We start from the raw sequence: 81,794 nt of genomic DNA, 5'->3' as shown, positions 1-81,794 counted from the left end.
CTGAGACGCAGGGAAACCTCGCAGGCGGGGGCGGGGGCGTGAGCGCGAGGGCGGCCGCGTTCGGTGGCGGGGGGGGCGAGGCGCTCCGACTGCGGCTTCAGCTCCGGCTCCGGCTCCGGCTTCGGCTTCGGCTCCGGCTCCGGCTTCGGCTTCGGCTTCGGCTCACAGGAGGTGACGGGCGCGAAGGGGATGGGTCATTTCCGCCAGAACAGGTGGTGCGTCACACCACTCGGGCTGGGGACGACGTCGAGGTGGAAGCGGTCGCGCAGTTCGTCCGGGGACTCCCAGAGCCGGGAGCCGGAGCCGAGCTTCACGGGCGACACCGCCACGTGCAGGGTGTCGACAAGATCGGCTTCCAGGAACTGCCGGATGATGCGGGCCCCGCCGCCGAGGCGCACGTCCTTGCCGTGCGCGGCCTGTCGGGCCTGCTCGAGGACTTCGGCCGGTTCCTCGTCGGTGAAGTGGAAGGTGGTGTCGGAGAGGGTGAAGGTAGGGCGCGTGTGGTGGGTCATGACGAACACGGGGGTGTGGAAGGGCGGTTCGTCGCCCCACCAGCCTTGCCAGTCGTGGTTCTCCCAAGGGCCGCGCTGGGGGCCGAACTTGTTCCGGCCCATGATCTCGGCCCCGATGTTGTGGCTGAAGTCCCGGGTGAAGTAGTCGTCGAGCCCACGGCTTCCTCCGGGGTCCGTGCGGTTGGGCCAGCTCGCGGTGGCTCCGGCCCAGCTGAACATGTTCCCCGGGTCGGCGTGCCCGAACGGCCTGTCGAGGCTCTGGCCCGCACCGGCGCCGAATCCGTCGCTGGAGACATTGAAGTTCTGGACGCGCAGCAACTGACTCACTGAGCTTCTCCTCTTGCTGTCGATGTGTTGTCGGTGGCGGGTAGACCGTCCACGGCACAGAGAATCATCGGCGGCCGGACTTGCTGCGCGAGCTCGGCGCGCGTGAGGGGCTCGGTGTCTGCGGTGACCTCCGACCGCGGATTGGAACGCGAGGGGTGAGGAAGATCCCCGAGGCGCCGTTCCGCTCCGAGATCTCGGGCAGATCCTCAGCGGTGTCCCCTGCAAACGTTGCCGCCGCATTCCGGTACCGGCCTCATCGCCGCGTACGGGACAAGGGTCGGCGTCCCAGCACTGGCAACGAGTTGGACGAGCCCCGGAGCGGCGGCCGGCGGCCCGGGCACGTAGGGGCGGTCGGCGGCCCGCTCTCTGGCCGAGCATCAGCGTGATCACTTCCATCAGCAGGCTGAGCGCGGAGACTCCGGCCGGCCCACAGGCGACCCGAGGCAGCGTCCGCGAAGCGAGCCGCAGCCCGTACAGCTCCACCGCCCCGCGGTCGGCGTCGCCGGCACCGCCACCCCCACCCCCACCCCCACCCCCACTGCCGCCCAACCCGGCCCGGACACCCTCGAGTTACCGCCTCCAGAGACCAACGACCGACCGCTCAACGTCCAGGCCACCCAGCGCGGCCATCCCTGCCACCAGGCGGCCCAGGGCCCTTTCGTCCTCCGCTCGACACCACCCTGTTGCGAACGTTCGTCGGCCACGGCGAATGGCGCCGACCGCCTGAACCGTCGAGCGTGGCGTCCCGATCGGCCGACGTGGGGAATCCAGGCCGGCCGCTGTGAGGGGTGGGGCCCGGGGAGGGTGCACCGTACCGTCCCGTTCGGCAACTGTCGGAAACTTTCTCCGAGTTCGGAACCTCGACGGTCCGAGCGGTGTACCAGAGGTGAACCGGGATCACGCGGCCCGCACCACGACCGCAGACCCGGACCGTCGACGAGTACGTGAGGGACGTGGGTACGTATGCGCAGTGGAAGGACTCGGGGCATCCTGGCCGGGCTGATCGGCCTGGCCGGTGCGCTGTCCTTGTGTACGGCGGGGCTGGCACTCACGCTGCTCTCCGCGGGCCCCGCGACGGCGGGCGGTCCTACGAGCGTGTTGCTGTCGTCCCCGACCAACGAGCAGACGGCATCGCTCTACTACACGGACCGGGCCTACGCGCAGCTGGTGAAGGCGGTCGGTCCGCCGACCGGCACCGCTCCGGCGCCCGGCAAGGCGCCGAACCTGGCCACTTCGATGGATAGCCCCCGTATCAATGTCACGTGGATGGTCCTCGACACCCGGCCCGAGCGGGTGGACCAGATCTATCCGCCGCCGCGCGGGGCTCCGGGCGCTGTGTGGATACATACGTCGAGCGATCCGGACGGCGCGGGTCGGGCCTATTGGCACGAGGCGAAGGACCCGGAGGGGCTGCTGGCGCTCCTGGACCGTCTGAAGATTCTCGACAAGCAGGCGCTCGCCAAGGCCGAGAGTCCGCCGCCGACCAATACACCCGGGGGCACCGGGAAGGCGGACAAGGCCCTGCCGGTGGCGAGTGGCACGGCAGAGCCGGCGCGTGAGGACGGCGTCGGGAGCGCCGGGTCCGACCGGAAGACCGAGTCCTCCGCCGAGCGATCCGGGCAGGAGTCGGAGGGGTCGGTGGCTGACGGCTTGACGGGGTGGTGGTGGGCGATACCCGGCGCGGGTGCGGGGGCGGCTCTCACTCTCTCCATACGCCAGGCATTGCGTGGGGCGCCCGGGGGCAGGGAGCGGATCAGATGGAGGCGGGACGGTGGTGACGATGACGAACGGGGTCTGCCCCGCCAGGAGTTGATAGACAACTGACGGGGCCGTGCGTGTGGTGCCCGATGACCTTCGGCGGCCCGTTGCGGGGTCGGTCAGCTGAGGTCGATGCCCGGGTAGAGGGGGAAGGTGCTGAGGAGGTCGGTGGCGCGCTGCGAGACTTCGTCGGCCGTCTTCTCCTCCAGGATGTGCTGTGCCTTGGAGGTGGTGCCCTTCTTGGTGGTGCCGGGCTGGGTGGCGGAGAGCACCGTGTCGATCAGGCCGGCGATCTCGTCCATCTCTTCGGTGCCCAGGCCGCGGGTGGTGAGGGCCGGGGTGCCGATACGGATGCCGGAGGTGTACCAGGCGCCATTGGGGTCGGCGGGGATGGCGTTGCGGTTGGTGACTACCCCGGAGGAGAGCAGGGCTGCCTCGGCCTGGCGGCCGGTGAGGCCGTAGGAGGAGGCGACGTCGATGAGGTTGAGGTGGTTGTCGGTGCCGCCGGTGACGAGGGTGGCTCCGCGGCGCATGAGTCCGTCGGCGAGGGCGCGGGAGTTGTCGACGACGCGTTGGGCGTAGTCGCGGAAGGTGTCCTGGCGGGCCTCAGCGAGGGCGACTGCCTTGGCCGCCATGACGTGCGGCAGGGGGCCGCCGAGGACCATCGGGCAGCCGCGGTCGACCTGGTCGGCGAGGGAGGAGTCGCAGAGGACCATGCCGCCACGTGGTCCGCGGAGGGACTTGTGGGTGGTGGTCGTGACGATCTGGGCGTGCGGTACGGGGTCGAAGTCTCCGGTGAGCACCTTGCCGGCGACGAGGCCTGCGAAGTGGGCCATGTCGACCATGAGGGTCGCACCGACCTCGTCGGCGATCTCCCGCATGATGCGGAAGTTCACGAGGCGGGGGTAGGCGGAGTATCCGGCCACGATGATCATGGGCTGGAACTCGCGGGCGGTGGCGCGCAGGGCCTCGTAGTCGAGGAGGCCGGTTTGGGGGTCGGTGCCGTAGCTGCGCTGGTTGAACATCTTGCCGGAGATGTTCGGGCGGAAGCCGTGGGTGAGGTGTCCGCCGGCGTCGAGGGACATGCCGAGCATGCGCTGGTTGCCGAGGTCGCGGCGGAGGGTTTCCCAGTCCTGTTCGGTCAGGTCGTTCACCTGGCGGGCGCCGGCCCGCTCGAGGGCGGGGGCTTCGACGCGCTGGGCGAGGACGGCCCAGAAGGCGACGAGGTTGGCGTCGATGCCGGAGTGGGGCTGGGCGTATGCGTGTTGGGCGCCGAAGAGTTCGCGGGCGTGTTCGGCGGCGAGTGCTTCGACGGTGTCGACGTTGCGGCAGCCGGCGTAGAAGCGGCGGCCGATGGTTCCTTCGGCGTACTTGTCGCTGAACCAGTTGCCCATGGTCAGGAGGGTCGCGGGCGAGGCGTAGTTCTCGCTGGCGATGAGTTTGAGCATCTCGCGTTGGTCGGCGAGTTCCTGGCCGATGGCGTCGGCGACGCGCGGTTCGACACCGCGGATCACATCGAGTGCGTTACGGAAGGCGGTGGAAGCGATGGCGGCTGTGGCCTCGGTGGGCTCTGGCACGGCAGACATGACAGACGGACCTCCGGACGGAGTGGTTCGCGGGTCGGCCCAGGCGCACGGCACTCAGTCGGCGGGCCGCTCCCCGATGGTCGATCCCATCCAAGCGCGCCAGTCACGGCCCTGCCCGGCAGCTTACCGGCGCGTGCCGGGCGAGGTTTCTTGGTCCAGCATCCGAGCGACGATAGGGATGGGGCGGTACCCCGCCCGCCAGGGTCGCGTCGCGGTCATCCCGGTGCCCGGTCAGGCGCGTCCGAGCCGCATGACGAACGGAGATCCCGTGTCTCGTACGGAAGATTCCATCGCATCAGCCGAGGCGCACAGTGCGCACAACTACCATCCGCTGCCTGTGGTGGTGGCCACGGCGGAGGGCGCGTGGATGACGGATGTCGAGGGCCGCCGCTATCTCGACATGCTGGCCGGTTATTCGGCGTTGAATTTCGGTCACGGCAATCGCCGTCTGATCGACGCGGCGCAGGCTCAGTTGGAGCGGGTGACGCTGACGTCGCGGGCGTTCTTCCATGATCGGTTCGCGGAGTTCTGTACCCGGCTGGCGGAGTTGTGCGGCATGGACATGGTGCTGCCGATGAACACGGGTGCGGAGGCCGTGGAGACGGCGGTGAAGACCGCCCGTAAGTGGGGCTACCGCGTCAAGGGTGTGCCGGACAACATGGCGAAGATCGTCGTGGCTGCGGACAACTTCCATGGCCGTACGACGACGATCGTGAGCTTCTCGACGGATGCGGAGGCGCGTGCGGATTTCGGTCCGTACACGCCGGGGTTCGAGATCGTTCCGTACGGGGACATCACGGCGTTGCGGGCGGCGGTCACGGAGAACACGGTGGCTGTGCTGTTGGAGCCGATTCAGGGGGAGGCGGGTGTGCTGGTGCCGCCTGCCGGATATCTCCGGGCGGTCCGGGAGGTGACCCGGGAGCGGAATGTGCTGTTCATCGCGGACGAGATCCAGTCGGGTCTGGGGCGTACGGGGCGGACGTTCGCGTGCGAGCACGAGGACGTGGTGCCGGACATGTACATCCTGGGCAAGGCGCTCGGTGGTGGTGTGGTGCCGGTGTCGGCGGTGGCGTCGTCGTCGGAGGTTCTGGGGGTGTTCCGGCCCGGTGAGCACGGGTCGACGTTCGGGGGGAATCCGCTGGCGTGTGCTGTGGCGTTGGAGGTGATCGCGATGTTGCAGACCGGGGAGTTCCAGGAGCGGGCGACGGAGCTGGGTGAGCATCTGCACCGTGAGCTGGGGTCGCTCGCCGGGTCGGGTGTGGTCCGGGCGGTGCGGGGCCGTGGTCTGTGGGCCGGTGTGGACATCGATCCGGTGCACGGTAGCGGGCGGGAGATTTCCGAGCGGTTGATGCGGCGGGGGGTGCTGGTGAAGGACACGCATGGTTCGACGATCCGGATCGCTCCGCCGTTGGTGATCACCAAGGAGGATCTGGACTGGGGGTTGGATCAGTTGCGGGCGGTTCTGCTGGACTCGGCCGGCTCGTAGGGGCGCGGTGGCCGGTTCGGCGCGTGAGTGTGGCGTCGGGCCGGCCGGCCGTCCGGCCTGTGTGTTGGGGGGCGGCCGGTGTGCAGGGGCGTGGACTGTGTGGAGGCGGCCGGCCGGTGGCTGCGAGGCCGCTTGTGGAGGCGGCCGGCCGGTGGCTGCGAGGCCGCTTGTGGAGGCGGCTGGCCGGTGGCTGCGGGGCCGCTTCAGGGTCTCAGCGTTGCGCACAGGGCTTCGAGGGCGCCTGTCCAGGCGTGGTCGGGTGGGGTGCCGTAGCCGACGACGAGGGCGTCGCGTGGGGGCAGGGAGGCGGTCGGGTGGCGGTAGCCGGTCAGGCCGGTGACGGTGAGGTGCTGCCAGGCGGCGGCACGGACGGTGGACTCCTCGGTGCCGGGAGGGAGTTCGAGGACGGCGTGGAGGCCGGCGGCGATGCCGCTGACCGTGACGGCGGGGGCGTGTTCGGCGAGGGCGGTGACGAGTTGGTCGCGGCGGCGCCGGTAGTGGAGGCGTCCGGCCCGTACGTGGCGGTCGTAGGCGCCGGAGGTGAGGAACTCGGCGAGGGTGAGCTGGTCGAGGGTGCTGCAGGACCAGTCGATCTCGCCCTTGGCGGCAGCGACTTCGCCGACCAGCCGACCGGGCAGCACCATCCAGCCGAGGCGTAGTCCGGGGGCGAGGGCTTTGCTGGCGGTGCCGAGGTAGACGACGTGGTCGGGGTCGAGGCCTTGGAGAGCGCCGACGGGTTGGCGGTCGTAGCGGAACTCGCCGTCGTAGTCGTCCTCGAGGAGCAGTCCGCCGGTGCGGCGTGCCCAGTCGACGGCGTCGGCGCGGCGTTGCGGGGAGAGGGGCATGCCGAGCGGGAAGGAGTGGGCGGGGGTGAGGAGGGCGGCGCCCGGCTCGAGAGTGGGCAACTCGTCGACGCGGGTGCCGTGTTCGTCGTAGGAGAGGGGTGGCTGGCGTAGGCCGGCGTCGGTGAGGAGGTTGCGGTGCGGGCGGAGGCCGTAGGACTCGACGGCGATGTCGTGTACGTGGTGAGTGCGGAGCACGTTGGCGAGGAGGGTGAGTCCTTGGACGAAGCCGGAGCAGATGATCACGCGGTCGGGGTCGGTGTGGACGCCGCGAGCGCGGGCGAGGTAGTCGGCGAGGGCGGTGCGCAGTTCGATGCGGCCGCGGGGGTCGCCGTAGCCGAAGGCTTCGTTGGGTGCGGTGGTGAGGGCGCGGCGGGCGGCTTTCAGCCAGGCGGCGCGGGGGAATCGGGCGAGGTCGGGGGCGCCGGGTTTGAGGTCGTGGGTGACGTGGCCGCGGGCTCTGCGTGGAGTGGCGGGGGCGGCGGGGCCGGGGACGGCGCGGGCGGCGACGCGGGTGCCGGATCCTTGGCGGGCGGTGAGCCAGCCTTCGGCGACGAGGTCTCCGTAGGCGTCGGCGACCGTGTTGCGGGCGATGCCGAGGTCGGTGGCGAGGGTGCGGGAGGAGGGGAGACGGGTGCCGGGGGCGAGGCGGCCGCTGCGGACTGCGTGGCGGAGGGAGTCGGTGAGGCCTTTGCGTAGGCCGGTGGCGGTGACGTCGAGGTGCAGGTCGACGCCGAGGTCGGCCGTGGTGGCGGAGTCCGTGGTGGGGGCAGGGGCCGGTGGTTTCCGGGTCACGTCGGTTCGGCCTCCGGTCGGGATTGGCCCAAGGTTTTGGCGTAGAAATGGACCATATCCTCGGGTTACTCGGTTCGTAGAGTCGAAGCATGACGAACAACGACACCCCCGGCGGGGGGAACGGCACGGCTGCTGCCGCCACGAGTGTCAGCGGTTCAGGTGGTTACGCCGCCGAGCGGCCGGCACGGCTGGCGTGGGCCAAGCAGGCGCCCGAGGTGTACAAGGCGATGCTCGGCCTGGAGAAGGCGGTGCGCGACGGGATCGACCCGGTGCTGTTCCACCTGGTGAAGATCCGGGCTTCGCAGATCAATCACTGTGCGTTCTGCATCGACATGCACAGCAAGGATGCGCTGGCGGAGGGCGAGTCCGTGGAGCGGATCGTGCTGCTGGGGGCGTGGGACGAGTCGCGGCACTTCTACACGGCCCGCGAGGCGGCCGCGTTGGAGCTGACGGAGGCGGTGACGGTCCTGACGGACGGGTTCGTTCCGGACGCGGTGTACGAGGAGGCGGCGGAGCACTTCGACGAGGCCGAGCTCGCGCACCTGATCGCGGCGATCGCCGCGATCAACGCCTGGAACCGTTTCGGGGTCACCACGCGGATGACGCCGGGCCACTACCACCCTGCGGCCTCACAGCACTGAGGCCCCACCGCACGCCGGTCCGCACGGCACGCGCTCTGCGCGCCACGGCAGCCCGTACGGCACCACGATCCGCACGGAACGGCAGCCCGTACGGCACAACAGTCCGCACTGCACGCCAGTCCGCACACCACGGCAACCCGTACGGCACAACAGCCCGCACGGCACAACAGTCCGCACTGCACGCCAGTCCGCACACCACGGCAACCCGTACGACACAACAGTCCGCACGCCCGGCATCCGCACGCCACGGCGCAGCGCGTCTCTGTACGGCGGAACACGGCGCGACCCGCCGGAGCCCGTCGCGGCACCGCCGGTCGGGCAGCACGCCACCGCACGCCGCGCGGCACACCACCGCCGGTCGTGCAGCACACCACCGCATGCCGCGAGGCATCGCACGCAGCTCAGAACAGATCCGCACGGGAGGGGCTACCGACGTGAGTACGGCGACGACCGCCGGCAGGCACAACGCATCCGCACCCGCACCCGCACCCAAGGGAGGTTCGCCGTCCGTGGTGCGCACGAACCGGCTGCCCGCCGGAGTCGCGGAGGCGCTGCGGGCGGCGGGCGGAGCGGCCAAGCGCGCACTCGGAGATCCCGCGCTCGCCGAGTTGGTGATGATTCGCGCCTCGCAGATCAACCGTTGCGCGTTCTGTCTCGACATGCACCTCGCTCTGGCCCGCTCAGGCGGCGAGAGCGGGCAGCGCCTGGACCTGCTCGCCTCCTGGGCCGAGGCCGAGGGCCTCTACACCGCTCGGGAGCGCGCCGCGCTCGCCCTCGCCGAGTCGGTCACCGTCCTCACGGAGGGCTACGTACCGGACGCGGTGTACGAGGAGGCGGCGGAGCACTTCGACGAGGCCGAGCTGGCCGGCCTGATCGCAGTGATCACGGTCATCAACACGTGGAACCGCCTGATGGTCGCCCGCCGCATCCCGCCGGGCGGCAAGCCGTGGTGAGTATCGCCGCGGACGGGTCCTGCCCCTGAGGACGGCGCGGGCTCACTGTGTGGTGGCGCCTCGTTGGGAGAGCGTGACGAAGTGAGCCGCGGGCTTGCGTTGTCCGAGCTGTATGTAGAAGTCCTCGACGGCGGCGGCGCCGGTGGCTTCCGGCGTGGCGGCCGTCGTGACAGTGAGGCGTTTGCGGTCGGTGGAGAGGGCGACCGTGGCCGTGGGGTCGGCGAGGCTGTACTGCCAGAGCCGACGGGTCGGGCTGCCGGTGAGACGGTTCCGGGCGTAGGCGAGGAATTGGGTGCCGGTGAGCACGAGGACGCGACTGTCGGGTACGAACCAGTGGGGTCGGCGCCCCGAAAGACGGCGGACGGGCAGGACGAGGGTCACGGTCTCCCCGGTGGGCAGCTTTTCCCTGACACGCCGGGTGAGTTCGGGGTCGCTCCAGCCCGGTATGGAGATCCCGGCCGCGGTCCCCATACTGAGTGCGAAGGTGATCGACCTCTCCAAGTCCCGGTTCCCCGACGGCAGTACGAACTGAATGACCAGGGCCAGACCGAAGTACACCACCGTGAACACGACAACGGCGAGAACACGCCGCACCAGCGGTATGCGCCCGCCCCTGCCTGCGGTGCCGCCCCGCGCACCCTTCTCTCGCCCGCCCATGCTCATCACGCCCCCCTTACGGGGCCGCCGATTCGCCCCCGCTGGATTCTGCCCCACGCGTGCGCTTCGCCGTATAGCGGCGGGACTTGGCGCGGTTTCCGCAGACTCGCATGGAGCACCAGCGGCGGCTGCGGTTCTTCGAGGTGTCCCAGAAGACCAAGGCGCAGGAGTGCTCGGCGCACCGTTTGAGCCGGGAGGCCTCGCCCGTGACGGCGAGTTCGCTCCAGGCGATGGCGATACGGGCCAGTGCTTGCCGGACCGGCGGCAGCTCCGGGGCAGGGGCGAGCACGCCACCCGCGGCGCCCTCTCCCCCCGCACCCACCCTGATCAGCACGGGAAGTTCGCGCAGCGAGCGAGCGGCCCCGTCGACAAGGTCCGGGTCCGCGTCGTCCCCTACGTGGACGCCCAGTTCCTCGCGGATCCCGGTCCGCAGGCCCAGGGCCAGGGCGTGGTCGGCGGCGGTGACGCGGCGGGCCCGGTCGAGCAGTCCGTGGGACCGCAGCCATGGGGCGAGGTCGGCGATTTCCGCCAGGTCGTCGGTGCCGAGTTCGACATCGACGGTGTTGGCGAAGTCCTCGACCAGCCGGGCCGGCGCCGGAGCCTCGAGCATCGGCGAGCCACCTCCTCGTAGCGCCGGTCCGCGGTCCGCGGCCGGGCTTCCACGGTACACCGACCTAACCGGCTATCGGTTTTGCCGGTAGCCAGGTAGCCGCCCCTGTGCCAGACTCGGCAGCACACGACTCACCAGCAAAAGCATTTAGCCGGTTAGCAACGCTCGGAGGGCGGGCCGTGAGCAGCCACAACCGCGAGACCCACGGAACGACAACCACCACCCGCCCCCGACACACAGCACCGACACCGACACCGACAGCGGTGCCGGCACCGGCACCGGCACCGCAAACCCCACCCCGCACCCCCGACCCCGCACCCGCACCCGCACCCGCACCCGCACCCGCACCCGCCCCAAATCACCCGCCACACGCACCCAACGCGCCCCAGCCACCCCGCTCCACCCGCCCCGCGATCCTGCTCTTCACCGCCGTGACGAACCTGGCCGACGGCGTACTCAAGGTGCTGCTTCCCCTGATGGGCGCGAGCCTCAGCTCCTCCCCCATGGCGCTCAGCACCCTGTCGGTGATGCTGATGCTGCCGACGCTGCTGCTCTCGTTCCACATCGGCGTGCTGGTCGACCGTCGCGACCGACGCTCCCTGCTGTTCGCCTCGAACGTCGTGCGGATCGGCGCGATGGCCGTACTCCTCGCATACGCCCTGAGCGGGAGCGCGACCCTGCCGGCGCTGTACGCGCTCGGCTTCGTGCTCGGCATCGCCGACGTGGTGGCGGCTACCGCGATCAGCGCCCTCATCCCGTCCGTACTCCCCAAGTCGGAATGGGAGTCGACCAATGCCTGGGTGGCCGGCATCGAGACGGTCGCGCAGGAGTTCTGCGGCCCGGTCGTCGGCGGGCTGCTCCTGGCGGCGGGCACGAGCATCGCGGTCGGGACCACCGGGGCCGCCTATGCGTTCGCCGCGCTGACCGTGCTGTTCCTGGCTGGCACGATACGCGGCAGGCGGCCGGCCGAGAGCCGTCCGGAACAGGTCGCGGTGCGCCGGCAGATCGCCGAAGGCCTGCAATTCCTGTGGCAGCAGCGGGTGTTGAGACTGACGTCCGCCGTGCTCACGCTGCTCTGCGCGTCCTGGGGCGCCTGGCTTGCGCTCATGCCGCACATCGCCGTTCACGAACTGCGGCTCGACTCGCAGGAGTACGGCATCCTGCTCAGCATGCTCGGCGTCGGCGGACTCGCCGCCGCGGGCAGCGTCTCGTGGCTGAATCGGCGCGTGGGCCGGCGGTGGGTGATGTTCGGCGATCTGGTGGGGACGATGGTGATGATGGCGGCGCCGTTCCTGACGGATCAGGTGTGGGTGATCGGCGCGGCGGCGTTCGCGGGCGGTTTCGGCGGGATCCTGTGGAATGTCAACGCCCGTACGATCAGCCAGTACTTGGTGCCTGCGGAGATGCGCGGACGGTTCAGCGCTTCGGCGCGGGTGTTCTCACTGGGCGCGGTTCCGGTCGGTGCGGCGGTGGCCGGCTCAGTGGCCGAACTGGTCGGCCCGGCAGTGGCGTTGGCCCTGTTCGCGCCGCCGATCGCGCTGCTCTTCGTACCGTTCCTGCGGACGCTGACACCGAAGGCCCTCGACGCGATCTTCAGCCCCGCCCGGGCCGACCCTCACTAGCGAAGCGTCAGGCCGGGTCTTGAACCAGGAAGCAAGCCGGACCACTCGGACCGGCCCGCCAGTGGCATTGGCCCTGTTCGCGCCACCGATCGCGCTGCTCTTCGTACCGTTCCTGCGGACGCTGACACCGAAGGCCCTCGACGCGATCTTCAGCCCCGCCCGGGCCGACGCTCACTAGCGAGGCGTCAGGCCGGGTCTTGAACCAGGAAGCAAGCCGGACCACTCGGGCCGGCCCGCCGGCCTGCCGGTCCACGCGTCCCCGGAACCGGAGTACGGACGAACACGACGCAGCGCCGGTTCGGAGTGACCACCGACCGCAGCAAGTGAAGGAAGCGACAGCGGCACCTGCATCGACATGGAGCGGACAGCCGGCCTCTGGAGTGCGCTGCTCGACGACCCGCAGAGGTCGTCGAGCCGGGCTGGAGCTGCCGCGGATTCCGCGACGGGCGGGGCGCCCGCGGCGGCCGGTTCACCGGCGACTACCGCGACGACCGCGACGACCGCGACGACCGCGACGACAACGAGAGCGTGGTGGTCGTCATGCCGCATCCCGCGGACCACGAATCCCGCCGGGCCCAGTACACCTGTCAGAACAAGTACACCCGCCGGGCCCAATACACCCGCCGGACCCCGCACAACCGAGTTCGCGGCCGACGCCGCCGACCTCGCCACGATCGCCCCATAGGGGCCGCCGGGCACGTGACCTGTGCCCGGCACCCGCCACTCGACCTGCCGCCCCGCACCCGACCGGAGCCCGCACCCGACCGGGCTGCCGCACCTGACCGCGGTCCACGCACCACTCCCACTCCCCCACTCCCACTCCCCCACTCCCACTCCCCTCCCCGTCCCCCCTCCTCCTCCGCCTCTCCCGCCCCCTCCCAACCGAACGGTTAACAACAGGTAAGGATTTGCCCAGCTGGCGCATCCGTCGGAATAGTCGCCCGGGGAAACAGGTTCCTTCTGCACGTATCCCGGCGGGCGCACCCTCCTGCCGGCCCACGCCCCTGCCGGCTCACACCGCCGCCGGCCTGTGAACCGCCCCGGAGGCCCCACGTAATGACGCAGTCGACGACCCTCCAACGCGGAACCCGCGGAGTCGTCCCCGTACTCGCCTTCGCCGGCATCACCGTCGCAGTCATGCAGACGCTCCTGGTACCGATCATCAAAGACCTGCCGACGCTGCTGAGCACCACGCCGTCGAACGCCACCTGGGTCATGACGGCGACCCTGCTCGCCGGCGCCGTGTCGACCCCGATCATGGGCCGCCTCGGCGACCTCTACGGCAAACGCCGCATGCTGCTCGCGAGCCTGGCCGTGATGGTCGTGGGCTCTCTGATCTGCGGTTTCTCCGACGATCTCGTCGTGATGATCGTCGGCCGCGCCCTCCAGGGCTTCGCGATGGGCGCCATCCCGCTCGGCATCGGCCTGATGCGCGACACCCTCCCCCGCGAAAAGCTCGGCTCCGCGATGGCCCTGATGAGTTCGTCCATCGGCGTCGGCGGCGGCCTCGCCCTGCCGCTCGCGGCACTGACCGTCCAGCACGCCGACTGGCACATGCTGTTCTTCGGCGCGGCGGGTCTCGGCGTCATATCCATGCTCCTGACCCTTCTCTTCGTGCCCGAGAGCCATGTGAAGGCTCAGGGCACCTTCGACTTCCTCGGCGCCGTGGGCCTGTCCGCCGGTCTCGTTCTCTTCCTCCTGCCCATCACCAAGGGCAGCGACTGGGGCTGGACCTCGGGTCTGACGCTCGGCCTGTTCGGCGCGGCGGCGCTCGTCCTGGTCCTCTGGGGCGTGATGGAGCTGCGCCTCGCGGCGCCACTGGTGGACCTGCGCACCACGGCCCGCCCCGCCGTCCTGTTCACCAACCTCGCCTCGGTCATGGTCGGCGTCGCGTTCTACGCGATCTCCCTCGTACTGCCGCAGCTGCTGCAGCTCCCCGAGGCGACCGGCTACGGTCTCGGCCGGTCCATGGTCGTCGCGGGCCTGTGCGTGGCGCCTCTCGGCCTGACGATGATGTTCACGGCACCGGTGTACGCACGCCTGTCGGCGAAGTACGGCCCGAAGGTGACCCTGATCCTCGGCATGCTGATCATCGCGGTCGGGTACGGCGCGGGCCTCGGCCTGATGAACGCCGCCTGGCAGACGATCATCATCGCGGTCGTGATCGGCGCGGGCATCGGCCTCGCCTACTCCTCGCTCCCGGCACTGATCATCGGCGCGGTCGACCCCTCCGAGACGGGCGCGGCGAACGGCCTGAACACCCTGATGCGGTCGATCGGCACGTCGGTCTCGAGCGCCGTCATCGGCATGGTCCTCGCCAGTACGGCGGATCACGTGGGCGGCGTCGCGATCCCGACGATGACGGGTTTCCGCACGTCCTTCCTGATCGCCACGGGCGCGGTCGCGGTGGGCCTGGTCTTCGCTCTGTTCCTGCCCTCGGCCCGCCGTTCGGCCAGGACGCAGCTGCGCGCGAGCAGCGAGGAGGACGCGAACCTGCGGGCGGCGGCTCAGGCGCTGGAGGCGCCGGCCGGATTCCACGGCCGGGTGCTGAGCCCATCGGGGACGCCGGTCGCACGGGCCAAGGTCACGCTGATCGACGGCCGGGGACGGCGTGCGGGTTCGGCGCTGACGGACGAGAGCGGGCGTTACGCGCTCTCCGTGCCCTGCGACGGCTCGTACATCCTCGCGGCGACGGCCGCCGGGCATGCGCCGCTCGCGTCGGCGTCGGCGCATCGCGGGGGCGACGCGGCGGTGGAGATGGACCTGCTGCTGCCGGGTGGGCGCGAGGTGCCGGCGTAGGCATCCGTCGCACCGACGCTCCCGTCGAGGTCTGCCCACACCGTTTTCCCCACGGTACGAGCGAGCACGCCCCAACGGCTCGCCAGGGCCTGCACGACCGCGAGGCCGCGCCCGAACTGCTCCACGGCGTCAGCAGTACGGGGCTGCGGCCACCGCTCCCCCACGGGGTCGGTGACGGACACCCGCACGCCGACGACCGTACGCACCACCTCCACGCGGAACAGCCGATCGCGCAGACAGCCGTGCAGCAGCGCGTTCGAGACCAACTCACTCCCTAACAGGGCGGCGTCTGCGACGAGTTCGGCGCAGTCCCATGCGCCGACCACCCGCGCGATACGGCGGCGAGCGCGGGGGACGGACGCGAGTTGAGGTGGGTATGTGGCTGAGTCGCGCAGTACGAGCGCCGGTACGGGCATGTGCTCACGCACCTCCTTGTGCGGGCGAGCCGAATGAGGCGGTGGCTCTGCCGCACCCGCGCAGGCAGGACGGTGCACTTCCGCCAACCGGCCTCGCAGGGCGAGCGGTTGAATACTGACCGTAGCGACGCCGGCACGTTCCGCGCAACAACTTCCGGAGATATATATCTCCGGAAGTTGTACGGCCAGTTGATCGAGCGCACACTGGTCGCGCCCCTGGAGGTGGTGCGAAGTGGCAGCCAGTCAGGCTGGGTTGGGGAATCGGACGTCGACCGTCCTGGCCCGGAAGCTGGGCAGCGAACTCCTGCGACACCGTGACCGCGCCGGGCTCACACAGCCGCAGGCGGCCGCTGCGCTCAGCGCAACGGCGGCGAAGGTGGCCAAGATGGAGCGCGGCTGGGTCCCCTTCCGAGACCCCGACGTCATAGCGTTGTGCAAGCTCTACGAGGTCGAGGACCCGACGACGGTCGAAGGCCTCCTGCGGATCGCGAAACTCGACCGCGAGCGCCGCAAGGCCAAAGGCTGGTGGAAGCAGTCCCTCGACGCGGGCTCGCTCTCCGAGTACATCGCCATGGAGGACGCGGCGACCCGGGTCCGCACCTGGCAACTCTCCCTTGTCCCAGGCCTGTTGCAGACCGCCGACTACGCCCGCTCACTCGCCGTGAGCGACGACGTGTGGGAGGACCCGGACGACATCGAGCGCATCGTCTCCGTACGCATGAAGCGGCAGGAACGTCTCCACGCCGAAACACCGCTGCTGCTGCACGCGGTGATCTGGGAAGCGGCCCTGCGCCAGCAGATCGGTGGACCCGATGTGATGCGGGCCCAACTGGATCACTTGCGCGCGATGTTGGAGCTGCCGAACGTCCACGTACAGGTGCTGCCGTTCCGCGCCGGCGGCCACCCGTGCATCACCGGGCCGTTCAATATCATCTCGTTCGCCGACAACCAGGCGCTCGACGTCGTCCATGTGGACTCGATCGCCTCTACGGTATGGGTGGAGAGCGTGGCCGAAGGTGCGACCCACTGCGCCTTCTTCGATCGCACTGCACGGCTCAGTCTGGCGCCCCACGACTCCGCGAAGTTGATCGAAAACATCGGAAGAGAGATGCACGGGTGACTGAGTTCGAATTCGTGAAGTCCAGCCACAGCTCGTCCGGCGGCGAATGCGTAGAGGTAGCCCTCAACATCCCCCACACCATCGCCGTCCGCGACTCCAAGAACCCCGCCGCCGGAACGATCCGGCTCGCCCCGAGCGCCTGGCAGTCCTTGCTGCCCCACCTGCGCAGCTGAAACGGCCCTCGGCGGCCGCCAGCAGGATCCGGGTCAACCCGGGGCGCCCGAGGCCCGGTTACCCAGCATCCGCCCAGCCCGTGCGGCGATGCCCCGGCCGCGACGGGCAGGGACAGCGCGGTGAGCGACGGGTTGCCACACCATCGGCCCGGAACCGCAGGTCGACGATGCCGACCGACCGGCGGACAGCCGGTGGGGCCGGCCCGGAATCCCGGGCCGGCCCCACCGACGGACTACACGCTGCCGCAGCAGCTCAGCGCAAGGTCACTTCTTGGGGAGCCAGGCCTCCCACGTGTCCTTGTTCTCCTTGACCCACTTCTTGGCCGCGGCCTCGCCGGACATCTTGTCCTTGGCGATCAGCTTGGCGACCTCGTTCTGCTGCTCCGTCGTCCACTTGAAGTTCTTGATGAACTTGGCCGCGTCGCTGTTCTCCTCCGCGAAGTCCTTGTTCAGGAACTTCTTCAGCGGGGTGTTGGCGTACGCGCACTCCGTCTTCGCCGCGGGCTCGTTGCAGCCTTCCTTGTACTCCGGCAGCTTCACCTCGACGAGGTCGATGTCATTGTTCAGCCACTGGGGCTCCCACCAGTAGGTGATGAACGGTTCCTTGTTCTTGTACTTCTGCTGGATCTCCTTGAGCTGGGCAGCCTCGTTGCCCGTCTCCTTGACCTTGAAGTTCAGCTTGTGGTTCTTGATCAGTGGCTCGTCGTACGAGGTGTACGAGGGCGCGGCGCCCAGGAACTCGCCCTTGCCGCCGGACTCGGAGGTCTTGAAGTCCTTGGCGAGCTTGTTGAGGCCCTCGTAGGTCTTCACCTCGGGGTGCTTGTCGGCGTAGTACTTCGGCACGAACCAGCCGATGTGGCCGACGACGCCGAGCTCACCGCCGGGCACGACGGTCTTCTTCTGGTCGAGGTACAGCTTCTGCTTCTCGGGCTGGCCGTCCCAGTCCTCCATGATCGCGTCGGCCTTGCCGTTGTTCAGCGCGTCCCAGGCGAGGGGCTCGTCCATGGTCTGGGCCTTGACCTTGACGTCGAGCTCCTGCTCCATGATCACCTTGGCGACCTCGGCGTTGGCGCGGGCGCCGACCCAGGACGGAACGGTGATCGTGACCTGGTCCGAGCCGCTGGAGGAGCCGGTGTCCGCGGCGCCGCAGCCCGCGAGGGCCACCATGGAAAGAGCGCCGATTCCGGCGACGGCTGAAGTACGTATCCGCTTGTTGAGCTTCACGAGAGTGTTCCCTTGCTTCGGATGGTGAGTTGGATCGGAAAAGCGGGGTGCGGGCCCGGCAGGCCGGGGCCCGCTACAGGTTGCGTTCCTTGACGTCCTTGCCCGGCTGGGAGATCCGGTCGAGGACGATGCCCAGGCAGACGATGGCGATGCCGGCGGTCATGCCGAGGCCGAGGTCGCCCTTGGCCAGGCCCTTGACCACGTCGTAGCCGAGCGCGCCGCCGCCGACCATGCCGCCGATCACGACCATGGCCAGGACGAGGACGAGCCCCTGGTTCACGGCGAGTTGCAGCGCGGGGCGGGCCAACGGGACCTGGACCTGGCGCAGTTGCTGCCCCGTACTGGCACCGAGGGACCGGGAGGCCTCCAGGGCGGCCGGGTCGGTCGTGCGGATCCCCTGCGCGGTGATGCGCACCACCGCGGGCAGCGCGTAGAGCACAGCGGCTGCCACACCGGCCGGGCGGCCGCCGTCGAGGAAGGCGATCATCGGGATGAGGTAGATGAACGGCGGGATCGTCTGCATCGTGTCGAGGACCGGCCGGATCGCCCGCTGCACCGAGTCCACCCGCCCGGCGAGCAGACCGATCGCGAAGCCCAGGATCAGCGTCACCACGAGACCCGCGATCACCTGCGACAGAGTGTCGAGGGACCGGGTCCACAGCCCCATCGCCCCGATCACACCGAGCGCGAGAACGGCGGCGAGCGCGGCGCGCCAGCGGCCGACGAGGTACGCGACGACGGCGACCACCAGGAGCAGCGACCACCACGGCGTGGCCTGCAGACCGTCGCGGATCGGGTTGATGACGTACGTGGCGAAGCCCTCGCCCCAGGTCTTGGTGCCTCCGAGGACGGGCACGCCGGAGCGCAGGTTCTCCTCGACCCAGTCCACGACCGCATTGATCGGATCCGAGATGGGCACGACCCAGCCCTCGGGCCACTCCTTGCGGCCGAGCGCGGCGCCGATGACCGTGGCGACGGCCGTGCTGCCGAGCACGATCACCCACAGCAGCCAGGGCTTGCGGTCACCGCCCGCGCTCGCCGGGTCGTCGAGCCGCTCGCCGGCGGCCGAGGTGGTGCGGTCCAGCCAGATCGCCATCAGGACGATCGCGATGCCGGGCACCAGGGCCAGGCCGACGTCGATCGTCGACAGGGCTGTGTAGATCGCGTCGCCGAGGCCGCCGGCGCCGATCATCGAGGCGAGGACGACCATCGACAGACACATCATGATCGTCTGGTTCAGACCCAGCATCATCTGCTTGCGGGCCAGCGGAAGCCGCGCGGTCCACAGTCGCTGCCAGGGGCTCGCACCGAGCGAGGCCGACGCCTCCAGGGCCGCGGCGTCCGCGCCGCGCAGGCCGAGGGAGGTGAGGCGGGCCATCGGCGGTGACGCGTAGATGACCGTGGTGACCAGGGCCGCGGGCGTGCCGACCTCGAAGATCAGCACGAACGGCAGCAGATACGCGAACGCCGGAAGCACCTGCATCGTGTCGAACACCGGTCGCAGCAGACGCTCCGCACGGTCGGAGAGTCCGGCGGCGAGGCCGAGCAGCATGCCGAGGAGCGCGGCCACCAGGACACAGATGACCATCAGGGCGAGGGTCTCCATGGCCGGTTCCCACATGCCGAGCAGGCCGATCGCCACGAAGGTGGCGAGGGCCGTGCCGGCGGTGCGCAGGGCCCGGCGGCGCAGGCCCGCCCCGCCCGCGTACCAGGCGAGGGCGACGGCCAGGACCGTGACGCCGATGAAGCCGAGGGCCTCGAGGCCGCTGAGCACGGCGTCCACGGAGCTCTGCGCGGTGTTGCTGATGTGCAGCAGGAAGTACAGGAACAGCGGGTGGGTGGTGCGGTTGTCGACCAGCCAGGCGTTGAGGTCGTCGAGCGGGGACTGCGCGTCGAACGTCAGGTCGTGGGGCCATACGCCGGTGCCGGTGACGGCGGCGCTGACGACGGCGACGAGCAGGGCGACGACGACGGCCAGGGCGCGCGGGCTGGCGAGCAGCCGGGCCGGCAGGCTCGGTGTCGCGTCGTCGTTCGCGGGGCCGGGGCCGCGGTCGGGTGAGCGGTTCGGTTTGTCGAGGACCGGGCTCGGGGCGGCACTCATACGGCCGCCACCTCCTTGTCCCTGGTCCCGCCGTTGTTGTCGGTGGAGATGCCCGCGACCACGGCGAGCAGCTGCGAGTGGTCGACGACACCGAGGGTGCGGCCGCCGTCGACGACGCGGCAGTGCTCGCCGCTGCGGGCGACGGCCTCGATGGCGTCGGCGACCAGGGTGTCTGGGGCGATGGCCGCGCCGGACTCGGCCTCGGCTCCGTCGGCGGGGCGCATCGCGCGGCGTACCGAGATGACCTGCTCGCGGGGGACGTCGCGGACGAAGTCGCGGACGTAGTCGTCGGCCGGGTTGGCGACGATCTCCTCGGGGGTGCCGAGCTGCACGATGGCGCCGTCGCGCATCAGCATGATGCGGTCGCCGAGCCGCAGGGCCTCGGACAGGTCGTGGGTGATGAAGACCATGGTGCGGCCCTCTTCGCTGTGCAGGCGGATGACCTCTTCCTGCATGTCACGGCGGATCAGCGGGTCGAGTGCGCTGAACGGCTCGTCGAAGAGGAGTACTTCGGGGTCGACGGCGAGGGCGCGGGCGAGGCCGACGCGCTGCTGCTGTCCGCCGGAGAGCTGGGTCGGGCGGCGCTCCTCGAGGCCGTCGAGGCCGACCAGGGCGGCGACCTCGCGGGCCTTGGCGCGGCGTTCGGCCTTGCCCATGCCCTGGATCTCCAGGCCGTAGGCGACGTTGTCGAGGACGCTGCGGTGCGGCAGCAGACCGAAGTTCTGGAAGACCATCGCGGCGCGGTGGCGGCGCAGTTCGCGCAGGCGGGTCTTGTCGAGGGCGAGGACGTCCTCACCGTCGATGGATATGGAACCGCTGGTCGGCTCGATGAGCCGGGTGAGGGTACGGACCAGGGTCGACTTGCCGGAGCCGGACAGGCCCATGACGACGAAGACCTCGCCGCGGTGCACGTCGAAGCTGACGTCGCGGACGGCGGCGGTGCAGCCGGTGCGCTCGCGCAGCTCCGCGGGGGTGAGGTCGGCGTACTCCGGGTTGCCGGGTATGCGGTCGGCCTTCGGGCCGAAGACCTTCCACAGGTCCCGGACGGTGAAGACGGGCCCTTCGGTGGAGTCGGCGTCGGCCGGCGGGGCCGGGGTCTTTTCGGTGGCGGTCATCGGACATCACTCCCGGTCAGCAGTTCCGCGCATTTCTCGCCGACCATCAGGACCCCGATCATCGGGTTCACTGCGGGCATGGTCGGGAAGACGGATGCGTCGGCGATTCGGATGCCGTCGAGACCTCGGATCTTCAAGTCCGGGGCCACTACGGCAAGTTCATCAGTGGAAGAGCCCATTCGGCAGGTGCCGGCGGGGTGGTAGACGGTGTGGGCCACCTTGCGCGCGTACTCGCTCAGGGCCTCGTCGTCGGTGACGTCGGGGCCCGGGGCGACCTCGCGCTTGAGCCAGTTGGCGAGCGGTTCGGTCTTGGCGACCTCGCGGGCGATCTTGATGCCGTCGACGAGGGTGCGGCCGTCGTAGTCGTCCTCGTCGGTGAAGTACCGGAAGTCGAGAGCGGGCTTGACCTCGGGGTCGGCGCTGGTGAGGTAGACGCGGCCGCGGCTCTTGGGCTTCGGGATGTTCGGCGTCATCGACACACCGTGCTCGGGGCGCTGGTAGCCGAGGCGCTCCGGGTTGTCGGTGAACGGGATCTGGTAGAAGTGGAACATCAGGTCGGGGCCCTGGTGTTCGGGGTCGCGGCGCACGAAAAGGCCCGCGTCGCTGTCCATCGCGGAGTTCTCCGGGATGGGTCCGTTCGTCTCCCAGACGATCACGGACTCGGGGTGGTCGAGGAGGTTCTCGCCGACGCCGGGCAGGTCGTGCACGACGGGTATGCCGAGCGCCTCCAGGTCGCCGCGCGGCCCGATGCCGGAGTGCATCAGCAGGCGCGGGGTGTCGACGGCGCCGGCGCAGACGAGGACCTCGCGGGTGGCCTCGATGTACTCCTCGGCGCCGTCCTTGGTGCGGACGTGCACGCCGCGGGCGTGGGTGCCCTCGAGCTCCAGGCGGTACGCCCAGGTCTCCAGGAGGATGTGCAGGTTGGGGCGCTCGTCCATGACCGGGTGGAGGTAGGCCACGGAGGCGGAGGAGCGCTTGTTGTTCTCCGGGTGGTAGGCCAGGTCGAAGAAGCCGACGCCGTCGTCGAAGGGCTTCTTGTTGAAGCCCTCGACGCGGGGCACGCCGAGCGCGGCCTGGGCCGCGTCGACGAAGTCGCGGGCGATGGCGTTGCGGTCCTTCTCGTCGACGGGTACCACGTTGTTGAGTAGCTTGCCGAAGTACGGGTCCATGGAGGCGGCGTCCCAGCCCTCGGCGCCGTTCGCGGCCCACTCGTCCCAGTCGGACGGCAGCGGCTTGAAGGCGATGAGGGTGTTGTGGGACGAGCAGCCGCCGAGCACCTTGGCGCGGCTGTGCCGGATGTGGCTGTTGCCGCGCGGCTGCTCGGTGGTCGGGTAGTCGTAGTCGAGGTCCCCGCCGAGCAGTCCCATCCAGCGGCGCAGGGTGAGGACGTCGGGGCGGTCCACGTCGGAGGGGCCACCCTCGATGACGGCGACCGTGACGTCCGGGTTCTCGGTGAGGCGGGAGGCGATCACCGAGCCTGCGGTGCCGCCGCCGACGACGACGTAGTCGTACTGGGACATGTGCTGGTTCTCCACTTCGTACTTCGTGCTTCGTGCGCGCTTCGTACGTCGCGTACGTCGCAGGCAAGGTGCTTCGCGTAATGACGGTCGGGCGGTCGGGCGCGGGGTGGTGCTACTCGCCGGCGAACCACCGGACGGGGCGGGGGGCGAGGTTCTGGTAGACGTGCTTGGTCTCGCGGTACTCGGCGAGGCCGGCCGGTCCGAGCTCGCGCCCGACGCCCGACTTGCCGAAGCCGCCCCATTCCGCCTGCGGCAGGTAGGGGTGGAAGTCGTTGATCCATACGGTCCCGTGGCGCAGCCGCCCGGCGACGCGGCGGGCACGGCCGGCGTCGGCGGTCCATACACCGCCGGCGAGGCCGTACTCGGTGTCGTTGGCGAGGGCGACCGCCTCGTCCTCGGTGCGGAAGGTCTCGACGGTGAGGACCGGTCCGAACACCTCCTCACGCACGACGCGCATCTCGCGGTGGCACCCGTCGAGCACGGTCGGCTCGTAGAAGTATCCCTCGGCGGGCCGTACTTCGGAGGGTTCGGGACGCTTGCCGCCGGAACGCAGCACGGCGCCCTCGGCGAGCGCGGAGGCCACGTAGTCCTCGGTCTTGGCGAGTTGGGCGGCGGAGACGAGGGGGCCGCACTCGACGCCGTCCTCGGTGCCGCGGCCGAGCTTGATCTTCGCCGCGCGGCGGGAGAGTTCGGTGACGAAGCGGTCGCGGACCGACTCCTCGACGATGAGCCGGCCGCCGGCCGAGCAGACCTGGCCGCTGTGGATGAACGCCGCGTTCAGCGCCTGGTCGACGGCGGTGTCGAAGTCCTCGTCGGTGAGGCAGGCATCGGCGAAGACCACGTTGGGGTTCTTGCCGCCGAGTTCGAGGGCGACCTTCTTGACGCTCACGGCCGCGGCCTGGGCGACCTTGGTGCCGCTGACCAGTCCACCGGTGAAGGAGATCAGGTCGACGTCGGGATGGTCGGCGAAGCGGGCGCCGACGGTGTCGCCGGGGCCGGTCACGATGTTCGCGACGCCTGCCGGCAGGCCCGCCTCCACCAGGAGTTCGACGAGCGCGACGGTGGTGAGCGGGGTGACCTCGCTGGGCTTGATCACGAAGGTGTTGCCGGCCGCGAGAGCCGGGGCGACCTTCCAACTCGCCTGCAGGAGCGGGTAGTTCCAGGGCGTGATCATCGCGCAGACGCCGACCGGCTCGTGCACGACGACGCTGTGCACGGTGTCGGTGCCGGCGTCGACGACCCGGCCCGCGCCCTCACCGACGACGAGGTCGGCGAAGTAACGGAAGGCGTCGGCGACGCAGTCGACGTCGACGCGGCCCTCCTCGAGGGTCTTGCCGGCGTCCTGGCTCTCCAGGAGGCCGATCTTCTCGCGGTCGCGGACCAGGAGGTCGGCGACCCGGCGCAGCAGAGCGGCGCGCTCGGCGACGGGGGTGGCCGGCCAGTCCCCGCGGTCGAATGCGGCGCGGGCTGCGGCGATCGCGTCGTCCGCGTCCTGCATCCCGCCCTCGGCCACCACGGCGAACGGCTTGGCGTCCGCCGGGTCGAGGATCTCTCGCGTGGCCCCGGAGGCGGCAGTTCGCCACTCTCCGTCCACGTGGATGGTGTGTTGTGCGGACACTTCGCGTTACGCCTTCCGTTTACCGATTTGTTCACAGCGAGTCACTGCTGCGGTCGGATGCCCCCTGCCCGGGGGGTCGGAAAGCATGCCAGTTCCCTGTTCGAAAGTGCTGCTCATCACTCCGGGTGCAGGCGAAAGATCCGAAACGTACCCTTGTGCGAGCTATGACAGGCCGAGAGGTGACGCCATGTCCAGGAGCAAGCGAGCCAGTTTCGGTGCCGTGACGGCCACGCTCTGTGCAGGCGCCCTCCTCGGCGGCCTCACCGGCTGCGTGGCGGACGGCGCCAGCGCCGCCGACGGCGGCACCGCGGACCTGGACGCGGCGGAGATCTCCGACCGTGCGAGGAAGGCGCTGACCGGCGCGGATTCCGTCCACCTCACCCTGGAGGAGAAGGGCACGGACGCCGACGCGGACGACCGGAGTCCGCGCGCCATGGACCTCACTCTGGACCGGGACGGAAACTGTGCCGGATCGGCTGAAATGGGCGGCGACGCGGGCTCGTTCGAGATCGTCAAACAGGGCGAAAAGGTGTGGCTGAAACCCGACGCCCCATTCTGGAAAGCGCAGACCAAGGGCGCGGACGGCTCGGCGGCCGCGGAACTCTTCAAGAACCGCTGGATCTCCGGCACCACCGAGGACCCCGTCCTCGAGGGCCTCTCCGACGTCTGCGACCTGGGCGAACTCCAGGACCGGGCGGTCACCGGCGACTCGGACGCCTCCGGCGGCGCGAAGGATCTGGCCAAGGGCGACGTCGGCACGGTGGACGGCGAGAAGGCCATCCCCCTCACCAGCACCGAGCACGGCCGGGACAAGACGCTGTACGTGGCGACCGAGGGCAAGCCGTACCCGCTGAAGGCCACCGAGCAGGGCGACGGCACGGACCGCACCATCACCTTCACCGGCTACGACGAACCGGTCCCGACGAAGACCCCCGCCCCGGCCGACACCGTCGACATCGCGAAACTACGGCGCCACCTGCAGCGCACCTGATCACCCCGCCGGTGGGTCCGATCAGGTGTCGAGCTCGTCCACCGGCTCGTCGGCGACGCTCAGCCCCGCCACCCACAGCGGCATGAGCCAGTGCGCGACGAGGACGAGCCCGAGGGCGGGCAGCAGGAGCACCCCGGCGTCCACGTCACCGAACCGTGTCGCCGCTGCGGCCGCGACGAAGGCCGCACCGGCCACCGCGGTGCTCAGCCGGTGGGCGCGGGCCATCGCCCGGTCCCGCTCGGCGAGTTGACGCTCGTCGAGGGCCCGCGCACGCAGTTCGAGCAGGCCCCGGGTGGCCGAGTTGATCATGCCGGTAGCCACACACCAGGGCACCAGCAGGACCAGCAGCGCCACCAGGACCCACCGCGACTCCATGGCCATCGACACGACGAACGCACCGGCCATCGCCGCGGTCAGGACCAGATGAGCGATGACGACCGCGCGGCGCCGGGCGGCCGAGCCGTGCACCGACGCCATCTCGTTCCGGTTCATCAGTGCGTACATGCGGCGGTCGTACGCCGTCATGCCGCCGGCGGCCCGCCCCTGCGCCGCCGCCGCGGCCGCCACCGGGCCCTGATTCCGCTTGGTCATGACTTCCTCCCGTAGACCTCGTCCGTGAGCGGCCGGAACGGCTCGAGGGAGAACAGCGCCTCCACCGGCAGACCGAAGAACTCCGCGACCTTGAGCGCCAGATCGAGGCTGGGGTTGTACTGCCCCCGCTCGATGTAGCCGATGGTCTGGTAGTGGACTCCCACCGCCTCGGCCAGCTGCTGACGGGTCACGCCTCTCTCGGCCCGCACCACCGACATCCTGTTGTGCACTTGCTCGCCCATGTATAAGAAGTACTACATTGCCTCGCAGATACACAACACCTCGTCCGCGGATACGCACGGACGCCCCGTGACGGCGCACGCCCGTCACCCACCGGAAAACACGACACCCCCGGCAGCCGAAACGGCTGCCGGGGGTGTGTGACGGAGAGGTCAGAGGAGGCCGAGGCCTCGGACCGCGTCGCGCTCCTCGGAGAGCTCCTTGACGGAGGCGTCGATGCGGGTGCGGGAGAAGTCGTTGATCTCCAGGCCCTGGACGATCTCGTACCGGCCGCCCTCGGTGGTGACGGGGAACGAGGAGATCAGGCCCTCGGGGACACCGTACGAACCGTCCGACGGGATACCCATCGAGGTCCAGTCGCCGTCGGCGGTGCCGTTGACCCAGGTGTGGACGTGGTCGATCGCGGCGTTCGCGGCGGAGGCGGCGGAGGAGGCGCCACGGGCCTCGATGATGGCCGCACCGCGCTTGGCGACGGTCGGGATGAAGGTGTCGCCCAGCCACTGCTCGTCGTTCACGACCTCGGCGGCGTTCTTGCCGGCGATCTCCGCGTGGAAGATGTCGGGGTACTGGGTCGCCGAGTGGTTGCCCCAGATGGTGAGCCGCTTGATGTCGGAGACCGTGGAGCCGGTCTTCTTCGCGAGCTGGGTGAGCGCGCGGTTGTGGTCGAGGCGGGTCATCGCGGTGAAGCGCTCGGCCGGTACGTCCGGGGCGGCGGCCTGCGCGATGAGCGCGTTGGTGTTGGCCGGGTTGCCGACGACGAGGACCTTGATGTCGTCCGCGGCGTGGTCGTTGATGGCCTTGCCCTGCGGCTTGAAGATGCCGCCGTTCGCCTCGAGCAGGTCGCCGCGCTCCATGCCCTTGGTACGGGGGCGGGCGCCGACGAGCAGCGCGACGTTGGCGCCGTCGAAGGCGACGTTCGGGTCGTCCGAGATCTCGATGCCCTGCAGCAGCGGGAAGGCGCAGTCGTCGAGCTCCATGGCGGTGCCCTCGGCCGCACCGAGCGCCGGGGTGATCTCGAGGAGACGAAGCTTGACCGGCACATCGGGGCCGAGCAGGTGACCGGACGCGATGCGGAAGAGCAGCGCGTATCCGATCTGCCCGGCCGCGCCGGTGACGGTGACATTCACGGGAGTGCGGGTCATGGCGATCTCCGTTAAGACAGCTGGCGGGTGAGGGGTCCCTGCGACGCCGCGGATGATCGATCTCTTGACGTCAAGGGAGATCCTGGGCTCAGGCTACCGGGTCCTCGGGCCGGACCGGGGGTGGGGTCTTTTCCCGGCCCCTGCCCTGGGTGACCTTTGTCTTTGTCCTCAAACGCCGGACGGGCTCAAAGGATGTCCTCAATCGCCGGACGGGCTGAGAAATACGCCGGACGGGCTTTCATGAAGCCCGTCCGGCGATTGAGGACAAGCGAGAGCCCGTCCGGCGATTGAGGACAGGGGAAAGCCCGTCCGGCGATTGAGGACAGGGGAAGCCCGTCCGGCGGTTGAGGACAGAAGACCCGTGCCCCGACTGGGAAGTCAGGACGTGCAGCCCTCCGTGCCGATCTTCAGCGTCGCGCACGCCTTCGCCGCGGACGCCTTCGAGACCGCCACCATCGGTGTGTAGACGTCCCCGTCCTTGACCGTCGCGCTCTGCTCGTCGCCCTTCGCACCGGCCGGCGCGATCGCGACCTCGTCACCGACCGCGGCCTGCTTGATACGTGCCCACGCCGCACCGCACGTCTTGCTGTAGCGGACCTCGACGAGGGCCGTGCCGACCGTGACCTCGTTCGTGGTTTTCGCGTACTCGCCGCTGCAGCCCATCGCCTCGGGGTCCTCGCCCGTGCAGTCGTCGCCGCTGCACTCGACGCCGACGGGCAGGTCCGCCTCGTTCGTCGTCGGCGAAGGCGTCGGCGCCTGGGCCGCCTGGTCGTCACCGCCGCCGCCGATGTCCGTGAGGAAGAACGCCGCCGCGATCACGACCACCGCGCCGACCACGCCCGCGAGGAACATCGTCAGCTTGCGCCGTGGCCGCTTGCCCTGCACAGGCGGCCCGTCCGCCGGCCGCGGCGGACCGGGCGGCTGCCCCGCGGGCCCGGGCGGCGCCGCAACGGCCCCCCGACCGCCGCCCTGCGCACCCGCACCGGCAGACCCCGCCCCGGCCCGAGGCCCGGGAGCCCCGGCAGCGGCCGGCCTGCGCGTGCCCTTGGCCGGCGTCATCCCCAGCTCACCGAGCGCCGCGCGCGCCTGCGAGATGCGGATGGCCTCCATGGTCATGTCGTGGCGCATCTCGGAGCGGCTCCACGCGCGCTCCGCGAGCTCCCACATCGTCGTGAGGTGCAGCGGATTGGTGCCCGTGACCTCGGCGAGCGCCACGATGGCGCCCTTCGGGGCCAGCAGGCGGCCGTTCAGATACCGCTCCCACGACGTCTTGCTGTACCCGGTGCGGTCCGACACCGCCGCGATACTCAGGCCACTGCGGTCCACGAGCCGCCGCAGCTGACTCGCGAACTCGCGTACCTGCGGATCGAGTTCCTCCGGTAGTGCCTTCCAGCGAGGCATTCCTTCCCCCTTGTCCCCCCGTGCGTGCCTGACGACCCCCGCGCGTGATGCCCTGTGCCCCCGGCCCCGTCGCGCGGGCCGGAGGTACCTCCCACGACTACCCACAGGGATGCGTGGACCAAGGATCTCAGTTCCCGTTCAGGGGGTGCACAGCAGCATTCGGATCACCGGCGCGCTCCGTCGCGCGCCGTGCGGTCCGTGTATCAGTGTCCCATTGTCATACGGGTTGGCGGTACGGAACCCCATTCGGCTCCCGAGTCCGGCCCGATCGGACCCCGACGAGGCGAAAGCGCCCGTGACCTCGCCTCCCGGAATGTTCGCGCCCTCGTTGCAAGGACGGGACTCGATGGCGGAATGGTCACCTCCGCGCCACAACGGAACGACCGCCCTTGAACCGCCGTGATCCGAACCGCGAGTGTGGAGCACGAGCGGGACGCCCCGGCGGCCCGCGGCGCAACGGACGGTGCCCGTCCTTCCTCGGGGGAGGGGACGGTCACCGTCCGTCTACGCGCGTTCCCTCGGCCGGGGACGAGAAGCGGCGACAAGCACCCCGCCTCAGCCGATGACGAACGGCAGCCTCCCGGCCAGGTCACCGAGTGCGGCCCGCTCGGCCGGAGTCGGCGCCCGCCGGCCGGTCCCGACGAGGAGCGCCTGCGTATCACTGAAGGAGTCGGGGAACGCGGCCGCGGCGATCTCCTCGAGCATCGCCCTCGACCTGGCCAGGCCCTCGGCGGGCGGCGCACCGACTCCCGCCGGGCGCGGATCCGGGAGATACGCGACCAGGTCCAGATGGTGCAGCGTCCACTCCAGGACGTACGCGTCGAGATAGTCGCCGACGGTGAGCACCTCGTCCTGGGTGCCGACCCGGGCGCCGGGATCGGCCAGGCCCGCGGCACGGCCGGCCGCCGAACCCACGTCGTCCAGATGGAACTTGAGCAGATGCGGCTCCTGGTACGCCGCGGCGAGGCGGACGATCAGGGCGTCCAGCGGGTCGTCGCCGGCCGGCGGCTGGTCCGAGACCTTCCAGTAGGTGACCGCGTCGACGGTCGGGGCGGTGTCGGCGGGCGTGGCGAGCGTGATCAGGACGTCCTGCGCGTCGATCACCAGATGGCAGACGAGATCGCGGACGAGCCAGCCGGCGCAGCCGGAGGCCAGCTCGAAGTCGGAGTCGGGGAGTTCGGCGACGGCGGCGCGCAGGGCACCCCAGGAGCGTTCGAAGAGGTCCACGGCGGCAACCTAGTGCCGCCACGGAAACCCGGACAACCGCAGACCCGGACATGCCGGCCGACAAGCCCGCCCGCGGTCAGCTGCTGATGGTGAAGTGCAGGATGTCGTCGAGGAAGGGGATCTGCAGCGTCGCATTGGGCTGCGCCATCAGCGCCAGCAGCGTGATCGCCGCGCCCATCACCCCGTACGTCACCATGTCCGTGAACCGTGAGCGGACCGCGAGCATGCCGACCGACGGCAGCACCCGCCGCATGACCGCCCCGGTGAGGAGCGCGACACCGATCAGGATCGTGCCGACCCGGAAGAGTCCGGTGGCGGTGAGCAGCAGTCCGAGTCCGGCGAGGCCGAGGACCGTGATCATCGGCCACTGACGTGCCGGGGCGGGCGCGTCGCCCGACGCCGCACGCCCACCGCCCTCGGGGCGCGCCGTGTCACGGGTGATACGCGGGAAACGCCGGCTCTTGCGGCGCGGTCCCGCGGGACCGGGGGCACTGACGACCCCGACGGTCCCCTCCCCCGCGTCGGTCGCGGTGGCTCCACCTGCTTCACCGGCCTCGGCGGCCGACGCGGCCGTGGCGCCCCCGGACTCGGACCCGGCAGCTTCCCGTTCCGCCCGTGCCTCGGCCCCTTCCGGGTCCGGCCCTCGGGCGTCCCGCTGCTCCGCGTCCATCTCCGTACCGCCTCCGTCCCGCTCCGCGCTCGTCACCGCTCCGCCTCCACCGACCGTGCCGGTACGCGCGTTCAGGCCTTGCCCGCCGCGCGTTCGGCCGCCTCGACCACGTTGAACAGGAGCTGGGCGCGGGTCATCGGACCGACACCGCCCGGGTTCGGCGAGAGCCAGCCCGCGACCTCGGCGACGCCGGGGTGCACATCGCCGACGATCTTGCCGTTCTCGTCGCGGCTGACGCCGACGTCGAGCACGGCCGCGCCGGGCCGGATGTCCTCGGGCTTGATCAGGTGCGGGGACCCGGCGGCGGCGACGACGATGTCCGCCTGCCTGAGCTGCGCGGACAGGTCACGGGTGCCGGTGTGGCACTGCGTCACCGTGGCGTTCTCCGACTTACGGGTGAGCAGCAGCGGCAGCGAGCGGCCGATGGTGACACCGCGTCCGACGACCACCACGTGCGCGCCGTTGATCTCGACACCGAACCGGCGCAGGAGCTGGATCACGCCGTACGGGGTGCAGGGCAGCGGGGCCGGCTCGTTGAGCACGAGGCGGCCGAGGTTCATCGGGTGCAGGCCGTCCGCGTCCTTGTCCGGGTCCATCAGCTCGAGGATCCGGTTCTCGTCGATGCCCTTGGGCAGCGGCAACTGGACGATGTAGCCGGTGCAGTCCGGGTCGTCGTTCAGCTCCCGTACGACCGCCTCGATCTCGTCCTGCGTGGCCGTCGCCGGCAGTTCGCGCTGGATGGAGGCGATGCCGACCTGGGCGCAGTCGCGGTGCTTGCCGGCCACGTACTTCTGGCTGCCGGGGTCCTCACCGACCAGCACGGTGCCGAGTCCTGGCGTGAATCCCCGCGCCTTGAGTGCGGTCACACGCTCTGCGAGATCGGCCTTGATCGCGGCCGCGGTCGCCTTGCCATCGAGAATCTGGGCGCTCATGACCCCCATCTTCGCGGAAGACCCCTCCGATGCTCCAATTAGGTCGACACCCGGGCTCCGGCCGAAGGCCGAAACCGTGATCGACGATGTTGCACTTGCACAACTCATGTCGAATGCGGCTGGACAAAGGTGTCGCCCCTTTAGAACGATGAGTCGCACAGTGTCGCGGGCAGTGCCGGGGGGACGGACCGCTGAACGCCAACCCTCCTCCTCCGTGCGTACCGCGCGTCCCCGCACGATCCCGACGGAGGAACACCGCCATGAGTTACGGCGACCCGAACAACCCCTACGGGCAGCCTCCCCAGCAGCCCCCCGGCGGCCAGCCCGGCTACGGCTACCCGCAGCAGGCGCCCCCGCCCCAGGGCCAGCCCTACGGCTACCCGCCGCAGCAGCAGGGCTACCCCGGATACCCGGGCTACCCGGGCGGTCCCGGCGGCAACATGATGCAGCAGTCGATGCCGGGGCTTTTGATGACGGCGAGGGTCTTCCTCTTCCTGATCTCGGCCGTCCAGATCATCGGCGCCCTCGGCATGGCGTACCTCGCCGCCTTCGCCAGCGACATCTCCAGCAGCTCCGACGACCTCGACGTCCCCGGGCTCAGTGACGGTGCCGACTTCGCGTCGGGCGTGGCCATCATCTTCGCGCTGGTCTTCGCCGGCCTCGCGACCCTGTCGATCCTGCTGGGCGTGAAGTTCAGCAACGGCGGCCAGGGCATCCGGGTCACCACGATCGTCTACGGCGCGATCGGCACTCTGTTCGGCCTGCTCAGCCTGGTCAGTGCCCTGGACGTGGGTAGCGCCAGCGGGATCATCTTCCCGATCCTGTGGCTGGTGTTCGCCGTGATCATCACCCTGGCGCCGGCGGTCTCGTCCGGCGGAGCCTGGTTCTCCCGCCCCCGCTACTGACGCGACGGGATTCATACCGGCAGCGGGTATTTCGGCCTGCGCCGAAACACGCCACAGGGCCGTACCACTCTTGGGTCAAGAGGGGTACGGCCCTGGCATTTCCCCCTACTCTGGCCCACGTCAGGTCGATTGGGGGACGACTATGCACAGCATCATCGTGGTACCACCGAACTGCACCGGACCGGACGACCAGGTCCGTCTCGCGCCCGGCGACGTACTCGCCTTCGGACGCACCCCGGGGGAACGCGGCGCAGCAGAGCACCGCGCGGGGGAACGCAGTCGGCATCTCACCATCCGGCACGACGGAGTGTCCCGTGCGGCGGGGCAGATCGCCGCGCACGGGGCGTTCTGGATACTGAGCAACCTCAGCCGCAGCCAGACCTATGTGGTGGAGAACCCGGAGGGGGCCGGCGAGCACATCAAGGTCGGTCCGGGGCGGCTGGACGCTCCCGTGCCGTTCGAGTTCTCCCGGGTGGTCATGCCCGCCGCGGGTGAACTGCTCGACTTCCAGGTCTGGGCGCCACGGCACGACTATCTCAGCGGGGCCGAGTGCGGGCCCGAAGGGACCGCCACCGCACCGGCGTTCGCGCTCGACCGCACCAAGCGGTACTTCGCGGTGCTCGCCGCGCTGTGCGAGCCGCGGCTGCGCGGTGAGCCGCATGCGCCGCCGCCCACCGTCGAGCAGGTCGTCGAGCGCCTCGCGCCCGGCTGGCCGGCGGCGAGCCGGGCGGCCGTGCAGTGGAACATCGACTATCTGGCGGTGAAGCTCCGCCTCAAGCCGGCGCCCGAACAGTGCGATTCGGGGCCGCGGCTCAACGGCAAGAAGGAGTCGCTCGTCTCGCTCGCGCTGCGCTTCGACCTCGTGTGCGAGGACGACCTCGTGGTGCTCACCGCACAGCCACGGCACAGCGAGGCCATGCGGTGAGCGCGCCGCCCTACGCCGTCACGGTGCCGCGGGGCTACCGGGTCGGCGGCTGGGAGGTGCGCGCGCCGCTGGCCCTGGGGGCGTTCGGCAGCGTGTACGCGGCGCGTCCGGTCCCCGGGGCCGGTGCGCCGGGCACCAGGGCCGCCCTGAAGTTCCTCGCCACCGGCGGTGGCCGTGTCCACCTGCGGGAACTCGCCGCGCGAGAGGTCGAGTTGCTCAGCCGGGTCCGCGCGCCGCGGCTGATCCGGATGTACGAGACGCTGACCGTCGACGATCCGGGGCGGCCCGCCCTGGACGGCGCCACGGTCCTCGTACTCGAGGAGGCGGCCTGCTCGCTCGAGGCACAGCTCGCCGAGAGGCAGCGCCCGCCGGACGGGCCGGAGTTGTTGCGCCAGGTCTGCGAGGGGCTGCTGCAGCTGCATACGGCGGGCTGGGTGCACAGCGATCTCAAACCGGCCAACGTCCTGTTGATGGACGACGGTTCGGCCCGTCTGGCGGACTTCAACATGGCGGCGGAGCTGGAGGGCGCGCACGCGTACACCCCCGCCTTCTCCACCCCGGACTACACACCGCCCGAACTGCACTGGCCCGAGGTGGGCGAACGCGGGGTACAGATCCGGCCGACCGCGGACATCTGGGCGTTCGGGGTGCTCGCCCATCTCGTGCTCACCGGCTCCCTGCCGCTGCCGGGCGGTACGGCGACGGCCCGTCGGGACGCGGCGCTGCGCTACGCCCGCGGCACCGAGGAGCTGCGGCTCTCGCCCCAACTGCCGCACCCCTGGCGGGGGATCGTCGCGGACTGTCTGACCCGTACGCACGAGGAGCGTGCGGTTCACGAGCCGGCCGCACTGCTGGCCCGGATGACGGACACCGGACGCCGCCCTCGGTGGTCACGTCGGCTGCCCCGCGCATGGCGCCCGCCCGGCATCCGGCGGGTACGAGTCGGCTGCGTCCCCTAGGGCGGCGTGTCGGGAAAGTCGTGTGCGGTGCTCGCGGTGTCCGGTGCGTGCTCTCGGTGCGCCGGCCGGAAGTCCTCGTACTGGACGTACTCGGGCTTTCGGGCGGTGCTGGCGGCTGGACCGGTCACCCATCCCGGCCTCGCCCAAGTGCTGGTAGCGCCCGGCCCAGCGGGCCGCAGTGGTGTGGCTGACCTGGAACCGTTCCGCAGCTCGGCGCAGCGGCCAGCCGTCCTCCACCACACGACGGGCCAGACGCAGTCTCCCGGTCGGCGTCAGCGGGGCATTACGGTGGACCACGAGGGCCTCCTGAGGCTCGGCGTAGATGTCGCAATCCACACCGAACCCAGAAGGCCCTCACCCATGCAAGACCACCCCGCTGTCACCAACGTCCCGGGACAGCACACCTAGGCCCCCGTCCAGGATCTTCCGGACGTGCCCTAGGACAACTGAGGTTCCGCGGCGGCGTGTTCGCCCCGACACTGATGCCCGTACCGCCGTGGGGGACGGTACGGGCATCACGTGGGGGGCGTACCACCATGCGGCGATCACGGGCTTGGGTCTGCCTGCTTCTCGGGGCGGTCCTGGTGGGCGGCGCCACGGCCTGCACCGGAGGCGGCGCGGACGGGTCCGGGGAGCGGGCGGAGGGCTCGCGGCGGACGGTGGCGGCGGAGTCCTGCATGGAGCGGTACGGCCATCCCAATCCGGCCGCACCCGGATACGTGGCCGGGCTGACCCGCGACGGCCGCGCCCGCTATCAACAGGCCGCGGCCGACTGCCGCGGCGGCCGGAAACTGTCTGCGGCGGAGCTGCGTGAGATCGGCCGGGCGGAACAGACACTCGTCGGACGCTGCATGCGCCGCGCCGGATTCGCCTACTGGGCACCGCCGGCACCCTCGGCCGCCGAACTGAGGAAGTTCCCCCACGTACTCGACGACGTGAACTGGGCCGAGGCGCACGGCTACGGCCGCGATCTGGAGCGCAGGCGGTCGGCGTCCCGCGACGACAATCCGAACACCCGTTACGCCGACGCCCTGCCCTCCACCCGCGAACGGGCCTACGACCGCGCCCTGAACGGCGACCGCGACCGCACCGTCACGGTCACCGCCCCGAACGGGGACAGGGTGGTCCGCCGCACCACTGGCTGCCGCGCCGCCGCTCGGGGAGGGCTCTACGGAGATGTCGCGGCGTGGACCCGTGTCACCGCCGTACTCGAGCATCTGCCGGACACCTCGAAGGCGGTGACCGACTCCGCCGCCTATCGGCGGGATGTGCGCGCCTGGTCCGTCTGCATGCGCGAGGACGCGGGCTATGCCTTCAACACCCCGCGGCAGGCCCGGGATTCACTGGAATCCGGCGCCGCGTCCCGCGCGGACGAGACCCGCCTCGCCATCGCCGAGGCCCGCTGCGCCCGCAGTTCCGGCCTCGCCCGCACGGTCGCCGGACTCGAGCGGCAGGCCCTCGAACAGTCCCGGCTGCCGTACCAGGACACCCTCAAGACCCGCACCCGGCTGCAGCTCGCGGCCCTCGACCGGGCTCGCGCGGTCAACGACGGAGGCGGACAGGGCGTACCCACCGGACGGGACGCACGGGCGAGCCGCGACTGACGACCCGGAACGCACCGGAGCGCCCCACCGGTACGGGTGGAGCGCTCCGGATCCGCAGCCGGGCCGACTCGGCCCATCCATCGGCGAGTCGGCCAACTCGCCCACCAGCCGGCCGACTTACCCGCCGATCAGTGGAAGAAGTGCCGCGTGCCGGTGAGGTACATCGTCACTCCGGCCTTCTTCGCCGCCTCCACGACCTGCTCGTCGCGGACCGAACCGCCCGGCTGCACCACGGCCTTGACCCCGGCCGCGGTCAGGATCTCCAGACCGTCGGGGAACGGGAAGAACGCGTCGGACGCCGCGAACGAGCCCTCGGCGCGCTCCGCTCCCGCGCGCTCCACAGCCAGCTTCGCCGAGTCCACGCGGTTGACCTGGCCCATGCCGACGCCGACCGAGGCGCCGTCCTTGGCGAGCAGGATGGCGTTCGACTTCACCGCACGGCAGGCCTTCCAGGCGAACGCAAGCGAGGCGAGGTCCGCACCGGAGAGCGGCTCACCCGTGGCGAGCGTCCAGTTGGCCGGGTCGTCGCCCTCGGCCTGGAAGACGTCCGAGACCTGGGCGAGCCCGCCGCCGTCGATCGGCTTGAACTCGGCGGGCGCGGACGGCGCCTCGGGGCAGCGCAGGACGCGGATGTTCTTCTTGCGGGCGAGGGCCTCGACGGCGCCGTCCTCGAAGTCCGGAGCGACGACGACCTCGGTGAAGATCTCGGCGACCTGCTCGGCCATCTCCTTCGACACCGGGCGGTTCACCGCGATCACGCCGCCGTACGCGGACAGCGGGTCGCAGGCGTGCGCCTTGCGGTGTGCCTCGGCCACGTCCGAACCGACCGCGATACCGCAGGGGTTGGCGTGCTTGATGATCGCCACACAGGGCTCGGACTGGTCGTACGCGGCACGGCGCGCGGCGTCCGTGTCGGTGTAGTTGTTGTACGACATCTCCTTGCCGTGCAGCTGCTCGGCGTTGGCCAGGCCGCCGCAGCCGCCGGTGTAGAGCGCCGCGGGCTGGTGCGGGTTCTCGCCGTAGCGCAGCACGTTCTTGCGCTCGTAGACGACGCCGAGGAACGACGGGAACGTCTCGCCCTCGCCGGCGTAGTCGGCGGCGAACCAGGAGGCGACGGCCACGTCGTACTCGGCGGTGTGCCGGAACGCCTCCGCGGCCAGGCCCTTGCGGGCGGTCAGGTCGAAGCCGCCGTCGCGCACGGCCGCGAGGACGTCCGCGTACCGCTCGGGGCTGGTGACGACCGAGACCGACGGGTGGTTCTTGGCGGCGGCGCGGACCATCGACGGGCCGCCGATGTCGATCTGCTCGACGCACGCGTCGTCGGACGCGCCCGAGTCGACGGTCTCCTGGAAGGGGTAGAGGTTCACCACGACCAGGTCGAAGGGCTCCACACCGAGCTCGGCGAGCTGCGAGCGGTGGGTCTCGAGGCGGCGGTCGGCGAGGATGCCGGCGTGCACGCGCGGGTGCAGCGTCTTGACCCGGCCGTCCAGGCACTCGGGGAAGCCGGTGAGCTCCTCGACTCCGGTGACCGGCACCCCGGCCGCGGCGATCTTCGATGCGGTCGAACCGGTCGAGACGAGCTCGACGCCCGCCTCGTGCAGCCCGCGGGCCAGGTCCTCGAGGCCGGTCTTGTCGTAGACGCTGACCAGGGCCCGGCGGATCGGAAGCTTGTTCTGCGTGGTGGCCTGTGCGGCGGTCGTACCTTCGGCGGTCACGGGATTGACACCTTTCGTCCCTCAATGCGGTAGCCGTGCCGGGCCAGACGCCCCACGACCTCGACGAGCAGCCTTCGCTCGACTTCCTTGATGCGCTCGTGGAGAGCGGCTTCGTCGTCCTGATCCCGGATCTCCACCACGCCCTGCGCGATGATCGGCCCGGTGTCCACCCCGTCGTCGACGAAATGGACGGTGCACCCGGTGATCTTCGCGCCGTACGCGAGCGCTTCGCGTACGCCGTGGGCACCGGGAAAACTCGGCAGCAGGGCGGGATGCGTGTTCACGAACCGCCCGCCGTGGACGGCGAGGAACTCCTTGCCGACGATCTTCATGAACCCGGCCGACACGACCAGGTCCGGCTCGTACGCCGCGGTCGCCTCGGTGAGGGCCAGGTCCCACGCCGCACGCGTCGGATAGTCCTTCACCCGCTGGACGAAGGTGGGGATGCCGGCCTGCTCGGCCCGCTCGAGACCCTCGATCCCGTCCCGGTCCGCGCCGACGGCGACGATCTCGGCGCCGTACTGTCCGACGCCTTCGCGCGCGATGTGGTCCAGGAGGGCCTGCAGGTTCGTGCCCGATCCCGAGACTAGGACGACGAGGCGTTTCGGCACTGGAGGGGAGGCCACGGCAGGGCCCTTTCATGGATCGTTCGCGGTCGCTCGTGCGCGGCACGCTGTCGTCGTTGGCGGCCGGCCGGACCGCCGACCACGCGCACCCGTGCCACCGTTCCCACAGGGGCTCGACTCACCGGCGCTTGTGCGGTCGTACGAATGCTTCGCGTCTCCCGATACGGGGAACTCTACGAAGCGCCCGACCGTCAGCAACGATACCGGCACTCGCGGCGGCCCCCACGGGACGGGGCCCCGGCCGGAAGGTAGCGTCAGGGGAGAATGCGCCACCCCGGGCCCAACTCCTCGGCAGCACAAGCCCTCGGCGCCCCGCAGCACCCGCCGACCTCGACCGCCCGCACCGACGGCCACCGCCGCTCTCAACCAGGGGAAGACACACAGCCGATGCCGGACCGACTGCCCTCACCCTCGTCCTCCGAGCAGGACCCGACCTCCGAGGGGAAGCGAGGAGACGAGGACAACCCGTTCGCGCCGCCTCCCGAGGGTGCGCCCGACCAGCCGTGGCAGCCCCGCCGGCCCGAGGGCGAGCGGCCGGAGGGCGAGCAGGAGGGCGGCGGCCGCGGCCGGTGGAGCAGCAATCAGCCCGGGCGTTCGTTCGGCGGCTTCGGCCAGCGGCCCGGGCAGAACGGCGGCTCGGACGGCCAGGGCGGCCCGGGGCAGGGCGGCGGTATGCGCTGGGACCCGACCGATCCCGCACAGCGTCGCGCCCGCTTCGCGCTGCTCGCCGGCATGTGGGCCTTCTTCTTCGCCCTCTTCAACTGGCCCTACGTCGCCCTGCTGCTCGGCGCCCTCGCCCTGAACTGGGGCATCAGCGCCCTGCGCGCCAAGAAGAAGGACGGCGAGGCGGCGGGCGCCACGGTCGCGGAGGTGTCCGAAGGGGCGCCGACCCCTGCCGCGTCCGGGACGCAGCCGTCGGGCCGGCCGCAGACGACGGCCGCGGTCAGCGGGCTCGTCACCGCGGGGCTCGCGCTCGCCATCGTCGCGGCCACGTTCACCGCGCAGCTCGTCTACCGCGACTACTACACCTGCGTGAACGACGCGCTGACCCAGTCGTCGAAGCAGACCTGCGAGGAGCACCTGCCCAAGCAGCTGCGGCCGTTGCTGGGCGAGCCGGAGGATTAGGCGGCCGCTGCGGGCCAGGCCTAGGGCGTGTCCGTCCCCCGGCGCAGCAGTCCCCGCTCCATCGCCACCACCACCGCGCGGGTGCGGTCCGCCACGTCCAGCTTCGCGAAGATCCGCAGCAGATGGGTCTTCACAGTGGCTTCGCCGATGAACAGGCGCGCCCCGATCTCCGCGTTGGACAGGCCGTCGGCCACCGCGCGCAGTACCTCCTCCTCGCGGGTCGTCAGCGCGGCCGGGGCCGGCCGGCGCATCCGGGCCACCAGGCGCTGGGCGACCCGGGGAGCGAGGACGGTCTCGCCGCGGGAGGCGGCATGGATCGCCTCGACCAGGCGCTCGCGGGTGGCGTCCTTCAGCAGATAGCCGGTGGCGCCCGCCTCCACCGCCCGCTCGATCTCGGCGTCGGTGTCGTACGTGGTGAGGATCAGGACCCGGGTCCCGGGATGGGAGGCGACGATCGCCTCCGTGGTGCCCACGCCGTCGAGCACCGGCATCCGCAGGTCGAGCAGAGCCACGTCCGGCCGGAGGTCCGCCACCAGGGAGAGCGCCGCACGCCCGTCGCCGGCCTCGCCGACGATCTCGATGGACGGCTCGGCGGAGAGCAGGGCCACCAGACCCGCGCGCATGACGGTGTGGTCGTCCGCCAGGACGATGCGGAGTCTGTCGTTCGGGGCCATCTCACTCCTGCGCGTTCGTGGGGATGGCGACGAGGACGCGTGTGCCGTCGCCCGGGGAGCTGGTGACGTCGAGCGCGCCGCCCAGTTCGGCGACCCGGCCACGCATCCCGTTCAGACCGAAGCCGCTCGATGAGCCGGTGTCGAAGCCGCGGCCGTCGTCGGTGATCTCCAGCTCGACGCCGTCCGGCGTCCGGGCCAGGACCACACCGACCGTGCCGGCGGCGGCGTGCTTGCGGACGTTGGCCAGGGACTCCTGGGTGCAGCGCAGCAGGGCGATCCGGGTGGGCCGGTCGCAGTCCCGGTCGACGTCCGGCAGTTCGGCCGTCACCGTGATGCCGGTGTCCTCGGTGAATCGGTCGAGGGTGCGGCGGATCGTGGCGGCGACGGAACCGGTGGCCACGCTGCTGCTCGGCGCGGCACCGACCAGGACGCGGGCCTCGGTGAGGTTCTCCCGGGCGGTCTGCTCGATGGACTGCAGCTGTCGGGCGCTCAGTTCGACATCGCGGTCGAGGCCGGAACGGGCCGCCTCCGCGAGCACGATGATGGAGGCGAAGCCCTGCGCGAGGGTGTCGTGGATGTCCCGGGCCATCCGCTCCCGCTCCTCGGCCGCACCCTGCCGCTTCTGCGCCTCGGCCAACTCGGCTTCCGTATCGGCGAGTCGGGTACGGAGCCGGCCGCGCTCGTCGCGGATCTCCAGGGCCCGCGGGGTGAGCGTGGCGATCGCCACGCTCACCCCGCAGACGGCGAGGGACGACAGGGTGTTCGCCGTGATGTCGGCATCGGTCCAGCCCTCCCTGCTGAGGCCGCCGACGGTGATGGCCACCGCGCCGAGGCCGCTGCCGACCACGGCCGAGCGCACCCCGCTCGCGAAGACGACGAACTGCGGTAGCGCGAGGGCGTACAGGACCCCGAAACCGTCCCGCAGACCGGCGAGGGCTCCGAGGACGACGACGAGCAGCGCCAGGTAGCCATGGCCGATCCGCTCCGCGTCGGGGCGGCGGCGGGCGTAGGCGTAGGCGGTGGCGAGGACGGCGAGCAGCGCGAGCGATCCGTACTTCTGCGGGGGCGGTGTGCTCCCGAGCAGGGTGATCAGTGCGAGCAGGCCGATGACCGTCCAGGAGAGCACCACCCAGCCGTGGAGCATCCAGAACCAGAACGGGTCGCCGCGCTGCGGCCGCTGCAACATGTCGTTCAGCCTACGATCCCGAGCGCGTCCCTCTCCGGGGCTGTGGACAACGGTGCCCGGGCCCGCCGGGACGGCCACCAGGCCCGGTCGCCCAGGAGTGTGAGCACCGACGGCAGGATGAGCATCCGGACCACCACGGCGTCCAGGAGCACCGCCACGGCCAGGCAGAAGCCCATCTGCTTCATCTCGGTCAGGTGCAGGGCCACGAAGCCGCCGAACACGGTGACCATCACCACGGCCGCACTGGTGACGACCTTCGCGGACCGGCCGATGCCCTCGATGACCGCGTCCCGCGAGGACAGCCCGCGCAGTCGCGCCTCGCGGATCCGGCTGAGTACGAACACCTGGTAGTCCATCGACAGGCCGAACAGGATCACGAAGAGGAAGAGCGGAACCCGGGAGGCGATCGCGCCCATCGAGTCGAAGTCGAGCAGTCCCTCGGCCCAGGTTCCCTGGAAGACCGCGACCATCAGGCCGAGCGCGGCGGCGGCGGAGAGCAGGTTGAGGAGGACACCGATCAGAGCGATGACGACGGAACGGAACGCGAGCACCGTCACCACGAAGGTCACCAGGAGCAGCATGCCGACGACCAGCGGCAGCTTCTGCTGCTCGTGGTGCACATAGTCCTGACTGCGGGCCACGTCGCCGGCGACCGCGGTCTCGACGCCGTCGAGCCGCCCGGCCGTGGCGGGCAGATGGTCCTGGCGCAGGTGGTCGAGCGACCGGATCGCCGCACCGGACGGAGCGGGATGCGGAACGGCGAGTTCGAGGACGCTGATCCTGCGGTCGGGCGAAGTACGCAGTACGGGCTCGGGGTTCTCGGCGAACAGCGGGTCCCGGCGGGCCCGTTCGCCGAGTTCCCCGAGTGCCTCGCGGACCTCGTCCGCCTGGTCGGGTGTGCTGCGGGCCACCACCTCGTGCTTGACGAGGAGTTCGGGGAACTCCCCGGTCAGCCGGTCGTGGACCTGCATCGCCGGAATGTCACGGGAGAAGGTGTCACGGCCCGGGTCGACGAGCTTCAGGCCGAGCATCGGAAGCGCGAGGGCGAGCATGACGAGGACGGCCACGCACAGGGTCGGCACGGGCCGGTTCCGCGAGAGCCGCAGCACAGCGGTGAAGATCCGCCCGGTTTCCGGCCGCTCCGCACGGGCGGGCCTGCCCCGCCGGGAGCCCTTGGCCGTACGGCGCTCCATGCGCCGTCCCAGCATGACCAGGAGCGCGGGCAACGCGGTCAGGGAACTCGCCACGGCGACCGCCACGACCAGGATGGTGCCGGTGGCGAGCGAGGAGAAGATGACGTCGGTGGCCAGGTAGAGGGTGGCGGTGGAGGCGATGACCGCGAGCCCGGACACCACGATCGCCCGGCCGGCGGTCGAGGCGGCCAGGTCCACCAGGGCCTCGCAGGAGAGGCGGCCGCCGGCCCGCGCCCGTTCCTCCCGTTCCCGCTCGAGATAGAACAGCGTGTAGTCGACGCCGACGGCCAGGCCGATCAGCAGGATCAGATTGGTGCCGATGCCGGCGTCGGGGATGAGGTGCGAGGCCAGCATGTTCAGGCCCATCGCCGACGCGATGGAGGTCAGGGCGAGCAGCAGCGGCACCCCGGCCATCGTCACCGAGCCGAAGACGACGAGCAGCGTGACGAGGGTGACCGGCAGCGAGATCCGCTCGGAGAGGGCCAGGTCCTCGCCGCGTTGATCGTTCACGCCCTTGCTGATGGCCGGGGAACCCGTCTCCTCGATGACCAGATCCGGGTGCGCGGACCGGATCGCGTCGGTCTCGGCCAGGAGTGCCGGGACGCGCTCCTTGCCCTCCAGTTCCGGGCCGCGCAGGGTGACCGCCACCCGCAGGGTGTCGCCGTCCTTCGAGGCCACGGGGTCGGCCACGCGGGCGACTTCGGGGAGCCGGGACATGCGGTCGGTGACGTCCTGAACCGCTGCCCCGGCCGCGCGCCGGTCGAGCGGTCCGTCCTCGGCGCGGATCGTGATGTGTTCGACGGGCTTGCGCTGCAGGCCGCCTTCGGTCGCCAGCTGCTCCGCCCGGCCGGCCTCGCCCACCCAGTAGTCCTCGGTGGTCGCCTGGTGACTGCCGGCGGCGATGCCGGCCCCCAGGCAGAGCACGACGAACACGAGCCAGCCGGCGAGCGCCCGCCACGGGTTCCGGGCGCTCCAACGGGCCAGGCGATCAGAGGTTGTTGTCATACCCGAGATGCTGGCCGCCGGGCCTCGGCCCCCGACAGCGTCGGCCGGTGGGACCGGGGGTCCACCGGCCGGTGGACCCCGCGCCTGGGGCAGGCCCGAACGTCGCCGCGGTACGGCCTGGTCGCGGGGCCTTCAGGGGCGGTCGGCGGGTTCGCCGTCCGTACCGGCCGTGGCCGAGGTGGTCGGGTCGGCCTCGGGTGGGAGAGGGGTGGGGGCGGGGCTTGCCGGGGCGGTGGCGAGCGGGTCGCGGGTGGGGGCGTCCGGGGGCAGGAAGTCGTAGGGCTCGAAGGTGTCCGCGGGCGGGAGGTGCCGGGAGGCGCTGCGGCGGAAGGGCCACCAGCGGCGCGGGGCGCCGGTAGTCGCCGTCTCTGCCGCCTCGGCCGGAACTTCCTCGTTCGCCGTCGTGGTCGCCGCTGCCGTCGTGGGCGCCGCCGACGGTCCGTCCGTCGTGGGTGTGGACCGGCGTGGACGTCGCGACGGCAGGTGGAGGGCGGTGCGGAGTCGGGAGTGCCAGGCCGGCGCGGGCTCGGGCGCAGACGGAGCGGGGAGGGCGTCCACGGCCGGGGGGCTCGTGGACTCCGGGTCGCGTGGCGTTCGGGTGCCGCGGATCCGGGCGATCCAGGTGCGGGAGGCGCCGAGGGCCGAGCGGGCGGCGGCCGGCACCGCGGCCACCGGTGAACCGGCCGTGGAATCGGCGGGGCCGGCCTCCGTGGGGTTCGCGCCCGTCGAGGCACCGGCGGCCGCCGCCTCGCGGCGCAGGCGCCACTTCAGTCTCGCTACGTGCAGGCCGCGCAGGCCGAGCGCGCCCGGCACCCCGGTCACCGCCGTCCACGTGAACGCCGCGATTCCGGTCTGCCACCAGACCGGCCCGAAGTCGGCCAGCGCCGCCGAGCCGAGCGGCCCGCCCGCGACCTCCCCGAGCAGCGCGCACACCAGGCCGCACAGCAACGCCCCCGCGCCCGCCACCAGCGCCGTCGCCCGCACGGACCACGGCCCCTCGCCGCCCGAGTCGCCCCCGCCGTGCGCCTCTTCGGCGGTTTTTGGCCCACCCGTCCCCTTCGCCGCCCGCGCCGTGAACCAGGCGAGGGTGAGCCCCGCGGTCAACGGCACGGCGCACGTCGCCCAGAACAGCGCCGCACCTTGCGAACCGGGTACCGCCGTAAGCAGCGGGAACGACGGCAGCAGCGTGTCCGGAGCCGCCGCCAGCGGCCCCACCGAACGACCGACGCCAAGGCTGAAGCCCGGACCCAGCGCGTAAGCGGCGCCCCACACCGCGGCGTTGGGAACCAGCGCCAGGGCGAGCAGCAGTACCGCGAACCGGCCCGACCACACCCCCGACAGCCCACCGAAGCTCTCCTGGAGCGCCGCCGCATTCCGTACCAGCGACACCGCCACGAGCAGCGCCCCGCCCGCGACGAGGACGAGCGCCGCCGCGAGCCCTGCCCGCACCCCGGCCTCACCCCACTCCCGTACCGCCGCACCGCGTGGGCCGCTCCCCCACGGCAGCGGCCCGCGCGGACGCCCGTACGCCGACCACACGCCGGCAGCCGCGCTCACCACGGTCAGTACGGACACATGGAGCGCGGCGCTCCATGGTTCGGCGGGCAGCGGCCCACCGGCCGCGAAGAGCATCACCGCGCCGGCCACGAGCACGTACCCGCCGGCCACGCCCCAGAGCGCCGACCGCACCTCCCCCGCGGTGTCGACCGCGTCCCGGGCCGCCCGGTACAGGGGCCACACCACCAGCGGTACGAGCAGCAGCGGTGTCAGACCGAGCGGCGCGGGCACGCCGGAGAGGGTGTCCGGCCGGACGAGGTCCGCGCCGTGCGCGAGCAGCCAGAGCCCGGCCGCCGAACGCAACGCGTCCCCGGGGCCGCTGTCCGCATAGGGCGAACTGATCCAGAGGGCGATCACGATGACCGCGAGCGAGCCGAGTCCGAGGCTGGCGGCGATCGTCCCGGCGTAGACGCAGCGCGCGATGGCCGAAGCCCGTCGCCGCGCCGCGAGCGCGGCGAAGACGGTGGTGGACGCGATGACGGGGGCGGGTGCTCCGGGTGGCCGGACGCGTTCGTTCCGGCCACCCGCGCCCGTACCCCGTACGGGCGCGGAACCGCGGGCGGATCCCTGGGCGGAGCTGCGGTCCTGGCCCCGGCGGGCGGCGCGATCGGTCGTGTTCCTCACGGCCGCCATGCTCCCAACGACACGCGTCTTGTCCGCGTAACAGGCGAATGCCGGAAGTGTCGCTCAAGATACGTTTATGTACTTTTTCGGACGGCGGTCGGCCCCGTATGCCGTCCGACGCCGTGCCGCATGCCCTTCCACGGAATCCGCTTCTACGGCCCTTGGTGTGGAGAGTCCGACATGACGCAGAGCCCCGCCACCCCGCTGCCGTCCCCGAAAGAACGCCGCAAGCTGCGGGAGGCCAGGTCGCTGACCCAGGCCGAGATCGCGGCGGCGGTCGGCGTCAGCCGGTCGACGGTCCGCTCCTGGGAGTCGGGCCGCACCAGCCCCCGCGGCGACAAACGGGAGGCGTACGCCGCGCTCCTGACGGACGCAGCGTCCACCCCCGCGCGCGAGCACGACCCTGCGGACACCCCGGCGCACGCCCCCGAGCCACCGACTCCGGTCTCGCACCCGGTGACCGGCGGACGGCCCGAGCGTCCGCAGCCGTCCAAGGTGTCCCCGCCGCGGACCCGTCCCAAGACCCCGGTCAAGCGCGCGGCCAAGCCTCCGGCCGCCGCCCGGCACACTCCCGAGCATCAGCCGTCGCCCGTCACGGCCGCCGCGCGGGACGACCGCGGAAGCCGACAGCACCGGCGGGGCCGCCGGCCGTCCTGGGCGAAGCAGGAGGACCTGCCGTCCGGCCCCCCGACCACCGGCTCCGGCATCGACGACCTCATCGGCACCGCCCCCTCCCCGCCCCCCGGCACCGCGACGGCCCTGCTCGAGGACGAGCCGAGGGCCGCCGAGGAGACCGACGGGCTCACCCCGGTCCAGGCCTTCGACGCGCTGTACGCCTTCGCCGCCCCCGCTCTCGTACGGCAGACGTATCTGCTGACCGGGCGGCGGGAGCTGGCCAAGGAGGCGGTGGAGCGGGCGTTCCAACTCGCGTGGGAGCGGTGGCCCGAGGTCGCCGTCGACCGCGACCCGGCCGGCTGGGTGCGGGCCGCCGCCTACGAGTACGCCCTCTCGCCCTGGCACCGGCTGCGCCGCCGCACCCGGCAGGCCGACGTGCCACCCGCCGAGCCCGAGGACCGCAAACTCCTCGACACCCTGCTGAGCCTGCCGGTCCCGTACCGCAGGACACTGGTCCTCTACGACGGCGTCGGGCTCGACCTGCCGGAGACGGCAGCCGAGACGGAGGCCTCCACCCCGGCCGCGGCCAGCCGGATCCTGCACGCCCGCGAGGCCGTCGCCGAACGCCTGCCGGAACTGTCCGACCCCGACGAACTGCAGCGACGCCTGGACGCCCTGTCCCGCGCGGAGAAGCTGTCCACGTCCACGGTCGGTTCGGTCCGCGAAGGGAGCGAGCACCGGGCGCGCTTCTGGACCCGGGCGGCCATCGCGTTCACGGCACTGATCATCGGGGCGTCCGCGCTGTCGCTCGCCACCTCGGCCCGGCACTACGAGCCGCCCCAGTCGCCGGGTGAGTCGGTGTCGGGCGTACCGCCGCGGATGGGACCCGAGCCGCTGACGAAGCAGGACAAGTCGCTGCGCAAGAAGCTCGAGGCCGAACCGGGCCACGGACCGGAACGCATCAAGCCGCAGCCGAACTGACCGCGCAACGCGCCCCCGGGGCCGGACACGCACGAGGGCCCGCACTCCCTGTCGACAGGGAGTGCGGGCCCTCGTGCGAAGGACCCGAGAAGGTCAGCCGGCGAGGATCGCCCGCGCCAGCTCGGCCGTCTCGGTCGGCGTCTTGCCGACCTTGACGCCCGCGGCCTCGAGGGCCTCCTTCTTCGCCTGGGCGGTGCCGGAGGAGCCGGAGACGATGGCGCCCGCGTGGCCCATGGTCTTGCCCTCGGGGGCGGTGAAGCCCGCGACGTAACCGACGACCGGCTTGCTGACGTTGGCCTTGATGAAGTCGGCAGCACGCTCCTCGGCGTCGCCGCCGATCTCGCCGATCATCACGATCAGGTCGGTCTCGGGGTCGGCCTCGAACGCCTCGAGGGCGTCGATGTGCGTGGTGCCGATGACCGGGTCGCCACCGATGCCGACGGCCGAGCTGAAGCCGATGTCACGCAGTTCGTACATCATCTGGTACGTCAGCGTGCCGGACTTCGAGACCAGGCCGATGCGGCCGGGCTTGGTGATGTCGCCCGGGATGATGCCGGCGTTGGACTGGCCCGGCGTGATGAGGCCGGGGCAGTTCGGGCCGACGATCCGCGTCTTGTTGCCCTTCGACTTGGCGTACGCCCAGAAGGCGGCCGAGTCGTGGACCGCGATGCCCTCGGTGATGACGACCGCGAGCGGGATCTCGGCGTCGATCGCCTCGACGACGGCGGCCTTCGAGAAGGCCGGCGGCACGAAGAGGACGGACACGTCGGCGCCGGTCTTCTCGATGGCCTCGGCGACCGTGCCGAAGACCGGGACGGACGTGCCGTCGAAGTCGACCTCGGTGCCGGCCTTGCGCGGGTTCACGCCGCCGACGATGTTGGTGCCGTCACCGAGCATGAGCTTGGTGTGCTTCATGCCCGTGGCGCCGGTCATGCCCTGGACGATGACCTTGCTGTCCTTGTTGAGGAAGATAGCCATGGCTTACTGAGTCCTCTTCCCTTACTTCGCGGCCGCGAGCTCGGCGGCCTTGTCGGCCGCGCCGTCCATGGTGTCCACGCGCTGCACCAGCGGGTGGTTGGCGTCGCTGAGGATCTTGCGACCCAGCTCCGCGTTGTTGCCGTCGAGGCGGACGACCAGCGGCTTGTTGACCTCTTCGCCCTTGGACTTGAGGAGCTCCAGGGCCTGCACGATGCCGTTGGCGACCTCGTCGCAGGCGGTGATGCCACCGAAGACGTTGACGAAGACGGACTTGACGTCCGAGTCGCCGAGGATGATCTCCAGGCCGTTCGCCATGACCTCGGCGGAGGCGCCGCCGCCGATGTCGAGGAAGTTGGCCGGCTTCACGTTGCTGTGCTTCTCACCGGCGTACGCGACGACGTCGAGGGTCGACATGACCAGACCTGCGCCGTTGCCGATGATGCCGACCTCGCCGTCGAGCTTGACGTAGTTGAGGTTCTTGGCCTTGGCGGCAGCCTCGAGCGGGTTGGCTGCGGCCTTGTCCTCGAGCGCCTCGTGCTCCGGCTGGCGGAAGTCGGCGTTCTCGTCGAGCGAGACCTTGCCGTCCAGGGCCAGGATGCGGCCGTCCTTGGTCTTCACCAGCGGGTTGACCTCGACGAGGAGCGCGTCCTCGGCGACGAAGGTGTCCCACAGGGTCACCATCGCCTCGGCGACGCCCTCGGCCACCTCGGCCGGGAACTTCGCCTGCGCGACGATCTCGCGCGCCTTCTCGATGGTGACGCCGGTGTTGGAGTCGACCGGGACCTTCGCGAGGGCCTCGGGAGTCTTCTCCGCGACCTCCTCGATGTCCATGCCGCCCTGCACCGAGGCCATCGCCAGGAAAGTGCGGTTGGTGCGGTCGAGGAGGTACGAGACGTAGTACTCCGCCTCGATCTCCGGGGACAGCTCGGCGATCATCACCTTGTGGACCGTGTGGCCCTTGATGTCCATGCCGAGGATGTCGGTCGCCCGGGCGACCGCCTCGTCGGGGGTGCCGGCCAGCTTGACGCCGCCGGCCTTGCCGCGGCCACCGACCTTCACCTGCGCCTTGACGACGGACTTGCCGCCAAGCCGTTCGGTCGCCTCGCGGGCTGCCTCAGGCGTGTCGATGACTTCACCGGCCAGCACCGGTACACCGTGCTTGGCGAAGAGGTCCCTCGCCTGGTACTCGAACAGGTCCACGCGCGTCCGTCCCTTTGCTTCTAAAGTCGCGGTTGGTATCTCGCGGTTCATTGTCTGCTTGGGCGTGCCGCGGAGGGCAACGTGACTGCGCTGTCACAAGGGAGGCGTGCACGGTGGCCGTGGACGCGGCATGTCCGTCTTGCAGGTTATCGCCGCGGGCCCGATGACCCTAAATCGCGGATCCCGCTACGGCGGTGATTACAGTCACAGAGCCGTGGCCAGGGAGCATTCGGGTGGGCTGGGTTGTGGGGCGATGCGGTGGTCGGCGGCCCGGCCTTCGAGCCGGCTGCCCGCCTCCGAGCCGGTGGGGCGGTCGAGCCGGTGGGGCGGTCGAGCCGCGGTGCGGAGGATGCGGGCGTGGGCCGGACGGTTCCCTGGTCGACCCCGAGTCCCCACCGGGGTGATCCGACACCTGGCCTCGTCCGGCCCACGCTTCCTGCCGGCAGGACCCCGCGGCCGGCCGTGGCTCGGCCGTACCGCGCGGACCCACCCACTCCCGGGCCGCCTACGCCTGGGCGCGGGCGGAGCGGAAGTGCGTCACGCGTCCGGACGGGCTGCCCGGGGCGTGCACGATCCGGTCGCCGGGCGCGCACTCAGGGAGTGAGCGGGCGCCCGGGCAGGAGCATCCGCGGGCGGATGCCCGCGGATGTCCCCGAGGTCGTCGAAGCCGCCTCGCGGCTCGACGTCCTGCTCAGAGCCCGGCGACGTACCCCGGGGTGACTGCTCCGGCGGTGTCCTGGACGCCGGAGACCGCGTTGCGCGCGAGCGGACCCGCGTCGCCGGCGACGGTGCCGCCGAGGTCCTGGGCGAACGGCGCGGCCTCCGCGGCGACGTGCCGCGCCAGCGGCTGCACGTCGCCCGTCACACCACCGGCGAGCGAGGTCGCCTGTGCGCCGACGCCTTCGGCGAGCGGCTTCACCTCGGCGACGACGCCCTGGACGTACGGCTGCACCTCACCGACGACGCCACCGGCGAACGGCTGCACCTCACCGACCACACCGCCGGCCAGCGGCTGCACCTCACCGACGACACCGCCGACGAACGGCTGGACGTCACCGGTGACGCCCTGCACCAGGCCGCCCGCGTCGCCCACGGCCTGGCCTGCGACCGGCAGCACGGAGTCGACGGCGGTCGCGGCGACCGGCGGCAGTACGGCGCCCGTGGTCTCGTCCACGACCGGGTCCACGGCCGTGACGGCGCCCTGGACCTGGCCGGGAGCGTCGCCGACGGCGCCCTGGACGCGGTCCGTGGCCTGCCCGGCGACACCTTCGGCGCCGGACGCGACCTGGCCGGGGGCCTGGTCGACGAGGTCCGGGGCGAAGGCGGACAGCGGGCCGAAGAGGTAGTCGATGCCCTCCGCGGCGTCGGTGACGCCGGCGGCGTCCGACGCGTCGGGCAGGCCGACGGCCGGGGCCTCGTACGCGGGGAGTTCGCCCTCCACGTACTGGCGGGCCTGGTCCGCGGCGCCGTTCACGCCGGCGCGGGCGTCCTTCGCGGCGTTTCCGGCGGACTGGTTGTCGTCGAGGGCGGCACGGGCGTCCTTCGCGGCGGAACGCGCGTCGGTGGTGGCCGACCGCGCGTCCTTCGCGGCCGAACGGGCGTCGGTGGTGGCGGATTCGGCCTTGGCCCTGGCCTCGGTGGCGGCGTCGCCGACCCGATCGGTCGCCTGCTCGGTGCGGTCCTGGACGCCGTTCGCGGCGTCCTCGACGGCGTCGGAGGCCTGGTCGGGGGCGCTGAGCGGCACGGACACGGGCAGTTCGTCGGCGGAGGCCGCGGCGGTACCGAGGGCCATCATGCCGGTGGCGCCGGCGGCTATGACGATGGAACGACGGATGTTCTTGCGCATGATCGCTTCAGATCCTTCGAATTCGAAAGGGGGGTCGGGAGGCGGCCGTCCGGCCGTGCTCTCCCTGGCGGGCAGACCTGTCCCGCCCCCGCGCGGCAGGTCGTCAGGCGGGGGAAGTGCCTGCCCTAGCCGGGGAATTCGAGGATGTCGCGGTGCCTGTCGCGGACCGCGTCCGAGGACGCGTCCGCACCCGAGCCCGGTACGAGACCGAACGCGGCGCCGCCCGCGAACGCGACGCCGTGCGCGTCACCGCCCCGCTGGCCACCGCTGTCGGCGACGCACTGCCCGGCGGTGCCGCCGGGCCGGGGCGCGGGAGACGGGCTCTGCCCGTCGCCTGCCGTGTACGCCCGTGCCGCGGGGTCCGTACCGGCGGGGCCTTCGACCGGTGCGAACACCGCGCCGGAAGCGGCGGATCCGGCCTCGGCGGCCTCAACTGCGGTGCGTACGCCGGTGGTCGTGGCGGCGGGTGCTGCGGTGGCGTCGGCGCGCTGCCCGGCCTCGACCTGCGGGTCCGCCGGTCCCGGAAGGCCGGGGACGGCCCCGCCCGGGACGGGAAGAGCGTCCGCCGCTCCAGCCGCGTCCACCACTGCCGAGGCGAGGGTGCCCACGGGCGCGGTGACGGGGCGGGTCAGACGGTCGACGGCGCCCTCGACCACGCCACCGGTCGCCCGGAGGCTCTCGGTGGCAGTACGAACGACGGCCCGGACGACTCCATCGACCGGCCGCTCACCCGGCGCGACGTCCCGCGCCACGAGCAGGGACGCCAGTCCTCCGGAGACCCTCTCGGTGGCCGAACCGGCCACCTGGCGAACGGCGTTGCCCTCGGGCGCGTGGCCGAGAACCCCTGGCACCGCGCCGGCGGCACCGTGCGCCACGGCCTCCACGGGAACGCCGGTTCGCGAACCGCCCGAGTGCCGGACGCCGTTGCCTTCGGTCACTGGCTCAAAGGCTCCGACGGACTCCGCACCCACGGACCGGGCGTCGGCGGTGACGTCAGCCGGGGGCTCGGGAGCGTTCGCCGTCGAGCCGGTCAAGTGCCGTGCGCCGTCGGCCGCGTGGACCCCTGGGGTGTCGCTGCTGCTCCCGAGCGTCGTACTGACGGCGGCACTCGACGGGGTCGCGGAGCCACCGGCTCGTTCGCCGTGGGGCGACCGGTCCAGGTCGGGCCGCCCGAGGCCGGGGAGGTCTCGGGTCGAGGAGACGGCGGTGGCTGCCGAGGGCACGGCCCGACGGGGCGTTGCGGGGGCCGAGGAGTGAGTGGCGCGGACGGACTGTGTCGTCCTGCCGGGCGCCGTGGCCGGGGCGGACGACTCGGGCGGACCGGCTGCCGTGGTCGGGGCAGGCGCCGTGTCGGCGTGGGGAGTTGTCTTCGCCGGTGCCTCGACGCCGGGTTCGGTCGGGGCCTCGAGGCCGGTCGTGGAGGAGGCGTGCCCGATGACGGGTTGCGGGTCGGACGCACGGGACTTGTGCGTCGCTCGTGCACCGTCCGCGCGGGCCGTGTGGGGCGCGGTGCTGTGGGACGCGGTGGTGCTGGGGCCGGTCGCGCTCGCGTCGACATCGGCGTCGACATCGACATCGACATCGACATCGGATCGTTCCGGCCGGGAGGTCGCCGGAGTCGAGGCGTCGGTGGGCGCGGGTTCCCGGACCGGGGCCGCACGCAGTCCCTCCCCGCCGACGCCGGCGTCGGGCCCGCCGCGCGCTCCCGCATCGATCGCGCCCGCTTGGGCAGCGGCTCGTTTCAGGCCTGAAGTGGCCGCAGCCGGCGCATCGGTCGGCGCCGGCTCCGAGGCACCGGCTTCCGGATCGCCGGCGGCCGGTGCGACGTCGGGCCTCAACACCTCCCGCACCGGAGCGTCATCCGACCGTGCGGGCGATACGGCAGCGGGGCGTGACTCGTCGGCGCTCGCCCCGTCCGCGTGGGCAAGTGCGAGGAGTCCGAGGGCGAACAGCCCGCCGACCACGACGCCGAGCCGCAGCAGCCGCCTCGCCACGGCCGGCCCGGCGACAGCCGCCTCGCGACCGAGCGCACGCCGCATCCCCGCCGGGCGCACTGCGCGCCGGGCGGCAACGGGAGGCGTCGCTGCAGCGGTCAAGTTCGGTGGCCCTCCGAAGCGGTGGCTCGGTGGTGGGGCGGCCCGGTGGCGCGGGGCGCACCCGTGTCACGGCCGACGCTCGCGCCCATACGGAAGCCAACGCTCCGACCGGGGACCCGCCGATCCTCGCACGCGACTCCTGGCACGGCGCAAGCCCTGCGTTACCGATGAGTCGCCATGTCCGGTATGAGCACCGCCCCCTGGCCGCTCCGCGGAGCCCGTCCGGCTCCGCGGCTCAGCCGGCCGCCGGTATCGGAAGCGGCCTCTTCTCGATCGCCGCCGCCATCACCTCGGGGAACAGGTCGGGCGTGCAGGCGAACGCCGGTGCGCCGAGCTCCGCGAGGGCCGCCGCATGCTCCCGGTCGTAGGCCGGAGCGCCCTCGTCGGACAGCGCGAGCAGGGTCACGAACTGCACCTCGGACGCCTTCATCGCGGCCACTCGGCGCAGCATCTCGTGGCGTATGCCGCCTTCGTAGAGGTCGGAGACGAGGACCACGACGGTCTCGGCGGGGCGGGTGATCTGCGACTGGCAGTACGCGAGGGCCCGGTTGATGTCCGTGCCGCCGCCCAGCTGCGTGCCGAACAGGACGTCCACCGGATCGTCGAGCTGGTCGGTGAGGTCGACGACGGACGTGTCGAAGACCACGAGCCGCGTCCGGATCGACCGCATCGAGGAGAGCACGGCGCCGAACACCGAGGCGTACACCACCGATGCCGCCATCGACCCCGACTGGTCGATGCAGAGCACGACTTCCTTCTTGACCGACTGGGCGGCCCGGCCGTGTCCGATCAGCCGCTCGGGCACGATCGTCTTGTGGTCGGGGAGGTAGTGCTTGAGGTTGGCCGCGATCGTGCGGTTCCAGTCGATGTCGTGGTGGCGCGGCCTGTTGATCCTGGCGCTGCGGTCGAGTGCGCCGGTCAGCGTGGCCCGGGTGCGGGTGGCGAGCCGGCGCTCGAGGTCCTCGACCACCTTGCGCACCACGGCGCGTGCCGTCTCCTTGGTGGTCTCGGGCATCGCCTTGTTGAGCGAGAGCAGGGTGCCTACGAGATGCACGTCGGCCTCGACCGCCTCCAGCATCTCCGGCTCCAGGAGCAGCGTCGACAGGCCGAGCCGGTCGATCGCGTCGCGCTGCATGACCTGGACGACGGAGGACGGGAAGTACGTCCTGATGTCGCCGAGCCAGCGGGCCACGGACGGCGCCGAGGCGCCGAGCCCCGCCGCACGGTTCTTGCCCGTCCTGTGCTCCTTGCCCCCGCGCCCGTACAGCGAGGCGAGCGCTCCGTCCATCGCGGCGTCCCTGCCGGACAGTTCGCATCCCGTGCCGTCCGCGCTGTCCCCGCCGAGCACCAGCCGCCAGCGGCGCAGCCGCTCGCCGGTGTCCGCCTCGCCGGCCGGGCCCCGCGCGCTCACCGCGTCGGCACTCATACGGCGGCCTCCTGTCGTTCCTCGATGGCGGTGTTATCGGTGAGGTCGGTATCGATCCCGGCGTCGGTGCCCGTCCCCGTGCCGCCGGCCGTGGCGAGAGCAGCGTTCGTGCCCGGGGCACCCGGCTCGAGGCCCAACAGCAGCCGCAATACGGGCAGTACGGCGTCCGACCGCCCCGGGTCGGGGTCGGCGGCGAAGCCGGGCAGCCCGCCCCCGCCCGTGATCGGCGCCGGCGCACCGGACGGACCGCGGCGCACCAGCTCACCGAGCGTGCGGCGCACCCCGGGCTCGTACTCGGAGAACGTCCGCCTCAGCAGGGGCAGTACGTCGGTGAACGCGTCGGCGGGCACCCCGGTGAGCCAGTCGTCGACCAGGCCGAGCAGGCGTTCGTCGTGGACGAGCAGCATGCCGCCGCCGGTGCCGCCGCCGACGAAACCCTCGATCCAGGCGGCCGCATCGCCCGGCGGGGTGCCGCGCGAGAGCGCGAGGCCCATCAGGCGGGCCGTCTCGTCCTCGGCCAGCTCGCCCTCGTCGAGCAGCATCCGCACCGCGCGCCCGCGGATCGCACCCGGAACGGTGTCACGCGTACTGAGCACGCGTAGGACCTTGCGCCAACGCCTTTGTATGCCCGCGCCGTTGGCAGCATGTCCGGTGGTGTCGGCAGCATGTCCGGTGATGGAGGGTTCCTGGCCCAGAAGCGAGACCGCGCCGTGCACCGCGTCGACGTGGGTGCGCATCTCGGCCGCCCCGTCCGCGTCGAGCGCCACGCAGGCGGGTGGCAGGCCGACGAACACCCGCTCGGCGAGACCGGCCGCGACCTCGGCGAGGGCGCTCGTGTCGGTGCCCCGGACGTCGCCGTAGCGCAGCGACCGGACCAGGGCGGGCAGCGCCTGGGCGAGGTGGCCGACGTCCGCGTCGAGCGCGGCACGGTCGGCCAGTACCCGCATCACGACCGGGAGGGCATCGGACAGGCCGGCGAGCAGGCAGTGCTCCGCCAGGGCGGTGACGTCGGCGAGCGCCTGCGCGCCGACCGCGTCCGTCCGGGCCTTCGCGGTCGCCGCGCCCTCCACCGTGGTGCCCCAGACGCCGGCCTCGGCGACCCGTACCGACAGCTCGGGCTCCCAGCGCAGCCGCCAGCTCTCCCGGAAGGTGCCGGTGCTGCCGCGGGCGGCGCGCGACGGCTCGCCCCAGCCGACGCCGAGCAGCCGCAGGCGGTGCAGCAGCAGGCCCCGGGCCGTGTCGGTCTCCTTGCGCAGGTCGAGCTCCAACTCCCGCTCCAGCGCCTCCGGTTTGAGCCGGAGCTTGCGCTGCAACCGGGTCAGGTCCCGCTGCAGGGGAACGGCCGGAGCGGATTCCGGGACCTCGCCGAGTACGTCCCCCACGACCAGCCGGTCCCGCACCAGGGCGAGCGGTACGTCGGAGCCTTCGCACATCACCGCTCGGACCGCGTCGGTCGTCTCGGTCAGGCCCGCGAGCGGGCGGCCGCGCATGACGGCGAGGGTCTCGGCGAGCCGGACCGCCTCGATCACATGGGCCGAGGAAACGGGCCGGTCCTCGTCCCGCAGCAGGCCCGCGACCTTGGTCATCCACCGCTCGAGAGGCCGGTCCCGGGCCGCGAACAGATGGGCGTACCAGCCGGGCGACTCGATTCCCGCGCCGTAACCGCCGGCGCGGGCGAGCCGGCGGTGGGTCCAGGGCACCCAGGTCATCTCGGTCCTGGCCTTGGGCAGGCCCTTGAGGAGCGCACGGTCGGCGGTCACCGTGGTGCGGGTGCGCAGGGCGGGCACGTGCCAGGCGCCGCAGACCACGGCGACGCCGTCCCCGAACTCCTTGCGGGCGGCCCTGATCCGCAGGCGCATGCAGGCCTCGCGGACCTGGTCCCGCTCATGGCCGCCGTCCCCGTACGCCTCGCGCAGGGCGCTCATCGCCTCGTCGAGCGCGGCGAACGGGGCGAGCGGGTCACCGGCGCCCGTACGGTGCTCGACCATGTCCTCCCACCAGCGCTCCGGGTCGTCGTATCCGGCGGCCTCGGCGAGTACGGCGAGCGGGTCGACCCGGAGGCCGTCGGTCTCGGGCTCCGACTCGGGTCCTGGTTCGGACGGGGACGGAGGTCGAGGCAGGGACGGGGGCCGAGGCAGGGACTGCGGACCGTCCGCGGACTCCGGTACGGGCTCCCCCTCCCCCACCGCCGGTGCCCGCAGGGCGAGTGTGTGCGCCGCGGGAAGGTCGATGAAACGGGCCGGTACGCCGTGCTCGTGCGCCCAGCGCAACGCCACCCACTCCGGCGAGAACTCGGCGAACGGCCAGAACACCGAGCGCCCCGGCTCGTCCACCACATGCGCGAGCAGGGCGACCGGCGGAGTCATGCCCGCGTCGGCCGCCAGCGGCACCAGCGCGTCCGCCTCCGGCGGGCCCTCGATCAGGACCACCGCGGGCGTCCGGGCGTCGAGCGCGGCCCGCACCGCCTTGGCCGACCCCGGGCCGTGATGCCGCACCCCGAGCAGCCAAGGTCCCGCCGCCCCGGCCTCGGCGCCCCGTCCGGCGCCGTCGGGCGGGGTCCCCGTAGCTCCCCCTTCTCCCGTGCCGATCACGCGCTCACCTCTCGGCAGGCACGGTAGAAGTCCTTCCACCCGTGCCGCTCGCGGACGACGGCCTCCAGGTACTCCTGCCAGATCACCCGGTCCGCGGCCGGGTCGCGGACGACCGCGCCGAGGATGCCTGCGGCCACATCGCCGGGGCGCAGGACGCCGTCACCGAAGTGCGCCGAGAGAGCGAGGCCGTTGGTCACCACGGAGATCGCCTCCGCCGTCGACAGCGTGCCGCTCGGCGACTTGACCTTCGTACGTCCGTCGCTCGTCACGCCGTCGCGCAGCTCGCGGAAGACCGTCACGACCCGGCGGATCTCGTCCATGCCGTCGGGCGCGGTGGGCAGTTCGAGCGAGCGGCCGAGCTGGTCGACGCGGCGCGAGACGATGTCCACCTCCGCCTCGACGCTCTCCGGCAGCGGCAGTACCACCGTGTTGAAGCGGCGGCGCAGGGCGCTCGACAGGTCGTTGACCCCGCGGTCCCGGTCGTTGGCCGTCGCGATGAGGTTGAAGCCGCGCACCGCCTGGACCTCCTGGCCCAACTCGGGTATCGGCAGCGTCTTCTCGGACAGGATCGTGATCAACGTGTCCTGCACATCGGCCGGGATGCGGGTGAGCTCCTCGACCCGCGCCGTCATGCCCTCGGCCATCGCGCGCATCACCGGGGAGGGGACGAGGGCGTCCCTGCTCGGGCCGTTGGCCAGGAGCTGCGCGTAGTTCCAGCCGTAGCGGATGGCCTCCTCCGGGGTGCCGGCGGTGCCCTGCACGAGCAGGGTCGAGTCGCCGCTCACCGCCGCGGCGAGATGCTCGGACACCCAGGTCTTGGCCGTGCCCGGCACACCGAGCAGGAGCAGCGCGCGATCGGTGGCGAGGGTCGTCACGGCGACCTCGACGAGCCGGCGCGGCCCCACGTACTTCGGCGTGATCAGGGTGCCGTCGGGGAGCGTGCCGCCGAGCAGATACGTCGCCACGGCCCACGGCGACAGCTTCCAGCGGGCCGGGCGCGGCCGGTCGTCCGCGGCGGCGAGCGCCGTCAGTTCGGCCGCGAAGGCGTCCTCGGCGTGCGGCCTGATGGATTCGGCCGGTTCGCTCGCCGGGGCGGCTGCGGCGCCGTCGGCGGCGGTGTCCGTGGTCACGCTCATCGATCCCCCTCCAGGTGGTCGGGGGCCTCGCCCCGACCCGTTCTCCGGGCTGTGTGAACAACCGTGCACCACGCCACTGACAATCAGCCGTCTCCGCAGGTCGGACACCAATTCGGGCCACACGGCGACAGGTTGGAAGATGCACGTCCGCTTCCACCTCCGGGGACCGGCGGTACGTCGTGATGCCGCGCCCCGTCCGCTCGGCACCGGTAGAAGCGTCAGTGAGTGACCGGGGCAGGCGCGCGAAGATCACCGCAGCAGGTCTCACTGTCAGTGGTGGGTTCTACCGTCGAAGACATGACTCAGCAGGGGGTGCGCTGGACGACGGATCAGGTGCTTGCACTGGCTCCTGACGCCGCGTCACGCAAGGCGGGAAGCAAGCTCGGTGCGGCCGGACCGTGGTCCGGCCTGGGGAGTACGTCCGAGGGGGCGGTGTGGGGGCTGTGCAAGGGAAGCGGCAGAAAGCCGTACCAGACCGTGGTGGACACGACAGGGCCTGCGTACAAGTGCAGTTGCCCGAGCCGGAAGTTCCCGTGCAAGCACGCGCTCGGGCTGCTGCTGCTCTGGGCGGAGGGTGCCGGCACGGTGCCCGGCGCACAGCCCGCGGACTGGGCTCAGGAGTGGCTGGCCGGGCGCCGCGAGCGCGCGGCCGCCGCCGCGTCGGACGGCACGAGCGGTGGCACGGCGGCGAGTGATCCCGAGGCGGCCCGGAAGCGGGCGGAGCGGCGGGCCGAGCGCGTCACGTCGGGCGTGACGGAGCTGGAGCAGCGCCTGACCGACCTGCTGCGCAGCGGTCTCGCGAGCGCCGAGCAGGCGGGGTACGGGTTCTGGGAGGAGACGGCCCGGCGGATGGTCGACGCCCAAGCGCCCGGACTCGCCTCGCGGGTACAGAACTTGGGCGCACTGCCCGGCTCCGGCCCCGGCTGGCCCGTGCGGCTCCTCGAGGAATGCGCGCTGCTCCACCTCCTCGACCAGGCATGGCTGCGCCGCGAGCAGTTGCCCGACGGCCTGGCGGCGGCGGTCCGCGCGCGCATCGGACTGCCCGGTTCCGCGGACGGCCCGCCGGTCCGTGACGACTGGCTGGTGCTCTCCCAGTACGACACGTCGGAGGCGAAGCTGACCACGCGCCGGATATGGGCGTACGGCACGGCCTGCGGGCAGACCGCACTGCTGCTCTCCTTCGGAGCGGCGGGACGCGCCCCCGAGCTCGCGCTGCCCGTCGGCGCCGCGGTCGACGCGGAGCTGTCGTCCTACGCGGCCGGACCGCGCGCCGCTCTCGGGCAGCGCTTCGCCCCTCCGGCACCGACCTCCGCGCGGCCCGTGGGTGTCGGTCCCGAGGAGGCGGCCGCCGCGTACGGGACGGCGCTGCGGGACGATCCGTGGCTCGACTCGGTGCCGGTCACGCTGGGGGACGTGACGCCGACCCGCACGGACACCGGGTGGCAACTGGCCGACGGACAAGGGGAGTCGGCGATCGTGCTGACGGACACGGCGGCCGCGCAGCCCGGGCTGTGGAAGCTGCTCGCGCTGTCCGGCGGTGCGCCCGTCATGGTGTTCGGCGAGGCGGGCCATCGCGGTTTCACCCCGCTGACCGCGTGGCCGCAGGGGGCGGGGGACGCCGTGGCTCTGGCCTGAGCGCCCCGGGGCGGCCCGTGCGGGGTCGCGCCCCGCCGCCGTTCCCGCCCGCGACCGTACCGGGCGAACCGCCCGAGACCGCCCCGGCCTCGACACCGACGCACCGACCGCGCGCCCGGGCCGCGTCTCCACCGAAGGGACCTCCGTGACCAGTACCTACGCCGGCACCGGCGCCGCGACCGGCACCGCCTCCGACCCCACTGAAGACTCCGACACCACCGGCGACCCCGGCACCAGCGGCAACACGAACGCCGGCCGGCCCGGTTCGACCGCCGGCGCCGCCCCGCCGGTCGAATCCGCCGCCTGGGAGGACGTCGTCACCACCGCGCTGCTCGGCACCGCCCGGCGCCCCGGCCCCGCGGCCCCGGGCAAGGACGCGGCCGCCGCCCTGCTCGACGCCGCCGCCGTCGGGACGGTCCGCCGGCGGGCGGGGATACGGCCCGCGCCCGCCGCACCGCTGCTCGAGCCCGCGGCGCCGGACCCCCGCCCCGCTCTGCCCGCAGCCGCACGGCGCCGGCTCGCGACGCTCCTCGCCGACCGCCCGGGCGCGGGCGGCTCGGGCCGCCGCGGCACCGCCCCCGACCTCACCGAACTCCTCCCCCAGTGGCTCTCCGCGGTCAACGAGCGGAGCTTCGCCGCCCCGCCCGAGCTGCTGCCCGCACTTCTCGACACCGCCAGGGGCCGCACCGATCTGCGCCCGCCCGCCCTGCAGTTCGCCGGCCCCCGCGCCCTGTGGCTGGCCAGACTCAACCCGGACTGGAAGTACGCCCTGCGCGCCGGCTCCAGCGGCACCAACCTGCCCGCACCGCAGGACGCGGACCAGGTCCGACTCCTGTGGCAGGAAGGCCTGTTCGCCGAGCGTGTGGCACTCCTCGCAGCCGTACGGGCGCACGACGCCCCGGCCGCACGCGCCCTGCTCACCGAGACCTGGAGCACCGAACGGGCCGAGGACCGCCTGATGTTCCTGGACTCGCTGCGCACCGGTCTCGCCCCCGAGGACGAGCCGTTCCTGGAGCAGGCGCTCTCCGACCGCAGCCGCAACGTCCGTGCGACAGCGGCGGAGTTGCTCTCCGCGCTGCCCGGTTCGGCGCTTGCCGCCCGGATGGCCGGCCGCGCCACCACCTGCGTCGCCCTGGACGAGACCCGCACCGGCATCGTCGTGGAGGCCCCGCACGAGTGCGACGCGGCGATGGAGCGGGACGGCGTCACGCCGACACCCCCGGCCGGCCGCGGCAAGCGCTCCTGGTGGCTGAGTCAGCTGGTGGAGGCCGTTCCGCTGAGCGCCTGGCAGGCGCGGTTCGGCGGCCGGGCGCCGACGGCGATCGTCGCGCTGCCGGTCGCCGACGACTGGCGGGGCGAACTGCACGCCGCCTGGTGCCGTGCGGCCGTGCTCCAGCGCGACATCGAGTGGTCACGGGCCCTGCTCGGCCCGGCCGCCTCGCCCGACTCCGGCGGCCCCGGGGCCGTCTCGCTGGCCGAGCGCACCAAGCTGCTCGCGGCGCTGCCGGCGGACGAGCGTGCCGAGTGGGTCGCCGGATTCATCGCGGCGCACGGCCTGTCGGAGGCGTTCCAACTCCTCGGCGGATGCGCGGTCCCCTGGTCCGAGCCGCTCGGCAGCGCGGTCGTGGACGCCCTCGACATCGCGCGGGACGCGGGCAGTTATCCGTGGAGCTTCAGTGGTGTGATGGGCCTCGCCGAGCGCTGCCTCGACCCGGCCGAGGCCGACCGCCTGGAGTCGCTCACGACGACCCCGGACGAACCGGAGGACGGTTCCCCCGGTGCCGTCGGCTACTGGTCGGAGGCGTTCCAGCGCCTGGTGGGCACCTTGCGGCTGCGCGCGACGATACGCACGGAGCTCGCGGCGGACGGCCAGTGAACGGCCGACAGGGTCTGCCGAACTCGTAAGTCCGGCAAGGTCTTCCGGACTCCTACGCCACGGGGCCCGCCGCCCACCGGTGTTCGGCGACGGCCGTCCGTCTCAGCCCTGAGCCTCGGCCGGGTGCCTGACGTTCGTCCGTACCCAGTCGACGATCGAGGCGGTCGTGGCGCCGGGGGTGAAGATCTCGGCTACGCCCTGTTCCTTGAGCGGGGCGATGTCGCCCTCGGGGATGATGCCGCCGCCGAAGACCTTGATGTCCGCCGCGTCACGCTCCTTGAGGAGTTCGATCACCTTGGCGAAGAGGGTGTTGTGGGCCCCGGAGAGGATGGACAGCCCGATCGCGTCGGCGTCCTCCTGGATCGCGGTGCCCACGATCTGCTCGGGCGTCTGGTGCAGACCGGTGTAGATGACCTCCATACCGGCGTCGCGCAGCGCCCTCGCGATCACCTTGGCTCCCCGGTCGTGACCGTCGAGCCCCGGCTTCGCCACCACCACGCGGATCGGACCGGCTGCCACACCCATCACTGCCTCCATGTACCGAGTACTCCCAGCATTCCTCACCGAGGAGCCCCGGGAGAAGTGAACGAACGTTATCGCCAGCATCCCGCAAGCGGCCGTTTCGCGCTGCAGAGGGAGGGGGAAATCACACGTGGGACAAGTTCGCCAAGCGCTGCTCCGGCCCGGGCCGCACTCCGGCCGCCGCCGGGACCGCGCTGCAGGGGAGCCGCGACGAGATCACGGCGTCACCGTGCCGTGAGCCGCACGGCACGGTGACGCGAGGCGTCGGCATTCCGGCCGGTGTCGGCCCGACCGTCACCGACCGCATGTCCGTACGCCGATCCACCGGCGCCCCATGAGGGCATACGGGGGCAGGCACCGCCCCCGGCATGCCGCCGGGAGGTCGGCCATGAAGGTCCTGCCCCATCTGACCCCACTCCTCGAGACCTGGCTGCTCCGCGTGGACCGGATGCGGCCGGCTGCACACCTCCCTCTGTCGACGGCCCTGTACAAGGCGACCGCCCTGGAGCTCGCGGTACTCGCCGGGCACCTCCTCCTCTACCCGTCCGGCCTCGCGCAGGAGCGCCGCACACAGCCCTCCGGCACGACGTCCGCTACGGCCGACGGCGCCCAGGACGCGACGACCCTCCCGCTGCAACCACCGCGTCCGGTCGTCCTGCTGCACGGATTCATCGACAACCGCTCGGTCTTCGTCCTGTTGCGCCGTGCCCTCACCAAGGACCGCGGCCGGCATGTCGAGTCCCTCAACTACTCCGTACTCACCTGCGACATCCGCGCCGCGGCCGAGCTGCTCGACCGGCGCGTGGAGGAGATCTGCCTGCGTACCGGGCAGCATCAGGTGGACATCGTGGGCCACAGCCTCGGCGGGTTGATCGCGCGTTATTACGTGCAGCGTCTCGGTGGGGACACCCGGGTGCGGACCCTGGTCACCCTGGGCACGCCGCACGGCGGTACGGCCGCCGCGCCGCTGATGACGGCGCACCCGATCGTGCGTCAGATGCGGCCCGACTCCGACGTCGTCGCCGAGCTGGAGCGGCCGGCACCGGGCTGCCGCACACGGTTCGTCGCCTTCTGGAGCGATCTGGACCAAGTGATGTCGCCGGTGGAGACGGCCCGCGTGGACCATCCCGATCTCCTCGCGCACAACGTCCGGGTGAGCGGAATCGGGCATCTCGCGCTGCCGGTGCATCCGGCGGTGGCCGCCGACATCCGGCAGGCCCTCGACGCCGGCGCGGCGACGACCTCGACGGACTCCGTCTCGGTCGCGTAGAGGCGCGTAGCGGCGCGCAAAGACACAGCGGGACCGGGGCCGATGACGGACCGGGACCAGTGACGCAAAAGCCTCGACCCGGCGCTCGTTCTGCGCGCGGCTCGTACCCGGCCACTGAGACACAGTCAGTCGAACGATGGTCGAACACAAAGCCAAGGCTCGGTTCAGGAGCCGCCGAAAGGCGGCCGATTGCCCGTTTCCTGAAACCGTGAAACCTGCCGAAGATTGTCGCCGTCGCATACCGCCGGGTACAGTCGCCGGACTGCTCTGCCCCCTGCCGTCGAGGCGAAAGAGAAGTTGGTGAACGACCAGCACGGCTTTGCCGCCGGTTACGACGGTGCCGCCACCGGCGCCTTCGACGCCACTTCTTTTGACGCCGACCCGCTCTTCGGCGCCATGCCCGGCACCGACACCGCGAGCCACAGCGGCCAGTGGGACAACTCGGCGTGGTCCACGGGCTCGTACGACACCTACGGCACCGGCAGCCACGACGTGCTCGGCACCGGATCGCACACGACGGCCGGCTACGAGAACTACGACGGGTACGCGACGCAGTACGCCGCGACGACCGCCTACGACACATCGGCGTACGGCACCGGTTCGTACGACACGACCGCCATGTGGGCGACGACGGGCCAGCAGCCGCTGACCGACATCCCGAACCAGCCGGGCCCGGTGCCCGGCGACCAGTGGGACGGCACCGGCCAGTGGAGCGCGCCGGACCTGTTGACCGGCGCACCGCAAGGCTTCGACCAGACGCAGGCGTTCGAGGCTCCCCTGGCCTTCGGCCACCCGCAGCCGGCCACCGGGTACGAGACCGGCGCCTACGACGCCACCGCGTGGAACACCGTGGACACCGGCGGGCAGCCATCGGCCGCCCCGGTTCCGCCCTACGACGAGTACGCGACCCCGTCCGTCGAGCACCCCCTCGATCCGGCCTCCCCCGGCGGCCAGTTCGACGCGGGCGTCCCGTACGACGACGGACTCGCGCACGACACCGCCGGCTACGCCCACGAGAGCTACTCCGCCGACGACTACACCGGGCGGGACCACGCGAGCGACACCTTCGTTGGCAGTGAACCCGAGGCGCACGAGCTCGACAGCTACGAGATCGACGGCCAGGACGGTTACGCCGCCCGCGACGACCACGAGGACCACGACGCAGCGCCCGCCGTGCACTTCACGCCCGGTGCCGCCCGCGGCGGTCGCGGACGCTCCCGCCGTCGCGCTCCGGCCAGGCGTTCCGCGCTGCTGACCGTCGCCGTTCCCTCCGTGTGCGCGCTCGGTGTCGCCGGGATCGCCGCGGCCTCCGTCAGTGGCGGACTCGGCGGGACCGCCGAGAAGGACGACACCCAGACGCAGGCCGCGCCCGACCCGGACAGCGTCAAGCCCTCGGCGGCCAACAACCAGCTGGACACCCAGTTGGCCAATCTCTCCGCGGACGCCGACGACTTCGCCGACCGGGCAAGCCGCACCCAGGAGCGCATCGACCTCAAGGAACGCCAGGCCGCCGAGAAGAAGCGGAAGGCCGAGGAGGCCGCCCGCAAGGAGGCGGCCCGCCCGAAGTTCGCGCTCCCCACCAAGCAGCAGGGACTCAGCGCGTACTACGGACAGGCCGGCGTGAACTGGATGTCCGCGCATTCGGGCATCGACTTCCCGGTCTCGTACGGGACCGAGGTGCTGGCCGCCACCGACGGCACCGTGCGCACCCAGTGGAACCCGGCCTACGGGAACATGGCCATCGTGACCGCCGAGGACGGCACCGAGACCTGGTACTGCCACCTGTCGAGCACGAAGATCCGCAGCGGTTCGGTCAAGGCCGGCGACGCCATCGCGTACTCCGGGAACTCCGGGAACTCCACCGGCCCGCATCTGCACTTCGAGGTCCGCCCGGGCGGGGGATCCGCGATCGACCCGCTGGCGTGGCTCCGCGAACACGGACTCGACCCCACGTAAGCTCCGCCGGCCCGCTCGGCCGCAGCTGCGTCCCCCCCGATCGGATGCACCCTCACATCTCCCTGAGGGCACCGGAAAACACAAGGTCAGAGGCGTAATCCACACGTATGCGCAGTTACCCGCAGAAGCGGACAAATTGCGCGACGTGGTCATTCCTCGGACGGTTGCCGAGAGCACAACCCCGCAACCGCGAAAAGGAACTTGATTCATGCGCACTTCCCGGAAAGCCGGCCTTCTCGTCTCGACCGCCGTCTGCGGCGCCCTCGCACTCGGTGCGGCCGGCCCGGCCTTCGCAGCAACCTCCGACTCCACCGTCCCGTCCGACTCCACGTCCGTGGCCGCACCGGTGCCCGGCGCCGACGCGCTCGCCAAGCAGTCGGCACTGCTCTCGGACGCCGGCGGAGTCCTGACTCCCGTCACCGACCTCATCGACGCCGTACTCGAGGCGGACGACGGCAAGCTCCCCGAGGCCGACGCCACCAAGCACGCGGACGCGGTCAAGGCCGCACTCGCCAAGGTCACCGAGGCGGCGCCCGCGACGCCGGCGAGTGGTTCGCTCAACGGGCCGGTCGCCGCCGACCCGGGCACCGAGCTCAAGGCGAAGGCCGCGGCGGCGCTGCAGGCCAAGGTCGACGCACTGGTCAAGGCCTCGGTCGCGGGTGACGTCAAGGTGACCGCCGCGGCGGTCCAGGCCACGATCACCGCGACCGTGAACGTCCTCGTCAGCATCGTGCTCGGCGGCGGACTCCCGGCGGCGGACCTGCCGGGCCTGCCGACGCTGCCCACCATCCCCGGGGTGGCCGAGGTACCGACACTGCCCACGCTGTAGTCGAGACGTAGGAGGGCCGGTCCGACCCCGCGGGGTCGGACCGGCCCTCCTACGCGCGTACTCCTACAGCTTCTCCACCGGGGCGTAGCGCAGGAGGAGGACCTTGGGCTTGGGGTCGCCGAAGTCGATGCTCGCGCGGGCCTTGTCGCCGGAACCCTCCACCGCGACGACCGTGCCGAGGCCGAACTGGTCGTGCGTCACCCGGTCTCCGGCCGACAGCGACACCACCGGCTTGTCGCCGGCGCGGCGGGTGGCGAAACCGGAGGGACCGGAGCGCGAACGGGACGACGACAGCGACGCGGTGATCCCCGCTGTCGGACCGGCCGACGGCGCGGAGCCGATGGACCCGGTGCGCTTCCAGTCGAGGTGCTGGTCCGGGATCTCCTCCAGGAACCGCGACGGCGGATTGTACGAGGGCTGACCCCAGGCGCTGCGCATCGACGCCCGTGTCAGGTAGAGCCGCTGGCGGGCGCGGGTGATCCCGACGTAGGCGAGGCGGCGCTCCTCCTCGAGCTCCTTGACCTGGCCGAGGGCACGCATGTGCGGGAACACGCCGTCCTCCATGCCGGTCAGGAAGACCACCGGGAACTCCAGGCCCTTCGCGGTGTGCAGGGTCATGAGGGTGATGACGCCGGTGCCGTCGTCCTCCTCGTCCGGGATCTGGTCGGAGTCCGCGACCAGGGCTACGCGCTCCAGGAAACCGGCCAGACCGTCACCCGGGGTGGCGGGGTCTTCGGGTGCGGGCTCCCCCTCCGGAGCGGCCTCGGGTGCCGAGGCGGTCTCCGCGGCCGGGGCGTCCGGACCGGCCGAGCCGTCAGGGTCACCAGCGGCGCCGGAACCGGAGCCGTCCGCCCCGGCGGACTCTGCGGACTCGGCCTGCTTCTCGCGCTCGCCCTCGAACTCGAGGGCCACCGCGGCCAGTTCCTGCAGGTTCTCGATGCGGGTCTCGTCCTGCGGGTCCGTGGACGACTGCAGCTCGGCGAGGTAGCCCGTGCGCTCCAGGACCGCCTCGAGGACCGTGGCCGGGCCGGCCCCGGACTCCACGACGGTGTGCAGCTCGTCCATCAGGGCGTTGAACCGCCGCACCGCGTTCGCCGAGCGGGCCGCCATTCCGTACGCCTCGTCGACCCGGCGCAGCGCCTGCGCGAAGCTGATCCGCTCGCGCTGCGCGAGGGCGTCGATCATCGCCTCGGCCCGGTCGCCGATGCCGCGCTTCGGTACGTTCAGAATCCGGCGCAGCGGTACGGAGTCCTCCGGGTTGGCCAGGACCCGGAGGTACGCCAGGACGTCCCTGACCTCCTTGCGCTCGTAGAAGCGCACACCGCCGACGACCTTGTAGGGCAGGCCGACACGGATGAAGATCTCTTCGAACACACGGGACTGGGCGTTCGTCCGGTAGAAGACGGCCATGTCGCCGGCCTTGGCCTCGCCCGCGTCGGTGAGCCGGTCGATCTCCTCGGCGATGAACTGCGCCTCGTCGTGCTCGGTGTCGGCGACGTACCCCGTGATGCGGGGGCCCGCGCCCGCGTTCGTCCAGAGGTTCTTGGGGCGGCGGCTCTCGTTCCGCTCGATGACCGCGTTGGCCGCGGTGAGGATCGTCTGCGTCGAGCGGTAGTTCTGCTCGAGGAGGATCGTCGTCGCGTCCGGGTAGTCCTCCTCGAACTGGAGGATGTTGCGGATGGTGGCGCCGCGGAAGGCGTAGATCGACTGGTCCGCGTCACCCACCACGCAGAGCTCGCCCGGCTCCGGGTCGTCGTCCCCGCCGGGCGGGCCGACCAGCTCACGGACCAGGGCGTACTGGGCGTGGTTGGTGTCCTGGTACTCGTCGACCATGACGTGGCGGAAGCGGCGGCGGTAGTGCTCGGCCACGTCCGGGAACGCCTGGAGCAGGTGGACCGTGGTCATGATCAGGTCGTCGAAGTCCAGGGCGTTCGCCTCGCGGAGGCGGGACTGGTACATCGAGTAGGCCTCGGCGACGGTCTTCTCGAAACCTCCCCCGGACTCCGTCTGGGAGGTACCCCCGGCAACTTGACCCGCGAAGTCTTCCGCGTCGATCAGCTCGTTCTTCAGGTTCGAGACCTTGGCGCTGAAGGACTTGGGCGGGAAACGCTTCGGATCGAGGTCCAGATCGCGGCAGACCAGGGCCATCAGACGCTTGGAGTCCGCGGCGTCGTAGATCGAGAAGGACGAGGTGAAGCCGAGTCGCTTCGACTCGCGGCGCAGGATGCGGACGCAGGCGCTGTGGAACGTCATCACCCACATCGCGCTCGCCCGCGGGCCCACCAGCTCGGCGACGCGCTCCTTCATCTCGCCCGCGGCCTTGTTGGTGAACGTGATCGCCAGGATCTGGCCCGGGTGGACGTGCCGCTCGGCCAGCAGATGCGCGATCCGGTGGGTCAGGACGCGGGTCTTGCCGGAGCCGGCGCCGGCGACGATGAGCAGCGGGGAGCCGGCGTGGACGACGGCCTTGCGCTGGTTGTCGTTCAGCCCGTCCAGCAGTGCCGCCGGGTCCGCCGCGGGGCGCGGGGCGCCGTCGCGGTAGTACGCGTCCCGCTCTGCGGGCGCGTCGAAACGGCCGCCGAAGAGATCGTCCGGAACACGTCCCGGAACGTGCTCCTCAGGGGGCGGCGGCGGGCCCTGGGCCGAGGCCTTGAGGTCCGCCAGGGAACTGTCGTCAAAGAGGCTGCTCATCGCCTCCCGAGTCTAGGCGCCCGGACTGACAGTGCGGTCCGGGTCCCGGAAAGGGCCCCTCGGTTCCGCAGATGTGCGGGGGATGCGGTTTCCGACAACGACGGCCGCAGTTCCCTCACTTCTCGTACTTCTCTGTGCACGATCCTTCACAGAGCGCGAAAGTCACGAAAACGTATCGGGCATATCGAACACCAACCTTCACAAGGGCAACGGGAGTTGGCTACCGTGCTCCGCGGGCTGCCCGTACCCCCACCGGCGACTGGCGTCGGGACGCGCGGCCTACGCCGAGTCCGGCGCGCCCCACCAGGCACACCCGGAGCCGGGGACCCAATGACCTTGGGGTGAATCGGACCGTACAGCCCCGTGCGGACCGTAGGGCAGCCCTTCCGAACCACCCGCCCGAACCCGACAGCTAACCCGGTAGGCGGTCAACGGAAGGAGCGCCTCCCTTGGCGTCGCACCGCAAGCTGCGGAATCGGACGAATCGGCTGCGCACTTCGCAGGCCGTCGGCATCACCACTGCCGCCCTCACCTCGGTGGCCCTGCTGTCGCAGAGCGCGAACGCCGCTCCGGCGGAGCCCAAGCCGTCCCTCGAGGAAGTACAGAAGAAGGTCGACGAGCTGTACCGCCAGGCCGGCGCCGCCACGCAGAAGTACAACGCGGGCAAGGAGCGCACCGAGCAGCAGCGCAAGCACGTCGACGGACTCCTCGACGAGGTCGCGCAGCGCACGGACAAGCTCAACGACGCCCGGCGCGCGCTCGGTTCGCTGGCCGCCGCGCAGTACCGCGACGGCGGTACGTCTGCGACCGCAAACTTGCTGCTCGCCGACGACCCTCAGCAGATGTTCGACCAGCGGCAGTTGATGAGCCGGCTGACCGACCGGCAGCAGAAGGCCGTGAGCGACTTCAAGGATCTGCAGACCTCTGCGGCCAAGAAGCGCAACCAGGCCACCAAGAGCCTCGAGTCGCTCACCACCTCACAGACCGAGCTCAAGCGCAGCAAGCAGACCGTGCAGAAGAAGCTCGGCGAGGCGCGCAGGCTGCTCTCCGAACTCACCGCCGAGGAGAAGGCCCGGCTCGCCGCGATCGAGCGGAAGAAGAAGGCCGAGGCCAAGCGCAAGGCCGAGGAACTGGCCAAGAAGCAGGCCGAGGCCGAGCGCAAGCGCCAGGCGGAGGAGGCCGCCAAGGAGAAGGAGCGGGAGCAGGGCTCCGGCAGCGACTCCGGCTCCGGCAGCGACTCGGGGTCCGGCAGCGACTCCGGCTCCTACGCGGCCAAGGCCGAGAAGGTCATCTCCTTCGCACGCGCCCAGATAGGCAAGCCGTACGTCTGGGGTGCGGCCGGTCCGGATTCCTACGACTGCTCGGGGCTGACGCAGGACGCCTGGAAGACCGCCGGAATCTCACTGCCGCGCACCACCTGGGACCAGGTCGAGGTCGGCACCACCGTCTCGGTCGACAACGCCAAGCCCGGCGACCTCGTCTTCTTCTACGACGACATCAGCCACGTGGGCATCTACATCGGCGACGGCCAGATGATCCACGCTCCGAAGCCGGGCGCCAATGTCCGCACGGAGTCGATCTACTACATGCCGATCCACAGCGTCGTCCGTCCCGCCTGAGCGCGGCCCGACACGACGGTGCCCCGGTCCGAAGGCGGACCGGGGCACCGTCGTGTCGGGGGCCGTGCTCAGGTCCAGAGCACCGCGACGAAGACGTTGACGACGGTCAGCGCACCGACGATGCCGAACAGCGGCTTCTCCACCTTCTCGTCGTCCCGCTTCACGTAGACGAGCGCGAGGATCACGATCAGGAGGGCGAGCTTGATGCCGATCTTGAGGTTGTTCACGCTCTGGTCGTCGGCCTGGTTGAGACCGACGAGCGCGACGCCGGTGACCAGCATGGTGAGCGCACCGTGCAGCATGGCCGGCGAGAACCGGGCCGTGCCGTCACCCATCGCCTTCATCTGGGTCAGGAACCCGCCGAGCAGCGAGGCGATACCGATGATGTGCAGACCCACGAACACATTGATGAGGACGTCCATGGCTCCGGAGCCTAGCCGGGGGCATATCACTCACCGGCGGTCAGGGTCACCACGTTCCTCGCATCGGTCGTACAGCCCCCTACGAGTGTCCGCGCCCCGCACGTACCGGGCAGATACGGTCACCACTCCGCCTGCATACGCCAGTTGCGCACATTCCGTCACCGCGCCGTGACACAGAGGCCTACCGTCCTTGCCCAGGTGCCCGGCTACCCACCTGGCACGGCACAGCAAGGATGTGGAGGCCCTCGTGGCTGCGCACCGAAAACCCCGCACACCCCGAACACGCTCGCTCACCGGCCACACGGCCCGCACCGCACTCACCCTGGCGCTCGCCGGAGCCGCCTCGGCGACCGCCCTCGACGGCACCGGCCACGCGGATCCCCCGCCCACCCCGGCACAGGTGAAGGCGAAGGTCGACAAGCTGTACCGCGCGGCCGAGGCCGCCACCGAGAAGTACAACGGCAGCAAGGAGAAGGCGGACGCGGCCAAGGCCGCGGTGCGGCGGCTGCAGGACGAGGCGGCCCGCAGGACCGAGACGCTCAACTCGGCCCGCACCTCACTCGGTTCGGCTGCCACCGCGCAGTACCGGACCGGCGGCATCGACCCCTCGCTGCAACTGGCGCTGTCCTCGGAGCCCGACCAGTACCTGGACCAGGTGATGCGCGCGGACCGGGCAGGTGACCGGCAGGCCGCGACCATCACCGGTGTCCGTCACCGGCTGCGCGAGCTGGACCGGCTGCGCGAGCAAGCAGGCGCCAAACAGCGGGAGTTGAGCGGCCTCCAGGCCGACCTCAAGAAGCGCAAGAGCCAGATCACCTCGAAGCTCGACCGCGCGCGGAAACTCCTGGACAAGCTCACCGACGAGCAACGCGCCCGCATGGCCGGCGACTCCGGCCCCGACCGCGCCTCGCGCGACCTGCCACGGGGCGACCTGAAGGCACCCAACTCCCGGGCGGCGCGGGCCATTTCGTTCTCCCACGGCGCCCTCGGCAGCCCCTACGTCTGGGGCGCGACCGGACCGGACTCCTTCGACTGCTCCGGCCTCACCCAAGCCGCCTACCGCGCCGCGGGCGTCTCCCTGCCCCGCACCACCTACGCCCAGATCAACGCCGGCAAGCGCGTCTCCCGCTCCGAACTCGCCCCGGGCGACCTGGTGTTCTTCTACTCGTCGATCAGCCACGTCGGCATCTACATCGGCAACGGGCGCATGATCCACGCCCCGAACCCGAACGCCCCGGTGCGCATCGCGCCCATCGACGAGATGCCGTTCGCCGGTGCCGCCCGGGTGGTCTGAAAGACGCCGCCGGGAAGGTCAGACCAGGCGCCGGGCCGCCGCCCAGCGGGTCAGCTCGTGGCGGTTGGACAGCTGCAACTTCCGCAGTACGGCAGAGACATGGGACTCCACCGTCTTCACCGAGATGAACAGCTGCTTGCCCACCTCCTTGTACGCGTATCCGCGGGCGATCAGCCGCAGCACCTCACGCTCGCGCTGGGTCAGCCGGTCCAGGTCCTCGTCGACCGGCGGCGCATCCGTCGACGCGAACGCGTCGAGTACGAAGCCGGCCAGTCGGGGCGAGAACACCGCGTCCCCGTCCCGTACCCGGAAGATCGAGTTCACCAGGTCGGTGCCGGTGATCGTCTTGGTGACGTACCCGCGGGCGCCACCGCGGATCACACCGATCACGTCCTCCGCCGCATCCGACACGGACAGCGCGAGGAACCTGACCGGCCGTTCCACATCGGCCGCCAAGGAGGCGCAGCGGCGCAGCACTTCGACACCGCCGCCGCCGGGCAGGTGCACGTCCAGCAGGACGACCTCGGGCCGGGTCGCGGTGATCACACTGACCGCCTGATCGACGTCGGCGGCCTCGCCGACCACGTCCACGCCGGTCTTCTCGGTCTGCCCGATCTCGGCCTGCACTCCCGTGCGGAACATGCGGTGGTCGTCGACGAGGACGACCTGCACGCGGCGCGCGGGCTGCTCGGGGCCGTCCTCCGCCGCCTGTGCCATGTAAGCCGCGCCCACCGGCTGCTCCGGGGCCTCCGTCCGCCTCTCGGGCTCGGCCGGGTCCGGGGATTCGGTCCGCTCCGTCGCGTCGCTCATGGCGTCGCCGTCCTCTCCATCTCCAGCTCGACCTCGGTGCCACCGTCGGGCACCGCACGCAGTCGCGCCGTGCCACCGTTGCGCTGCATCCTGCCGATGATTGACTCCCGTACGCCCATGCGGTCGTCGGGCACCGCGTCCAGATCGAAACCGGGGCCCCGGTCGCGTACCGACACGAACACCGAGCTCTCCTCGACCTCGGCGAAAACCTGTACCGCACCGCCCTCGCCACCGTACTTGGCGGCATTGACCATCGCTTCCCGCGCTGCCTGCATCTGCGCCGAAAGCCTCTCGTCCAGTTCGCAGTCGCCGACCACGACCACCTCGAGCGGCACGCCGTGCTTGTCCTCGACCTCGGCGGCGTACTTGCGCACCGCGTCGGCGACGTTCCCCGGCTCCTCGTCCTCGTCCTTGCCGGTGCCCTCCGGCTTGTACAGCCAGGTGCGCAGGTCCCGCTCCTGGGCGCGGGCGAGGCGACGGACCTCGGAGGGACTCTCCGCGTTGCGCTGGATCAGGGTCAGGGTGTGCAGGACCGAGTCGTGGACGTGTGCGGCCACCTCGGCCCGCTCCTGGGCCCTGATGCGCAGCGTCCGCTCGTCGCCCAGGTCCTGCACCATCCGCACCACGTACGGGCCGGCCAGCAGGCCGATGCCCGCGACCACCGCGACCGCCGCCTGGAGAACGGAACCGAGGTGCTCGACGGAGCCCTGGGTGACGAAGATGCCCGTGACACCGGTGCCGACCAGTGCGACGCCGCCCGCGGCCCGGGCGATGTTCAGCGTGCGCCGTCGGCGGCCGACGGCCATCCAACGGGCCCGGCGGGCGTTGTCCGCCTGGCGCCAGACCAGCGCCACACCCGCCGCGACCAGCAGCGTCGGCCACAGATAGGCCCGGGACGGGCCTCCCATGTCCACACTGCCCACGAAGACCATGGACACGACGACCATCAGGAGCAGGGCGATGAACTGGCCCTTGTCGAGCCTGCCCACCACCAGCCTGCGCCGGCCGTCCGCCCCGGTCTCCGTCGTCACCGCCTGCGGGCGCTCGCCGCCGCTCGCGGCCGTACCGCCACCGACGCCGCCGACCCCGAGCGGCACGAAGAACCAGAACGCCCCGTACACGAGGGCCCCGAGGCCGTTCGCCATGAACAGACCGATGAAGACCAGTCGCACCCAGACGACCGGCAGGCCGAGATGCCCGGCGAGCCCCCGCGCCACTCCCCCCAGCCAGCGGCCTTCACCGCTGCGGTAGAGCTTGCGCAGCGGCTGCGTCTCTTCGGTGGGAGCGGCGGCGGCTGGCATGCCATTGATATTCACATGAGGAGCAGGGCCGTGGCATCAGGGTCGATCCCCCAGACGTCCCTGATCTCCGGGCCGCGAGCAGCCCGGCGGGCGGAGGGCGAGGGGCCACTCACCCGTCCCGCCCCTGAGAGGGACCGGGGGCGATATCAGGGTTCGGCCAGGGTCGTCCCGCCTGCCGCCGGGCGCCTTCGCCCGTCACCATGGACGTATGACAGATCGGGACCACGCTCCGCACTCCGGTACGCCCGCGGCCGAGCCGCCGGGAGCATCGGACGCTGCCGGGGCCTCCGTGCCGCGCGACTCCGGCGACCCCGGCGCGCAGGCGGGATGGGGCGCGGGCTGGGACTCGGGCCCTGGTCGTGGCTCGGGCGCGCACACGGCCACCGACGAGGCGCCGCCCGGCCCGCGGCGCCCCGGCAAGCTGCGCCGCGACACCCGGCACGGAGTGATCGGCGGCGTCTGCTCGGGCCTCGGACGGCACTGCGACATGGACCCGGTGATCTTCCGTATCGGCCTGGCCGTGCTCGCGGCGACCGGCGGCCTCGGCCTGATCTTCTACGGCTTCTCCTGGCTGCTCGTCCCCGCCGAAGGCCAGGAGGACCACGAGGGACGGCGCCTGCTGTCCGGCCGGGTGGACGGCGTGGGCCTGACCGCCGTGCTCTTCGCCCTGATCGGCTGCGGTCTCCTCCTGTCGATGGTGCGCAACGGCGGGGTGATGACGTTCGCCGCCGTCCTCGGTCTCCTCCTCGCGGGCGCCGGCTACTGGTCGCAGCAGCGCAAGACGGTCGACCCCGACCCGGTCACGGCCCAGACCGTGGCCGACGCACCGCCGGAGGCGAAGGCCCCGCCCGTCGCCGTACCGAAGTCCTGGTGGCGCGATCCGTTCGAGAAGGACGGCAGCGACCTGGCCGGCGGCGACTACCTCTGGGGACCACCGGACGCCGCGGCCCAGATCGCGACGGAGCTGGACGACGTGCCCCGGGCGCCGGCCGACGGCATCGCCACCGCCCGCCCCTGGGAGCCCGACCGGGCAGCGCCGCCGGGCCCGCCCGGGATCGGCGGCTGGGTCTTCCTGCTCGCTCTGCTGGCGGGCGGCCTCGGCCTGGGCCTCACCTGGGAGGGGCACCCGCTCACCACCACGCTCCAGACCGGTTTCGCCTGTGCGCTGGCGGTGACCGGGCTCGGCATCGCGGTCAGCGCGTTCCTCGGGCGTACGGGTCCGGGCCTGGTGATCCTGGGCGTACTGACCGCGGCGGCCCTCACCGCGGCCACCGCGGTCCCCGAGAACATCTCGACCCACTGGATCCGTACGGAGTGGAAGCCGACGGCGGCCGCCACGGTGAAGCCCCACTACGAACTCGACACCGGCGTCGGCACCCTGGACCTGCGCGGGATCGACCTCGCCGAGGGCCGGACCGTACGCACCGGCGTCGAGGTCGGGGCGGGCCGGGCGGTGGTCCGCGTACCGCGCGATGCGACGTTGAAGGTCGATGTCGCGGTGGGCGCCGGAGACATCAGGCTGCCGGAGTGGGACAGGAACGACGTGTTCGTGACGGTCGGAGAGGACCGCAAGGTGACCCTGCCGCCCCCTGTCGACACCGGCACGGCGGAGAACGGCCGGGGCGCGGACGACCCCGGCGCCGCCCCGGGCACCCGGGACCCGGACAGGACGAGGACCGGCACAAACGACAAGGGCGGCGGCACGATCGAGCTGCGGCTCGAGGTCGGCGTCGGACAGGTGGAGGTCATCCGTGCTGCGTCATGAATTCCGGCCGGGCCGGCTGATCGTGGGCCTCGCGTTCGCCGGAGCGGGCGTCGCCTACCTCGGTGCGGCGACGGGCCGTTGGGAGACCGAGTGGTTCGTGGCCATCCCGGTCGTCCTGGCGGGCCTGTTCTTCGGCGCGATCGCCGGCGTGCTGTCCTACATCATCCGCCGGCGCCGTGAGCGCAGGATCGCGTCCAGCGAGAACACCGAGGCACCGGCGAGCACGAGCGGCAGCCAGGCCATCAGGTAGGCAAGGTCATTTCCGTAGTAGTACGGCTCCACGGCCCAGCTCACCGTCAGCCACAGGCTCAGCGAGATCAGTGCGCCGCCGACCGCGGCGAGCCGCGCGAAGAGGCCGAACAGGGTACCTAGGCCGACCGCCAACTCCCCGACGGCGATGGCGTATCCGAAGCCCACCGGGCTCTTCTCCGCCAGTTCGACCAGGGCGGAAACGGCCGAGGTGTCACGGACCGCCGCCATCTGCTCGCCGATCGAACCCTGTCCCGACGACGACAGGAAGGCGCTGTCCGTGAGCTTGTCGAGACCGGCGTAGATGAAGGTGACGCCGAGGAAGATCCTGAGCGGGACCAGCGCATAGCGCGCCGCGTTGTCCCGCCAGCCGGTCCCCGGGTTCGCCGGGATGTACGGGTCGGTCCGCATGCCGTGCGCCATCGCGCCCTCCGCCTCTCGGTCGATCCGTCAACAGACGGGTGATCCGCCAACAGACCATACGTACGAGGTACAGCGCCCGCTCACCAGGCATGCGGCGGAAACCGTGACAACTCCCCGGGAGGGCTGTGCGGTCGCGCGGACCGTGTGCCGCTACTCGGTGACGTCGATCGTGCAGCGGTTCGTCTCCGCACCGGAGGCCGTGACCACCTGGACGTCCACCAGTCCGGGCTCCACATAGGCGGGTACGGGCACGGTGAGCACCGCGTCGGTGGGGTTGGCGAATCCACCGGGCACCGGGACCAGCGGGACATGGGCGTGCACGGCACCGATACGCACCACGAGGCGGGCCAGGCGGTCGGGGGTCCGGGCGCCCGGGGGCACGAATCCGGCGCCGCGGATCTCGATGTCGTCGCCGGTCCTGATAGGGGCGTCGAGGTCGCCCGGTTCCCGCGCCCGGACCACCGCGTGGATGACCGGGCGGCCGCCCTCCGCGAACTTGGCCGCCAGGTAGACGCCGGTCGAGACCAGCAGCAGGATCGCCGGTCCCCACGGCAGGTCGGGCAGTCGGCCGGGCTGGCGGGCCAGGCTGACCGCGGCCAGCACCAGGGCGGCGGTGCTCACCACGGCGTACTGCACGTCGCCGAAAGAGGCCCGGCCCGCGTCGTCCGTGAGCAGGTCGGCGGCCCGGGGGCGGTCGGCCGAGACCTTCTGCAGGCGCTGCCCGGCCACCCGTAGCGCGACGATCCGGCGGACCAGTACAGCCACGGTGCAGATCACGGCGAAGACGGCGAGGAGCGCCGCGCAGCGGGCGGGAGCGAGGCCGTCGAGGAGGCGGGTGCGGTCGGCGGCGGACGAGGCGAGGAGGAGTTCGGTGGCGAGCAGGAGCAGCGCATAGGCGAGCAGGAGAACCCAGCCGGCCGCCACGGAACGGGAGGTGGACAGGCGGTTGTCGTCGCCGACGAGCAGCGCGAGCGCACCGCCCCGGGTGCGCCAGTTCCTGGTGCCCGCGGTGAGCGCGGCGGCCACGACGACGGCTGCGACCACCGCCGAGGTACGTGCGGCGGTCCAGCCTGCCCCGATGCCGGTCAGCGCCGCGGTGAGGACGAGGGCGACGACGGCTCCCCAGACGACGGTGGCGGTGCGCCGCCATAGGCCGCGCAGCCAGGCCTCGCCGTCCGCCTTGCTCCGGGAGGCCAAGTCGACTGCTGCCTGCGTGAGTTCGTCCGACACCCACTGGCGGGAGGCGCCGGGCGAGTGGGCGAGTGCGGCGGGCAGTCCCGCACCGCCGGCCAGGCGTTCGCGCGCGGCGACGAAGGAGGCGACGGCCCGCCGGTGTCCCTCACGCGCGCCGTGCGGGCAGTCGCCGCACGTGCAGCCGCCTTCGTGTGCCTGCGGAACCGTTCCTTGCACTGCCACGACCGCGCCCCATCTCCCGGCTCGCCCCGATTCGGCGAACTCTCTTCTTATGAAAGGGAATTGTGCCGTGTCTGACAGCCAGTCAAGCGTGCGGGTGAGGTCGGTGCGGGGGTGATGAAGGTGGCGGTGCGTTGACGCGACGGCGCTCGCCCGTCGGCCGGGTCCGCGGGTGTGCGTCGGCCGAGGCCACGGCGGTGCGTTGACTCGGCTGGAAGAATGTGGCCATGGCCGAGATCATCCAGCGGGACGGCACCTGGGTCTTCGACGGCACGCTCTTGCGCATCACTCCGGGCCTGCATCGCAGCGTTCCCCTGCTGCGCCAGGCCTACGGCGCGATCGAGGTCCCGCTCGAAGCGATGGCCGGAATCAGCTTCGCGCCCGAGCGCCGTACGGGGTGGCTGCGGATTCAACTCCGGGACGGTGCCGATCCGTTGCTGCAGGCCACCGGTGGGCGGCTGCCCGGGCCGACCGACCCGTACCGCCTCGCCGTGGACACGAGTCACGGGGCGGTGGCCGAGTACATCGCCGACGAGGTGCGCAGGGCGCTGCTGCTCGAGCAGGTTCCGGACGGACCGACGGCCGGATATCTGCTGCCCGGGCCGGCGGTTCCGGTGTCGGTGCGGTGCAGCGACGGGACGGTGTCGTTCGACGGGCAGCGGATACGTATCGACTGGAGTAACACCTCGGACCGGATCAAGCGCGTCACGGGGCCGCGGATCTTCGGGCTCGATGCGCTGACCGGTGTGGAGTGGCTGCCCAACACCGGTACGGAGGAGGGGTGTCTGCGGTTTCTGACCACGCATGCGGCGTTCTCCGAGCTGCCGCCGGAGAAGGACCCGTACGCCCTGGACCTGTGGGGCAATCCGCGCAAGGACATGCTTGCCGTTCTGGTGGCGGCGGCGGTCACGTCTCGGCTGCCGCATCCGTGGGGGCGTTCCCGTTCCGGCTCGGGTGCCGATGACGGAGCGGCGGCGGGACGGGACCGGCGAGGCCGGCCGGAGGTGGCCGACCATGACGCGGTGCTGCGCCGGTTGCGGGAGGCGGGTGCGCTGCACCGTGAAGGGGTGCTCGACGAGGCGGAGTTCACGCTCGTCAAGCGTGCGGTACTGCGTGGGTTCGAGGATCCGCCGGGAGGTTGAGGCGCGTCACCGCGATCCGGGCCGCGGGCCCGGATCGTGCGGGCGCACGGGTCTTCTCAGTCGATCACCGGCATGTCATGGTGGGCACGCCGACGGTTTCTGACGACTCGTCAAGTCATGGTGTCGGCACGGGATTCGGTCGCCTGCACAGCCGTTCGCCTGCGCTCGCGCCCCGGCCCCGCCCACACACCCGATTCCGGTTGGAGGTGCCCAAGGTGGCGCAGGACTGGACGCCCATCTATCTCGCGCACCGGCAGACGTACGCCGCGTTCCTGACCGCGACGGACGCCGAGGCGCGCGTCTCCTGGCACCGCTGGCGCGGCGACTACCCGAGCAAGGAGACGGCGCTCGCGGAGACGGACGCGGCGTACACGCGCACCCAGGGCGAGTTCAACATGATCGACCTGGAGGGGCTCGGTCCGGTGGCCGAGGCGCGTGCGCTGGTCGACTGCATCCGCGGCATGCACGGCGCCGATGTCGAACCAGCCGGTATCTGGGCGGAGTTCAGCCGCCTGCGCGAGGTTTTCGTGGTGGCTGCGCGCGACCACCTCGGGGCCCATCTGTAGGACGGCGGGCGCTCGAGGCGCAGGCCCGGGTCGCCCGCCGCCGCGCCATCTCTCCGCACACCGGGACGCGGAGTACCGACTTCACCGGAACGACACCGTCCGTACAACCATGCGACAAAGGCCCGGGTCCTCCACTGCAGACCCATCGATCTCACTGGAGGATTCGTGCGCAAGACCCCCCACGCCCTGGCCGCCCGCTGCGCCGTCGTCGCCGCGCTGCTGACGGCCCCGATCGCCGCCGCCTTCCCGGCGTCGGCAGCAGAACCGGCCGCGGACGCTCCCTCCGCGGCCGCACCGGACGCCGACTTCGACGGGGACGGTCAGGCCGACGTCGTGACGGCCGCACCGGAGGCCACCGTCTCCGGTGCGGAGAACGCCGGCTACGTGACCGTGGTGTACGGCTCCGCCGCGGGCAAGGAGGTCCGCCACCAGACGGTCTCCCAGAACACCCCGTCCGCCGACGCCTACTTCGGCCGTGAGTCGGTGGCCCGCGACCTCGACGGCGACGGATACACCGACCTCGCCGTGGTCTCGGACAAGACCGTGTCCGTGCACTGGGGCTCCGAGACCGGCCTGTCCGGCGAGTCCACGCCGCTGCCGGACTCCGCGAACGTCTCCGGATTCGTCCTGGCCGGCGGCGACTTCGACGGCGACGGCAACGCCGACCTGGTCACGGGCGACGACGAGGGCGACGCGGGATGGGGAGGGCTGCAGATCCAGTACGGCCCCTTCGACCGTGACGCCGCACCGGCCAGGACGGACCACCTCGACACCGACCGCACCTTCGCCCCGCACTCCCTGACCGCGGGCGACGTCACCGGTGACGGCAAGGACGACCTGGTCACGACGCACCACTTCGAGGAGAAGGCGGAGTCGAGCCAGTTCTGGGCGGGCACCGCCGACGGCCTGTCCACCAAGTCGACGGAGCTGCCCGGCGCCGCCGAGGCCACCATCGGCGACGTCGACAACGACGGGCACGGCGACGTGGTGCTGCGCACCGTCCCCGGTGACATCGTGGAGGACCTGCCGGACGACCACGGCACCCTCGAGGTCCTCTACGGCACCGAGTCGGGCCCCTCGACCACCCGCACCACGACCATCGACCAGGAGACGGCCGGCGTTCCCGGGGTGAACGAGGCCGGCGACCGGTTCGGCCACTCCCTCTCCGCGGGCGACACGGACGGCGACGGTTACGCCGACGTCGCGGTCGGCATCCCCGGCGAGGACTTCGACGGGATGAAGGACGCCGGTTCCACCGTTCTCCTCAAGGGCGGCAGCTCGGGCCTCAGCGGCGCCGGCGCCAAGGCCTACGACCAGGACACGGCCGGTGTGCCCGGAGTCGCCGAGGCGGGCGACGAGTTCGGCCGCGCGGTGGCCGTCCCGGGCGGCGGCGCGGGCTTCGCGGCGGGCGCGCCCGGCGAGGACACCGCGAGCCCCGACTCCGGCGCGGCCTGGCTGCGCCTCGGCACGTCCGGGACGTACGCCGTCGACCCGAGCGACCTGATGGAGTCGCCGGCCGCGGGCGGGGGCCTCGGCGGGAGCTTCGCGCACTGAGTCAGCGACAGGGCTGACGCGAGACCGGCAGGACGTGGCGTGGATACCGGACAGAAGACGTCGGGTATCCACGCCATGCTGGATCCATGACGACCGACTGGGCGGCCTTCAGTGCCGCGGAACCCGCCCTCGCCCACCGCGCCGAGAACCGCTTCGCCGCGTTCACCCACCACGTCCTCGCCACCCTGCGCAAGGAGGGTTCGCCCCGTACCTCGGGCCTCGAAGTGCGCATCCTGGCCGGTGAGCTCTGGCTCGGGATGATGCCCGAATCCCTCAAGGCCCGCGATCTGCAGCGGGACCCGCGCTTCGCCCTGCAGAGCAATCCCGGCACCGAGGCGGAGATGCAGGACGGCGACGTACGCGTGTCGGGGCGCGCCTTCGAGGTGCACGATCCCGACGTCATCGCGCGGTACGCCGGCGA

At 71.8% G+C, this 81,794-nt stretch carries 64 protein-coding genes, 3 pseudogenes and 2 riboswitches (1 of these 69 cut by a window edge); of the genes and pseudogenes, 28 read left to right on the top strand and 39 right to left on the bottom strand.

Annotated features, from left to right (window positions below; genetic code table 11):
- Positions 1–194: 194 nt before the first annotated feature.
- The gene (locus DSC45_RS01690) at positions 195–839 is read right to left on the bottom strand and encodes a dihydrofolate reductase family protein (RefSeq protein ID WP_119286325.1); all 645 of its coding nucleotides are present in this window, start codon (positions 837–839) and stop codon (positions 195–197) included.
- A 963-nt stretch (positions 840–1,802) separates the two neighbouring features.
- Between DSC45_RS01690 and DSC45_RS01685 the strand changes: the two genes are divergently transcribed.
- Positions 1,803–2,663: a hypothetical protein gene (locus DSC45_RS01685; RefSeq protein ID WP_119286323.1), complete on the top strand. Its 861-nt coding sequence runs from the start codon at positions 1,803–1,805 to the stop codon at positions 2,661–2,663.
- Between the two features lie 53 nt (positions 2,664–2,716).
- Here DSC45_RS01685 and DSC45_RS01680 read toward each other — a convergent pair whose 3' ends face one another.
- Positions 2,717–4,183 (bottom strand): glycine hydroxymethyltransferase, encoded by a 1,467-nt coding sequence (locus tag DSC45_RS01680; RefSeq protein ID WP_119286321.1) that lies wholly within the window; start codon positions 4,181–4,183, stop codon positions 2,717–2,719.
- Between the two features lie 30 nt (positions 4,184–4,213).
- Positions 4,214–4,300, bottom strand: a riboswitch (ZMP/ZTP riboswitch).
- Positions 4,301–4,451: 151 nt separating this feature from the next.
- Here DSC45_RS01680 and rocD point away from each other — a divergent pair.
- The gene (gene rocD / locus DSC45_RS01675) at positions 4,452–5,669 is read left to right on the top strand and encodes an ornithine--oxo-acid transaminase (RefSeq protein WP_119286319.1); all 1,218 of its coding nucleotides are present in this window, start codon (positions 4,452–4,454) and stop codon (positions 5,667–5,669) included.
- A gap of 203 nt (positions 5,670–5,872) precedes the next feature.
- Here rocD and DSC45_RS01670 read toward each other — a convergent pair whose 3' ends face one another.
- Positions 5,873–7,306, bottom strand: a complete 1,434-nt coding sequence (locus DSC45_RS01670; RefSeq protein WP_119286317.1) for a MocR-like pyridoxine biosynthesis transcription factor PdxR — start codon at positions 7,304–7,306, stop codon at positions 5,873–5,875.
- Positions 7,307–7,395: 89 nt separating this feature from the next.
- Here DSC45_RS01670 and DSC45_RS01665 point away from each other — a divergent pair, with 89 nt between their 5' ends.
- Positions 7,396–7,947, top strand: a complete 552-nt coding sequence (locus DSC45_RS01665; RefSeq protein WP_119286315.1) for a carboxymuconolactone decarboxylase family protein — start codon at positions 7,396–7,398, stop codon at positions 7,945–7,947.
- Between the two features lie 509 nt (positions 7,948–8,456).
- Positions 8,457–8,900 carry a carboxymuconolactone decarboxylase family protein gene (locus tag DSC45_RS01660; RefSeq protein WP_240434367.1) on the top strand — a complete coding sequence of 148 codons (444 nt, stop codon included), beginning with the start codon at positions 8,457–8,459 and terminating at the stop codon, positions 8,898–8,900.
- A 42-nt stretch (positions 8,901–8,942) separates the two neighbouring features.
- Here DSC45_RS01660 and DSC45_RS01655 read toward each other — a convergent pair whose 3' ends face one another.
- Both DSC45_RS01655 and DSC45_RS01650 read right to left on the bottom strand, forming a co-directional pair.
- Positions 8,943–9,563: a hypothetical protein gene (locus DSC45_RS01655; protein ID WP_162929085.1), complete on the bottom strand. Its 621-nt coding sequence runs from the start codon at positions 9,561–9,563 to the stop codon at positions 8,943–8,945.
- A 10-nt stretch (positions 9,564–9,573) separates the two neighbouring features.
- Complete coding sequence (locus tag DSC45_RS01650) at positions 9,574–10,167, bottom strand: CGNR zinc finger domain-containing protein (RefSeq protein WP_119286310.1); 594 nt, start codon at positions 10,165–10,167, stop codon at positions 9,574–9,576.
- A 413-nt stretch (positions 10,168–10,580) separates the two neighbouring features.
- Here DSC45_RS01650 and DSC45_RS01640 point away from each other — a divergent pair, with 413 nt between their 5' ends.
- Together DSC45_RS01640 and DSC45_RS01635 are read left to right on the top strand one after the other, a co-directional pair.
- A complete protein-coding gene (locus DSC45_RS01640) occupies positions 10,581–11,789 on the top strand; it encodes an MFS transporter (protein ID WP_119286804.1) in 1,209 nt (402 codons plus the stop codon).
- A gap of 1,056 nt (positions 11,790–12,845) precedes the next feature.
- Complete coding sequence (locus tag DSC45_RS01635) at positions 12,846–14,588, top strand: MFS transporter (protein ID WP_119286307.1); 1,743 nt, start codon at positions 12,846–12,848, stop codon at positions 14,586–14,588.
- A gap of 47 nt (positions 14,589–14,635) precedes the next feature.
- Here DSC45_RS01635 and DSC45_RS36880 read toward each other — a convergent pair.
- Positions 14,636–15,004, bottom strand: a pseudogene (locus DSC45_RS36880) (ATP-binding protein); the annotation flags it as partial.
- 232 nt (positions 15,005–15,236) lie between these two features.
- On the opposite strand from DSC45_RS36880, the gene DSC45_RS01625 reads away from it, so the two are divergent.
- The gene (locus DSC45_RS01625) at positions 15,237–16,124 is read left to right on the top strand and encodes a helix-turn-helix domain-containing protein (protein WP_240434317.1); all 888 of its coding nucleotides are present in this window, start codon (positions 15,237–15,239) and stop codon (positions 16,122–16,124) included.
- Positions 16,121–16,297, top strand: a complete 177-nt coding sequence (locus tag DSC45_RS01620; protein ID WP_119286305.1) for a DUF397 domain-containing protein — start codon at positions 16,121–16,123, stop codon at positions 16,295–16,297. The genes DSC45_RS01625 and DSC45_RS01620 overlap by 4 nt, the downstream gene beginning before the upstream one ends.
- Before the next feature lie 264 nt (positions 16,298–16,561).
- Here DSC45_RS01620 and DSC45_RS01615 read toward each other — a convergent pair whose 3' ends face one another.
- From DSC45_RS01615 to DSC45_RS01595, 5 genes are all read right to left on the bottom strand, one after another.
- Entirely contained in the window at positions 16,562–17,521 is a 960-nt protein-coding gene (locus DSC45_RS01615; protein WP_240434315.1) for a glycine betaine ABC transporter substrate-binding protein, read from the bottom strand.
- A 73-nt stretch (positions 17,522–17,594) separates the two neighbouring features.
- Entirely contained in the window at positions 17,595–19,622 is a 2,028-nt protein-coding gene (locus DSC45_RS01610) for an ABC transporter permease (protein ID WP_119286303.1), read from the bottom strand.
- Positions 19,619–20,737 (bottom strand): quaternary amine ABC transporter ATP-binding protein, encoded by a 1,119-nt coding sequence (locus DSC45_RS01605; RefSeq protein WP_119286301.1) that lies wholly within the window; start codon positions 20,735–20,737, stop codon positions 19,619–19,621. Before DSC45_RS01605 ends, DSC45_RS01610 begins: the two co-directional genes overlap by 4 nt.
- Positions 20,734–22,257: a GMC family oxidoreductase gene (locus DSC45_RS01600; RefSeq protein WP_119286798.1), complete on the bottom strand. Its 1,524-nt coding sequence runs from the start codon at positions 22,255–22,257 to the stop codon at positions 20,734–20,736. The genes DSC45_RS01605 and DSC45_RS01600 overlap by 4 nt, the downstream gene beginning before the upstream one ends.
- A gap of 112 nt (positions 22,258–22,369) precedes the next feature.
- Positions 22,370–23,875: an aldehyde dehydrogenase family protein gene (locus DSC45_RS01595; RefSeq protein WP_119286299.1), complete on the bottom strand. Its 1,506-nt coding sequence runs from the start codon at positions 23,873–23,875 to the stop codon at positions 22,370–22,372.
- A 187-nt stretch (positions 23,876–24,062) separates the two neighbouring features.
- Here DSC45_RS01595 and DSC45_RS01590 point away from each other — a divergent pair, with 187 nt between their 5' ends.
- On the top strand, positions 24,063–24,866 hold the full coding sequence (locus DSC45_RS01590) for a LolA-like protein (protein WP_162929084.1): 804 nt from the start codon (positions 24,063–24,065) through the stop codon (positions 24,864–24,866).
- A 21-nt stretch (positions 24,867–24,887) separates the two neighbouring features.
- On the opposite strand, the gene DSC45_RS01585 is transcribed toward DSC45_RS01590, so the two are convergent.
- The 7 genes from DSC45_RS01585 to DSC45_RS01555 all read right to left on the bottom strand — a co-directional run bounded on the left by DSC45_RS01585 (position 24,888) and on the right by DSC45_RS01555 (position 31,069).
- On the bottom strand, positions 24,888–25,457 hold the full coding sequence (locus DSC45_RS01585; protein WP_240434314.1) for a hypothetical protein: 570 nt from the start codon (positions 25,455–25,457) through the stop codon (positions 24,888–24,890).
- Entirely contained in the window at positions 25,454–25,699 is a 246-nt protein-coding gene (locus DSC45_RS01580) for a helix-turn-helix transcriptional regulator (RefSeq protein WP_119286296.1), read from the bottom strand. Before DSC45_RS01580 ends, DSC45_RS01585 begins: the two co-directional genes overlap by 4 nt.
- 150 nt (positions 25,700–25,849) lie before the next feature.
- On the bottom strand, positions 25,850–26,839 hold the full coding sequence (locus tag DSC45_RS01575) for a malate dehydrogenase (protein ID WP_119286294.1): 990 nt from the start codon (positions 26,837–26,839) through the stop codon (positions 25,850–25,852).
- Positions 26,840–27,217: 378 nt separating this feature from the next.
- Positions 27,218–28,240, bottom strand: coding sequence for a helix-turn-helix domain-containing protein (locus DSC45_RS01570; RefSeq protein ID WP_119286293.1), 1,023 nt, complete (start codon positions 28,238–28,240; stop codon positions 27,218–27,220).
- 555 nt (positions 28,241–28,795) lie between these two features.
- Positions 28,796–29,467 carry a maleylpyruvate isomerase N-terminal domain-containing protein gene (locus DSC45_RS01565; RefSeq protein ID WP_119286292.1) on the bottom strand — a complete coding sequence of 224 codons (672 nt, stop codon included), beginning with the start codon at positions 29,465–29,467 and terminating at the stop codon, positions 28,796–28,798.
- A gap of 76 nt (positions 29,468–29,543) precedes the next feature.
- Positions 29,544–30,173: a DUF3017 domain-containing protein gene (locus tag DSC45_RS01560; protein WP_240434312.1), complete on the bottom strand. Its 630-nt coding sequence runs from the start codon at positions 30,171–30,173 to the stop codon at positions 29,544–29,546.
- Positions 30,174–30,208: 35 nt separating this feature from the next.
- A complete protein-coding gene (locus DSC45_RS01555; protein WP_119286291.1) occupies positions 30,209–31,069 on the bottom strand; it encodes a bifunctional methylenetetrahydrofolate dehydrogenase/methenyltetrahydrofolate cyclohydrolase in 861 nt (286 codons plus the stop codon).
- A 260-nt stretch (positions 31,070–31,329) separates the two neighbouring features.
- Between DSC45_RS01555 and DSC45_RS01550 the strand changes: the two genes are divergently transcribed.
- The 3 genes and pseudogenes from DSC45_RS01550 to DSC45_RS01540 form a co-directional block, all read left to right on the top strand.
- A complete protein-coding gene (locus tag DSC45_RS01550; protein WP_119286290.1) occupies positions 31,330–31,974 on the top strand; it encodes a hypothetical protein in 645 nt (214 codons plus the stop codon).
- Between the two features lie 142 nt (positions 31,975–32,116).
- Positions 32,117–32,899 (top strand): FHA domain-containing protein, encoded by a 783-nt coding sequence (locus tag DSC45_RS01545; protein WP_119286289.1) that lies wholly within the window; start codon positions 32,117–32,119, stop codon positions 32,897–32,899.
- Positions 32,896–33,765, top strand: a pseudogene (locus DSC45_RS01540) (protein kinase); the annotation flags it as partial. The gene DSC45_RS01545 and the pseudogene DSC45_RS01540, both read left to right, overlap by 4 nt.
- Positions 33,766–33,963: 198 nt before the next feature.
- Here DSC45_RS01540 and DSC45_RS01535 read toward each other — a convergent pair.
- Positions 33,964–34,155 (bottom strand): annotated as a pseudogene (locus DSC45_RS01535) (leucine zipper domain-containing protein); the annotation flags it as partial.
- A gap of 239 nt (positions 34,156–34,394) precedes the next feature.
- Here DSC45_RS01535 and DSC45_RS01530 point away from each other — a divergent pair.
- Complete coding sequence (locus tag DSC45_RS01530; RefSeq protein ID WP_162929083.1) at positions 34,395–35,462, top strand: hypothetical protein; 1,068 nt, start codon at positions 34,395–34,397, stop codon at positions 35,460–35,462.
- A 128-nt stretch (positions 35,463–35,590) separates the two neighbouring features.
- Here the strand turns inward: DSC45_RS01530 and purH are convergent, their stop codons facing one another.
- The gene (purH, locus tag DSC45_RS01525) at positions 35,591–37,177 is read right to left on the bottom strand and encodes a bifunctional phosphoribosylaminoimidazolecarboxamide formyltransferase/IMP cyclohydrolase (protein WP_119286286.1); all 1,587 of its coding nucleotides are present in this window, start codon (positions 37,175–37,177) and stop codon (positions 35,591–35,593) included.
- Complete coding sequence (gene purN / locus DSC45_RS01520; RefSeq protein ID WP_119286285.1) at positions 37,174–37,803, bottom strand: phosphoribosylglycinamide formyltransferase; 630 nt, start codon at positions 37,801–37,803, stop codon at positions 37,174–37,176. The genes purH and purN overlap by 4 nt, the downstream gene beginning before the upstream one ends.
- 387 nt (positions 37,804–38,190) lie before the next feature.
- Between purN and DSC45_RS01515 the strand changes: the two genes are divergently transcribed.
- Positions 38,191–38,928, top strand: coding sequence for a hypothetical protein (locus DSC45_RS01515; protein WP_240434311.1), 738 nt, complete (start codon positions 38,191–38,193; stop codon positions 38,926–38,928).
- Positions 38,929–38,948: 20 nt separating this feature from the next.
- Here DSC45_RS01515 and DSC45_RS01510 read toward each other — a convergent pair whose 3' ends face one another.
- From DSC45_RS01510 to DSC45_RS01495, 4 genes are all read right to left on the bottom strand, one after another.
- The gene (locus DSC45_RS01510; protein WP_119286284.1) at positions 38,949–39,602 is read right to left on the bottom strand and encodes a response regulator; all 654 of its coding nucleotides are present in this window, start codon (positions 39,600–39,602) and stop codon (positions 38,949–38,951) included.
- A 1-nt stretch (position 39,603) separates the two neighbouring features.
- Positions 39,604–40,788, bottom strand: a complete 1,185-nt coding sequence (locus DSC45_RS01505; RefSeq protein WP_119286283.1) for a sensor histidine kinase — start codon at positions 40,786–40,788, stop codon at positions 39,604–39,606.
- Positions 40,789–40,793: 5 nt separating this feature from the next.
- On the bottom strand, positions 40,794–42,986 hold the full coding sequence (locus DSC45_RS01500; RefSeq protein ID WP_119286282.1) for an MMPL family transporter: 2,193 nt from the start codon (positions 42,984–42,986) through the stop codon (positions 40,794–40,796).
- Positions 42,987–43,118: 132 nt separating this feature from the next.
- Positions 43,119–45,167 carry a cell division protein PerM gene (locus DSC45_RS01495; protein ID WP_162929082.1) on the bottom strand — a complete coding sequence of 683 codons (2,049 nt, stop codon included), beginning with the start codon at positions 45,165–45,167 and terminating at the stop codon, positions 43,119–43,121.
- 180 nt (positions 45,168–45,347) lie between these two features.
- Between DSC45_RS01495 and DSC45_RS01490 the strand changes: the two genes are divergently transcribed.
- The gene (locus DSC45_RS01490; protein ID WP_119286280.1) at positions 45,348–46,763 is read left to right on the top strand and encodes a helix-turn-helix domain-containing protein; all 1,416 of its coding nucleotides are present in this window, start codon (positions 45,348–45,350) and stop codon (positions 46,761–46,763) included.
- Positions 46,764–46,856: 93 nt separating this feature from the next.
- On the opposite strand, the gene sucD is transcribed toward DSC45_RS01490, so the two are convergent.
- The 7 genes from sucD to DSC45_RS01455 form a co-directional block, all read right to left on the bottom strand.
- Positions 46,857–47,741: a succinate--CoA ligase subunit alpha gene (gene sucD / locus DSC45_RS01485; RefSeq protein ID WP_119286279.1), complete on the bottom strand. Its 885-nt coding sequence runs from the start codon at positions 47,739–47,741 to the stop codon at positions 46,857–46,859.
- A gap of 21 nt (positions 47,742–47,762) precedes the next feature.
- Positions 47,763–48,941, bottom strand: coding sequence for an ADP-forming succinate--CoA ligase subunit beta (gene sucC, locus DSC45_RS01480; RefSeq protein WP_119286278.1), 1,179 nt, complete (start codon positions 48,939–48,941; stop codon positions 47,763–47,765).
- 691 nt (positions 48,942–49,632) lie between these two features.
- A complete protein-coding gene (locus tag DSC45_RS01475) occupies positions 49,633–50,787 on the bottom strand; it encodes a hypothetical protein (protein ID WP_119286277.1) in 1,155 nt (384 codons plus the stop codon).
- 125 nt (positions 50,788–50,912) lie between these two features.
- The gene (locus tag DSC45_RS01470; RefSeq protein ID WP_162929081.1) at positions 50,913–52,883 is read right to left on the bottom strand and encodes a hypothetical protein; all 1,971 of its coding nucleotides are present in this window, start codon (positions 52,881–52,883) and stop codon (positions 50,913–50,915) included.
- A gap of 235 nt (positions 52,884–53,118) precedes the next feature.
- On the bottom strand, positions 53,119–54,309 hold the full coding sequence (locus DSC45_RS01465; RefSeq protein ID WP_119286275.1) for a vWA domain-containing protein: 1,191 nt from the start codon (positions 54,307–54,309) through the stop codon (positions 53,119–53,121).
- Positions 54,306–56,804 (bottom strand): DUF5682 family protein, encoded by a 2,499-nt coding sequence (locus DSC45_RS01460; RefSeq protein ID WP_119286274.1) that lies wholly within the window; start codon positions 56,802–56,804, stop codon positions 54,306–54,308. Before DSC45_RS01460 ends, DSC45_RS01465 begins: the two co-directional genes overlap by 4 nt.
- Positions 56,805–56,896: 92 nt before the next feature.
- A complete protein-coding gene (locus DSC45_RS01455; protein WP_119286273.1) occupies positions 56,897–58,036 on the bottom strand; it encodes an ATP-binding protein in 1,140 nt (379 codons plus the stop codon).
- A gap of 297 nt (positions 58,037–58,333) precedes the next feature.
- Here DSC45_RS01455 and DSC45_RS01450 point away from each other — a divergent pair, with 297 nt between their 5' ends.
- Both DSC45_RS01450 and DSC45_RS01445 read left to right on the top strand, forming a co-directional pair.
- Entirely contained in the window at positions 58,334–59,671 is a 1,338-nt protein-coding gene (locus DSC45_RS01450) for an SWIM zinc finger family protein (protein WP_119286272.1), read from the top strand.
- Between the two features lie 328 nt (positions 59,672–59,999).
- On the top strand, positions 60,000–61,547 hold the full coding sequence (locus tag DSC45_RS01445) for a DUF5691 domain-containing protein (RefSeq protein ID WP_119286790.1): 1,548 nt from the start codon (positions 60,000–60,002) through the stop codon (positions 61,545–61,547).
- A 102-nt stretch (positions 61,548–61,649) separates the two neighbouring features.
- Here the strand turns inward: DSC45_RS01445 and DSC45_RS01440 are convergent, their stop codons facing one another.
- Positions 61,650–62,072 (bottom strand): coenzyme B12-dependent isobutyryl CoA mutase small subunit, encoded by a 423-nt coding sequence (locus DSC45_RS01440; protein ID WP_119286271.1) that lies wholly within the window; start codon positions 62,070–62,072, stop codon positions 61,650–61,652.
- Between the two features lie 445 nt (positions 62,073–62,517).
- Between DSC45_RS01440 and DSC45_RS01435 the strand changes: the two genes are divergently transcribed.
- From DSC45_RS01435 to DSC45_RS01425, 3 genes are all read left to right on the top strand, one after another.
- On the top strand, positions 62,518–63,339 hold the full coding sequence (locus DSC45_RS01435; RefSeq protein WP_240434366.1) for an esterase/lipase family protein: 822 nt from the start codon (positions 62,518–62,520) through the stop codon (positions 63,337–63,339).
- A 300-nt stretch (positions 63,340–63,639) separates the two neighbouring features.
- Positions 63,640–65,295, top strand: coding sequence for a M23 family metallopeptidase (locus DSC45_RS01430; RefSeq protein WP_119286269.1), 1,656 nt, complete (start codon positions 63,640–63,642; stop codon positions 65,293–65,295).
- Between the two features lie 208 nt (positions 65,296–65,503).
- Positions 65,504–66,124 carry a hypothetical protein gene (locus tag DSC45_RS01425; protein ID WP_119286268.1) on the top strand — a complete coding sequence of 207 codons (621 nt, stop codon included), beginning with the start codon at positions 65,504–65,506 and terminating at the stop codon, positions 66,122–66,124.
- Between the two features lie 63 nt (positions 66,125–66,187).
- Here DSC45_RS01425 and DSC45_RS01420 read toward each other — a convergent pair whose 3' ends face one another.
- Complete coding sequence (locus DSC45_RS01420) at positions 66,188–68,815, bottom strand: ATP-dependent DNA helicase (protein WP_119286267.1); 2,628 nt, start codon at positions 68,813–68,815, stop codon at positions 66,188–66,190.
- 272 nt (positions 68,816–69,087) lie between these two features.
- Positions 69,088–69,258, top strand: a riboswitch (cyclic di-AMP (ydaO/yuaA leader).
- A gap of 6 nt (positions 69,259–69,264) precedes the next feature.
- On the opposite strand from DSC45_RS01420, the gene DSC45_RS01415 reads away from it, so the two are divergent.
- The gene (locus DSC45_RS01415) at positions 69,265–70,434 is read left to right on the top strand and encodes a C40 family peptidase (RefSeq protein WP_119286266.1); all 1,170 of its coding nucleotides are present in this window, start codon (positions 69,265–69,267) and stop codon (positions 70,432–70,434) included.
- Between the two features lie 68 nt (positions 70,435–70,502).
- On the opposite strand, the gene DSC45_RS01410 is transcribed toward DSC45_RS01415, so the two are convergent.
- The gene (locus DSC45_RS01410) at positions 70,503–70,856 is read right to left on the bottom strand and encodes a hypothetical protein (RefSeq protein WP_119286265.1); all 354 of its coding nucleotides are present in this window, start codon (positions 70,854–70,856) and stop codon (positions 70,503–70,505) included.
- Between the two features lie 247 nt (positions 70,857–71,103).
- On the opposite strand from DSC45_RS01410, the gene DSC45_RS01405 reads away from it, so the two are divergent.
- Positions 71,104–72,150, top strand: a complete 1,047-nt coding sequence (locus DSC45_RS01405; RefSeq protein ID WP_119286788.1) for a C40 family peptidase — start codon at positions 71,104–71,106, stop codon at positions 72,148–72,150.
- An 18-nt stretch (positions 72,151–72,168) separates the two neighbouring features.
- Here DSC45_RS01405 and DSC45_RS01400 read toward each other — a convergent pair whose 3' ends face one another.
- Positions 72,169–72,867 carry a LuxR C-terminal-related transcriptional regulator gene (locus DSC45_RS01400; protein ID WP_119286787.1) on the bottom strand — a complete coding sequence of 233 codons (699 nt, stop codon included), beginning with the start codon at positions 72,865–72,867 and terminating at the stop codon, positions 72,169–72,171.
- Between the two features lie 89 nt (positions 72,868–72,956).
- Positions 72,957–74,261: an ATP-binding protein gene (locus DSC45_RS01395; protein WP_119286264.1), complete on the bottom strand. Its 1,305-nt coding sequence runs from the start codon at positions 74,259–74,261 to the stop codon at positions 72,957–72,959.
- 208 nt (positions 74,262–74,469) lie between these two features.
- On the opposite strand from DSC45_RS01395, the gene DSC45_RS01390 reads away from it, so the two are divergent.
- Positions 74,470–76,026, top strand: a complete 1,557-nt coding sequence (locus DSC45_RS01390; protein WP_119286263.1) for a PspC domain-containing protein — start codon at positions 74,470–74,472, stop codon at positions 76,024–76,026.
- A complete protein-coding gene (locus DSC45_RS01385) occupies positions 76,013–76,276 on the top strand; it encodes a hypothetical protein (protein ID WP_119286262.1) in 264 nt (87 codons plus the stop codon). The genes DSC45_RS01390 and DSC45_RS01385 overlap by 14 nt, the downstream gene beginning before the upstream one ends.
- On the opposite strand, the gene DSC45_RS01380 is transcribed toward DSC45_RS01385, so the two are convergent.
- Both DSC45_RS01380 and DSC45_RS01375 read right to left on the bottom strand, forming a co-directional pair.
- Positions 76,183–76,698, bottom strand: coding sequence for a DoxX family protein (locus DSC45_RS01380; RefSeq protein WP_162929080.1), 516 nt, complete (start codon positions 76,696–76,698; stop codon positions 76,183–76,185). The two genes, DSC45_RS01385 and DSC45_RS01380, sit on opposite strands and share 94 nt — an antisense overlap.
- A gap of 150 nt (positions 76,699–76,848) precedes the next feature.
- Positions 76,849–78,114, bottom strand: coding sequence for a hypothetical protein (locus DSC45_RS01375; protein WP_119286261.1), 1,266 nt, complete (start codon positions 78,112–78,114; stop codon positions 76,849–76,851).
- A 224-nt stretch (positions 78,115–78,338) separates the two neighbouring features.
- Here DSC45_RS01375 and DSC45_RS01370 point away from each other — a divergent pair, with 224 nt between their 5' ends.
- The 4 genes from DSC45_RS01370 to DSC45_RS01355 all read left to right on the top strand — a co-directional run.
- Positions 78,339–79,253 (top strand): DUF4429 domain-containing protein, encoded by a 915-nt coding sequence (locus DSC45_RS01370; RefSeq protein WP_119286260.1) that lies wholly within the window; start codon positions 78,339–78,341, stop codon positions 79,251–79,253.
- A 215-nt stretch (positions 79,254–79,468) separates the two neighbouring features.
- Entirely contained in the window at positions 79,469–79,819 is a 351-nt protein-coding gene (locus DSC45_RS01365; RefSeq protein WP_162929079.1) for a hypothetical protein, read from the top strand.
- A gap of 165 nt (positions 79,820–79,984) precedes the next feature.
- Positions 79,985–81,373, top strand: coding sequence for an FG-GAP and VCBS repeat-containing protein (locus tag DSC45_RS01360; protein ID WP_240434310.1), 1,389 nt, complete (start codon positions 79,985–79,987; stop codon positions 81,371–81,373).
- Positions 81,374–81,459: 86 nt separating this feature from the next.
- Positions 81,460–81,794, top strand: the 5' portion of a protein-coding gene (locus tag DSC45_RS01355; RefSeq protein WP_119286258.1) for a pyridoxamine 5'-phosphate oxidase family protein. 136 nt of this gene lie beyond the right edge of the window; 335 of the gene's 471 nt are visible here — the first part of the coding sequence; it begins with the start codon at positions 81,460–81,462; the stop codon falls past the right edge of the window.

This window comes from Streptomyces sp. YIM 130001 (assembly GCF_003574445.1).
Classification (GTDB): Bacteria; Actinomycetota; Actinomycetes; order Streptomycetales; family Streptomycetaceae; genus Streptomyces.
Note: the sequence above shows the minus strand (reverse complement) of the source record. Positions and strands in the feature narration are given on the sequence as shown.

What these genes read in the sequence shown, in the direction of transcription:
- DSC45_RS01440 (WP_119286271.1), bottom strand. Translation starts at nt 62,072, where the DNA reads ATGGGTGTGGCAGCCGGTCCGATCCGCGTGGTGGTGGCGAAGCCGGGG.
- DSC45_RS01510 (WP_119286284.1), bottom strand. Translation starts at nt 39,602, where the DNA reads ATGGCCCCGAACGACAGACTCCGCATCGTCCTGGCGGACGACCACACC.
- DSC45_RS01380 (WP_162929080.1), bottom strand. Translation starts at nt 76,698, where the DNA reads ATGGCGCACGGCATGCGGACCGACCCGTACATCCCGGCGAACCCGGGG.
- DSC45_RS01435 (WP_240434366.1), top strand. Translation starts at nt 62,518, where the DNA reads ATGCGGCCGGCTGCACACCTCCCTCTGTCGACGGCCCTGTACAAGGCG.
- DSC45_RS01450 (WP_119286272.1), top strand. Translation starts at nt 58,334, where the DNA reads ATGACTCAGCAGGGGGTGCGCTGGACGACGGATCAGGTGCTTGCACTG.
- DSC45_RS01570 (WP_119286293.1), bottom strand. Translation starts at nt 28,240, where the DNA reads ATGCCTCGCTGGAAGGCACTACCGGAGGAACTCGATCCGCAGGTACGC.
- DSC45_RS01395 (WP_119286264.1), bottom strand. Translation starts at nt 74,261, where the DNA reads ATGCCAGCCGCCGCCGCTCCCACCGAAGAGACGCAGCCGCTGCGCAAG.
- DSC45_RS01530 (WP_162929083.1), top strand. Translation starts at nt 34,395, where the DNA reads ATGCGGCGATCACGGGCTTGGGTCTGCCTGCTTCTCGGGGCGGTCCTG.
- DSC45_RS01605 (WP_119286301.1), bottom strand. Translation starts at nt 20,737, where the DNA reads ATGACCGCCACCGAAAAGACCCCGGCCCCGCCGGCCGACGCCGACTCC.
- DSC45_RS01610 (WP_119286303.1), bottom strand. Translation starts at nt 19,622, where the DNA reads ATGAGTGCCGCCCCGAGCCCGGTCCTCGACAAACCGAACCGCTCACCC.
- DSC45_RS01410 (WP_119286265.1), bottom strand. Translation starts at nt 70,856, where the DNA reads ATGGACGTCCTCATCAATGTGTTCGTGGGTCTGCACATCATCGGTATC.
- DSC45_RS01425 (WP_119286268.1), top strand. Translation starts at nt 65,504, where the DNA reads ATGCGCACTTCCCGGAAAGCCGGCCTTCTCGTCTCGACCGCCGTCTGC.
- sucD (WP_119286279.1), bottom strand. Translation starts at nt 47,741, where the DNA reads ATGGCTATCTTCCTCAACAAGGACAGCAAGGTCATCGTCCAGGGCATG.
- DSC45_RS01655 (WP_162929085.1), bottom strand. Translation starts at nt 9,563, where the DNA reads ATGAGCATGGGCGGGCGAGAGAAGGGTGCGCGGGGCGGCACCGCAGGC.
- DSC45_RS01555 (WP_119286291.1), bottom strand. Translation starts at nt 31,069, where the DNA reads ATGAGCGCCCAGATTCTCGATGGCAAGGCGACCGCGGCCGCGATCAAG.
- DSC45_RS01650 (WP_119286310.1), bottom strand. Translation starts at nt 10,167, where the DNA reads ATGCTCGAGGCTCCGGCGCCGGCCCGGCTGGTCGAGGACTTCGCCAAC.
- DSC45_RS01590 (WP_162929084.1), top strand. Translation starts at nt 24,063, where the DNA reads ATGTCCAGGAGCAAGCGAGCCAGTTTCGGTGCCGTGACGGCCACGCTC.
- DSC45_RS01575 (WP_119286294.1), bottom strand. Translation starts at nt 26,839, where the DNA reads ATGACCCGCACTCCCGTGAATGTCACCGTCACCGGCGCGGCCGGGCAG.
- DSC45_RS01635 (WP_119286307.1), top strand. Translation starts at nt 12,846, where the DNA reads ATGACGCAGTCGACGACCCTCCAACGCGGAACCCGCGGAGTCGTCCCC.
- DSC45_RS01680 (WP_119286321.1), bottom strand. Translation starts at nt 4,183, where the DNA reads ATGTCTGCCGTGCCAGAGCCCACCGAGGCCACAGCCGCCATCGCTTCC.
- DSC45_RS01475 (WP_119286277.1), bottom strand. Translation starts at nt 50,787, where the DNA reads ATGCGCAAGAACATCCGTCGTTCCATCGTCATAGCCGCCGGCGCCACC.
- DSC45_RS01545 (WP_119286289.1), top strand. Translation starts at nt 32,117, where the DNA reads ATGCACAGCATCATCGTGGTACCACCGAACTGCACCGGACCGGACGAC.
- DSC45_RS01500 (WP_119286282.1), bottom strand. Translation starts at nt 42,986, where the DNA reads ATGACAACAACCTCTGATCGCCTGGCCCGTTGGAGCGCCCGGAACCCG.
- DSC45_RS01550 (WP_119286290.1), top strand. Translation starts at nt 31,330, where the DNA reads ATGAGTTACGGCGACCCGAACAACCCCTACGGGCAGCCTCCCCAGCAG.
- DSC45_RS01585 (WP_240434314.1), bottom strand. Translation starts at nt 25,457, where the DNA reads ATGACCAAGCGGAATCAGGGCCCGGTGGCGGCCGCGGCGGCGGCGCAG.
- DSC45_RS01465 (WP_119286275.1), bottom strand. Translation starts at nt 54,309, where the DNA reads ATGAGTGCCGACGCGGTGAGCGCGCGGGGCCCGGCCGGCGAGGCGGAC.
- DSC45_RS01600 (WP_119286798.1), bottom strand. Translation starts at nt 22,257, where the DNA reads ATGTCCCAGTACGACTACGTCGTCGTCGGCGGCGGCACCGCAGGCTCG.
- DSC45_RS01580 (WP_119286296.1), bottom strand. Translation starts at nt 25,699, where the DNA reads ATGGGCGAGCAAGTGCACAACAGGATGTCGGTGGTGCGGGCCGAGAGA.
- DSC45_RS01400 (WP_119286787.1), bottom strand. Translation starts at nt 72,867, where the DNA reads ATGGCACAGGCGGCGGAGGACGGCCCCGAGCAGCCCGCGCGCCGCGTG.
- DSC45_RS01370 (WP_119286260.1), top strand. Translation starts at nt 78,339, where the DNA reads ATGGCCGAGATCATCCAGCGGGACGGCACCTGGGTCTTCGACGGCACG.
- DSC45_RS01420 (WP_119286267.1), bottom strand. Translation starts at nt 68,815, where the DNA reads ATGAGCAGCCTCTTTGACGACAGTTCCCTGGCGGACCTCAAGGCCTCG.
- DSC45_RS01665 (WP_119286315.1), top strand. Translation starts at nt 7,396, where the DNA reads ATGACGAACAACGACACCCCCGGCGGGGGGAACGGCACGGCTGCTGCC.
- DSC45_RS01685 (WP_119286323.1), top strand. Translation starts at nt 1,803, where the DNA reads ATGCGCAGTGGAAGGACTCGGGGCATCCTGGCCGGGCTGATCGGCCTG.
- DSC45_RS01505 (WP_119286283.1), bottom strand. Translation starts at nt 40,788, where the DNA reads ATGTTGCAGCGGCCGCAGCGCGGCGACCCGTTCTGGTTCTGGATGCTC.
- DSC45_RS01455 (WP_119286273.1), bottom strand. Translation starts at nt 58,036, where the DNA reads ATGAGCGTGACCACGGACACCGCCGCCGACGGCGCCGCAGCCGCCCCG.
- DSC45_RS01515 (WP_240434311.1), top strand. Translation starts at nt 38,191, where the DNA reads ATGCCGGACCGACTGCCCTCACCCTCGTCCTCCGAGCAGGACCCGACC.
- DSC45_RS01490 (WP_119286280.1), top strand. Translation starts at nt 45,348, where the DNA reads ATGACGCAGAGCCCCGCCACCCCGCTGCCGTCCCCGAAAGAACGCCGC.
- DSC45_RS01390 (WP_119286263.1), top strand. Translation starts at nt 74,470, where the DNA reads ATGACAGATCGGGACCACGCTCCGCACTCCGGTACGCCCGCGGCCGAG.